The following is a 115,343-nucleotide window of genomic DNA, read 5'->3' as shown; positions in this document are numbered from 1 at the left end:
TTCAGGCATGCTATACCAGCCACTATGTCCTTCTGCAGAATAAAGCGTTGAATAAAGGAACCAATGCGCTTTCCCGATTTCCTGTTTTTCATCAATAGTTAAGTGTACCTTCAAGTGATCTTTAGCAACCTCTAACACTTTTCCTTCAAGAGACACACCTGAAATTGCACGATTAAATTGTTCACTTTGATTCATGCCATTTTTCGACGACAGAATATATTGATGTTTTAATAATCCATCTTTCATAGCTGTCGAAGCCTCATAGATGTACAGTGTTTGTTCATTAAATGTTACATAATCGCCAATTGCCAGTACTTGATCAGTTTCTACTTCGTAATATAAAAAGTCACTTTCCGCCATACCTTCATTCCCGTTTTCTGTATAAAGCAAGTAGTCAGCTAACTTTTTCCTTACCGTATAATGGTAGTCTTCTAGCTTCCCTTTTCCTTTGCCATTTGGAATACCAAAATGAAACTTTGGTTGATTAAAGGTCGCAGCAGAAACAAGTCCCACATTAAAACGAGACGCAAGCCTCTTTAAAAATTGCCAATCCGTTTCTTGATATTGAAGGGTAAATTTCTCTAATTTCGCCCCTTTTGTTATCTCATCGATAATATCTAAACCTGGATAAAGAGGACTTATTTCTTGGAACAATGCCGCATATGTCATATCTTTATCCTGATATGAACGCTTTCTCTTTTTAATATCAAGTAGATACGTACCTGAAGCCGCCTCAACTTCCAAATAATAAACACCATGAACTGCACTTACTTTCACAGACAAAATGATGCCTTTAAATAATGGGGTAGGTACGCCTAAATGATCAATTTGGTTGACTTCAATGTTTGAATAAACCTCGGTCATTTCTACATATTGATCTTTTACTTCTTCAGGTACAATGCCTGTAAAACGCAGGCTTGCATGCTCGTTTATTTTCTTTGTTAATGTCAATTCTTGAATACTCACCAACTTAAATGGTTGGATTTGCAAATTACCATAAGTTGTTACGAATCCACTCATGCCTTTGTCACCTCATTTTTTTCATTTAAGGGGAACTCAAGTGTTTCTACCATTGCTTTTGCCACAGGGCGCCAGCTTTCAAGATCCCCTTCCATACAATTGAAGGTGCCAATAAGTGTTTGACCATTTAACGCTGCAAAAAACATTAAATTAAAAATATCTCCATCAATTGCTGGTGTAATGATTTCAATAAAGGCAATTGTCTTTTCTTGTATTTCCATCATTCCTGTATCCAACCATTTTGCTGAAGGATGTGCTTGTTCAAGCACTTCAATCATATTTTCTTGGAAATCTTCCACCTCAGATTCTCTCAAAGGGTAGTCAGTCAAATTAAGTGCTAAATTAATCGTCGATGTCTCATCAGTATAAATAACAGTTGGTCTTCTTTCTGATGGATACTTTAACGATGCTAACTCTTTAGCCATAATTAAAAAAAGATTTGGCATTCGAATGAGCATTTTCCCGTTTAATACTGGCTGAGTAATGACGGGAATCTTCTGTTCATCTATTTCGATAAAATCTTGCGTAAGGTCAATTGTTTTCGAATCTTCCTGTTCCGGCTCCTGCTCTTTTTTTAACGTTGCTTCCTTCTGGGCTAATTCATGATTTTCTTGCTCTCTCATTTCATTTCTAAGTGCAATGATTTTTTCATCTAAAAACTTCAACCCATTCACCTTCCGTTTCTTCAACATTTGTTATTCGACAATCATCCGTTGACGTAATGGCGCAGTCCCTGTTTTTCTACCACCGTTTTTCACCTCTAATAAAATTCGAGACAAATATCGATGAATTTGACTATTAGAAAATCGGTGCTCCGCAAGCTCTAACCGATTACTTATATATAATTCTATTGCCTCACGTTGAATGCGTTCCTGATTCAAACATTCCAATGTAAATGCAATATCGAAAGGATTCGATGGTTTGTTCTGTAAGATTTCACGTGCAAATTGGCGTAATATCATTGGATGAAACGTGCTGTTTTGGATGCCTGCATACTGACAATGAATATGATTTAATGTATTAAACTCTGTAGCAAAATCAAAAAAATCTATTAGCTCAGAGCGCAGGCGAGCACCTGGCTTTAATTTAAAACGGGCTAATTCTATCTCATTTTTCGAACATTCTACTGCATCTTCCAAAAGGATCTCCGCAGTAAAGATCGTAAAATCTAATTCATTTTGTTCTTCTGCAAATCGAATTTTTAAATAACTTTCCTTCTTTGATTGCAAGTAAGCTACTTCATAGTCACTATGTAACGTATATAGTCTGCCGTTATACTTCACGATTCCTTTTGAAATAACGAGATTTTCGCCTTTTACATACACTTCAACACCTGCAATAATACCGTCAGAGTAGTTTTGAAAATGTAAGTCTGATAATGCTCGGGGATAATCGCGTAAATTTTCTAACATTACACCTTTTAAAACTCTTCCCTTTTGAAAATGCGGATACTGATGGATAAACAACGGTCTATTCACCTCTCTTCTTACGTTGCTGCTTTAAGGTTTTTACTTTTGTCCATCAAAAAAGTCTAATTCTGATAAGTCCGTTTCAAAAGCAAAGAATTCTTTATTTCCAATGAATAATTGTTCATCACGTCTTGCTACTGGTACAACATGGAAGCCCCAATGATTTTCCCCAGCAAAAACAAAGAACTTGATTTCTCCATTTTTAATAGAATCCGTTTCTTCCTGTGGAATTTTATCTGCACTATAAAAACTTTCGATTTGTTCATAAATTACAGGTATAAAATCTTCTAAATGATTAAAATAAATAAATTTAAGGGATGGTGTATCATCGCTTCTCCATAAGAAGAATTCAACTTCTGTTACACCCCATGGTCGAGAAATTGTGCCATGGATTTGATTTAAACGTTCTTGACTACTGATTAATACTTTATTTTGACGGTTATGTGTTAACGCACTTACCGCATACGGAATAACAGGAGCATGATTTGTCATATTGATTTCAATTACGCCGCTTCTTCTAGCATTTAAGTAACGGATTGCCCCTCTTAAACAAGCTAATTTTAATTCGGGTACTTTTCCTACACTTTCAGCCTTTTGTCGAAACTCAATGCTTCTCCCTGGAACAAACTCTTTCAACGCCTCTCTAAAGGCATCGATTTTACAAGATTGGCCCGTTAATTTTATAATCGAGTAATCATTTAACGTGCCTTCTTCATAAAACTGTTCTAAAAATTCTCGAACAATATTATAAATATCACCCTTTATCAGGTGGTCAATTTCCTTAATATTAAAGAAGACATTCGGATAATCATAAATATCTTGGAATTGATTATTATCTACAATTGATAAGCTCCAACGCTCTACAGCAGTAACATTTAAATCACTATCCTGGTGTGAGTCACTTTCTGCATTGAATCGACTTCTTAAAATGCCTGTTCTTCTATAAAATTCTTTCTTCATTTCTTCTGCCATTTCCCATAGGAAGTAATAATTGTTACGTACACGCAGGTATTCATCACGTGTTCTGTTCTCATATTCCTTAAATCTAGTCGGTATAATACGCTCGGCTTCTAAAAAAACTTTTTCAAATTGTTCGTAAACAGCTGCCACACCATATTCATCTACATGTCTATAAATATCTTTACCTGGTATGTCGATTAACGTATCAATATCGTAGGCATTTTTACCACGGCTATAATAATTCGCAAATACAATTTTCATAAATTGAAAAATGCGGTACGTTATATTATTACCACCGAAATTCGTATCCCCATTTTCATATGTTGTGTGAATATCAATTTTATAAGAAATATGGCCGTCTTCTATTTGAAATTTGCAGGAAGATAAGTCCGTTGTTCCTCCACCGCAATCAATCACAAGTGCTTTATATTCTTTTCCTTCTATAAAGCTATTATTTTCGATTTGATTTGCAATGGTATTATAAAGAACTGCCATGCCTTCATCTAGAGCAAATTCTGATTCGATTTGATACTCTGGTAGAATAGACTGAAACATCTCTGTAAACTGCGTTTTCAATTTAACTGGACTTGAAATATGCAAATATTTAAAGCGACATTTGAATTGATGCTCTGCCATACGGATTACATATAGCAGAAACTCTCTTAAAATTTGGCTCCTTGGTACGAGCGCTGTGTTTCCATTTGCATCCATTATTTCTTCTAATTTGGCATAATTATTAATCCATCGTTTTATTCCTTGGAACTTTGTAGCAAGGGTTGTGTAGCTATTTTTTTTCATTACTTTTAATGCTTCATATCCAAAATGGTAGCTTGGTCGATCTGGATTGGAGCAATCTGCTACACTTAAAACGGTCGGAACTACTTCTACCCATTCGTCATGATGCATTGGATCTGGAAAGGATACAAAATTAATCGTGTCTAATTGAATTCGTTGATTCAATAAATCTTGACTACATGGTGACGAAACATAGTCGCTATCTAAATACACGCCAGCGGTCGTATTCGTTGTACCAAAATCAATTGCAAGGATGGCTTTTGTTGTTTCTAATTGCTTTATTTCCAAGTCAGGTATAGGCACTTTATAGTAGTGAAGATTTGTCGGTGGAAGTGGGTGCTCCTGATAGTAGGATTTATACAAATACTCTGAATCTTGTTTTCTTAAAAAAATAAAACTATAATTCTTATTACTCGTATCACGAATACCAATTGCTTCCTCTGTAGCTAAGTAATATTGGTTCGGAGATTGTTCATTTTTTAATAGGTTAAAAATACCGCACAATTCTAACTGGTCATTTATTAGAAAAGCATTTGATTCTACTAATAACCCTCCTGTTTTCACGAAATACTGATCTCGCTCGTCCATTTTTAGTCCGCTATACAGTGTCATTTTTGCTGGAATTTTTATTTCACCATTATCAGAAAGCGGAGTTTGTAAATAGGCTTGCAAAGCAGCTTCTATTCTTTCAAATCCGCCCTCCTTTTTATCTTTTATTAAAAGATTCTCCTCTGTTCCACGATATCTAAGAATTGTTTGAATTAAATCATCTCTTGTTAAGTTATTAACTAACCCTGTAACAAGTTTCTCCTTGTAACAAATGTTCCGAAGTTGAAAAGTCGTTAATTCCAACAGCTCTACATGCGTATAGGTCATGTATTTTTTTTCGGTAAAACGATTATTTGTATATAACTTATACGAATATTTACTCATCTTGCCTTCTCCTTTCACCTTTTTAATACAAGGCTATTCGATCGATTTGCATTGTTTCTTCCACATCAATAATTCCGAAATGATTTTTCCAATATACTTCCAGTTTGTAGCCTATAGGTAAAAAAAGTGTTTGAACAAACAGTATCTTTGCCTCATCTATTCCATTTTTTTCTTTTCCAATATAAAGTAGAACTTCATCTGTCCCCTCTGATTTTGTATAAATAGTGCAATTCGTGAAAAGTCTCTTCATTGTATCCTTCAGTAAATAAAGTGTTTCACCAGTCCGGTACAATCTCAAAATATTGAATAAAACCAATTCCTGCTCATTCTTTTCAAATGTATAAAAAATGTCGCTCATTTGTTTACCAAATACATGATTTACAATTTCTCTCGAAAGAAATCGAATATAATATTCACGTTTATTCATTCCTTGCATCCGATCAATCTCTGCAAGAAAATGGATGACAATATCCACTAAATATTCTTTAATTTCTTCATTTACTTCGCAATTCGGATGAAATATTTCTTTAAAAATCTCAAAATAGCGATAATATGAATTAATTTCTATAGGATGATCGTGTTCTATTAATTGCGTATTAATAATGAGAGGGCTTAGTTCCATATAAGGTGAAAAATTTTGAGCTTGCGTAAAATGAATTTCTTTTTTTGTAATTCCTTGGTGTTCAGCTTTAATGAGTAATTCCCATATATAATTCATAGCCATTTACCAACACATTTATATTCGAAAAAATATCTTTGCACTTCTGAAACAAGAAAACTTAAAATATCATTCGAAATAAAGGTATCTTCCTCTTTTCTTTTAAAAGAAAGTAATAAAATTTTTTTGTGGTGCTCTTCCATCTCTTCGATTAGAAATGCGTTAACTGGATAACTAACACTATCTAAAGGGGGAACTTCCTTCAATTCAATATCGATTAACTCCAGCCTATGACTTACTTCGAAAGAATTAACTAATCGAATAATTTCACCTTTTGTTTTTACATTAGCGTTGTAATTTCTAACATATTTGTTCGTAAAATTTTCGATTCGTTGATTTGACAGTACTTCATATTTAGCCTCCTTGGAAAGCTTCTCGTTATCAAATTGAGTGATCTTTAATAATGTCCACACCCCAGATTTGTCCAGTGGTGAAACAATAGTCAATTCATCCTCTGAATGTTGAATATAGCGCACACTTTGCTCATCCGAATCAATCAAATACCCATGTTGCGTTCCTAACTTCCTGATTGAAATCGTATGCTCGTAATTCACTTTGTCAATGGCAGGTATCGGGAATCCACTATTTTTCACTTCATGTCGTTCAATATTCCATAATGGCACCATGTTTACATATTTGATTTGTTCATACTCTTCTAAGTCAATTTCAACATTATATATTTCCAAATCTTCAGACAAAACAGGACACTCTGTTAAAATAACATCGAAAAACTTGTGAATATACGGATGGTTGATCGTTCGCCATGGGATTCCATTTACTTGATATGTAAAATATAGCTTTTCAACTTCTTGCAAATATACGGTATTTTTCTGAAGGCTCACTTTTATATTCAACGGTCCATCTGACGTAAAAAGCTTGCCCTTAAATATCCTTGGTGTTTCGATTATTTTTTGAATTTGAGTAGAATCACATGCTAAAAAAACATTACTAACTTTTACTGTTTCATTATTTTGAATCAATTCGAGTATTTGTTTTGTCTCGATTGATTTATTTTCAAGGTCAGACGGAAGCATGGGGAATAAATAATCATGTATTGGATCAATATCTTCTCTTGAGTTAAGCGTGACATAAACATCATATTTGTTATCGAAATCATCAATTTCATTAAAAATACGTTCTTCAAGTCGATTATTCCATTCTGTTTGGTAATCAATTAAATTGGCAAAAACACCGCTCATTATATTCTTTAGTAATTGGCGCTGTTCTAAATCATCAATTTTACGTAGTCTTTCATACATGATTTCCTTTAACATATTATTCCCCTCCCTTCCCCACGTTTTCACTACTTTCCTCTTCACTCTCTAGTGGATCAAGATTTGGTGATACATCTGCTACCGGAGTTGGTAGTACCGGATTTAACTTTTCATTAACATTCATAATTTTTCGCTCGAGCCCTAATACTTTTGCTAGTAATTCCGTCTCTTGATAAATTTCTTGTGCTAATACATACGAATCTAGTGCATTTACATAGTCCTGCTTGGCATAGCTATTGTCTCCGTTCTTTTCTAGAGATTCCGCCTTCAGTTCTTTTTGTACCTTCTTCAGTTCTGCTATTTTTTCTTCCGTTTCTTCAATTTTAGTCTTTATTTGAGGCTCTCCACTAAACGATATTGCCACTGCTTTTTTTCTTGCCTTTTCATAGGAAGCTAATGCCGTAAAATAATCTTCTGAATCAAATTGATGATCTCCATTCTTTGTAGTTTCAACAATTTGAACAATAGAATCCATATTAGCAATTTTTTGTTGTATTACATCTTTCCCAAAATTTTTTACGATTTTTCCTTCTTGGCTTGCTTTTTCAAATTGCTCCATTGCCTCAGGGAATTTACCTGCCTCTGCTGCCTTATCTCCGTTAATAATAAGTTGCGTTACTCTTAACTTTGTACCTAATAAATTTCTATGTACCGGATCTTTTAATTTCTTTGCGATATTTCTTCCCTTACTATATTCCATTAGTGCTTCCTCGTAGCTGGCGTCCTCAAAATATAAATTTCCTGTTTCTTCATGATCCTTCATTTCAACAGCTAATTCAGCTAGCTTCTTTGCTTGTTTCGCTTGATAAAACAACGTACTTCCACCAACAATCAAGGTTGCAATAAGTGCTGCCGCAATGATTTTAATGTATTTCATTTTTTTCTTATTGGATTCTTGATAAACTTTATTTACAAATACTGCGGCAATTGTATAATTGTTAATGATTTTATTTTGCCTGCTTAGTAGCACTTCTTCTAATAAGTCCGTATATTGAATTGGATCTTTTGCTAGTTCTAAAGCATCTGCCATTTCAACTTCATTGACATCTTCCCAAAATCCAGGGGTAGTTAGAAGCAACACATCTCCATCCATTAACTTCATTTTCTTTGAAATATAAGGCTTAAAATCATTTGGTTTCCCTAAATAATTTAATAAATTACTCTTTTCTTCATGCTTGTTTATTTCAAAAGATCGGTTCTTTTCATTAACGATTTCTTGCGCCAAACTCTGGTCATTACTTCTATGTAATAGAGACCCATTGCGAAAATGATAAAACCGTGAATTACCTGCCACTGCATAAATCAACTTTGAGTAATTTGAAACAACAATTACAATACTAGCCTTTAAACGAACTCTTAAACTTTGTATTTGTAGTTGTTGATGTGCCTTTTTCATATATCTTTTCACACTATTTTTCGATAGAGATGGTTTTTCCATAAACGATTCGAGAACAGCTTTAACAGCTAACTCTGCACTCTTCATCTCTTGATCGGTATCTAAACCTTTTACAGCTACCCAACAAACCATGTCATCCAATTCGGTATAGGCAAAATAATCACGATTTTGCATGAATGAGCCTGCTTCAGATAAGAAGCTAGTTTTAAAATCACTATTTTCTCTTCTCACGATATACCTCCTTATTACACGCCAATATGTTTATCACAGTTTTTCGAGTATAACGATAGTTGCATTATCTTGATTTTTTAAATGCTTTTTTTCAATAACATGAATAATGTTATTGGCAATATCATAAGGCGCAGCCTGTCGAGAAAGTAATTGCTCCAATTCTACCTCTGTTAACGCATCATATATTCCATCACTAAAGAGACATATTTTATCTCCCGAAAACAATTGGATAGGCGTTGTACCTATATCCATTTTTTTAAACCCTTCGTAACCTAAATAGTTAATCAATCTCTTTTTTAAAGGATTTTCTTGTATTTCTAATTGCGAAATTTCTCCTGCAATGTAGCGCTCTTTTAACACATTTTCAAAAATATGCTTTTCATTAATAGGAAGAAATTCGCCTTTACGGAATATCGTAATGACACTATCTCCAACAGCTCCCCAATGAAGATAACCTTTTTCATCAATAATTACGGCTACTAATGTTGTACCACCATTAGAACCGTTTAAATTTTGGACAATTTGTTGATTACTCTTTACGGCTGTTTTTTTAAAAAATGCTTGTATATTTGCAAGATTCTCCAATGCGCTAAAGGCTTCTATAAACGTAGTAACCGCCACTGTACTTGCCATGCGACCATTCGCTAAGCCACTAATTCCATCTGCTAATACAGCCATCGTCCCATTTTTTGTTTCACATGTTGCAAAATAATCATCTTGTTCTTCTCGAGCTCCGATCGTTTGTGCATTTCCTATCTCTATTTGACTATTCTCTTTTTTACTCAAAAGAATATTTCGAATAATTAAAAGGGAGATCATAATGAGAATTAAAAGAATTGAAAATACATATGACAATATTTTGGAATCCACCACTCATCATTCCCCACCTTGATTGTTTTCCCATTCGAAATGAACACCACATAAAGGTATAAATAAAAAAATACTTCTTCCTAACTGTATAACATCATAGGCTGCTAGCTCAGTAGGGGTATATACTGCCTCATTATTAAGATAGGCTAATCCTGAAGCATCACCAGGAAGGAGGTAAAAGTTCCTTTTTTTAGGGTCATAAACAATAACTGCATGATTTCGTTTTGAAATCGAATTATCCCCTATAATTCGAATATGCATATCCTCATCTCGACCGATAAAATTCTTTTCAGATAAGATTCGATAATCTCTTCCCAACTGTGGACCTTCGATACATACTAACCATCCAGTTACGGGATTGATTCCATCCATTTCTCCTAAGTAAGGCATTGTTTTGTCATCTACTTCTGCCACAGCTACAGCTTGATTTGCTATTTTAGATTCCTGCTCTACAACGACATTACAATAAGGACAAATATTTCGATGTCTCCTTGAACTAAACATATGACCATTTGTGCATCTAATTAAACTCATATTCTAATCTCCCTTAGCAATCACTTTATCTTTATGACTATTTCACTAACATTCTAGTATTGGCTATATATAATGTATCTCCACTATTTATTGGGTGTGGACTTCCATCCTTTAATTGATTCTTCATCAAATTGTGTGCCTTCTTTATTCCTATACAGTTAATCGCATCGATGTCTTCGATATACCATTTTCCAGAAACACAATTTAAAACAGCATGTTCTAGACTTATTAACGATTCATATTCTGTCCCGCTTAAATCAATATCCACCTTATTTTCTCGGGAACTTTTTCCTATTACTAATGCTGTTTGATTTTCTAGTATCCATTCATCTATTTCATCTCCTTGATTATTAAGGAGTACAAGCTTTCTAATTTTAGTATGACTATTCGTTACATTTCTTGTTTCATACAATATAATTCCATAAATACACGAGACAATAAAAAAAATACTTCCCAATATAACTTTCATTAAAAAGTCCTCACTTATTATGAATACAAATAAAATAAAAAAGCACGCTATCACTACAATTGCGATATCTATACTTTTTACGATTTTTTGATTCTTCTCATTTTCTAAATATGCACTTGTTGATACTTTTCCCTCTTCCATTACATGCTCTCTCCCATAAAAACGAATTATTAATTCTTATTGAAATAACGTTCAAATAAATCACTTGTATCTATAGGATTCTTTTTTCCATTTTGAGTATTCGATTTCATTTCTTTGGATTTCGGATTAAATCCAAAAAATTGCTCAAAGTTCTTTTCCATCTCATTCATATTAAATGCTTGTTTTTTTTCCGTCGTTTGCTTACTATTTGTAAATTCAACATTTTTACTAGTATGGTAGGTCGAATTTTCTAGCTTTAAATCATATTCTTCTCGAGATGTTTTATTTTTCAAAATCGTATATGCTTCTTGTACTTCTAGAAAAATCTTTTCAGCATCCTTACTTCCACCGTTTACATCTGGATGATATTTTTTCGAGAGTGCTCTATAGGCAAGCTTTATTTGATCCTGCGATGCATCCTTTGATACAGCTAAAGTGTCATAATGTGTTTTCATAGCAGCTCTCCTTATTTTGTTTTCTTATTAAAAATTATCTAAGGAGCTATTATAGCTCCTTAGATATTAAGATGGCAGTTATTTATTAAACAGCGTAACCGCCTTCTACTTTTGCTAAATCTGTTTTGTCTTTCTTTTGCTTAATGAATAAGAAGAATTCACCAATACCTTCTGTATCACCAAAACGCTCCGTGTAATCAACAACAAATGCATTTGGGAAATTAATTTTTCTTACTACTTGATCAGCAGAAATAACTTCAAGCGTTACTTTTCGGTAACAATCTGCTTTTTCTGCAGGTACTAATGACCATAATGCTAATTTCATCGTATCATCAGCATTATCACCATCTGTTGCTGTAAGAATTTTCCCTTTAATTTTTAATGTTGCACCTACATCTGTAGAACGCGCATTCGAGTCATTTGGAGTATCCGTTTCATACTCGACAGCAACAATACTATCTAATCCTAGTTCAATTGCTTCTGACCCTTCTACTTTTAAAACAAAGCCCATACTTATACCTCCTAGAATTTTTATTGAATTCCTCAACCGTTGCACCTAGATAAAATTTATAAATGAATTCAAAACATTTCATAAAAAGAAATTATGAAATATGTACAAATTCCATCTAAGTAACACAGCAAGAAATTCTTATTTATGTTAAAAGATTTATATGAAATAAACCTTAAACATACAAAATATACTATTTAATAGTAGCTTTTTAATGATTTATGCTTTGACAGCACTCGTACCTTTTGTAATAGATACCTCAAGGTTTTTAACATTGCCATTGAATACTAAATCGATTTGACATAGGCTAGTTTTTTCATCGATGATGTAACCGATGTCATCTCCATCTTGAATGACAGAGTTTATAAAACCTTTATCATTGATCCACTGACTTTTTTGACTTGAAGGATTGTTACTAAAGAATCGAACAATATTCTCATGTTTAAAGTCACCAGATTGGAATCGTAAAATTCTCTCAATATACGTACTTACTTGCGTTTTGTAAATGGAATCAAATCCATCTTCTTCCATCGCTAAGCTTCTAGCTTTATATACTGTAATTCTTTTAATATCTTTCCCTTGTAACTGGGCATTTTCAGAAGAGAATACAAAACCAAAATTTTTACTATTAATAGAATCTTTTATATTATTCGTGAAACCTGAAATTTCTTTAGCCATCGTTGTTACGGCCCTTAATGAATTATCTCCCGCTTCAATATCAAATCGAACACCTGGGTAAGATTTCTTCACATTTCTGAAGGACTCTTTTAAATATTCTGGGCACTGATAAGCCGATGCAAGACCTGCTGCTACGTAGCTAGCACCTACATAAACTCCTTCAATCCAAAGTTTTAAAATATCTTCTTTTTCTTTTGATAAACGTGCACCGTTTTCAAGCGCTTCCATTCTTGTATCAATAACTACGCCAGATTTATCTTTCGGGATAATGGTGAAGTTCGGTAAACAAGGAATCGCGAACTCACTATAATCTTTTCTCATTAAAGGTAGGCATTTATCCATTAGACGATCTATACCAGCCGTTGCAATGCCGTTAAAAGTTGTCGTTTCTTCTGCTATGAAATTGAAGAAGATTTGAATTTTATAATCCTTTATCGTATCTAATAACATAGAAAGCGATTCCATTGTATTTCCTTCTAGCTTTGCAACCTTTTCGTTCCCTTTAAATCTTGCTCGGCTAACTTGTGCTTTACCAGTTGCTTCTAGTTCAATGGCTGGCACAATTCCATACCAAATCGTATCTGTAAAGTCATTTTTAGAGTTCACAGTGTTTAAATAAGCTTGTAAGCGTGGAAGATTATTACTTTTAACAAGCATATCTAGCTTTGAATTCGTCACAATTAAGGATGGTTGCATCCCTCTGTTTTTCGTTGCGTATTGATCGAAATACATTTTCACGCCTAACAGTTTCTCAACTAGTGGCTTTACAGTTTTTACGAATTCGTCCTTGGCATCTTTATAAAACTCTAGATATGTATTATAGTTTTGAACTTCCGTTTCTACATCAATAGTATTTTGAACCATTGGTAATGGGGCGAACGTTCTTACGACTAAATCCTTAACATATGAAGATTGTGACTCAGTAATTGCTTCATAATCTTCTTCAAAAATTGTACTTAAACCATTATTTCCGTCACCTGAAAGGACCATAAGCTCTGAACTATCTGGTTTAGGTGCTTCGATAATTTTTAGTTCACCCTTTTCTCCAATAGAAAGCGTCCCTATTTGTAATTTTTCAGACGTTGCTTCTTCTTGATTAGCGCCTAATAACAATCTAGTTTTTATATCTTCGATTGCCAAAGGTAACATGGCCATGACATTGTTATAATTTTTACTTGCTACTTCAAACATTAGATTTAGTTTGTCCCCTGTATCTAACTTCTTCGGGTCATTATCATCTAATTTTTCATACTCACTGTGTAGATAATGAATTTCCTTACGTACTTGGCGAATATCATCCATCACTTTTTTTGGAGAAATCATATCTAATAAATTTTCAAATTTGAAATCAACATTCGTGATTCCCTGACTTCTTTTTGTATCAATCAGCGTAAAAAGCATTTTTAAGAAATCATTATTTTGATCAATCGGAATTTCAGAAATACAATCTTCTTGAATACCCTCCGGCTTTTTTAATGTATACATAACCTTTTGGTTTGCAGCATTATAGAATGAATATACAGTCGGAGAAAATTTATCTAAAAACTCATCAAAACTTTTTACTAGTAAATATTGGTTAATCTCTTTAATTTTTTCATCACTTAGACTATCAATACCTTTTACATCACCAACAAGTGTAATTAAATCTAATTTCTCTGGATTGATTTCTTCAAATAGCATAGTTCTATTTGTCTGATTAATAATCTCCATTTACACGGCTGCTTACTTTCACAGCCATCCCTCCATTTCATTTTAAGTTCAGAATAATAAATATTTCAATTAGTAAATACCAATTAAAAACTAAAATACCAATAAAAGGAATTAAACTCAAAAAACTTACCGCTTATTAACTATGTTAATAGCAGTAAAAATACTTTTGAAAAGTAAGTAAAATTTAATTATTTGCTTGTTTTTACCTTTGTATTTACTATAAAACAATACTGTTTTTTGTCAATAATTGTTTAATATATATAATAATTGTATATTATTTAATTTAATTCCAATTTACTATTTCGAGATATTTATCGACACAAAAAAATTGTAAAAAAATAACTAATTTTATGATTCAATAATAAATTTTAATTTTTGATCTCGTTATTTATCAATAAATAGTGCTATTTTTCATTTTTAAAACTTACAATGTGACTAAGAAAAATTATGCGGCTAGAACCCTTTAAAACAAGGGACTCTAGCCGCACAAATTAAATTATTTCATAACAATAGCATCTATTTAACTAGTCTATTATTCATACATCGCAGGATTAATTTACTAGTTATAAAAAAGAGGAGATTTTATAAAAATCTCCTCTTTTTATAAGACTTTAGGTAATTACTTTATCCATTTATCAATAAATAAAGTAATTTTTATAACAGTAAATGAAAAACATCTTTTCTTAAAATTCACAGCAAGTCCCCAGTTAATTATAAAAGATAATAAAAAACTAACTTCTTTGTTATAGTAGCGAACATTTTTTATTTTTTCATTTATTAAACGCTTCGATATATCTTCTACAAGCACACCTGTCAATGAATAGTACAATGTTGCTGCGTAACTATATAAATCCGTATGTACACCTTGGATAGATTGTTTAGAATATTGTTCTAGTGGAGAATATCCTGAGGTTGTATAGATTTTAAATTCTTTTTGATTTTTATAAAATACTGCTGCGCCAAAATCAAGTAAATGAACGTTGTTATTTGAATCGATAATTATATTACTAGGTTTAATATCTCGATGTATTATTCCCATTTTATGAATATATTGAAGTGCATCTATTAGAGGAATAAATAGAATTTCATTAATATTTTTCCTATCTTTTAATGGGGTATTTTTTAAATATTCATTTAATGTAATGCCTTCATAATATTCCATAACAATATAGATTGTCTCATTTTCCTCAAAGTGAGATAAATACTTAACGATCTTTTCATGATAAATTTGTTGCAATATGAGGATTTCATTATGAAAATCCTTTTTTAAATCCTCATATTTTTTTTTTGTAGATGGTAAACGGTTAACAACTGTTAAATTGTCTATATCTCTCAGTGCTAGATTTTTCGGATAGAATTCCTTAATCGCAATTACTTTTTCTGTATATATATTAATAGCTAAATAAATAATTGAAATCTCACTGATTGAAATAACTTTTGTGATTTTATATGTATCATCTAAGATTGTATTTTTTTTCAAACAAATTTCTTCGAAGCTCTCCATCCTATTCCTCCCCGTTTACACATATTAAATTTTAAAACAATTACTATCTAGAATTAAAAGTGATTTATTTCCTTTCGTCAAATCCCCCAAAATATTTCTTATTAAACACAGCACCATTTTAAGTACAGGTGACTCTTTAAATATGCAGGAGAACAACTCTTTCTTAAATAGACCAACTCATATTAACTATAAAAAAAGCCATTCACCCATTAAGAGTGAATGACTTTTCAATTAGCGTTACATTGCTATATTATTTAGTTTAATTACGCACGTGATACGTAAGAACCATCTGTTGTGTTGATGATTAGTTTGTCGCCTTGGTTTACGAAGAATGGTACGTTTACCATTAAACCAGTTTGCATTTTTGCTGGTTTTGAACCACCTGAAGCAGTATCACCTTTAATACCTGGTTCAGTTTCTTCTACTTCCAGAACAACTGTGTTTGGTAATTCAATACCGATTAATTCACCTTGGTAAGATTGGATGTGAAGCTCCATGTTTTCTAATAAGTAGAATAACTCGTCTTCAATTTGAGCAGCTGCTAAAGTCGTTTGATCATAAGACTCCATGTCCATGAATACGTGCTCGTCACCTTGTGCATATAAGTATTGCATTTTACGGTTTTCGATCATCGCTTTTTCTACTTTTTCACCAGCGCGGAATGTTTTTTCAGTTACGTTACCGTTACGTAAGTTACGTAATTTTGAACGTACGAATGCTGCACCTTTACCTGGTTTTACGTGTTGGAATTCCAGTACACGGAATAAGTTACCATCAACGATAATTGTTAAACCTGTACGGAAATCGTTTACTGAGATCATGAATATTTCCTCCAAATTATAAAATAATTAATTGTTTGCTCGAATGTGTTAGTACTTCATTACCCGTATCAGTAATTAAAATATCATCCTCGATTCGGACACCACCGATTCCAGGAATGTATACACCTGGCTCAATTGTTACAACCATGTTTGGCTCTAACACCGTTTCAGAACGGAAAGAAAGACCAGGGCCTTCATGCACTTCTAAACCGATACCATGACCAGTTGAATGCCCAAATGCTTCGCCTAAGCCCTTCGATTTTAAGTAATCGCGTGCGACAGCATCTGCCTCAATACCTGTCATGCCTGGACCAACTTTATCAAGTGCTAAAACTTGTGATTCTAGCACCGCGTTGTACATTTCTACTAACTTTTCGGAAGGTTGCCCTACCGCTATTGTACGCGTAATATCTGAAATGTAGCCATTATAGTATGCACCAAAATCAAGTGTTACAAAATCACCTGACTCGATGATTTTATCCGTCGCAACACCATGTGGTAACGCTGAACGTAAACCACTGGCAACGATAATATCAAAAGATGAGCTTGTAGCACCTTGTTTACGCATGAAAAATTCTAGTTCATTCGAGACATCAAGCTCTGATACGCCAGGCTTAATAAAATCTAAAATATGTGTAAATGCATTGTCTGCAATTTCACATGCAACCTTAATAATATTAATCTCTTCTTCTGTCTTAATCAAGCGAATTTTTTCAATTAAACCTGAAAGTGGAACAAAATCTGCTTTTACTGCCGCTTTGTATACTTCATACATACCGTAGTGCATAGCATCTTTTTCAAAACCTAACGTCTTTATGCCCATTAATGCAACTTGATTTGCAACTTCTTCAAAAATTGTGCCAGTATGTTGTTCAATACGGAAATCCTTTACTTGTACAGATGCTTGCTCTGTATAACGGAAGTCTGTAATAAACACTGCATCATGTTGGGATACAATTGCTACACCAGCTGTACCAGTAAAACCTGTCATATATCGACGGTTGTACCCATTTGTAATTAATAATGCATCGACATTATTGTCGATTAAAGCTTGACGTAATTTTGTTAGTTTCATCTCTGTCATTCCCCTTATCGATTTTCTAAAAACTTACGTAATGCCAACTCGTAACCAATTGTTCCTAAGCCTGTTATTTGCCCAATACAGTTGGCAACAATCATTGATTGATGGCGGAATTCTTCCCGATTATGGATATTTGTAATATGTACTTCAATAAATGGTAATTTTGCATTAACTGAGGCTACAGCATCACGTAATGCAATACTTGTATGCGTGTATGCACCCGGATTAAATACTACGCCAGCAATCCCTCGATCATGCGCTTCATGAATCCAATCAATTAATTGCCCCTCGTGATTTGATTGTAATAATTCTACTTCTGCTCCATATTCTGATGCAACCTTTTGGCATTTATTTAAAATATCTTCTAAAGTTTCGTAGCCATATTTTTCAGGCTCACGAATACCAAGGCGGTTTAAATTTGGGCCATTTAATAGTAAATATTTTTCCACAAACTTTCCCTTCTCTCTTACCATTTTCTTTATTTTATCATAGTCAATTGTGAGAGTAACGAAATAATTTAGCGAACTAAATTATTTCGTAAATATGCGGCAGATTCAATGATAAAGCGAAACATAATCATGATGACCACGATAAAAGGAATCGATAATTTTTTAAAGGAACTCAATTCCAACGGATAACGATAAATGATCCATTCCACTAATATTGCGACAGCAAGCCCTAATAGAATACTTGCGATGTCTGGTCGAATCGGAATATAAACAAATAAATAATATAGTAAAAGAGCAATAACAAAGAAAATTAATATAATGATTAACCACTTCTCAAAAGCTGTAATATCCTCAATCCCTAATTTTTTTGTAAATCCAACTGGACTCCATTTTATAAAGTGAAATAAATGTAAAAATTTTAATAATAAAGCTAATACACATGCTGCTACAATACATGTCAAAATACTAGTCAATCCTTCGCCCTCCTTTTCCTGAAGTCTTGACCATTTTCAAATTAACTATGCGTAAACAATAGTGCTTTCACAGAAAATTTAGTACAATGGAAAAGTTAAGAAGTCAAATTATATCTATATAGAGAGTGGTGTACTGCAGGTGAGTAATAATACGCCGGTTTATGGGGGACAGGCACTTTTAGAAGGTGTCATGTTTACTGGACAGGATCATATGGTGACGGCGATTCGCCGTAATGACAACTCCATTGATTACTTCCATGTAAAAAAAGAGAAGAAACCAATTTATCAAAAGCTAAAGAAAATTCCATTCGTACGTGGTGTGATCGCCTTAATCGAATCGGCAGGTTTTGGTTCTCGCCATTTACAATTTGCATCAGATCGCTACGATGTAAATCCTGGTGAGGAACAGCTTGAAGAAGGTGAAGAGCCTTCCAAGCTCATGATGATTCTTGGTGTTGCTGTGATCGGCGTGCTGTCGTTTTTATTTGGTAAGTTCGTTTTCACACTTGTACCAATGTTCATGGCAGAATTTTTAAAGCCATGGTTTCCAGGAAAAACTGTACAAATTTTTATCGAAACTGGCTTTAAGCTCGTTTTACTATTAGCTTATTTACAAATTATATCGATGACACCGTTAATAAAACGTGTGTTCCAATATCACGGCGCCGAGCATAAAGTGATTAACTGTTATGAAGCAGGTTTAGAGTTAACGGTAGAAAATGTACAAAAGCAATCACGTCTACATTATCGCTGCGGTTCTAGCTTCATTTTATTTACTGTTATCGTTGGAATGTTTACTTACTTCTTTGTACCTGTTGATCCACTTTGGGTACGTTTAGTTAGTCGTATTTTATTAATTCCTGTCGTAATTGGTATTTCCTTTGAGGTGTTACAAGCGACAAACGCAGTACGTGATATTCCAGTGCTTCGTTTTTTAGGCTATCCAGGTTTATGGCTTCAATTGTTAACAACGAAAGAACCTAAAGATGAAATGGTCGAAGTGGCCATCGCTTCATTCGAAAAATTACATGAAGTTGAAAAAAACCCTGAAATTGCTATGACTCTAGCACATGATTAATATTTAAAAAGACGAAACGCTGCTAAAAAGAGCGTTTCGTCTTTTTTACTACCATGGAACTCTCTCCCCCTCTACATCATAGACATCGATGTAATAGCTTTTTAATTGTTCCGGAATAATGAGCCGATATATATTCGCTTTTACTGGGTCGATTTCTATCTCATACTGCTCGTTCGTATAATTGTCGGTTAAGACCACTTTTGTAATTTTACTATTGTCAGCAATTCCAACAATATTGCCCTGCTCTAAATATTCCAAAGAATTAGGTATAATTACAATGTTTGCACTACTATGCAGATAGTGTCCGCCATACAATTCATATGTTTTATCTCCCCTTGAAAATATTGAAATTCCAATCCGACTATTATCCGAAAAACGAGTTAACACATAGCGCACATTGTGAAATGTTGCAGCAGCAAGCAACGTTTCGGAATTCTTCATTTCATTATTTTGATTAATCGAATGCATTATCGCTGTTTCATCGTGTCCATATAATCTCGTATCCTCCTTAAAAAAGGCTGACCCGAAAAAAAAGATTAAACTTATTTGAATAACCCCTAGTAAAATTTTTCGCATATACCGTAAATTAAAGACAAAAGCATAAACTAAAAGTAAAAATCCAACGGTCCATAGAAGCTTAATGTTAAGTGGTCCATTAAGAAAGGCATTATTTGTCCGAGGTTTTTCCTCATTTGTTGGTACGTAAGTATTTGGAATAAGTGTTGCAAAATGAGCATTCCATTCTGGGAGTAATGCTAATACTTCCCGAAATGACTCGCCCTCTAATTCAATATTCGCCAGCTTACGCACATGCTCATGTTGTTCGACAAACTCATTCATATACGATAACAGCATATTCACCTGTAGTACTTCATCTGCCGTCATTTTTGGCCGATTATAAAAAAGACTATTTCCTGATTCAAATGCCCGCTGCAATAGCCAATCACTCGTGCTTAAAAATTGCCTACGCTCCTCATCAGTAATTGTGCCATCTGCAATGATTTGCTGAAATTGCGCAAGCCGCTCCATAAAAGCAACCTCTGCATGCTCTGGTGCTAACTCGCTACTAGCAGGAAGATTGGCCGGCTGCTGTTCCACCTGGAAATACACAAACAATAGTGTAATGAATGCAATCCCAACCGTTGCGAAAAGCGGCTGCCAATGAAATTTTCGCCGTCCAGCCTTTTTTTGACGGGCCTTTTGTATTGTTTCAAGCTGACGTTCCAAATCAAAATGCTTCTCTTTATGGACCTCATTAATATGATCTTTAAGCGAATTCACTGAAGTCTTCCCCTTCCTCTATTTTCAGCTTCAATTGCACCCGCGCCCTTCTTAATCTTGTTTTTACCGTGTTGACTGGTAAATCCAATGTCTCTGCAACCTCTGCAATCGGTAGCTCCGCATAATAATAAAGCATGAGCACATCCTTATATTTCAATGGTAGCTGCTCAATTTTTTCTACAAGCAGCTGTTGCTCCGATTTTTCAACAATGATTTGCTCCAAGTTGTCTTTACTTTTTAAGAAGGTTGTCAATGTATTCGAAAGCTGGATTTTTTGATATTTCCAGCTGCTTAAATAGTCTTTACAAACATTTATCGCGATTCGAAAAAGATAGGTTTTTACTGTGGACTCCCCACGAAATTTCCCAGAAGCCCTATAAAACTTTAAAAATGTTTCCTGTGTTAAATCCTCCGCTGTTTGCCAGCTATGTACATATGTATAACATAAGCGTAAAATTTCATCGCCGTATTGCTGCATCACTTGCTGTAAATGCTCCTCCTCATGCGTAGTCACAAAACCCCTCCCTTCAAGTATTCCCCATTAGACTAGTTTACTGGAAAAAAGGTTTCGTTTTCTCATTTTTTCTAATTTTAGTGTAAAACATTTAGACTCTCGAAGGATTTACATTGAGTTCAGCATTTAGGAATGGCATAATACATATATCTGATAATTCAAACTAGGAGAACTTGCATGAAAACAGTCTTTCAATTTGTTAAGCGTTACAAAATAGCAGCACTACTTGCCCTATTTCTTATGTTTTTAGAGCTGCTATCCGATTTGATTCAACCGCTCTTTATGGCACGAATGATTAATGAAGGTTTATTAGAAGAAAACTTACATAATGTAGCCTTTTGGGGTGGATGTTTATTCATCTTAACTTTATTTTCATTTTTAAGTGGTATACTTAATTCCTACTTTTCATCTCACGTCGCGCATAGCTTTGGCTTTGATTTGCGCAAGGCACTCTATGCAAAAATTCAATCGCTAACGATGGCGACGTACTTAACCTTTCCTACATCAGGACTAATTACCCGATTAACTAGTGACGTTACGCAAACGATGAATATTGTCTTTATGATGCTTCGTATTGCAATGAAGGCCCCATTAATGGCTATTGGTTCGCTTGTTATGGCCTTTTTCATTAATGCAAAAATGGCATTAATTTTATGTGTGAGCTTTCCATTCCTTGTTATTTTTCTCGTTTGGATGATTTCAATCGGCATAAAATTATTTGCCCAAGTTCAAAACCGCTTAGACGGGGTGAATAGGCAATTACAAGAGGGCTTACAAGCAGTACGATTAATTAAAGCGTACATGCGTGGTCAATATGAAGAAGGTCGTTTCCAATCCGTAGCTGAAAAGTTAAAGCTTGATACGATGAAAGCAACCCGTGTCATGGAAATCGCCTTGCCAATTTTGCAATTTGCCATGAATATTAGTTTACTTGTTGTTATATGGGTAGGTGCACAGCTTATTGATACAAGCAGCATTCTTGTTGGAGATTTAGTAGCAATTATTAACTACGCATTTCGAATGACAGCTGCTTTTTCGATTTTCTCATTCATCATTATAGCTTATGCTCGCGCGAAAGCTTCAGCAGAGCGTATTGAGGAGATTTTGACAATTAATGACGGTACGGAAGAAATACAGAAAAATCATGCACCTGTTTTACCGGAGTTTTCGATTCGCTTTGACAATGTCTCTTTCTCTTATCCAGGAGCAAAAGAAAATACATTACACAGCCTATCTTTTTCAATCGAATCTGGAGAAAAAATTGCCATTATGGGGGCTACTGGCTCAGGAAAGTCCACTATTTTACAGCTCATTGAAAAGTTTTACGCAACGAGCGATGGCGAAATCTATATTAATAATCAAAATATAAAGGAGATCCCATTACAACAGTTACGAAGCTCGATTGCATACGTACCACAACAGTCTTTATTGTTCTCTGGAACGATTTTAGATAATTTAAAGTGGGGACAAAAGGAGGCATCCTTTGAACAATGTATCGAGGCAACGACAAAAGCACAAATTCATGAGGCAATTGAACATTTTGAATTAGGCTATGAAACCGTTGTTGGACAAAAAGGTGTCAATTTATCTGGTGGTCAGAAGCAACGTCTTGCTATTTCTCGTGCATTATTAAAACCTGCCTCTCTTCTTATATTGGATGATAGTACATCGGCACTTGATGTAAATACAGAAAAACGTTTATGGCAAGCACTCGATCAAGAACAAATGACAATGCTTGTCGTTACACAAAAAATTCATACAGCAAAAACTGCCGACCGTATTTTATTGCTCAATGAAGGACAAATTGATGGTTTTGGTACCCATGAGGAGCTGTTAAAAGCAAATGCACTTTATAAACAAATTGTCGCTTCACAGCAGGAGGTGCTTCCATCATGAAAATCTTTGATTATGAGAGAATCCTTACAAAGGAACAACTAAAAACGGCTAGTGGCAAAAAGAAGAAAGGTGGGCGTGCAGATAACTGGAAATATACATTAAAGCGTATTCTTGATTTTGTAGCTGAACAAAAAATACTATTAATAATTGTCATTTTGCTAGTTGTGGCAAGCTCTGTTCTCGCCTTAATTGGTCCCTTTATTATCGGACGCTTAACCGACCGATTTATTGATGGTAGTACATTTAATGAGCTACACATTTGGCTTTATGGATTAGCACTTATTTATTTCCTGTACGGCTTAGCAAGCTATTTCCAAAACTACTGGATGGTCAGCATTGCGCAGCAAACCGTATACCGTATACGAACGAAGCTTTATGGACAATTCTTTAAGCTACCGTTACGCTTTTTTGATAAGCGCAAACACGGGGAATTAATGAGCCGCGCAACAAATGACATTGAAACAATTAGTGCGACATTAAATAGCGCATTTATTCAAGTTGTCTCGAGTATTTTAACATTAACGGGGACCGTCGCTGTTATGCTTTGGTTAAGTCCTTTGCTTACGCTCATTACGTTAATTATTGTTCCTCTCATGTTTTACGGAATGCGTTGGATTACGAAAAGAACAAGTCTTCTTTTTAAACAGCAACAAGCCGCAATTGGTGAGATGAATGGATTAATTGAAGAGTCAATTACAGGGCAGCATGTCGTTAAAGCCTTTTCCCAAGAAGAGGAAATGCTTCGCCAATTTGATGAAAAAAATAACCGTATTCGCAACGTCGGCTTTTGGAGCTTAACATACTCAGGCTTTATCCCAAAGGTTATGAATACTTTAAACAGCTTAAGCTTTGCTATTGTAGCGTTTGTCGGTGGTTTATTTGCGTATTATGGACATATTTCAATTGGGACCATTGTTATTTTTACAGAATATGCGCGCCAATTTACACGACCACTTAATGATTTAGCGAACCAATTTAATACAGTACTTTCAGCCTTAGCGGGTGCAGAGCGCGTATTTTTAATTATGGATGAAGAAGAGGATAAAATGGATGGAGAGAAAGTGGCGCTTCAAGGCAATGTGGCGTTTCAAAATGTTTCATTTCAATATGAGCAGGATGCAAAAACGCCTACTCTTTCTAATGTATCCTTTACCATTAAGGCTGGACAGTCTGTTGCATTGATTGGTCAAACAGGTGCTGGGAAAACGACAATTCTTCAACTGTTAACCGGTCTATACGAAAAAACAGCTGGAGAGATACTATTCGACGGAAAGCAAATAGACGTCATTTCAAAGGCTTCGTTACGTGAACAAATGGCCTTCGTGCTACAGGATCCGTTTTTATTTGATATGTCTGTAAAGGAAAATATTCGCTACGGTCGTTTAGATGCGACGGATGAGGAAGTTATCGAAGCGGCACAGAAAGCGAATGCCCACAGCTTTATTGAAAAACTCCCTGAAGGATATGACACCATTTTGTCCTCAGATGGCAATCAAATTTCTCAAGGACAAAAGCAGCTCATATCGATTGCTCGAGCCTTTGTTGCAAATCCGAAAATTTTATTGTTAGATGAAGCAACTAGTAGCATTGATACGGTGACAGAACTGCATATTCAAGCAGCACTTGAAAACTTGATGGAAGGTCGCACAAGCTTTATTATTGCGCACCGCTTAAACACCATTCGTAAAGTTGACTATGTCATTGTACTAAATCAAGGTAAAATCATCGAGCACGGTGCACGCCAAGCATTACTTGAACAGCAAGGTGTATTTGGTCAAATGATCAATAAATGAAGTTTTAATAAAAACGAATAAATAAAAAGACTCCAACACCCTCTATACGAGGATGTCGGAGTTTTCATTTTGATAAGTAAAGCTACGGAAGCTTTTATAATACTTCACAATAAAGAAAAGAATAACACTGCCTAAAACGACGATCGCAATCCCGCTCACTAAAATTGCAAACTGCGCATCCTCTGATGTTGGTAAGGAAATTGCCGTTGTTTGATTTGATAAATAGTATTGGATAAAGGCTAAAAAGTTACTAAAGCTATGTAAAATCATGGGTACGATAATGGATTTTGTTTTTAAATACACAAAGGCTAACACACAGCCAAGGAAAAAGGCAAATACAACATTAATTGGGTTCAAATGAATTATGCCAAATAAAAGTGACGAGATAATAATACTTTTTTGCGGACTCCACTTCAGCATAAACCTTCTTAATAAAATGCCTCTAAAAAAGAGTTCCTCCCAGAGTGGGGCTAAAATACATACATTGATAAAAAACAGTACAAAAACGAAGATTGGCGTTTCAACGGCTTCATCAACTAATATAAATTCCATTAGATCACGAATCCAGTTTTCAAATTGAAGATAAACGAGCATCAATAAAAAGGTACCAATCATCACCGCTATTAACTGCAAACTCGCAGTTAACGTTAAATATTTGCCCCAGCTTTTGGCAGACATTGCCCGTGGTAGCTCCGCTTCACTATAAACAAACTGATGCTTTTTTGATTGGTATAAAACATACGCTAATAACCCAATTGAAACGAACAAAGTAATCCATTCCTGGATCCCTTGTACCGAAATCGCAAATATTGAAATGATGAACATCCCAATGAACAATAAAAATGCAAATACAACAAACCATCGTATTTTGAATTTTTTTAAGTTGCTTAAGTCCATTTGTTTCCCTCCTTTAGTGTAAAGTATAACATACGAAAAGGTATAAATTTACATAAATTCACAAAAAAGAAAGAAGCCCCTAATTAAGGGCTGCTTCATTAATTTCGTTTAACTGTCTCATATGTGATCTTCCAAATGCCTTCATCCTTCACCATCGGCAAATAGCTTATCGTCTGGCCAGAATTTTCATCTAGCCACTCTAAACGCTTCGTAGCCGTATTCATTGTCATACGATTCGCTTCATAAATGTTCACTAACAAACGCTGCTTACTGGATTTAGTAGTGACTAGTTTCATATTCTCTACCCACTGTTTATAAGGTGGTGGTGTGTTTTGACTTTGATTAATTAGCGCATACATCGTTTCGTAATCCTCTAAATAATGGGCGTAAAAATAAAGCTTTGCTACGGATTGGGCAGAGGCATCCTTTAAAATTGTATTTAACGGATTTACCGCATATTCCCTCCATTTCATTTTCTGCACCATTTCTTGTACTTCACTAAACAAGTTCAGGTCCTGTTGTGTCATTGTATTCGTAACACCGTGTAAATCATAACCTATTACTTTCCCCTTAATTGCTTCTTTTGAAATTGGTCCACGTGTTCCACTACTTCCCCAGTTATCTGGATGAACGAATACTTCATCGGACTCAGTTCTTGTGAATTCGATTCGTTCATCCAAGTATATGGACGTATCTCCGTTGTAATTCGCTGCAAGATAAAATTCATAGGAAACAAAATTCTCCCCAATGATAATTTTACTTTCATCAATGGTCACTTTATTTTGATTTGTATCAATTATTCGGGTTATTTCCACACCATTCAACGTTTCAATTGCAACAACATCACCAGAGTTATATGGATTTTGTCCATAATAATACGGGTCTATTAGTAACGGAAATTCTGTATACTCCTTATTCCCTCGGTACATCGTGTCGCCTGTATAGCGGAGCGTTTGTTCATTTGCATTGCCCTCAATAAACGGAATCGTAGTCGACAAATTTGTCCACCCTATGCTTAGAAGGGACCTTGTTTCATTTTTTTCATAATAAACCGGCGTATTTATTGATTTTGCTTTGGCAAACCAGACACGCGTGTTTCCATCTACATCCCATAATGATGCTTCGGTATTCCCAACAATTACATTCTCTACCTCGTTATCTGTTAAAATACCATAAAAGTAATCCTCATTATGGAGGGTCACATTATTCCATCGATTATCATTGACGAAACCGGGAAAAAGATTTTGCTGTTCCCATTTTCCATTGTTTTTTTCAGCATATAGAAGGTAGTACTGCAAATCGTCGAATCCCTCCCCCTCCCATTGTACTTTGTTTATAATAAGTGCATCATTATTTGTAACAAATGGCTCAACGATTTTTAATGTCTTAAAAGGCATGTTTCCTAATTGTTGCTCAGTTAATTGCTCAAGGGTGGTGGCTGTATATTGATTTTCTATTGGTGAGGGCTCCTCCTCTACTACTTGCTGCTCATTTGGCACGAACAATAAAAACGAACTAATACCGAGTACACCTGCAACGACAACAGCAGTAAGCCATTGGGTTTTTCTTTTTAAAGGAGCATGTACTGCATCAATGACTGCTCGTTTTTGTTCTTCGCTTAGCTTTTTTGTTCCAAAAATTTCATCTCGTTCTTTTTGAAATTTATTCATCTGCAAGTTCCTCCCAACTTTGTGTTGCTGTACGCTCCTTCAATAGCTCCCTTGCCCTACGTAACCTTGTCTTCACTGTATTTTCAGAAAGACTAAGGAGTTGAGCTATTTCTTGCGTCGTCATTTCTTCATAATAAAAGAGTAAAATACTTTCTCGGTATTTAAACGGCAAGCTTAGCACCTGCCTCATTAACGGACTATGCTCGATACGTGTGTCAATTTCATAGGATACTTTAGGTTTTTGTCCTAAAAGCTTCGTTAATGTACGTTTTCGTGAAGCCCAGCTACGTAAATAATCCGTGCACTTATGTATGGTCATTCTCGTTAAATACGTTTTAATGCTAGATCGCCCTTCAAATTGTTCAGCTGTTTTAAAATAATGGATAAATACATCTTGTACGATATCTTCTGCTGCAGAAAAGTCCTTCACGTACATATAGCTTATTTGCAATAAATACGGACTGTAGGTGTCCATCAATTCATGCATTTGTTCATTCGTTAACATGACGAACCTCCTTTTTCATTTCTTAGACGTAAGCTATGTAATTGAAAGTTTCAAAACTTTCGGGAATAATAATTTTCTTTTACCGTTTTGTTCAACTAAAATTAATAGTAATTAACCTAGCATAAATTTTCAAAGCTAATATAAACACTGGAAACAACGTTGAATTTAATAATGCCAATAGTTTACAAGTATTAAGTAGATTGATATATTATACGATAATACGAAGTAAAATAAGGAAAGGGGTTTTAAAATGGATGTGAAATACCCAATTGGACAATTACAAGTACCTGAAAATGTTACGTTACAAAATATTCAAGAATGGTTAAAAGAAATCGAGACTTACACGATTCGCCTAAGAGAAACGGTCGATTTAATACCGGACGAAAGTTTAAATAAAACATATCGTGAAGGAGCTTGGACGGTTCGCCAACTTGTCCATCACATTGCAGACTCTCAGCTGAACATGTATCAGCGTTTAAAGCTCGCTTTAACAGATGAGAATCCAACAGTTCCCCCTTTTGATGAAGAAAAGTGGGCTATCCAACCAGATACAAAACTTCCTGTAGAAAGTTCGATTAAAATGTTAGAAGGAATAAATGCACGTATTGTATCTTTAGGTCAGAGTTTAACCGAAGAACAATTAGATCGAGCTTTTACCCATCAGATTAACGGTAAAATTAAGGTTGCAGCTAAAATAGCAAAATTAGCTTGGCATGAGGAACATCACTTAGCCCAAATAAAAATCGCCTTATCAAAATAATACACTCTTGATAAAAGTGGCTTATCCTACATTAGATAAGCCATTTTTGATTAAAATAAAAAATAATTATTTAATATACCCCAGTTGAATAACTTATCATTGCTTTTTAGCTTCCCTTTCTACTGCGATATTATTAGCAAACCATAAGTAAAGAAGGTGTTTTTTTGTCACATATATTAATCGTAGAAGATGAAGTACAAATAGCCCGCGTACTGCAGCTCGAGCTTGGCTATGAAGGCTATGAAACGACTCTTGCTCATACTGGTACAGAAGGCTTACTGAAATTTCATGATGAACAATTTGATTTAGTTTTACTGGATATGATGCTTCCTGAGCTCAATGGTCTTGATGTGTTAAAACGAATTCGCAAGCATAATGAGACGATTCCAGTGATCATGCTGACTGCAAAAAGCGATATACAAGATAAAGTGACTGGGTTAGACTATGGGGCAAATGATTATGTGACGAAGCCGTTTGAATTTGATGAGCTATTAGCACGTATTCGTGTGGCATTACGGTTTTCAAAAAAATTGCAACCTATGGAACAAACGAATGTGTATCAATTCGCTAATATTCAACTGAACGAGCAAACCCGTGAAGTAAAGCGGAACAATACCTTTGTCGAACTAACGCCGAGGGAATTCGATTTGTTGCTGCATTTTATGAAGCATCCTAAGCTAGTCCAATCCCGTGATCAATTGTTAAATGCGGTGTGGGGCTTTGATTATTATGGTGATACTAATGTTGTTGACGTATATGTTCGCTATTTGCGCCAAAAACTTGATACTGCACTACATTTACCAACAGCCATCCATACGGTGCGTGGTGTTGGCTATGTTTTGAAGGAGCCAGTGAATGAAGCTTAGTACAAAAGTAAATATCCTATCTACTTTCCTTACCTCGATTATTTTAATCGGAAGCTTTACCGGGATCTATTTTTTATATAAGGAGCTTGCCTATACAACAGAAGCGGAACAACTACAGGAACGCTCCTTTGAATTGGCAACTGCCATTAGTTCCCTTGCAACGACACAGGATATTGATACGGTTTTTCGTGCGTACATCCCTACTGATGGGGCAATTTTTGTAAAGGATACGGCAGGAAAAAACTTAATCCGATTGCAAACAACTTCCAAAAACATCGAATTTGCACCGCATGAAGAGGAACATTATTCAATACAGACGATTGATGATATCCCCCATATTGCACTAGCAACGCCGATGATTTGGCCCGATCAACAAGTAGTAGAAACCATATTGATTCAACCGCTCCCAACGATTCCAGAAAATTTATCTCGACTAAAGCTGATCTTTGTATTAATGACGCTCATTGCCCTACTACCGATATTTTTTGCTGGTCAACTATTGATTCGCTATATCGTCAAGCCCGTTCAGCAAATGACCGATACAATGGAACACAATATCCGAAATTCAAGCTTTGAACAAATTAACGCGAAAAAACGCTCAAAAGATGAGCTTGCGAACATGGCGAACACATATAATGAATTGATGGCACAAATTGAACAGCAGCATGAACGCCAACAGCAATTTGTCGGTAATGCTTCACACGAATTAAAAACCCCGTTAACCGTTATTGAAAGCTATGCGAAGCTACTGAATCGTCGAGGTACTGAAAATAAAGAAATCACAAAGGAAGCGTTAACTGCTATTATTGGGGAAGCGGAAAATATGAAGGCGATGATTGAACAAATGCTCGCACTGGCAAAAACGTCCGAAATGACAATTGTGACAAATACAAAAATTTCCTTACAGCCCTTTTTACAAGCGATTGCACATAACTTTCATCAAGCTTATTACCGTGAAGTACATGTAGAATGTCCTGAAATTGAGCTTGTTTCGGATGAAGCTAAGCTTAAGCAGCTACTCTTTATCTTTTTAGACAATGCGCGAAAATATAGTGAACAAGAAATTTCTATTACTGTGCAGCGTCTCCCTAAAAATAATGTAGAAATCCAAATTATTGATCAAGGTGTAGGCATTCCAAGAGCTGATATTCCGCATTTATTCCAACGTTTTTATCGGGTCGATAAAGATCGTAATCGTAAAACAGGTGGTGTTGGCATTGGCCTTTCGATTGCCCATGAAATTGCTAAGCAGCTTCTTGCTTCAATACACGTAAAGAGCGACGTCGGGCAAGGTACGACTATTTCTATTAAAATTCCATTGAACGGAGGGCAAAAAAATGAATATAAAGCGTAATATAATCATTTTACTTATTATTGCGATATTAGCATTCATTTTTATTGCTGTTCGCGAATTAATGACCGCTACACCACTGACAAAACAAGAAATGACGAATCAAGTTGAAACAATGTATCAAGCGAAAGTACACTCACTCATTAAACAAAACAGTCACTATATTGCTTCTTTTGAAAAGGAACAGTCTGTATATGAGGTACGGATCCATCCAATAACTGGTGAAGTATCTAAACTACAGGCGGTACATATTGTACAAGCAGAACAGCAAATAGAATCTACGAAAAATAATAATAACCCTCCAACAGCTCGCCTTACGGAGCAACAGGCAATCGATATTGCACGTAGTGAAGTAAATGGTGTACTCGATTCGGTGGACTTTAAGGAAAGCACGGATGGTGGACATTACTTTATCGAAATGGATCAAGAAGATTTAGAAATAACTGTTCAAATACATGCCATCACGGGCGAAATTTTATTGATTGAATATGAAGATTAATTTTCTCATCAAATTCTAATATTTCTCTCAGCGCCTTTTCATCTTTCCTTAGTAAACTAAAGCTACAAACAATCAAAGGAGAGAAATAAAATGAACAAAAAACGATTCGTTATTCCTGCTATACTAATCGCAGCTATTGGTGGAGGTGCAGTACTTGCCCAAACAGATATATTTGCAAAAGCGAATGCAAATCCAGCAATCTCTGCACAACAGGCAAAGGACATTGCCTTAAAAGAATTAAATGGTCAAATTGTTGATTTTGAATACGACGGGGACGACTTCACACCTCATTATGAAATTGAAGTAGTAAAAGACGGAGAAAAAGTGGAATATAAAATTGACGCAAAAAATGGAGACGTAAAAGTTAAAGAACGTGAAATCGTAAGCACATCACAGACTGAAACAGTTCCCGAATCAACAACTGCGAAAATAATTACCGAAGAAGAGGCTATAAAAATTGCAACAGACAAAGCTTCTGGAACATTAGTAAGTGTTGAACTTGACAAAGATGATCAACAAGTAGCATACGAAATCGAAATTCGTAATGGCAAAACAGAGTATGAATTTAACATCGACGCATATACTGGGGCAATTTTAAAATATGAAGAAGATTTAGAAGATTAATGATACCTTCTTTAAGGAAACTTCGTTAAAATAGCGCTTTAAACACTGAGAATGTTCTCTATAGGATAGCACTTTAAAAGGTTATCCTATAGGGTATTTTTAATCCCTCGAACTAGCGAGTTGAACCCGAAAATTCATTCTTTTTTTTATTTATTTTCTTTACCCATTCTTGGTCTTTCCAAATATATGGGTTGTCAATCGTTTCCTTTTCTCCACGAACTATGAAATCATAACTATCTTTTCCACCGGTATACCAATCAACAATCACTAACCTTCCATTTACATTACGTACAAGAAATTCAGTGGCTTCACCATAACTACCATCATAATAATACTTAATATGGCAGTGTTGCCTTCAATTATATAGGCTTTCCTCTTCTACCCACCTTTATGAAATAGACGATTCAAACATGTATTACGTTTTAGAAAAGGTAAAATAGTAAAAATTATCTTCGGATAGAAACAGCAAGTTAATATAATTAGGACAAGTTTCATATTAATCTTTCAATAATTAAATTAAAAAAAGCACTTGTGAATATAATCATCACAAGTGCTAATATTTTGCGTTCTCTTTTACTTTCCCCCTATAGGATTCAATATTTAAAGCTCTGTACGCAAAAAACATCCGTACAAAACCATATATCACTAAATGGATCTATGTTAATTTAGCGCATACGTTGGCTTTTGACCTTTTGATTTTTCGATAATATTCATTACTGCCTTCTCACGAATTTCACGATATGCATCTTCCGAATACCATGCCGCATGAGGTGTGAGTACAACATTTTTCATTTTTCTTAAAACACTATCTACTGCTAATGGCTCCTCTTCTGTAACATCTAAAAAGGCACCTGCTATTTGATTATTTTGAATCGCTTTGATAAGTGCATGTTCATCAATAATTGGCCCGCGAGCCGTATTGATAATATAAGGCATTTTTTTTGCTCTATTAAACTCATTTTCTCCAATTAAATGATGTGTCGCTTTAATTAAAGGAACATGTACCGATACGAAATCACTTACTTCCATAATCTCCTCAACAGTAGCTTTAGTGACATCATCAATGGCCATTGTGTTAGCATCTACAAACGGATCAAATGCGAGTACATTATAGCCAATCGCATTTAGCTTAACTGCTAAACGCTTTGGAATTTTGCCGTATCCAAGCAATCCTACAATTGCCTTCGAAGCGCGTAATGGACGTTTAGCTGCTTTAAAATCCCAATTACCGTTTGCTGTATCTTCATTATATTCAAATAAACGACGTGCACCTGCTAAAATGCTAGCTAATGCATGATCGGATACTTCATCCACACAATAATCATTCACATTAGCAACTTGAATACCAACTTGTGTTGCATAATCGACATCAATCATATTTACGCCAATCCCATAACGAGATACTATTTGAAGATTTGGAGCTGATGCCAATACTTCCTCATCAATATTTGCATATAAAACGAGTAATGCATCCGAATTCTTTGCTGCTTCAATAATTTCTCCTTTATCTCTCGATTGAAGCACTTGCAGCTTTATTCCAGCCTCCGAAAACATCCGTTTTTCTAACTCAATATCTTCCCATTCATAATCTACTAATGTAACTTTAAACATGTATTTTCCTCCTAAACTAAGACAAGTGAGAACCATGAAATGTACGTGATGACAAATAACACAATCACTAAAGTTATAAAGCCTGGAACGATCCCTTTACTTAGCTGAACAATTTTAATATTAGAAATACTAGATGCAACAAATAGATTCATCCCTAACGGCGGTGTTATAAATCCAATACTTAAGTTTACAATCATGATGATTCCAAAATGTACAGGATCAATACCCATTTGAGTACTCAACGGCAATAAAATGGGTGTTAATATAATTACAGCAGCAATTGTTTCCATAAATGTTCCCACTATTATTAGCAGGATATTCACTAGTAATAAAAATACAATTGGATTATCTGATAATGAAAGCATTGTTGCAGCAACGTTGTTTGGTATTTGTTCAAGTGTTAAAATGCGACCAAATACGGCCGCAGCTGCTACGATTACCATAATCGAACCTGTAGAAACGGCTGAATCGTAAAATAATGCAATCGTATCCTTCCAAGTAAGCTCTCGGTAAATGAAAAAGCTTAAAATTAATCCATAAACTACGGCAATAACAGCCGCTTCTGTTGGTGTAAAAATCCCCCCATAAATCCCACCTAAAATTACAACGGGCATAAGCAATGCGCCTTTACCACGGTTAATATGATGTAATCGTTCTTTCCATGTCGCTTTAGAATCTGGCTTATAATTTTCTTTTTTCGCGTGAATGTAGGCCCATAACATTAAAGCGCCACCCATTAGAATTCCCGGAATAACACCAGCTTTAAATAAATCACCAATCGAAGTGCCTGAAGACACTCCATAAATGACTAACGGTATACTTGGTGGAATGACAATCCCGATCGTTCCTGCAGATGCAATTAAAGCAGTAGCAAACAATTTTTTATATCCACGTTTTACCATTTCAGGAATCATAATTGAACCGATTGCTGCAACAGTTGCAGGTCCTGAACCAGAGATTGCTGAAAAGAACATTGCTGTTAATACGGCCGCAATCGCAAAACCACCACGATAATGACCAACAAATGAGTTCGCAATATTTAATAGCCGCTCCGAAACACCACCGCGTCCCATAAGCACACCCGCTAAAATGAAAAACGGAATGGCCATTAATGGAAACGAATCATTAGCCGTAACCATAACTTGCGTTAAAATACTAAATGGAATTTCGACATCAGCCAATACAATCGTCCCTAAACTCGCTAAGAGCAGAGCAAATCCTACTGGTACAGATAATAAAAGGAAAATGATTAATAGTCCAAATAAGATGAATGTAGGTGTCATACGATTGGATTAACCTCACTTTCCTTTTCGTCTTCTTTTTTCACATACAATAAAATCGACACATGAATAAGACGAACAAATGCTACTAAAAACCCTACTGGTAATGATAAATAAATCATCCACATCGGTATTTGAAGTGTAGAAGATTTTTGTGCAAATTGTTGGAGTTTACTTACTAAATCCATACCTTGCATAAATAAGAAAATCGATAAGCCCATTAAACATACATAACTAATTTGTAAAATTAATTTTTGAAATGCTCTCGGTAACATATCTAATAAAATATCAATACTAATATGCTTTTTATCTACAAATGCAATCCCAATTGATAGGAATATTAGCCAAATAAATAAATAGCGAGAAGCTTCCTCTGTCCAGCCTAATGAGCTGCCTAAAACATAGCGTGTAAATACTTGTGTAAAAATTAATACGACCATAATCATCATCATTATTGTGATTAAGGCTCGTTCGATATTATTAAAAACTAATAACAACTTTTTCATACGCATAGCCCCCTTTAAAGAAAGCGGTAGCCATCGTAGACTACCGCATTCACATATTACTTCACTTCTTCCATAAGCTTATTAAAGATTTCTTCGCCAGCTAACCCACTAATTTCGGGGTAAACAACTTGCATTGCCTCTTGGAAACGTGCTTTTTCATCTGCTGTGAGCTCGTTATATGTCATACCACCGTCTTCAAGTAACTTTAATGATTTTTGCTCATCGTCTGCTGATAGTTGACGGTTATGTGCTTTCGTTTCCTCAACTGCATCTAGCACAACTTGTTGTAAATCTGCAGGTAAACCATCAAAGAATGCTTTATTCATAAGCACTGGCCATGGTGAATAAAGGTGACCTGATAATGTTAAATATTGTTGAACTTCTTGGAATTTTTGTGCATACATTAAGGCCAATGGTGATTCAGCACCATCGACTGTTCCTTGTTGTAAAGCAGAATATAACTCTGTGAACGCGATTGGCGTAGCATTTGCACCTGTTGCATTCCACATTTGAATTTGTTGTTGACTCTCTAAAGTTCGGAATTTTAAACCTTTCATATCTTCTAGTTTATTTACCGGATGTTTATCGTTCATAATATGGCGGAATCCATTTTCCCAATAGCCTAATCCTTTAATCCCTACTGCTTCCAAATCAGCAAGTACTTCTTGACCAACTGCTCCGTCTAATACGGTATGTGCTTGATTTGCATCTTTAAATAAGAATGGCAAATCCCATAAGTACATGCTTGGTGAAAATGCGGTAACAACAGAACTGGATGGCGCCGCAAGTGTTAAATTACCTAGTTGCAGCGCTTCAACCATTTCACGCTCACCACCAACTTGACCATTTGGATAAATTTCAACTTTTATTTGACCGTCTGATTTTTCTTCAACTAATTCTTTAAACTTTTCAAATGTCGCTTGTGCAAAATGTTCTTCAGATGCAGCATGTCCTGCCTTAATTACATATGTTTTGCTCCCTGAACCCCCTTCTGTGCCGCTACTTGCTTCCCCCACACTCGATTCATCCGAACCACTACAAGCTGCCAGAACAGAAACTAATAATGCCATAACAAATACTAAACCCCATTTTTTGAACGTCGACATTTTACATCCCCCTACACTTTTTGATTGGCTAACTCTTGTGCTACACCAATGATCCAGTCCTCTTGTCCCCCAACTGCATTCATCTCCGAAATTTTAACTAATATATCACGTGCATCGACACCGTATTCTTTACCTGCTCGCTCAGCGAAAAGTAAAAAACTCGAATAAACACCTGTGTAACCAAGCATCAAACTTAATCTATCAATTTGAACTGGACGCACCATCATTGGCTTCATTGTATATTCAGCCGCATCCATCACCTTATATAAATCTACATTGTGATCAATTTTCAAACGATTCATTAAAGCAACTAATTGTTCTAATGAAGCATTCCCTGCTCCTGCACCCATACCTGCTAAACTAGCATCAATACGATCGGCCCCTTCTTCAATCGCAACAATTGAATTAGCAACACCAAGTGATAAATTATTATGGGCATGGAAGCCTATTTGTGTGGATAAATTAGCTTTAAATAATTGTATTCTACGTCGTACATCATCCATTGTTAGCGCACCTGCTGAATCCACAACATAAATAGTTTGTGCACCATAAGACTCCATTTTTTTTGCTTCCTCTAACAGGTTTTCTGGTGTTGTACGATGTGACATCATCAAGAAACCTACTGTGTCCATACCTAAGCGGACACCTGCTTTAATATGTTGCTCGGATACATCTGCCTCTGTACAGTGTGTTGCTACACGAACCGTTTGGACACCAAGTTGATGTGCATTTTTTAAATGTTCAATTGTTCCAATACCCGGAACTAATAGAACACCTACTTTAGCGGTTTTTGCATTTTCAACAGCCGTACGTATAATATCATCCTCTGATTCTTTCGAAAAACCATATTGAATGGAACTACCACCTAATCCGTCACCATGTGTCGCTTCGATAATGTCTACACCTGATTCATCAATAATTCGTGTAAGCTCTGCAATCTGCTCCTTACTGTATTGGTGCGAAATTGCATGCATACCATCGCGTAAAGTAACATCATTAATTACTATTTTTTTCGTCATTAGCTATTTACCCCGCTTTTTAGGCTAACTGCCATCATTTCTGCTGTCTTAACAGCTGCTGCAGTAATAATGTCTAAGTTGCCTGCATACACCGGCAGAAAATCCCCCATACCTTCCACTTCTATTTGAACTGTAATTATATCTTCTTTAAATACTGGCTGTGATTTATAGCGATAACCTGGTACATAGCTCTGTAATGTTTCAACCATTGCATCAAGTGACTGCTGAATTTTAGTGTAAATATCTTCTGAGTATCGTTCAATCTTTGCATAAATTGTATTACGCATTAAAATTGGCGGGTCAGCAGGATTTAACACAATAATTGTTTTCGATTCTTTTGCTCCTCCAACTTCACGCAATGCTTTTGCTGTAGTGACAGTAAATTCATCTATGTTTTGACGTGTACCTGGACCTGCACTTTTACTCGATACAGAAGAAACAATTTCTGCGTATGTTACATCTACAATCTTTGAAATTGCACTAACAATTGGCACTGTCGCCTGACCACCGCATGTGACCATGTTGACATTATCTAACTCATTAATTTGCAAATTCGTTAAGTTTACCGCTGGAATCATAAATGGTCCTACAGCTGCTGGCGTTAAATCTATTACTTTCTTGCCCCAATCCTTAAATAATGGAGCATTGGCAAGATGGGCTTTTGCAGAAGTTGCCTCAAAAATGAAATCGATTTCATCTTTCAAGCCTGCTAATCCTTCCACGCCATTGTAAACTACTTTTAGCCCCTGCTCTTTAGCAAGTGCTAAGCCTTTAGAGTCTATATCAATTCCAACCATTACAGTCGGCTCTAGTAACTCACTTCTTTGTAATTTGTATAATAAATCTGTCCCAATATTCCCAGATCCAACAATGGCACATCTAATCTTGTTAGCCATTTTACACCTCCATATTTTGTAAGCGAAATACAGCTTCGCAATAATAATCTGCGGCACTTTTTAAATGGTCTTCTAAGTATTTACTTGCTTTTTCAAATTGTTTATTGCTAATCGCATCATATATTTGCTGATGTTCTTGCATAATTTCTTGACTTCGTTCAGTAGATGCCTTTGTCGTCACTTGGATTAAAGTGGAAAATAATTCTTTCATCCCTAACCATGAATTAATAAGCGTAATATTTTTTGTCATTTTTACTATTTGAAAATGGAAATTTAAATCTGCCTCATGATACAACTCATTATCCCCAACGTTTTCAATCATCTGACGAATAAGTTCATTCATTTCTTCCTTGTCACATGCAACTAATTCCTCATCCAAAGATTGAATTGCATACTTTTCCAGAAGAATACGTACGTCGTATAAATTTTTAATATAACGAATATCAAATTTTGAAACGAGTGTACGCCCATTTGACGAAGTGGCTACTAACCCTTCCTGCTCTAGCTTTATAATCGCTTCACGAATAGGACCTCGACTTATATTAAATTCAATTGCGAGATTGTTTTCCTTCAAATGTTCGCCTTCTTTTAATTCTAAAAGCATTATTCTACTTCTCAAAATCTGTTCAACTTGCTTACTCAAGTTTGTTTTTAAGTTTTTCATAGTCATAATTCCTTCTCGAGAAAATTGTTAACAGTTAACTATTAACAATGTATCCGTTTTCATTTTAATTGTCAAAATTATTTTACAATATTTACTCCATTAAACTTAAATCCTCTACTTTGCGTATAATTATGCTAATAAACATTATTAGCGGATTAATTTTCCAACCAACTTTAAGTAGTTATATTTACCCATTTTTAACTATAGTTGTATTTTCTTGCACTTAAAATATGACATTAGGTCTAATAATTATTATAATCAAACTAGCAAAAATAGTGATTCTATATAAGAATGGGAGATAAGTATATAATGATTAAAACTTTTACAAAGCCAATAAGTACACAAGTATTAGATCAATATTCCGTACTCGCTGCATTAGAATCATCGTTAGCATTAATTGAATTTGACCCTTATGGGAATGTACTTTGGGCAAATCAAAATTTCTCACAAGTGATGGGCTATAAAGCAGATGAATTATCTACTTTACACCATAGGCAATTCTGTACTTCTGAGTTTGTAAATAGTCCAGAATATAATATTTTCTGGGAAAATTTACGAAGCGGTAAATCTTTCCAACAAAAAATTCAGAGAGTAACAAAACAGGGAGATTTAATCTGGCTTGAGGCAACGTACACTCCAGTTTTTGATGAAAGTGGATTAATAAGTGCAGTAATAAAAGTAGCAACCAATATTACAGCTCGCGAAAACGGTACCGCTAATGTTACATATAATTTACAAAAAATGTCGAGTGATTTGAAAAGACGTGCAGAAAAAGGTATTAACAGCAGTTATGAAGTGACATCTGCAATAAAAGAAATAGTTGAACTAACGAAGGAAAACATCGAAGTTTTACAAAAGCTTAAAAATCAAACAATATCCATCCAAGGTATAGTAAAAACTATCGAAGATATTGCTTCACAAACGAATTTATTGGCATTAAATGCAGCAATCCAAGCTGCTCATGCTGGTGAACATGGACGTGCTTTTAACGTTGTTGCTGGTGAGGTTCAAAAGTTAGCAAATCAGTCAAAGAAAGCCACTCAAGAAGTACAAACTAACGTAAAAAGTATAACTGAACAAGTTCAGATTATTAGCTTAGGAACAGAAAAATCAGAAAAGACGATATCAGAAAGTCAAATTCGTATCGAACAAGCAGTACGTGAATTTATTGAAATTGATGAGTCAGCCTGTCAGCTAGATACACAAGCAAAATCTTTAGTGAGTCAGCTCCAAGGGCAATAACAAATATGTAACCTTTTAGTTACTAGTGGATTGAAAAAAGTCAGTAAACATTTTTATGTTTACTGACTTTCAAAATATAATTTTGAGTTAACTATTGATTTCTATTCCTTCAATATTTACTATCTTAAAACTATATGAGTGTAGAGTTGCTAATGAATTTAGTTCATTCGATTTTAAAAGAACCTTTACTTTCTGTTCAATTTCAAATGCTGCCTTTTGTGCATTTTTATCCTTACCTTTTAGTGTTGTATGAATAGTAATTAGTCGTTGTTGAGATTCAGTAGTAATACGTTTGATTTCTTCGTAATCTTTTAGACCGTACGTTAAAGTTTGAAGAATCAGTTGGATTTCTTTACCGATCATTTTATCTGCATGACCAATCAAATCCCATCTCTTAAAAATAACCGTATATTCCTTTAATATGGAACCTTCGATAACACTTCTCGCAATAGATTCCATTTCTTTTTTAATGGAATTAAAATATTCTACATCTCCTACAACTTGTAACACCAGCTCTTTGTTTGGCGTTATTGTCACATCAACCCCCACATATTTCTCCTGAAGTTTTTCAATTACCTTATTTAATGTAACTTCTTCAATCGTAACGAAAGGTTTTTGCGTTGTGACATGAGCGTCCGATGTAAAGGGGGTTTTTAACAAGTATAATGTTATTCCTAGTATTAGCAGTACTAAAGTAACCCCTATCTTTTTTGACATTCAATTCCTCCTGATAAGAAGATATGTCTTTCATTCAAGGATTAAAACTTTTAGCCTCCTCACTATAAGGGTAAATACAGATGATCTGCTTTGTTACACTAACTAGCAGCAGCAACAAAAAGCGTTGAGCTTTTTATACTAACGCTCCTGTATAATTCATCAGTAGTAGTTAATTCTTTCTTTTATTTCCTTTCAAAATTAACATTAGAGCCTCATAATGTCTTTATAAATTTCATCCACATGTTGTTTATAAGTAGATGGTGGGAATTTTTTCATTTGCTGATGGCATTGGCTAATTTCCTCGACAGCGCTTGCTCTATCCCCTAGCATCTCATAACAATACGCACGAATAGCCAATATTTCTAATCCTGCTGCACGATCTAATGGATGAATTAAATAAGGTGGAATGTCAAACGATTTTAATTCATCCAAAGCCTTTTCATAGTCTCCCTGTTTCCAATAGGCATAGCCAATCTCTTGATTAAAAATGACCGACAGTGGCCCATACTCCTCTTCATCATGTGCCTCTATATAACTTCTTGCCTCTTCTACTATAGTTGGTTTTTCATTTAACCGGTTTTCTACATGAAGATACGTATACATATAATGTGCCTCATTGTACACATTTTCTGTAAAGTCTACATACCGTTTAAATGCTTGAAGCTGCTGCTGAACTTCTATTTCATCATTTAATTGAATCGTTAACAACGTGCGAGATTGGAGCATACGGTCAAAACGGGCATAAAAGGATTGCTCATGGGCAATAGTAAAACATTTATCAATTGCCTGCAAAGATTCCCCATAATTTCCTACTGCACTCTCTAACATGCTTTTTAAAAATAAGCAATCCAATATCGTCTTCGTATCGAGTAAGTACTCTTCTTGAGGTAACTTTAATAAAAGCTCCTTTATTTTACGATGACTTTCTTCATATTCCTTTTGGGCAAAATAATAATTAATAACAAACAATTGCGCCTTATACAAATGTTGAATGGCACCTGATTGACGATAATAGTCAATTGCCCGATTCATTAATGGCTCGTTTAATTCATTCGTTACGTAATACGAAGACATACAAAACAGCTCACATAAACGTGCTTCTTCATAATACCGATATGTGAAATGCTCAATGTGAGGCTGTATCGATTCTAAAATTGCACGATCGACTTTTGGATCCCGATCATAAGGCATTACAAATTTCCTTTCATTTTCTATAAGAAGTTGCTTATACAACTCTATATCCACTGGATTTAACAATTCGCTTGCAACGAGTTGAAGCTTTTCTGCCAACTTTTGAAGGGTCTCCATCGACGGATTAGCTTTATCATTCTCAATTTGACTTAGTAAGCTGTAGGAAAAATCATCTCCTGCTAGCTCCTTTAAAGTTAGCTTCATTTCTTTTCTACGTGCTTTTATTTTTTTTCCTAACGTACTCATACGCTCACCTCTATGTTGTTCATTATACAATAATTTCAATACAATTAAAATTTTAAATAGACAAATAATTTTAATTGTATTAACATTTTAAATATAAATTAAAAGGAGTGGTTTGAATGATACTTTTAAAAGACGGCAATGTGTTAAATATGACAACAGGTTTATTTGAACAAAAAGACATTTTGTTACATGGTGATACGATTTTACAAGTCTCAGCTGACATCTTGGTTGAAGACGTACTCATCATTTCATGTGAAAATCTATGGCTTATCCCAGGATTAATTGATATGCATGTGCATATTAAAGAAAATTTTGCACAATACTTTACAGCTGCTGGCGTGACAACTGTTCGTAATACAGCTGGTAGTATTATCGAGCTTGAGCAGTTAATGAAAGCAGCTGCCGATTCATTTACACCGCGCGTTATTTCAGCCGATCGAATGATTGATGGGCCTCCAGGTATATGGGGAGCAGACAGTCCTTACAATGTCAATATTACTGAAGAACAGGCTGCCCGTGAGGAAGTGCGTAGACAAGTTGCACTTGGGGCCCATTTTATAAAGGTTTACGGCTGGCTTGATCCAATGATTATGGAAATTGTTGTAGATGAGGCAAGGCAATTTGGGAAAGAAGTAAGCTGTGATATTCTTCATTCAAAAAAAATGCATGCATTAGACGCAGCAAAAATGGGGATAAAATGGGTCGAGCATTGTTCTGGCGTACTTCAGGCAATGTATCCAAACTTTACAATGAATGCGCCAGAGAATGTATATGCTCAAATTCCTTGGAACGAGCCTGATGAAGCATTAATTCAGGACATTTGCAAACAACTTCTACAATATGATGTAGCTTTTTGTCCAACCTTAACTTTATATGATCAGCTAAATTTAGTAGACCAATATTGGAAGCCTGAACATCTTATAGCCAATCATATCCATGAAATAGGAAGCTTAATAAAGATGTGGGAAAATCAATTAACTTATGGGGACCAGTTAAAAAAGTTAGGTCAGCATGTTAAAACAATCCAAAAGATTGCCCATACGTATTTTAAAATGGGTGGCACTGTAGTAGCAGGCACCGATACACCAGCTGGTATATTCACCTACCCTGGTCTTGCACTGCATCGAGAACTACAGTTATTTGTTGAAGCAGGCTTCACATCATTTGAGGCCATTTTTGCAGCAACGTCAAAGGCCGCACAAGCTTTAAACATCCCACACTTAGGAAAAATACAAGAAGGTTTTACTACGGATATTCTCGTATTAAACGACAATCCACTAAAGGACATTGAGCAAACAATGAATATTGCATATGTAGTAAAGGGTGGGCAGGTGCATACACCACAGCAGTTATTAAATGAAATACTTTCTGAAGAAGAATATGAGCTTCGCTATCAGAAAATAGTAGACAAATTTAATGAGTTAGGGTTAACGCCAACAGAAAAAGTCTAAAGAATAAAAAAGGAATATCACAATAATAGTCGAATGATAGTAAATAAATAAAGGAGGTTGTCTAATGAAAACTAGTATTTGCGTCATTAGTATTTATGTTCCGGACATAAGTAAAGCTATTGATTTTTATACGAATGTTTTAGGATTTGAAATTTCTAAACATTACGGCCCTAAAATCGTTTCCCTTCTCCATGGAGATTTACCAATCGTTCTAGAAGAAAATGACAAGACATCAACCAATTCTGAAGGTCAATCACCTGGCATTGTCCTCGGTTTGCAAACAGAAAATATTGAGGAGACGGTAGCTTTTTTAAAGGATGCCAATGTTGAATTTATTATCGATGTACCAACAAGCTGTCCTCCTGGCAAATTTATTCGCATTAAGGACCCATTCGGCAACGTATTAGAATATTTGCAATTTGAATCGTAAAAATGCTACATAAAAGCACTTCCACTTTATAGATTAATACGCCGTGGAAGTGCTTTATTTACATTACTTCTTAAGTATGAGCGTAACGATCCCGTCTACTACTATTATTTCGAAATGTCCGTTTTTTAAGGTCCCTTCCTCCACTTCTTCAAGCTTTTCACCAGACCAATACTGAATGTTTTCTAAATCAACTGCATATGTGACCACCACATCATTCTCTTGCTTGATGGTCATTGTACCTTGCCCAAATTGTTCCACTGTCCCCATTATTCGGTCAATTGTTCCATTTTCAATTCGACTTTGGTTATATTCCATTTGATCTGTTTCATAAATAAACTTTTCATAGATAAACTGATTGTTTTCTATTAGCTCAACATTTGAAATTTCTTCACGCGGTGATGTTAGGATAATAAGTGGGAGGAGCGCATTTTTCCTAATATCCCACACATATACATCCCCTCCCTGTGACACCATTCCTTGGGAAAGTCCAATCGTCATTAGTATTCGATTATCATCTAGCCATACTAATTTTTTTGGTGTACGCATTTTATTTTCATTGTCAGTTAAAATATATTCTGTCATCTCATTCGTTTCACGATGCTGTAAGTATATAGTCCCCATCCCTTCTTCTTCACCAAATTCACCTTTCCCATCGAGGGTTAACTGCCACTTTTGACTCGGTGAAGTTTGCCATTCTGTATGAAAAGTAGGCGCATCTGTAACATTTTCTATAATCGTAAAGCTCGCTTCTCGTACTTGTTCCTGCAAGTTGTGCTGCTCGTTTAAATCAGTCGAAGAAAGATGTGGTTTCACTTCCAATGTCAAAAAAACGACGGACAAAATAATGATGCATGTTATAAGCCCAGTGAACAAAATCGGAATTGTTCTATTTCTAATTGTACGTTGAGGTTGTTTATTGTCGTTAATTTTTTGATTGACCTTCCTTATAACCCGTTTTTTATTGTCAGATAAATTTTGAAGTTGCTTTGGCAATTGATTATTCATCATATAGCCCCTCCCATTCGCACATTGATAATTTTTGTTTTAGCAAGCTACGACTACGTGTCATTCTTGTTTTTACTGTACTTAAGGGAATGTTTAAAAGTACGGCTATTTCAGCTAAGGACATTTCTTCAAAATAATAATAAACGATTACTTCTCGATTCATTATAGGTAATTGTAATATTTGTTCATGTAAAAAAGCTTTCTCATCTTTAGCAATTTTATTATGTAATAAGTCTGTTTGATTGGCTGTCGTCCATTTTTGTAGAAATTGTAGTTTTCGATAATGCCAGCTTCTTAAATAATCTTTACATTTATTAATCGTCATGCGTGTTAAATATGCTTGTAATTCACCCCGCTCTTCGTAATGTTCATAGACTTCATAAAACTTAATGAAAACATCCTGCACGATATCCTCAGCAGTTTGTATATTTTTTGTATAATAAAAGGCTACTCGAAGAAGCCGTTCCGTGTGCAGCTCCATCACTTCATTCAAATCCAGTTGTTCACCCAAAGACTCACTTCCTTTCTTACACTATAAACGTAACACTAACAAAAAAGTTTGCCGTATAAAAAATTTCTTTACACTTAATATTCGAGGGCACGCTAAATTGGATTTTGGAGGATAATTGAAGTGGACTATCGAAACAGTTATATATACACTGAATTTTAAAGCGGGGGTAGGCAGGATGAATTTAAAAGTACTAAATCTAGAATTAGCAGAAAGGCTGGAAAATTCTGAGGTTGATGCTTTAACCTCAAGACTTACGGAGATTCAAAAAATAGAAGGTAATCCGATGGAGGTAGAAATTAAAAAGTTTGGACATGCTACTGCATTTTCAGCAAAGAACATGCCTGGTCCTTCCTTTAATACAGTAAAAGGTTTAAAACAGGGTGATGAAGAACAAATCGAACACATTATACAATTTTACAAACAAAAAGAAATTCCAGCTCGTTTTGAATTAACACCAGCACATACATCTTCAAAATTACTATCTCGCTTAAATGAAACAGGTCTTTTCCACAACGATTTTCATTCAACACTTTACGCATCACTTAAAAATAATCTAAACGAAATGATTGCCATACATAATTCAGGAATTATTATCCGAAAGTTAAAAGAACAGGAATTTGATACTTTTGCAGATATATATACGAAAGGTTTTCAAATGCCAACGTTTTTAAAAAGTGGAATAGCTAAAAATAATAAAATCCTTTTTAATAATCAAAACTGGACATTTTATATAGCTACCTATGAAGACGAACCTGTTGGAATAGGTGTTTTATTTATTCAAAATGGAATCGCGAATTTAGCCGCAGCAGCTACGATACCGGGCTTAAGAAACAAAGGAATTCAAAGTGCATTAATAAAGCAGCGTATTCAGGAAGCGACTAGACAGGAATGCGAATTCGTTGTAGGACAGGCAAAATACGGCTCTGTCAGCCAAAATAATATGGAAAGAGCGGGATTAAGTATAGCTTATACGAAGGCAATATGGGTTGAAAAGTAGAATAATTAAGCGCATAAAATGAAACGGGAAACCTTAGTTTTCGGGTTTCCCGTTTTGATTGATAAACAGCATTACTATTTTAAAGTGCTTTATATTTAATTAGTTTCGATCTACATACTTTCCGTGATCGGGAATGGCCAAGTTGTCGAAATTCTTCACTAATTTTTCTAATCCTTCTGCTAGCTGTTGTCCAGACATCGGAATACCATGACCTGTGACAGCAACTTCTGGCTTTAGTGCCTCTAGTTTCATGACAGACTCCCTCGATGCGATCCAATCTGGTGTAAAATATTTTGGGGGACCGTTAATTTCTTGTGTCTGCAAATATACTTTTGTAAGGGAGTCCTGTTTTACGGTTACAAATGCATCTCCCGCAATTAAAGTCCCGTCCTTTTCTCTAAATAATGAAATGTGTCCCGGTGTATGTCCAGGTGTATGAATCCATTTAAAATCTGGCATATGTGGTACAGTACCATCTTCCGGCAAAGTATGAATATAATCGCCTAAATTAATTGGTTCATGTGGAAAAAATGGTGCCATTTTTGCCATAAGTCCACCTTCTACAGTGGAATCCGGCTCAGGGTAGCTTTTTTCCCCAGTTAAATAGGGCATTTCTAGCTTATGGGCATACACAGGTACTTCCCAATGCCTCACTAATTCAATTAATGCGCCTACATGATCAAAATGCCCATGGGTTAAAATAATTGCTTTAGGACGACTCTTTGTACCAAATCGTTCAGCAGTAATCGCAATAATTTGATCTGCAGAATCCGGCATGCCGGCATCAACTAATACAAAGTCCTGTGTGTTTTGCTCTCCCACTAAGCAAATATTCGAAATTTGAATTGTATAGTAAAATATATCTGGTAATACTTCTTCCCCTCGACCACTATTAATTGTAGTTGCCGGAACATATTTATAATCACTACCGTAGTTCATTTCCTGATCCATTTCTTTTCCTCCTGTAAAGTAAAAAATACAATCAGGATTATTATCTCTCTAAATTTAAAATTTATTTGACTAAATGACATTTCTTACATTAGATCATATATACGTTACATCATTTTTCAACAATTGTTATTAATTAACAAATTAAAACATTCGATTCAAATTTGCCATTTCTATCGCTGAAATAGCACTATCATAGCCTTTATTTCCAGCTTTTGTACCTGCTCGCTCGATTGCTTGCTCGATATTTTCTGTTGTGACAACGCCAAAAATTATTGGTACTCCTGTATCTAAACCTACTTTTGCAATGCCTTTTGCTGCTTCATTGCAAACATAATCATAATGTGTAGTTGCGCCACGAATGACAGTTCCAAGACCTATTACAGCATCATATTTTGAAGATTCCGCCATTTTTTTCGTGATGAACGGAACTTCAAATGCTCCAGGTACCCAAGCGATATCAATATTATTTTCATCTACTCCATGACGCTTTAAACCATCTAATGCGCCGCTCAGTAATTTATCATTAATAAATTCATTAAATCGTCCTACGACAATCCCAATTTTTAAGTCTGTGCCTACTAATTGTGCTTCAAAAATTTGTCCCATGTTGATTGCTCCTTTAAACTTGTTGGAATTTTGTTTGAATATATGTGACTAAGTGGTCGATACATATTAATTTCATATTGTGTTTTTCAGCAATTTGCTCAAGCTCAGGTAATCGAGCCATCGTCCCATCATCCTTTAAAATTTCACAAATAACTGCTACCTCTTGTGAATTGCTTAAACGTGCTAAATCAATACTAGCCTCTGTATGGCCGCGACGCTTCAGTACCCCTCCATCTTTTGCAATTAGCGGAAACACATGACCTGGTCGGTGAAAATCTGTTGGTTTTGACTGTTTATCAAGCATCGCTAAAATCGTTGCCGAACGTTCAAAGGCACTAATACCTGTTGTTGTCGATTGATGGTCAATACTAATTGTAAAGGCTGTTTGGTGAGCATCCGTATTACGCTCAACCATCGGCGTCAACGCCAAGCTTGTTGCAACTTTTTCAGAAATGGGTGTACAAATTAAACCACGTCCATGTACAGCCATAAAATTAATATTTTGCGGTGTCGCATGTTCACCTAGCACAACAAAATCACCTTCGTTTTCACGATTTTCATCATCGACAACGATGATTATTTCACCTTTTTTAAGTGATAAAATTGCCTCATCTATTGTGTTCATTTCAACCTCTCCTTAAAATCCGTTTCGTTGTAGAAAATCTTTCGTAATATTCGCCGTTCCTCGATTCGCTATATGCTTTTCTACATATTTGCCAATCAAATCCGTTTCAATATTGACGATTTCTCCGACCCTTTTTATGCCGAGAATGGATTCTTTATAAGTGTGTGGAATTAATGACACCGTAATTGTTGAATCAGACAAATCAAAAATCGTTAAGCTTGTTCCGTCAATCGTAATGGACCCTTTTAAAATGCAGTTGTTAAGCAGTGACTTCTCCATCATTAAATCTACGTACACCGCATTTTCCACTGGTCTTTTTCGTAAAATGGTCGCTATCCCATCTACATGGCCTGATATGATATGTCCACCAAAGCGTCCTTGTAAAGACATTGCGCGTTCAAGATTTACTTTTGAGCCCATTCGCAGGCTTTGGATACTCGTTGACTTGATCGTTTCAGGCATAACATCAACAGTAAACTCACCCTTCGTAAAATTGATGACTGTTAGACAAACACCATTTACTGCGATGCTGTCTCCTAACTTTACATCTTCTAAAATTTTCGTAGCTTGAATTGATAGTTCCATTGCTTGCCTGGATAGGCGCATTTGCGTCACGGTTCCTATTTCTTCAATAATTCCGGTAAACATCTTTTTCTCACCTCTTTTTAAAATAAAAAAACCCCGAGCATAAGGTTCGGAGTTTGATGAGAGGTAAAATTGGCATCGTCAAATAAGACTTTTGAACGTAAATTTTTTTCAAAGTCTACTTGCACTGCTTCCTTCTCCCATCCAGACTATAACTGTCGGCTTTGGACTCACACCAAATCCTGCACACTAAAAGTGGCTCACGGGCTTAGAGAATACCTCCTCACCGTCGATTGGGAATTTCACCCGACCCCGAAGGAAATCTATTAATTTTTGAAATGAAAAAAATCCCTTTCACTGGGGTGAAGGGATTATATGCAACACAAATAGACCTCTTTGTTGCAAAATTTTCGCACAAAAAGATACTACAAATTTGGCCTACTTCTAATATGTATGCCAAATTAAACATTTAACAATTGGTTAAAATGCTTGCCTGCTCCTTCTCCCATCCAGACTGTAACTGTCGGCTTTGGACTTGCACCAAATCCTGCACACTAAAAGTGGCTCACGGGCTTAGAGAATTTCTCATCACCGTCGATTGGGAATTTCACCCGACCCCGAAGGAATTTATTCAATTCGTCATTATTGTATCATAAACTTGTAAAAGAAAAAGTAAAATTTGTGAAATGACCAAAGCATTGGTTTTAATAAAAAAACATGCTATAAGATTTCCTTTTAGCATGTCACATGTTTTACACGCCCATTTTACGGCGCGTGTTGCTTGTTTTTTTCGATTGTTGGCTTTTCATCTTTTTCGTTGATGTATCGCCCTTTAAATTGTTTTTATTATTTGCTCCATTATTTTTTTTATTTTCAAGCTGTTGCTTTACTAAATCTTGCAAACTCATTTTCTTTTTTGGTGCTTCATGATTTTCAGTCATTTTGTATTCCCCCTGTCCAATTTTATTATGAATACAGTATATACGGATTCATGCATATTTGTAAAAGATAACTAAACATACGCTGTATTTTAATCGAAAGATAGGAGCCTATCGTTACTTTGTTTCCTATTCCTCTTTTGTTCATACATTTTTCCATCGGCTTCCACAAATAAACGATCCATTTCACCAACAGATTGCTGACTATGTGCAAAGCCCATTGACATACGAAGTTTGAAGGATGGCTGGCTGTCGTTATAGTAGTGTAATTGCTCTACAATGCGTGTACATAAGTCCTCTACCTGATTTTGATCGACATTAGGCATAATTATCGCAAATTCATCCCCACCAATTCTCGATACGAATAGACAATCCGTACTAAATTGATCGAGTACCTTTGCTGCTTCCTGAATTAAATGATCCCCACTTTTATGACCTTTTGTATCATTAATCATTTTTAAATCATCTAAATCACATAAAATTATCGCAATGGACGTATTTTCGATCGTATTATATGTATCCATTAATTTTTCAAAGAAATCACGATTATAAATATTCGTTAATGAGTCATGATATAATTTATAATTTAATTCTTGCTCTAACTGGACCTTTTCATCAATATTCCTTAGAATTCCCTGTACGGCGATCAGCTCTCCATTTTCATATACCGGGGTTGCGTGTTCCTCAAACCATTTATAATTCCCGTCATTATCACGAATACGCTGTTTAATTGCCTTTGAATAATCTATTGTACCATTTAATTTACTTAAAAGAATATCATAATCTTTAGGATGAATACGTTCAAAGATTAAATACGGCTCAGTAAATAATCGTTGTTGCATACCTTCACCTAAAAAACATTCAACGGAAGGACTCATGTATTTATGTCCGTAGTCCGGGTGCACTTGGTAATAATAAATAATATCTTTTGAACTTTCAGCAAGTTTTAAAATTGCACTTTCTGTAACAAAGCCTACGTTTTTATTATATTTTCTAATTTTCCTAAAGCACTGCATGAATACAACACCAGCTATTAGTCCAAAAATAAAATAAATCCACTTCATCTCATGCTTGCCCCTTTTAAATTATTTTTGCAATACTATCATTTACAATAAAGGGTAAGATGATTCAATATTACCGAAATATTCTTGCAATAATTCAATAATACATTTCTTTTGTTTATAGGTCAATATTACTTATTTATTTTCCTTATTTTACTATTAAATGTGTTTAAAGTCACTTAATGGTTTAATTTGGTAATGAAATCCTTTATTCAAGCAACCATCTTGTTTTTGCTTCTTCTCCTAATAAATCCAAATTTTTGAAATGGCTTGCTGTAATCTCCATTAGTATCTGCTCATGTTCCGGTACCTTTATATTGGTTAATACTCGATTCACTATATGTGCTGCCTCTTCACCTAGCTCAAACATCGTATTAAAGGCACGGATTCGCAACACTTGATCATCACTTAACGCGGCTTCCTCTAACTGTTCTAGTGGAATCATGTCACTAAAATGGGCATATGGATCTTCATATTGGTCACAATAAATCCGTCTTTTCGCTTCTTTCAAGTCACTAGCAAGGCATGTAGTCCCAGCGTAAATCCCGTTTTCACACTCTCTAAATTGTTCTAGCTCCACTTCAATAAACTGATCATTCTCCATAATGAAGTAATTCATATCCGGATTTAGTGCTTCAATCAATTGTGCCAAAGTAGTAATTTGCTCCCCTTCTATAGTGGCAGCTGGCCTAAATAAATAAAAAGCTGTTACGTCTTTAAAGAAAATAGTCCATTCCTCGTATGGATTTCCACTTAGAACACGTAAGCCAAAGCCTTCATCTGTTTCAATAAGCTCATCATAAATATAATAGTTCCACAAGTTACCCGACTCAGTTGCGTCAATGAAGGTTAACTCAATAATCGCTTTTGTTGTAAAGCCCCCACACATGTCAAAAAGTAGTTTTACTTGTCCATCTTGTCGTTTCGTACATAAGAGCTTCCCATCATGCAATGTTTCCGAAAAGACACTTGCACCGGATTCGCTTAATTTGTGAACTATCTTATCTCGTTTCTCATAACGAAGCGTTAGTTGCTCCTCATTGTAAAAAATAACGTTCTCACACCAATTGATATAATCAGAGAATAAACGGTTATTCGTTAGTAATGTACCATCTAAAATTGCCCCATGAAAATGTTCTGGAATAAAATAAAGCGACTCTTTTAATTGTTTAATATGTGCGTGTAGAAGCTCCATGTCAGGCGATTCATCTGGATAGTATAATAAATGTGCTACATCTACTTTACTTTGCTTTTCCTTCGTTAAATAAAACATATGACCACTCCTTACTTTATTGCGATTTTAATACTTTTAACAAAAATTGTAAATAAACAAAAAGCCCCCTACAAAATAGTAGGAGACTATGTATTATTTCACTATTTAAGATTATGACTGTACCTTCACTTTATCATCAAAGTAATAGCCCATGCCGCTTTTTGTTTTGATCCATTTAGGTGAACTTGGCTGTTCCTCAATTTTTTCTCGTAGCCTGCGAATATGTACATCAACCGTCCGGCGATCACCTTTTGTGAACTCTAGTTCATCGATGATTTCCTCACGGGATCTTATATTACCAGGCTGCTCAAGTAAATGAAGTAATAACTTAAATTCACGCTTCGTAAGAGGAATCTCAACATTTTCTTTATACACTTTAAACGTTACTAAATCTACTCTAAATGGACCTATTAAGTATTCAGAAACACGTGTGGACTGTTGTATTTCTTTTTCATAGCGTTTTAAATGAATTCGTAAACGTGTTAATAGCTCTCTAAATCCAAATGGCTTTCTTATATACTCGGTCGCCCCTATTTCAAGGGCTAATACGATATCAAGTTCATCGGTACGAGCGCTAATCATAATAATAGGAAAATCATACTGATAGCGTACCTGTCGACAAATTTCTATTCCTTCTACATCAGGCAACATCCAATCGAGCAGCATGGCATCTGGTTCGTACAGACGAATGGCATCCATTACTTCCTTACCGCTCGACACGCAATAGACCTCATAACCATCCTTTGTTAAATACAACCGTAAAAGGCTTGTTAAGTGCTGCTCATCTTCAACGACTAATATTTTTTTCGTCATAAATGAGACCTCGCTTAGTGTATGATTTTGTTTAATTCAAATCAAATAATTGACCTTTAATAAAGTAAGCTGTAGATTCAGCCATATTTGTTATATGGTCAGCTGTTCGTTCAACAAAGCGATTAATAAATAACAATTGTACAACCTGCTCTGTTTGCGAAGGATTTTCTGCTAAATACTCCGTTAACACAGCATAATTTTGATGATTTTTTTTGTCGACCTCATCATCTAATTCGCCAACTGCCTTGGCTAATGCAATATCTTCTTCAATAAATGCCTTCATCGACTTTTTCAACATGTCCATTGAAATGTCCTTCATTTCGATTAAAGAGGTATTCGCCAAAATTGAATCTGTCTTACTAATTTTAATTGTTGCTTTTGCTGTATTTACTGCAAAATCCGCAATTCGTTCAATATCTGAAGACATTTTTATCATACTAATAATACGTCGTAAATCTCGGGCAACTGGCTGTTCTTTTGCCATAAGCCATATTGCCATTTGATTAATCTCATTTTCTAATGTATCGATGTAAGCATCTTCTTCAATCACTTTAAGCGCTAATGCCATGTCTTGCTGTTCAAGTGCTGTAAAGGCTTGCTCCATTGCAATAACAGTAGAATCAACCATTTCAACCATTTTATTTTGTAATTCAAGCATGTTTTTTTCAAAATTTTCGCGAATCATAAAGCCTTCCTCCTTAACCGAATCGTCCTGTTACATAGTCTTCTGTACGCTGATCTTTAGGTGTTGAGAAAATCACATTCGTATCGTCAAATTCCACCACTTCCCCGTTTAAGAAGAATGCTGTCTTATCACTAATACGTGCTGCTTGTTGCATGTTGTGCGTTACAATAACAATTGTATAATCCTTTTTCATTTGAGTAATTAATTCTTCTACCTTTAACGTAGAAATTGGGTCAAGGGCAGAAGTTGGCTCATCCATTAAAATAACATCTGGTTTCATTGCAATTGCACGGGCAATACAGATACGTTGCTGCTGACCACCTGAAAGCCCTAATGCAGATGATTTTAAACGGTCTTTTACTTCATCCCAAATCGCTGCACCACGTAGTGATTCCTCGACAATCGCATCTAATGCTTTTTTATTTTTTATGCCTTGCATACGCGGTCCATACGCAACATTATCATAAATGCTCATTGGGAATAGATTCGACTTTTGGAATACCATCCCAACTTTTGTGCGAAGCTTAATGACATCGTTTGATTCATATATATTTTCCCCATCAATATGAATATTTCCGATAACGCGTACACCATCAATTAAATCATTCATACGATTTAACGTACGTAAAAACGTTGATTTCCCACAGCCCGACGGTCCGATTAAAGCTGTTACTTCTTTTTCTTTAATGTCTAAATTTACATTAAACAACGCTTGCTTTTCACCATAATATAAGTTTAAGTCATTGACGTTAATTTTTGTTTGTTGTTCAGCCGTGGCAGTCGTAGACGTATTCAAAATTGTTGATTCAGATACCATAATAGTCATAGTATAGTAGGCTCCTTTTAATCTGCTTTATTGAACTTTTTCGAAATATAGGTTGCGGATAAGTTAAGCGCTAAAATGATAACGATTAAAACAATACCAATCGCTGCCGCTAACCCGATATCACCCGCTTCTTGAGTTACTAAATAAGAGTGTACGGTTAACGTACGAGCTGATGAGAAAATACTACTTGGCATCGCAGCTACTGTACCTGCCGTTAAAAAGATTGCTGCTGATTCCCCGACGATTCGGCCAATCGATAAAATAATTCCCGATAAAATCCCTGGCATTGCACTTGGTAAAATGACTTTATATAATGTTTGTAATTTTGTTGTTCCAAGGGCTAATGATCCTTCACGATACGATGGTGGTACAGTTTTTAATGCTTCTTCCGTTGTTCGGATAATGACTGGTAACACGATAATTGTTAATGTTAAAGACGCTGCGATAATAGACATTCCAAGCTTTAAAATGGCTACAAAGAATACTGCACCGAATAAACCATAAATGATTGATGGAATCCCTGTTAAAGATTCTGTCGCATAGCGAATCATTTTCACTAGACGCCCTTGCTTTGCATACTCCTGTAAATATACCGCTGCTAAAATACCTATTGGCGTCGCAATGGCTAGCGAAATTAAGATCGTATAGATTGTTGTGACGATCATCGGGAAAATTCCTCCACCACCTGATGGTGAATAGTCTCCAAAGATGAAATCAAAGCTAATATAAGAAATTCCTTTATAAAACAAATAGCCAACAATTACGACTAGAACGGTTACGGATAACAACGCCGCGCCCCATAGTAACCCGCGTAGAATATGATCTTTTGTTTGTCGCATGATTTTACGCCCCTTTCGCCGTAATTCGAGCTAATACGAAGTTTAAAATTAAAATGAATGAGAATAACACAATCCCTGTTGCAAAGAGCATTTCTTGGTGTGTACCTGCTGCATAACCCATCTCAAGTGCAATATTCGTCGTTAGTGGACGGACACTATCTGTTAAGCTCGTTGGGATAATTAAAGAGTTACCTGCTACTAATATTACTGCCATTGTCTCACCAAGAGCTCGGCCTAGACCTAAAACTATTGCCGCCATAATCCCTGATTTTGCTGCTGGAACAACGACTTTAAAGATTGTCCCAATTTGCGAAACACCAAGAGCAAGTGAGCCTTCACGATACGTTTTTGGCACTGCACGAATTGCTGTTTCGGCTACTGTTACAATGGTTGGTAACATCATGATTGCCAGTACTAAAATAACTGCGATTAAGCTTTGTCCTCGTGCAAGTCCTAAATTATTTTGTAAAAATGGCACGATAATTGCTAATCCAAACACCCCGTATAGTACTGATGGGATACCAGCTAATAATTGAATTGCTGGTGATACAATTTTAGCAATTGGCTTCGGTGCGATTTCAGCTAAAAATATTGCTGTAAATAAACCAACCGGTACACCAATGATTAGGGCTCCAATCGTCGCATAAATCGATGCGACAATCATTGGAAATATTCCGAACTTATCTTCTGATGGCACCCATTCACTTCCGAAGATAAAGCTTAAAAAGCTATAATCTCCTGTTACGAAAGGATTCGCGCCTTTATAAAATACAAATCCAACAATAAGCATTAAACTGACAACTGATAAGAGGGCACATCCTAAAAATATTTTCGATGAAAGACCTTCTAAAAAATATTTTCGCTTGTTGCCTTTACTAATTTGCTGTTCTAGTTCGTTTATTTTTTGTGTCGTCACAAATTTATCCTCCAGCATTCGTTATTTCGTTAATGGAATCGCGCCTGCAGATTCCACGATTTTTTGGCCATCTGGGCTTAAAATAAAGTCCATAAACTGCGTTGCCGCCTGTGGCACACCTTCTTTATAAACAAATAAGAATGGACGTGATAATTCATACTTTCCGTCTAATACGTTTTCCGCTAATGCTTCCACACCGTTAATATTCAAAGCAGAAACAGAAGCATCAATATATTCAAATGAAATAAATCCAATTGCATGTTTGTTTGTTGCAACTGTCGTTTTAATATTTCCATTTCCACTTGCGACAATTGCATTTCGGATAAGTTGTCCTGATTCATACCCAACAATTTCCTGGAAGGCATCGCGTGAGCCTGAACCATCTTCGCGGGAAACAACGACAATCTCCATATCTTTACCGCCGACCTCTTGCCAGTTTGTAATTTCACCTGTAAAAATTTGTTTTACTTGCTCCATCGTTAAATCTTTTACCGGATTGGATGGATGTGTAACAACAACAATTCCGTCGTATGCGATGACAAGTTGCTCAATACCTGAGTCAACTTCTTCTTGCTTTAAGTCTCGAGACGACATCCCGATTTGAGAGACACCGTTTATCGCGTTTGTAATCCCAGCTGAAGAACCAATTTGATTGACCTCAATTTTGACATCCGCTGTTTCTTCATATTTTATTGCTAATTTTTCCGCTAAAGGTCCAACTGAAGTCGAACCTGAAATTGTAACAAGTGAGCCACCACCTGAGTTAGATGAACTTTCTCCTTCTCCCCCACATGCTGCTAGTACTGCCATTACTATTGTGAAACCTATGAAGTAAAATGTTTTTTTCAACATCCTTTAATCCTCCAATAACCTGTTCTCTTTTCTATCTGCCTTAACAATACCTTTAAAAAATTAATAATATGTGTGAAACATGTAAACCTTCTGTAAATTGTGGTTGGAAGGGGTGAGAGATTTGTAAAAACTTTAAATATAATCTGACAATTTTGTTTTCTGTCAAGTTTTTTGTAAAATATCACCTAATAAAAGTAAATTTCATATTATTTAATATGAGTATTTCAATATTTTTGCCGTTAAATTTGTCTAAATTATGTGCATTTCTTTAAACAACGCTAGAAATGGATGTACAAATAAAGTAATTAACCTCTTTTCTTGTGAACTTTCTGAAAAAATCATTTACATCCCCTTTACAAAGCGCTGTTTTATTTACAAAAAGAAACCCTCTTTATTAGCTTTTACTAATAAAAAGGGCTTCGTCTATTCATGAACAACATATTTTTTTGTAAGTGCAAACGTTACGGCAAAATAAAGGAAGTACACCATCACAATGACAACTACTATTGCAAAAGATACAACATTCATATTTAGTACCGCGCTAAATCCGACAAGGTGTATAAATTGATCAACAATGGATGCGATCGGGAACGCTAGACAAATTGGCACAATGATCGGGAACGTAAAGAACACAAAAATTTGTTTACCTAAAGTTGCTCGTTGTAAAGCACTATTAACCCCTAATCGATTTAACAACATATACTTTTTCTCATCATCACGCACATTTGACAATATTTTTAGCGCTAAAATCGCCATCGCTAGTAAAATAAAGACGACCGCTACATATAATGCTCCTACAATAAAGATCGCAGAAAATGCAGCTGCTTCTAATCGACGTTGCTCTTTAATTGCGAAATCACTATTTTGCACAAAATAATTGCTTTCTTCAATTTTATATGTGTAACTTAACGCTTCTTGTAGTTTTTTCGTATCAAATGGCTGTTCTTTTAAATCAATGGCAACCGCCATTTGACTTACTTCCATCCCTTCCACAACTTCATCCGGCACAACAATAACAAAGTAACTCCATAAAAACATTGGCATTGATTCAATCACTTGACCCAAAGTATATGTTTTGCCATTATGCTCAAATGAAGCATTTGAAAAGTTTGCCCCTTGAATGCCTGGCATATCAGAAAAAATCGCAAACTGATTTCGAAGATTTAGTGGCTCCTTACCTAATGCACGTAAAAGCTCATTTACATCGGACTCCTTCATGTACGTATCGACATCTGCATACTTCTCTCCATGCCAAATCGTATACTTGTGAAAGGTTTGCTCATTTGTCGTATAGCCGTTATACGTTTTCCACCAATCAATGGGCACATAAGATTCAATCGTTTCCTTTGCTTGTTCCATTGGAATACTTCCCTCTTGCTCAACATCAATATTCGCTACAATATCAAACGGAAATTGCTTATCCAAACTTGCTTCTTCAATTGCTTTATATAAGAAGCTAAAATTTGAGGCAATCATGGCAAATACGATTAAAAATGACAAGACACCAAGTAGAATGGCATTTGCGCTTAACATCGCACTTAATTGGCGCAATAAAAATTGATTTGTTCCACGTTGGGCAAACCGTTTATAGCTTAACAAAATAAACATTGCGCTTTTTGCTAGTCCAATATGAAATGTAACTAATGACACAGCTAATAAAACCAACATCCAAACGAGCATTACTGGATTTGAATCTACTTTTAAAAAGAGCTGCTCTAACTCCTGAGAAAAAAGGATAAATGATGTAATAATTGCGACGAAAGATATGCCAGTCGTCACCATCGCGATATAAGGATGCTTAACGCCCTGCTCTACTTTCTTTTCCCCATGAATGAGTTCGTAAATGGTTACACGATTTAAATAAAAACTTGATGTTACAGAAGAGAATAAAAATATGCCACATACCATCCCAACCGTTAATAGAACACCATTTAATGAAAACATCGAGAACTCAAATGGAATATCTAAAAGTTGAGTCATTAAGAGCATGAGCCCCTGATAAAACAATGACCCTACAAAAAATCCAACGAGCATGGCAAAAATACCTAGTAAGCTATTTTCAAATAAAAATAACTTCACAATATGCTGACGCTTCATTCCGACCGTTAAATAAGTGCCAAATTCTCTTTTCCGCAGACGTAACATAAAGGCATTCGCATAACCGAGTACAAAGGCCACAATGATGCAAATAAATAGCGATAAAAAAACTAATCCTAACGCCAGCTCCCCAATCGATTGAGCTTGAGTTTGTAATTGTTCATTAAATATTAAGTTATTCATTGCAAAAATTAGAGAAATTGTTAAGGCAACCGTCATAAAATAAATAAGATAGTTGCCAATTTGTCTTCGTACATTGCGAAAGGCAAGCTTACGATACATGCCCTTCACCTCCGAGCAATGCCATCGTTGCTAAAATTTCTTCATGCATCGTCCGTTGACTTCGATCCCCTCGATACAATTCATTCCAAATTTTTCCATCTTTTAAAAATAAGACCCGCTTTGCGAAGCTACCAACGAGTGCATCATGCGTTACCATTAAAATCGTGGCGTGCATCCGTTCATTCATGAATAATAGCGTCTCCATTAGCTTTTTTGAATTGGCTGAATCTAATGCGCCAGTAGGTTCATCTGCTAATACAATGCTTGGCTCTGTAATAAGTGCTCTTGCACAGGCGACACGCTGACGTTGCCCACCTGAAAGCGTCATCGGGAACTTGTTTAGTTGTTCCTCTATCCCTAGCTTTTTTGCAATGTCTGTTAAGCGTTGTTCTGTTTCTTTAAGCGGGACACCTTGTAAATTTAGTGGTAAGGTAATATTTTCTTCGACGGTTAATGTATCGAGCAAATTATAATCTTGGAAAATAAAACCGAGCTTATCGCGGCGATAATCCGCCAACTCCTTTTCCTTCTTATGAGAAATTTGCTCCCCATTTAATAAAATTTCCCCTGCACTAACTCGATCTATCGTTGCAATACAATTTAATAGTGTACTTTTTCCAGAGCCTGAAGCACCCATAATTGCTACAAAATCTCCATCTGCAACTTCAAAGGAAATGCCATCAAGTGCTTTGGTTACAATAGCCTCTGCACCATAATATTTGGTTACTTGTTCAATTTGTAATCTCTTTTTCATCGAAACTCCCTCCGTTTCGACCTTATCGTACCATTCGATGAGCACATATTATCTAACAGTGTTGGCAAGAAATCTTACATTTTCGTTAGTTTTGGAAAGATTAACTCAAAACGTGTGAATTGCTTTAATTCAGAGCTAATTTGCAAATCAATATGTAACTCTCTACACAGTTGTGCCACAATATATAAGCCCATTCCTGTACTCGTCCCTAACTTACGCCCATTTGTCCCTGTATATCCCCGCTCTGTAATACGCTCTAATTCATGACTTGGGATACCAATGCCATCATCTTCATAGATTAAAACATTCCCCTTAATATGCATTATGATTTTTGCACCAGGACTATACTTTGCACTATTTGTTAAGAGCTGATTGACGATAAATTGAAGTGCCTTACTATCCGTATATACAGAAGATTCCCCAAAGATTTCTACTTGCATTTTTGCAGCAATTAATAAATCCATTTGATTTTTTACTGCATCATTTAAGATGCCATTAATCGAATGTGCTTTCAGCTGTTTATCCTTTTCAATGGAGTCTAGGCGCGCATAATGCAAAATATTGTCGGTTAAATTATCCGCTCGTTTTAACTCTCTCCTTAACTTTCGTACATCCTGCTCATTTGCTAAAATTAACGACATAGCAGTGAGAGGGGTTTTAATTTCATGAATCCAAAGCTCCACGTATTCCTTATATTCCTTCGAGGACCGTTCTGATTGTTCAACACGAGTTATTGCATCTTGAGAAACAGCCAGCATCGCTTCAAAGTATTTACGCTCCATTAACGATCTCGGTTTTGGCAATATCTCACCTAATAAATACGTCTCTTGTAGCTTTTCCTTTAACTTTTGCACTTCTCCATAGCGCTTTTTTTCATATAAAAAGCTTACGACGAGCCAGCTGAGCTGGATAACAATAAAAGCGACTGTCATCATCACAATCGTTCCAAATGGCACATTGATCAACATAAAAAATAATAGCAACAAAAAATAGCCAATCCACAAAAATCCTACAGAAATTAATTTAGCATTTAAAAAATCGCGGATCATAATCGATAACCTACACCACGTACCGTTTTAATAAAATCATTAGCATTGAGTTGCTTTAGCTTATCCCGGAGACGGTTAATATTTACATACAATGTATTTTCATCGATATAAAGTGAGTTATTCCACAAATCCTCTATAATTTCTTCCCTTGTTACAAGTTCTTTCTTCATTAAGCACGCTAAAATACGCGTTTCATTTTTTGTAAGCTCTGACGAATTATCCTCAAAGCTAATGGTCATATTTCCTATATCTAATGTCAAACCACGTACTGTTTGTTGAGTTGTTGCTTTTCTCAGCAATAAACGTGAAATACGGGCTAATAGTATAGATGAATTATAAGGTTTACGGATATAATCATCCGCACCAACCCCGAAACCTACTAGCTCATCCTCCGTGGAATCTCTTGCCGTCAAAAAGATGATTGGTACATCTGATGATTCACGAAGTTTACGACAAATTTCAAAACCATTGCTTCCTGGCAAATTGATATCTAGCAACGCTAAGTCACAAGGTGGTGCATCCACGGGTAAGTAGCCATTACTTTTTAAAAGTCTTTTTAATTCTTCTAAAATGACCACATCATCTTCTACTACATAAATTTTTTGCACGTAACGTACCCCTTTTATAACATTTTCCCTTATTATACATGATGATTACAGATCCCCTGATAAATTAAATAACTACCTTCCGAAAAAAATTGATCACCTGGTTATACCCCTATACTTTTAGTTAAATTTGGTTTATTCTATCATAAGGAACATACGTTCTATAAAGGAGGAAATAGAGTCATGTGGAAGAAAATTGAATGTATTGCTATTTATACGGAGGACATTGAAAAGTCGGTAAAGTTTTATGAATCACTCGGTTTAACAAAAAGTTGGGAAACCTTTCAAGACGCAGAAGGACAATGGAAACTAATTGGTATGAAATTCCCTGAGGGTAATTCAGAATTAGTGTTAAAGAATAATCCAAAATTAAATTTTGAAGAAATTGAGATTGTTTGTGAAGACGTTCAAAAAACTTACGAAACTTTAAAAGCGAACAATGAAGTTCAATGGATTCAAACTCCATTCCCAAATCATTTAGGTGGTCATGTAGCCGTCATGCAAGCACCTGATGGAAATGTCTTTGTTTTAGTAGGTAAATAAGAGAGAATAACATAAAAAAAGGTAAGCGAATTACTGTATGTAATAGCTTACCTTTCTCTATTTATTTAATTTTGTACATCCTTTAAATAAGGTAGACGTCAAATTTTTATTATGCTTCTAATTGAGCGATTGCCTCTGCAACTTGTTCTTCTGTTAAACCTTTACGTACGATAAAGCGGTTACGCTCATGCTTCGTACATTCAATCGTACAGCCACCTAAATGCTTCGCTTCATTTTCCTCAGACGCTAAAACTTGCTTGTTACATTCTGGGTTTGCACAGTTAATATAGCGTTCACATGGTGTGCCATCAAAATGATCGCGCCCAACTACAACATGCTCCACCTGGTTAATTGGCACTGTTAAACGCTCATCAAATACATACATTTGGCCGTCCCATAATTGCCCTTTTGTCGACGGGTCTTTACTATATGTTGCGACACCACCGTGTAATTGCCCAACATCGCCAAACCCTTCACGCTTCATCCAACCTGAGAATTTTTCACAACGAATTCCCCCTGTACAATATGTTAATACGTTTTTACCTTCAAATAACTCGCGGTTTTCACGTACCCATTGTGGGGTATCACGGAAATTTTGTACTTCTGGGCGAATTGCCCCGCGGAAGTGACCGACATCATACTCATATGTGTTACGCACATCTAAAATAACGGTGTTCTCATCTTGCATTTCGTTCATAAATTGCTCTGGCGTTAAATAACGGCCCGTTAATTCATGCGGATTTACGTCTTCCTCTAAACCTAAGTTCACTAGTTCTGGACGTGGACGAACGTGCATTTTTTTAAACGCATGGTTGTCTACTACATCAATTTTAAATACGATGCCATCAAATAATGGATCTGCCTTCATTTTTTGCATATAAGCTTCTGTTTGCTCGATTGTTCCCGAAACAGTCCCGTTAATGCCTTCATTTGCGACTAATATACGACCCTTTAAGCCGATTTCCTTACAAAACGCTAAATGCTCCACAGAAAATGCTGCTGGATCTTCAATCGTTGTGTAATGGTAATATAATAATACTTGATAATTCATGTTGTTCACCTATCATTCATATATTTGCAGGATATACTTGATAGTTTTTATACTGCCTTTCAATGATAAAGCAATGTAAAGCAAAAAAATATCAGTAATTAGTCTTAAGTTTTAAGGAATAATACCTAATCTTCCAACGCTAAAGCCTTATTCAATCTATCCTTCAACAAAATGCGACCATCATTAGTAAAAAACCACCTAATTTTTCAGAATAATCTTTATAGTTCACTAGTGAACTATCTGTGCTATAATGCTTTTCGAAAGGAGTGACTAATTTTATGCGTTTAAAAGATAAAGTTGTCATTATTACTGGAGGTGCTGGTGGTATTGCTACTGGTATGGCTCTAGCTATGGCCAAAGAAGGTGCTATTTTAGCATTAGTAGATGTTAATGAAGAAGCGGGGAAAATTGTAGAAGCAAAAGTTCAGCAATTTTCACCAAAGTCAACGTTTTTAGTTGGCAATTTATTTGATGTAGAAAATTTACCAAACATCATTGAATCCGTTGTTAAAAAGTATGGTAAATTAGACGTATTAGTAAATAATGCGCATGCATCGAAACAAAAACCATTTGAAGAAATTACACAAGAAGATTTTGATCTTTCATTTGGTACAGGTTTTTACCCAACCTTTTATTTAATGAAAGCTGCCCTTCCTTACCTTAAGGAAACTCAAGGTTCAGTCATTAATTTTGCGTCTGGTGCCGGATTAAATGGTCAACCAACACAAACAGCCTACGCTGCTGCAAAAGAAGCAATTCGTGCAATTTCACGTGTTGCAGCAAATGAATGGGGTAAATTTAACATCAATGTGAATTTAATTAGCCCGATTGCCAAAAGTCCTGCTGTTGAAAAATGGGCTGAAGCATTCCCAGAAATGTATGAAGCTAGCCTGACATCAATTCCATTAGGCCGTTGGGGCGAACCCGAAGAAGATATCGGTCGAGTGGCAGTATTCTTAGCTTCTGATGACGCACGATACATTACAGGACAAACATTTATGGTTGATGGTGGTTCGATTCAATTGCGCTAGTCTAAAGGAGACAAAGCGATGGATAAACCAAAATTTTATGAATTAATTAATATGGTAGAGCAAGTAAATAATGCGAGTATTATTCGATACACGGAAGGATTTAAGCAACCGATTGGGATTTCACTAATTATTGTACTTAGTGAAATTCGCAAACTCGGTAAATGTCAGCCCGTTGAGTTAGCAAAAAAATTAGGCTACTCAAAAAGCAGCATTTCTACCATTATTAATAAGTTAATTACTGCTAGCTATATTGAACAAGCAACAGATGTACACGATCGAAGAAAGATGTATCTTCATATTACTGAATGTGGGATGAATATATTACGTGAAGCAGAAAGTCTTGGTCAACAATACTATGAATCAGTCTATGGTATTCTTACCGAGGAAGAATTACTTCAGTACATTAATATTCAAAAAAAGTTACTACAACAAATTAACAGTTCAAAATAGTTTATTCTGCTCAGTGACACTTAAATAGTAACTTCTCTAGGTTATAAAATGCAAAATACACTCGACATGAAAATATAAAAAAATGCCTCCCCTTAGGAATTTTAATATATTAATTTTGCTATTTAACATACTTAGAATTTATTCGGAGATCTACTGATGATACGGTTAGCCATCATTAGATACATGTTGTTGTTTTAAAAAGATTAATAGCATTTTACGGCAAATTAAAGAGTCTGGGACAATACAAAAACATCATTTTTCTCGAGTGAGAAAAATGATGTTTTTTTGTACTGCACTTTACCGTAAATAGAGAAATTTTCACTTCTGTCCCAGCTTCTTTATATTTAATTACATTTTAAAAAATATGATCCTACCTGTTTCCACTGTGAGTTAATTCTTTTCATTTTCAATATCAAAATAATCCATTGCTTTGCCTCTATTTAATTTGGGAACACTTCATCTGCTAATGGATCACTCTTACCAATAAAAACGGTTCTTGTACCTGCTTTTTTACCTACCTGCATATCCGTATCAGTATCTCCAACCATATATGATTTCTCAAGATATTGTATTTTTCTCCTAAATCTAAAATCATTTTGCTATTTGGTTTTTTACATTTACATCAAGCCTTTGGTTTATCTGGACAATACGCAACCTCATGAATTGTTGCTCCCTTTTTCTTATTCTTCTTAAACTAACCTGATAATTTAGTTTAGTAAGAAAAAAGAGCTGCATATGCAACTCAATGATCTTCAAGAATAGTAGCACGTTAGTTGAATTACAGATGCTCTTTATCATAAATTATTCAATAATAGAACATCATCTATTTACCTATCCAAAACTCACCAATAATAGTCTCTCCATCAACAGCATACAAAGGAACTGCTCTTGGAGGAAGATTATTTAGTTTAAGTGCTTCTTCAGGGGTTTTTGGCTTCGGTCCTTCCAATTCTACTTTTTTTGCATACCCTATTATACCGTTCTCACCTTGTGCCAATATTAAATCAGGTACTCCAAGTTCACCAGGATTTAAGCCTGAAATATCAGGTCCGTAGGTTTGCCCATTTTCATTTTTTGGATAACCCACTTTTAAAATACTTTCCTTAGAAGGTATATCTAAATCTGAAGCATCTCCCCCTAAATGATTGTTACTGTTATCTGCTTCCTTTGTTAATGTTTCTTGTTGTGAACAACCAACTAATACAAATAACAAAAATACTGTTAACACAAATAAATTTCCCCTCATTTTCTCCCCCCTCGCATAATTAGAAAACCTTTATCATTCACTAAAGACCCCTTTAGTTTAAGAAGATCGACCTTAAGTTTTTAATTGTAGGTCACTCTCATTTCATTTCATTTCATATTAACATCAAATAAGTATGTTATTTTTCCTTTATCCCATGTCGCATTAATTTCATAAATATAATATCTCTCTTTAGACGCAATGGGCTTCTACTCCACTAGATGGAGCCATAACTCCAAAAGTAAGTTCATTTTTACTCAATTTAGGATAAATTATTTTAGTCATCTATTAATCCACCTCATTCTGGTATTGCTAAATAGCATATCGATTTATTTCTACAAAAATTTCTAAACCCCTTTATAATAAATCGTTCCCGAAGGATTGTTTGATAACATCCCAAAAAGGTTTTTATTCATCAATATGGTCCTTTAATAAAAAATGACGCAATCTTTATTAAAGATTCGTGCCTTACCCACAACAACAAAGTTTTCAAAACCTCCATTACAAAACTCTTAACATTTGAAAGTTTAGGCTAATTACTTATCCATCTTCACACACGCGATCTTTCCACAAAATGGTTCCATAAATATCAAATGCTTCAATTTTCAATGAGTTTATTAGATAAACAGTAAAAGGATGTTTATGAAGTTGTATTCTATAAAGATGAATGCGGATTTCGTATTGGATATAAAAAGTTGGATTATAAATATTGGACAAATACTGCCAAAGGTGAGATAAATCCCTATTACAGAAAATGGCACAATTCCTCTTCATGAATTGCGCAAGATTGTTGCATAAGGGTGGCTAAGCACAATACGATTTTTGGGACTAAATTTAAATTAAGGCTACTAAACACCGCTCTATCAATGTTCAAAGGAAATAGTAACTAAAATGCCGAAGTAATAGCTAATGTGTAAAATTACTTTAGGATGTGTAAAAATGAAAAAAATTACTTTAATCATAGGAATCTTGAAGAACTTTTCCCCTTTCCAAATCCACTAAATAATATGAGCTACTCGGATCAACACCCATATCACTACAATTATCTTTAAAAGTAAATTAAAAAAACTGCACCTTCACTTGTTAGATATGTCTAACAAGTGAAGGTGCAATTTAAACAATACAGGATTTTTTCTTAAACTTTTAATAACATAGTGTAACTTTTACTTTCTGAACGTACACCTTATAAACCACATTTAAGCTGTGCACCACAGTTTGTACATGTGTTACAGCCGCCCATTTCCTCTACCGTACCTTGACGGCAAACTGGGCAAGTATTACCAACTTCAGAGCCAATTGTTACGTCAGTATCTGTTAATGGCTTAATTGTATCCACTAATACGACTTGGCGCTTCACTTGTTCTTCAGCTTGCTTTAATTCTTCAAATTCTAATTGCTCATCTGAATGAGATTCTTCTGCTTTTAACGTTAATACTTGTGTATCACGAGAGCCATCTACATATACCGTACCACCTTTAGCGCCGCCTTTGTATAGACGCTCGTACACTTGTTGTACTTGTTCTACACCGTAGCCTTTTGGTGCATTTACAGTTTTAGAAATTGATGAGTCAATCCAGTTTTGGATGATGCATTGTACATCCGCATGGGCTTCTGCAGATAGTTCCATGGACGATTTGAACCAACTTGGTAAATTGTTTTCATCTACACCTGGATTTGCATCTAAGTACTCTTTTACGATTTCTGCTTTTACTTCAATAAATTTACCTAAACGACCTGAACGGTAGTAAGTAAAGCTGAAGTATGGCTCTAGACCTGTTGCCACGCCAACCATTGTACCTGTGCTTCCTGTAGGAGCAACTGTTAATAAATGCGAGTTACGGATACCACTTGCGATAATCCCTTCTCGAATATGCTCTGGCATTTTTTTCATAAAGCCAGTATTAATAAATGCTTCACGTAAACGAGCTGTTTCTTCGCCTGTTTCACCTTCTAAGAATGGGAAGCTTCCGCGCTCTGTTGCTAATTCAATCGATTGTTCATATGCAGCGATTGCAATTGTTTTAAAGATTTCATCGACAAGCTGATTGCCCTCTTCTGAACCGTATTCTTTTTCACAATAAATTAGTAAGTCAGCAAGTCCCATAACGCCAAGACCTACACGGCGTTCGCCTAGTGCTTGCTTTTTGTTATCTTCTAAGAAGTAAGGTGTTGCATCAATAACGTTGTCTTGCATACGTACGCCAACTTTTACAGTTTTACGTAACGCATCAAAATCAACTGTTTTTGTTTCTTTATTTGCAAACTGCGCTAAGTTCACTGCAGCTAAGTTACATACTGAGTATGGCGCAAGAGGTTGTTCACCACACGGATTCGTTGCTACAACCTGTTGACCATATGCTTTTGCATTTGTCATATCGTTTGCATTATCGATAAAGAAAATTCCTGGCTCCGCAGCATAAGTCGCACAAATATTAATTAAATTCCAAAGATCCTTTGCTTTAATTGTGCGGTATGTACGTACTGGATAGCCTAGCTTTTCCCATTCACGAACATCGCCTACTTCATGCCATTTTTCGTTGTAATCCTTCATTTGCTCTGGTGTGTAGTTTGCAACATCTGGGAAGCGTAATGGGAAGTCACTATCCGTTTCAACTGCATGCATAAACTCTTTCGTTAATGTAACTGAAATATTAGCGCCCGTTAAAAACTCTGGGTTATGCACCGAATATGTTCCACCATCACGAAGCTTCATTTCTGCATCACGGATAATCGATTCGTTAAACCCACCGAAGCCTTCGATGTTTTTATAGTTTACAATACCTTGATACATTGCATCTTCTTGCTGTGTTAAAGGCTTGAATTTTAATTTTTCTTTTGCTAAACGGATAATTGATTCATCTGTTGTATTTTCGATTAAATAACGTAAAATACGTGGATTTTGCATTTTTGAAATGATGAATTCAACGATATCTGGATGCCAATCCGCTAACATAATCATTTGAGCACCGCGTCTTGAACCACCTTGTTCAACTAGATGTGTTAGCTTTGCAATATCATCTAACCAGCTAACAGAACCTGATGATTTACCATTTACACCGCGCGCTAACGTATTACGTGGTCGAAGTGTTGAACCGTTTGTCCCAACACCACCGCCGCGACTCATAATTTCCATTACTTGCTTACGGTGATCACTAATGCCCTCACGAGAATCAGCCACAAATGGCATAACATAACAGTTAAAGAATGTAACTTCCGTTTCAGAGCCAGCACCGTAAATTACGCGACCAGCTGGAATGAAATTTAATTTTACAAGTTGCTCGTAAAATTTTTCAAACCATTCTTGACGTTTCTCTGGTGTTTTTTCTACTGAAGCTAGCCCTGTTGCATTACGTTTAGCAATTTGCTCATAATAAATTTCTAATGGTTTTTCGATAATATCAAGTGAACGGACAATAATACCCGTTACTTGCTCGTCCGGTTCTAGCACATGACGATAATCTTCTTCTATTAAAATTGATGCGGTTTTGTTTTCGTGGTCGATTGATTGTACAATGCCTAACCCACGAGCAGGGAATTTCGGATCTTGTTTTACAGTTAGTACAACAAAATCACCTGCTTTTAATGTTTTCTTTTCCGTGTCCTTAAAAGAATAACGGTCGATCATTACAAGACGAGATACCCCTTTATGGGTAATGTGCATATCCGGTGTAATTGGATGCACTTGCGGAAATTCCTTAATATCTTGATTTAATTGATCGACTGGGATGGTTTGCTCTACTACACTTGCCATCACAAAAGCCCCCTTTGAACGATTGAATATTGTTAAACTTCCCAACAAAAATGAGAATCAAACACTATATATTGTGTTTGATTCTTTTGTACTAAACTATATGTTGAGTCCAATTTATTTACTTAAAAAAGATTACAACATATATTTTTTTCAAACAAGGGCTTGATTTTTTTTTTTTTATAGTAAGTCCACTAATATCAACGTTTCGAGTCCCAAAAAAAATTTTCAAACAGATGTTCGTTTTTATTTTTTGAAATTCCATTCATCTGTCAAATACTTTTTTCGTTCAATTTCTTGAACATATTGTAACTGTTCATTTGTTAACTTATACGGAATGAGTTTAATTTGTAGTGCTTCTTCAAATCCTTTTGAGAATGCTTCCATACATTGTTCTATTGTAAATTTTATTTCTGTTAATTGATTAATGGCTACTGCTTTTTCTGGTAACTTTTGGCGCATCTTTTCTTTCGATATTTCAGAATCAAAATTAAAAACTGAAAGTAATAACTCTTCATCTAAATCTAATAAGATGGCACCATGTTGTAAAATAACACCTTTTTGACGTGTTTGCGCACTACCCGCTACTTTTTTACCTTCAACAACAAGTTCATACCAGCTCGGTGCATCAAAACAAACCGCGCTTTTTGGTTTTTTCAAATCATCTAATTTTTCTTGCGTATCAGGTACGCTAAAATACGCTTCTAAGCCTAGTTTTTGGAATCCCAATAAAAGACCCTCACTAATGACACGATATGCTTCTGTGACGCTTGCAGGCATTTCTGGATAGTTTTCTGATACGATTACCGAATAAGTAAGTTCTTGATCATGTAAAACTGCTCGTCCACCTGTTGGACGGCGTACAAAACCTAAATTTTTCTCATTAATCGTCTCCATATTAATATCACGTGCAACTTGCTGAAAATAACCGATTGAAAGTGTCGCAGGATTCCATTCATAAAATCGAATGACTGGTGGTATACTACCTTCACTATGCCAATCAAGTAACGCTTCATCCAAGGCCATATTAAAAGATGGACTGCATGGGCCTGAATTAATAAAATACCATTGTTTTTTCAAAATATACTCGCCTCCACTAATGCATTTTTACAAACTGACTCGACTATCTCTAGTTCATCTTTTATAATAGAACTAGAGAAAGAAAGGGGCAATATTGCAGTGACAATTTTATACACGATTTTAGCTATTTTAGCAGTCATCGTAGTGTATGTAGTAGTAAATTCACTACGCTTAAAAAAAGCCGTAACAAACTTAACACAAGAGCAATTTATTGAAGGCTACCGTAAAGCACAATTAATTGATTTACGTGAACCAAAAGAATTCGAAGCAGGACACATTTTAGGCGCTCGTAACATCCCTATGACACAATTTAACACACGTCATAAGGAGATTCGTCCAGATCTACCAGTATATCTTTACTGCCAAAACTCTGGTCGTAGCTCTCGTGCTGCATTAAACTTAAAGAAAAAAGGCTACACACAAATTTACCAACTTCAAGGTGGGTTTAAAACTTGGACAGGTAAAGTTAAATCAAAATAATTTCTTCAGCCGTCCTACATTATCCATGTGGGACGGCTTTTTATTTGGAGTTTCTACTATTATATAGAAAATTGTAAGAAGTCTAACTTCTACTAAAAAAAAGACAGGAGATTCCCCCCTGCCTTTCTTCATTTCTTCATATTACGCTTCTTGCTTCGTATAGCGTAAAATCGGTGTACGAGCAGCACGTGTTTCATCTAGTCGATTGACGACAGTTGTATGCGGTGCCTCTTGTACTAATGTTGGATTATCAATTGTTTCTTGCGCAATTTGAATCATCGCATCACAGAATGCATCTAACGTTTCTTTCGATTCCGTCTCAGTTGGTTCAATCATAATTCCCTCTTCTACGTTTAACGGGAAGTACACAGTTGGTGGGTGGTAGCCAAAGTCTAAAAGGCGTTTAGCAATATCAAGTGTACGAACACCTAGTTTCTTTTGACGACGACCTGATAATACGAATTCATGCTTACAATGACGGTTGAACGGAAGATCGAAGTGTTCTTCTAAGCGACGCATCATATAGTTTGCATTTAAAACAGCATATTCAGTTACTGCTTTTAAGCCGTCTGGACCCATCGTACGAATGTACGTATAAGCACGTACATTAATGCCAAAGTTTCCATAGAATGGTTTCACACGTCCGATTGATTGCGGACGGTTGTAATCAAAGTGGAATGAGCCATCTTCTTTTTTCACTAATACTGGCTTTGGTAAGAAAGGAATTAAATCTGCCTTCACCCCTACTGGACCAGAACCTGGACCACCGCCACCGTGTGGACCTGTGAATGTTTTGTGCAAATTTAAGTGTACACAGTCAAAGCCCATATCGCCAGGACGTGCCTTACTCATAACAGCATTTAAATTTGCACCGTCATAGTATACTTTACCACCAACACCATGAACGATTTCTGCCATTTCTAAAATGTTTTCCTCAAATAAACCAAGTGTATTCGGATTTGTTAGCATTAATGCTGCTGTATCTGGGCCTACGACACGACGTAAGTCATCTAAATCCACTAATCCATCTTCGCCTGATTTAATTGTAATCGTTTCAAAGCCTGCTACTGTTGCAGAAGCTGGGTTTGTACCGTGCGCTGAGTCAGGCACAATTACTTTATTACGGTGACCTTCACCATTTGCTTCATGGAATGCACGAATCATCATTAGTGCTGTCCATTCTCCGTGTGCACCTGCTGCTGGTTGTAATGTTACTTCATCCATCCCTGTAATTTCTTCAAGTGATGTTTGAAGATCATATAATAATTCCATTGCGCCTTGTACAGTCGTTTCATCTTGTAAAGGGTGAATATGTGAGAAGCCCGCATAGCGTGCAACCGTTTCATTAATTTTTGGGTTGTATTTCATCGTACAAGAACCTAATGGATAGAAGCCTGAGTCAACACCGTGGTTACGACGTGATAATGCTGTATAGTGACGCATAATATCCAGTTCAGAAACTTCTGGAAGTTCTGCCGGCTCTTGACGTACTAATTCTTTCGGTAATAAATCGTTTAAATCGAAATCTGGCACATCAAGTGGCTCAAGATTGTACCCTACACGACCTTCTTTTGTCACTTCAAAAATGAGTGTTTGGTTTTCGTTATGCATTGTGAGCCCCCATTTCTGCAACTAATTGCAAGATTTCTTCTTTTGTACGAATTTCTGTTACTGCAATTAACGCATGGTTTTCTAATTCTGGATAGACACGACCTAAATCAAAGCCACCGATAATACCTTTTTCAATTAACGCTTTGTTAATTTCGGTTACAGATTTATTTGTTTTTACAACGATTTCATTGAAGTGTGCGCCTTGGTAAGCTACTTCAAAGCCAGCTGCTTCAAATGCATTTTTTGCAAAACGTGTTTTCACGATGTTTTGCTTCGCCATTTCTTGTACCCCTTGTTTTCCAAGTGCAGTCATAGCTACAGAAGCTGCAAGGGCAAGTAATGCTTGGTTTGAACAGATATTCGAAGTAGCTTTATCACGACGAATATGTTGCTCACGTGCTTGTAATGTTAATACATAACCACGTCGACCATCTTGGTCCACTGTCTCACCAACTAAACGACCTGGTACTTTACGCATTAATTTGTTTGTTACTGCGAAGAATCCACAGTGAGGGCCACCAAACGCTTCTGCAATTCCGAATGGTTGGGCGTCTCCAACTGTAATGTCTGCGCCTAATTTACCAGGTGGTGTTAAAACGCCAAGAGATAACGGGTTTGCTGATACAATAAACAAGCCCTTTGCTTCATGCGTAATATCAGCCAATGTTTGAAGGTTTTCAATTTGGCCGAAGAAGTTCGGATATTGTACGATTACACCAGCCGTTTGATCATCTACTAATCCTTTTAATGCCTCAACATCTGTAACACCGTCTTTTGTTGGCACGGTTACGATTTCAATCGATTGCCCATATGCATAAGTTGCTACAACGTCTTTATATTCTGGGTGAACGGCACCTGAAACAATTAATTTTTTACGTCGTGTATGACCTGCTGCAAGCATTCCCGCTTCTGCTAATGCTGTACCGCCATCATACATTGAAGAGTTGGCAAGATCCATGCCTGTTAACTCTGCAATCATTGTTTGGAATTCGAAAATTGCCTGTAATTCCCCTTGTGAAATTTCTGGTTGATACGGTGTGTATGCAGTATAAAATTCAGAACGAGAAATGACATGGTCAACAATTACGGGCTTATAATGGTTGTATACTCCTGCACCTAGGAATGACACATTAGAAGCTGTATCTTTGTTTTTTCCAGCTAATTGCGCTAATTCTTTCATTAATGCCGCTTCCGATTTTGCTTCTTTAATATTATAAAGACCTTGGAAACGTACTTTCTCTGGAATGTCAGCAAATAGCTCATCAATTGAAGCAACACCGATGCGCTCTAACATTTCTCGCTTATCTTGTTCCGTCATTGGTAAATAACGATGATTCATTCGAAACCCTCTTTTCAATTATTATTTACTGCGTTTATAAAATGGTGTTTCAACAATTATCGCTTTTGCTTTATTTTTGCGAATTTCAATTTCTACTTCAATTCCAACTTCCGCAAATTTTGCGTCAATTAAAGCTAAACCGATATTACGTTTTGTCATTGGGGATTGTGTACCAGTCGTTACTTCACCGATTTCAATTCCATCTTTTAATACTTTATAGCCATGACGTGGAATGCCTTTATCAATCATTTCCACTCCAACTAATTTTCGTGTTAATCCTTTTTCCTTTTGCTCAATTAAAGCCTGTTGCCCGATAAATTGAGGATCTTTTGCTAATTTCACAGCAAAGCCAATGCCTGCTTCAAGTGGGGAAATATCTTTTGATAATTCCTGGCCATATAATGGGAGACAACTTTCAAAACGCAATGTATCGCGAGCACCTAGACCTGCTGCGATAACGCCTTTTTCCTTACCTGCTTCCAAAATTTTGTTCCAAAGGTCTACAATAGCCTCAGGCATGCCGTAAATTTCAAAGCCGTCTTCTCCTGTGTAACCAGAGCGAGATACAAGTACACTATGTCCAGCAACAGACACATTATCCTGGAATTTGAAATATTTGATTGTTGAAAGGTCTGTTTCCGTTAATGTTTGAAGTACTTCTTCCGATAACGGACCTTGTAGGGCAATTTGTGCATAATTTGCAGATTCATTTGTTATTGTAACGTTACCTTCTAGATGTTGTTGTAACCATGCAAAGTCTTTTTCAATATTTGCAGCATTTACACAAAGTAAATAACGGTTATCGTCTAAACGATAAGTTAATAAATCGTCTACAACACCGCCTGTTTCATAGCAAAGTGCACTGTATTGTGCACCGCCAACCGAAATTTTAGATACATCATTCGATAACATTTTTTGTAAAAAAGGAAGTGCATCTGGGCCTTCAACAAAAATTTCGCCCATATGTGAAACATCAAAAAGGCCAGCACGATTACGTACTGCATCATGTTCTTCTTTAATCGAACTGAATTGTACTGGTAACTCCCAGCCTCCAAAATCAATTGTTTTTCCACCATACTTTGCATACTCATCAAAAAGTGGTGTACGTTTTAATCCATTTGTCATTTCGAAATCCTCCTTTAATTAGTATGTACTTTTAGCTAACTTCATAAAGCAAAAAAGGACAGAAGAATCCCATTGTATGAGATTCTCTGTCCTTGCACCTGAAAGTTACACCTAAACTTGAGTTCTTTCACACTTTAGGCTTTCCCCTTTGGTGGCTGTATTAATAATACAGCGCTCTCCAGAGTTGCGTCCAATACGAGTCTTTTTGCCTGAGAGATTCATAGCGCTTGCTACTTGCTCCTTCGGCGACGTGACTTCACGTTCTCTCCCCGTATCATCATCCGCGATAGGTTAAATTAACTAAATGAAAAATATAACGCTTAGCAATATCCTAACATTGAATGTCATAAAAACGCAATCTTTTTTTATTTCAACTTAAAAACCGAACATTAATAATAATAAAATATATTTTATTCGCCTTTTAGTCGATTTACTTGAAAACCAATATATTCTACAATTTGACGAAGTGTACGGTTTGCTGTTAATACTTGTATATGTCCAGCTTCACGATAAAATTTGCGTCTCGTGTTATATAGTTCTTCCAAGTCTTGTTCGGTCGACTTTTGTACGATTGGACGGTTTTTATCATTTTTAATACGCACATAAATATCGTCAAATCGTGCATCTAAAAAAAATACAAGCCCACTTCTGCGCATAATTCGCCGATTTTCTTCTTTCATTGCAACCCCGCCACCTGTAGCGATAATACATGCTTCATCTCGGAAATTTTTTAAAAACTCCGTTTCGATTTCACGAAAGCGTTGTTCACCATATTTTTCAAAAATTTCAGGGATCGACATTCCTTGCTGCCGTACAATCTCGTGATCCATATCATAATAGGGCATTTTTAAGAAATAGCTTAATCGTCTTCCAATAGCACTTTTCCCACAGCCCATAAAACCAACTAAATATATTTTTCGCATGCCAATCACCTTCTTCTAATTACGAGCTACTCGATTCATTTATTCATAGTACTTAGTATGTTTATCGTAGCACGAACGTAAATAGATTCCAATGAATTATAGGTATTTGTCTTTGATTTATTTCTATTGAATGGTCATGACATTGATATTTTTCATTCGAAGCCATCCAACCTTTATTTAATAAGGTTTTCTATTAGTCAAAAGGTTTTTATATACGCCTATAAATTATTATTTCAATAATCCGAACAGCGAATTTCACCGAATTACGTCGGGTGAAGTGGGGTACATTTGGGGTACAGTAAATTATGAACACTATTCTTATTATTAATGAACATTAATTTCGGGCAGGTGTGATTGAATAGCATAAATAAAATAGCCCTCCACATTTTCTGTGGAAGGCTTTATTTATTCCCTCATTATGTACTCGCGCTTATATAATATCTCAGTCGCATCATAATCATATTGTCTTTTAATTTCATCGACTAACTCTTCGTCAGTTTCTGGCATTTTCCCACCCGGTCCCATAAACAAAACTGTCCCTCCTTTTACATTAACTTGCCTATGCATGTAATAAAAATCAACGATTACAACAGTTTCTTCTAATCGCATTTCCCGCCACCCCTTTTACAATATTTTACAAAAAAGAGTGTCAGAAAGATATAAAACACCTCAAAATTTCTTTTTGGGTACTTTTTAAAGAAAAATTTAAAGGCTATCACTAAAGCCCGTTATTTATTTTGTCTCATCAGAATGGACAACTCTTATATCGAAAGCTTCCCACTTAAGGTTGTGTTTACTTGCCATCTCTTGATATATATTATTTATTTCTATTTGCAATTTATCAGTAATTACTTGTTTATCCGGTACTATTACATGAATCCTAATATCATCATTTGAATAAATTATTCCTGCAGTTTGATACCTGTGCCCGCCTTTTATCATTTCTTCACTCACTGAGGAAAAAAATCCTCCTTCTTTATGTAGAGAATCAACGAAGTCAGCTAACTCCTCTTGTTCTTCCTTTGTTAAAATGTGAGTTTCTTGATTTGTTTTCGATTCATGCAGATAAAAAAACATAAGAGCTAGAGAAATGAAGATAATACCTACGATATAAAATTTTTTATTCAAAAAAACACCTCTTTTTAAGAGTATGTCGATTTATATATATATATGTCCAAAAGTGTTTTTGTAGCATTAAGTGTGCTAACGCTACCGTTTTGAGCGTGTTTTATTTTCTATCGCCTGGTGTTTGATAACTCATATTCAATAATCGTTTTGTTTCTTCTCTTACCCAATTCCGTAAAGCAATATTAGAGTACGTTCTCCTGTCCGTTTTCCCTCTGATAACAATGATATATTCAGTAAACGCACCATCATTCTTCCCTTTTTCAATCTTGCATCCAGCCTTATATAATTTGCTTTTTACACTTTTCAATTCCTCAAACGTCTCATTGTTTTTCAATGTGTACCATTCATTAAATACATCTGCCATTTTTAAATCATTTATATGCTGTTGATCGCGCTCTAACGTTTTCAATAATACTTCAAGAATGATAAATCGATGTATACCATTACTTAATTCCATAAGTGCATTCATATTAAATCACCACTCGATCTCTGTGGATGCCAGGGGTAATCGCCAATATGTTATCGATTTTAACTACACGTTTGGCATGACGAACAAAGCAATAAGCTTGAAAGCTATCTCCAGTCATTGCAATGACTTTGATGCGACGTTTAGTAATCGACTTATCCTTTGCCATATACATAATATCCACTAATTGATTCCGTTGCATTGCTTTTACTAATTGCTTTTTCATACTGCCATCCTCCCTAAAATACGAACAATCGTTTGTATTCATTATAGAACAAATGTTCTTTTTTTGACAATAAAAAAGAGAGTGATTGCTCACCCTCTTACATCACGCCGATGAATAGCCTTTTCATCATTTACAATATAATACAATTCAAAATTAATCGTCAACAATATCAATAAGATCACTACCGAAATTGTATGTATTAAATATTTTAAGCTTTTGATATTTTAATTAATTTTATTAAGCCTACACTAAATATCAAAGTCCCTATTAGCATTAACGAATGAATGAAGCCATTTAAAATTGGAACATACTCTCCTGTTAAGTTTCTCTCTGCATAAATAATTCCAACAGCACTATATGATAAAGGAGTGCTTACCAAAACTAAAATTAAACCAAAAAGAAAATACCATATGTAGTTTTTCATACCTCGTACCTCCCTTCTCCACCATCAAATTATATTTCGACAGTTGATAATATAACCCCTTCTAAACGTCCAAAAGCTTCGTTTGGTAATTTATCACAACAGATTGTTATTCCACAATCTGACCCTTTAATAGAATAACAAATAGGTTCCTTTAGCTGTTTAGCAACCTTTAAGAGTTAGTTCGGTACTGACAAGTCTTCAATTGTTTCGAAAATTCTTGAATATACATCTAGAATATTTTTTTCATTTACTACGTCATTATATAATCCATAACCCCAATACTTTTTACTCTTACTATCGTAAAGATAAGCATAGGCACCAGAATCAACATCTGGATAATTTTCAAAATCTACTTTTTCATTAACGAAAGGAACATATCCTTTTTGTGTTTCGATAAACAAGAATGGACGAGGACTGTTATTATAAACAGTTGCATATTGGGCTTTATCTGCTTCCTTTAGATTTTCCTTCGTAATAAATATAGCATCAAAGTTTTCCACTTCTTGCAAGTCAGTAAAATCTACACCTGTAAATTGAATATGTTCTTCTCTAACATTCGGTTCTTCCCCAATAATACCAATATGTAATGATTTCCCGTTATAAGGTTCTGTTTCAATACTTTCATTCTGTTTAGAACAACCGAATGTTGTAAATAGAACAGAAATCATTAAAATTGCTAGATTAACTTTTGACTTCATTTTTTCACCTCTCTGTACTAATAAAGGTCCATTCAATATTTTAACATAATTATCCATTAAATGTTATGAAAGTCACTAAATAACCTGGCCTGATTGTAAAATAAAAAAATCCTGCATATCAACACAGGATTTTTAATCATACTATTTTAATTAATCAATATTTTTTTATAGCTTCAGATGGGATTAAATTCATTTAGTTAATCGTTCAGCATACGTCATGACATAATCGAACAACTGTTCATCTGTATACTTATCAACACCCTGATGTGGAGATGTGAATACTTCTGTTACTACAGCCTTTTTAATTAATGCAATGGCACGTTGACGTTGTTTGTCCTCCACAGAAGAGGTTGTGGAAGGCTTCAACGTTTTACCAACCGCCTTCGCTAATTGTTCAGCAATTGCTTGGCAAATCTTTTCAAAGTCCCTACGATAAATAGCTACATCAACACTATCATTAACAAAGCATACCTCGATTAAATAGCACGGTTTATTTGTACCTTTTAATAATCCTAAGTCTGGACGAATTTTAACACCACGGTTTTTAAGTCCACTCACCTTGCTAATTGCATCAGTAATTGCTGTCGCCGTATCGATATTTTTACCATTATGAATTAATGTTTCAGTACCAATTCCTTTTGAATGTGTGCCAGCCGATGAATTAAAGTGAATAGATACGTCGATTTGTCGCGATGTTTTATTGTGCTCTGTAATTAACCATCGAATATTATGAGATTGCTTTTTACTGACATTATCCTCGATGTAATTCGTTGTAATACCTGCAGCACGTAAAATGGATGTTACTCGCTTTGCTACATTAATAGCCTCTGTAACCTCATCTATAAAGCCATATGCACCGGTTTTTGGTCCGTAATGTCCAGGAGAAACAGTAATCATTATTTATCCTCCTTTTTATCATCGTTATCCATCTGTAACTGTGAAAATGCATTTGCTAAAAACTTAGGAACACGAATACCTAGCTTGCCTAAGTTTTCAATCATACTGATACCTTCCATACCGATAAGGAACAATATCATAGCATTACGCATGAAGTTTCCACTCTCTGTTGCTATGTCAAGTTGTACTGCCGCAATGACCATTAGTATCATAGCTGCCTTTTTCAATAACCCTTTAAACGCTTTTTTGCTTTCAACGTTTTTAAACAAAAATCCGACCATGATTCCAAGTGTAAAATCTATAGATATGAAGATTGCTAATGCTTTTACTAAATGGTCAATGCCACCAACAAAATAAGCGACCCATGCCATGGAGCCGCCTACAAGTGATGTATATAAAGTGTCTGTTTTCATATTACACCTTCCTTTTCTGCATAATAAAAGCCCTCCACAGTGATTGTGGAAGGCATAAGAAAAGCACCCTAGAGTCAGAGTGCTTGGTGACCTACTTGTCATTAATTATTTCTGCTAGTCCAACCAAAAACTCATTTTGTTGGTCGCCTCGGAAAGCAAACTCTTGTCTTCCCAATCCTGATTGGTTTTCTTTTTCAGTAATTGCTCCCCATATCACTACATCATCTGGAACGTTATTGTCTGAATGAAGTTCCAATAAATATTCACCACTTTTTATTGCCTTTAAAATATCTTGAACACCCATTTTATCCATCCCTCCTTTCATCTACTGAATTCGACAAAAGGAAGAAATTACCTTTATTAACTTTTATATTTCATCTTGCTTTTCCAGTTGCTCTAAGTGTGCAATATATTCATCTTTTTTCGAAGGCTCTAATTCACTGATTAACTTTCTAATAACATCTCTTTGTTGATGAATTTTTACAACTAAATCCTCTTTTTTATATCTCTTCAACCATTTATCGTTACGAAGATAATCTTCACTAAATCCCATGTATTCAATCAAATCATTTGAGATGCGATTATAATCTCTTTCGATTCTTTTATATAGCTGTAGTTCCATTTCATAAATTTCAACTTTCTTACCTGATAACGTTATGTCCAAATCAATCCCTCCATTTTTGTCTAATTCGACAAAATGAGAGAATATTCCTTTTCAGGCATAAAAAATAACACCTAAGCGTTTGTTCGTTCTGTAGTTTTAATTGTATTACCTTGTTTTTCAGAGATAAAACCTTTTTCTACAGCCTTATCAATATCCGCTTCTGTCGCAGCATTACTTTTCCAGTTTCGCAAGAATAAATTATAATAAATTTCATACATATTAAGCTCCCCCTAACAACAATTTCATAATAATAGTATCTTGCTCGGCTTGGGACGTTTGTAATGATTCAATGCGGTTTCTTAGCGGCTCGGCCGGGGTGAAATTGATACCAGCAACCTCGAAACCTAAATCACTTGCCACTTTATAGGTAATAAATTTCCGCAATGTTTGACTTAGACTACTAAAATTGCCATCGATCTGTAATTCATTATTCACCTGTTCTTTCGTTAAGAAGTCCAAGAAACTCACTTCATGTAGCTGTAATTTATGTTCGATGGTCTGTCTTTCTCCATCGCTATCGATTTCAACAAATACTTGTGCATCAATGTTTCCACTATTCCCGAAATCGAACTCCAGCGACATGAACTTAATACCAGTTATAATTGACATATGCTCCCACTCCCTATAATTTCATAATGTAAGCTAACGCGTAGTACGGCGGTCTGTTTTCGTGTGCGGCTCCAGAACCAGCGCTACCCGTATTACCAGAGATACTATGACTGTGATTTCCTCCCGATTGTGTATAGGACGGCGAAGAAGCATTAACGTTGTATTTGAACGCTTCACTAGATCCAGATCCTGCATTTACGATATATCCATAGTTATCACCCATACTATGCGTATGTGCACCTGTTGTATTAGTTGACAGCGAACTACCAGAGTGCGAATGCAAAGGCATTTGAGCCGCTGTAAGGGTTACAGTATCCGATCCGCCAGTCGCATCAACGGCATATGTGGAACCAGCCCCTACAATAAATCTATTTAGTAGATTTGGAGTACCATTTTGACCGTTACACAAAGCCCATCCAGCTGGAATAGTATTAACTGCACCACTCCACATTGAAATTAACCCAGAAGGAATAGGGTTAAAATCTTGAAACTCTTCATCTAATTTAACTAACTGATTCTCAATCTTATTCATATTAACCGCCATAATAGGCGTGCCTGGCTCGGTTACTTGTCCTTCTGCAGGAATTAAAGTAATTGTCCCGTCAGCATTATTTTGAACATTAAATGTTCGCGGTTTTTCAACTTCTCGGTTTTTCCATTCCGTTGGTTCATAAGCCATTGTTATATCATCCCCTCTCCGCATATAACAGCCCCACAACGCGGTATTAATTCGCTATTTCCTTTGTAGTGCCTATATAACAAGTTTGCATTTACTTCTAACCGCCTTGCATCATTAAATGTAAAGCGATCATTTGGCGCCCAATCTAATTTATTGGTCATCCATCCTTTTGGCATAAAGCGTTGACGCAATGCATTTTGCGTGTTTTCAATACGGATCAAACTGTCCGCAAATTCGATGTGCTGCATATTACGACCAGTCACAAAAACAAAAGGCGGTAACGATACGAAAAAATCGACTAATTCCGCGACAACCGCCGTGTTGTTTTCCACACGGTTTAAATCCTCGAAATTATAATAGTCGGTTGCTACCCAATTTAATTTTGGTGTTATCCACATTTACACACCGCCTTTCGATTCGGTTTTCCCACTTAAAAAACCAGCAAATTCATACTCTTGTTTTGTAATGCGACTTTGCTTTTGTGCGCCGAATGAGTCCTCGATAAAAACAATATCGCCACATTCTAACGCAGGATTTTGACGCCAATTTACTTGATACAATGCCCGCAAATTACTTTCCACAATGATCCATTTCGCAATTTCCGTTGCATGGCTTAATGAATTAATTAACGGGTTATCACATTTTAGCGTCGCACCTTCTTTTACCCCTTCATTGTGAAATGCATATTCGGTTTTTGTCCCATTTGAATGCACAACCATTACCAGGGTTTGTATTAACTTGTCCAAATTTATTTGCGGTTCTTTGTATACATTGTCAAATGTGATATTTTTCATATCGTATCCGCTGTACACAGTAGGCGTTACCATGCCAGTGAACATATCTGGTCCGGCAAAATTGATATACGAAGTGTTTTCATCTAAAACAACGAATGGCTCGATAATGAATTTCGCATCCCTGCTTTGATAGAGCGCACTTTTACTAGCTATCCCTATACATTGCAAGGCTTTCCGATACGTTACTTTGTCGGGGAATCCTGATGTCGTGTAATCTCGTAATGATGGATGAATAAAATAATTTGGAACATTTGCCTTTAACAAAACATCCTCTGTTAGTTCATACAAATTTGTTACCGTACCTTGAGAATATTCTTTATCAAGTAAATCAAAAATATTTCGAGCGGTTAACGTTGTTGTGAGTGCCCCTTCGTCAGACTGCCAATCCACCAAATAATACCCAAGCATATTCACATACTCGAAAATGTCATCCTCGATTTCTACGCCAATACTTAACGACACCTCTTGCCGTTCTTTTAAAAATCGGTAAAAGCCCTGCGGATTAAGGATGTTAAATTCTTTGCTTGAATTATCAATAACAAATTTTATTTCATTAGCAGGAAGCGTATCGCCCACGACGTTCATTTGCTCAATTAAATTTACCTTAATGAGTTTGTCACCTGCGTACTCCTGGAATGCCCCGAAATCAACTTCGACGATTCGTGCACGACGATATGGACGCACCCACTTTTTGATGGTAACAACCACTTTGTTATAATCGTCTAAACCGTTTATCCAAACATACGAGCTTGAATTGTTATCCACTACTTCCTTGGATGCAATCAATTCATCATTTGCTCTATAAACGAAAATATCAAAATCGACTGCATACTCATTGGCGAGCGTATCAAAAATGATTGTTAGCCCTATTGAATTATGTCCCTCGCTAAAATCAAGCGTTACCGTCTGTGGATTAGCAAAAACACCACCTGCACCGCAAATCTCACCGCTCCACCAACCTAAATCACTTTCAAGTTCTGTTGGTTTAGGTGGTATCCGAAACGATCCATCTAATTTGAAATAATCACGTTCAAATGTGCCGTATTTATGCGACATTTCCCGCTTTTTATCCGTTAGCTGTAGGATACGACTAATTGACGCGTTCGACGTTGCCGACGGTGTAGCATCGCCATATGCCCCATTATCCAAAATCGCAAAAACAACTTTAGCAGCTGTTTTACGGATTGGCGCATAAACAGCTTGCTTAAATTCACGACTTACCTCAATCATTCAATCACCTACTTTTCAATGACACTAAATTTAATATCTTTCCAGCGAATGTCGCCGTTAATGTAATCAAGCGCTCCAACATTTCTGTCTCCAGCGTAAAACGTACCTGTTTTTTTAACACTATTCAAAGGGTCGATGTATTCCACTTTAAAGAACACAGGACTAACTGCATTCATTACCGTTTGTAAGTCGGATTTACTCAGGTGTTTCCACCCAAGTTCAATTTTCCGTTTAGTTGTAATGCGCTCAATAATCATGTCCCCGCGTGCATTACGTTCAGCCTTTGAAATGTCCATAATTCCTACTTGGTAATCAGAAGGAGAGGGGATCTCCTTCCCATCAATTTTAATCAAGAACCCTCACTCCTTTAAATTGGTTGAATAATCGTAGAGCCTAAACGCTGCCCTTCTTTTGCTAAATACGGATTAAGGATACGTGCAAACGTTGTACCGTCTACATTTAATACAATGTCGCCACCGTCATTTCCGCCTGATTGCTGGCCACTCATTTGCATAGCTTTCATTACAGCTGTACCAAGCGCACTGGCTAACTTGTCAACAAACGGTGTATTTTCAAGCGGCACAATCATTTCTGCTCCTGCTTCACCTGCAATATAGTTCCCGAAATTCGTTGCGCCGTCCACAATACCACCTCGTGCTAGTTTTGGTATGCGTGGCACCGAAATTGCACCGACACTAATATTTACCCCTGGGATTTTATTAGCAATATTAGCTGCACCCGACAATACCGAATTAATTCCGTCAAAAGTAACTCTAAAGAATGCGTTTAGTGTATCAATTAAAATGTTTATAACGCCTTTAAAAATGCTAGTGATACCTCCGATGATACCTCCGAAAATATCACTAACACCTTGCCATGCTTTACGCCAATTACCGGTGAAAACACCGGTCACAAAATCAAGCAATCCACCTAGTACCTTCATATAATTTTTAATTAAATCAGACAGTGTGGCGATTACCGTTGTTACAAGATCCACAATAAAATTAAACGCACGCGTAAACCCTGGTGCTAAAACATCAATTAAAAATTTAACAATTGGTGTTATAAATTTATTGGATATTTCGAGTGCTGCGTTAACCATTTTCATAACAAGTTCCGCGATTTGCTTTATTAAATCCTTAATATGCTTATCCCATAACCATGTTAATTTTTCTAAAAATGGCTCAACAATCGGCTTTAAGACCTTATCCCACAACGATTGGAATATGTCTTGAATGTTTTCAAATAAATCTTTTAGGTTTTTCATTAAATTGCTACCATATTTTGTCCAAGTATCTTGAACGATTTTTAACGTATCGATAACGATTTTTTTAACTAAATCGAATGTTGGTTTGATAACCGAATTATAAATATCGTTCATCAAATTGGCTGCCCATTCAAATGCGTCTGCCGTCGCTTCAAATGCCGCTACAAGGACATCGGTGAAAATCGGAACAACCGTTTTAATTATTTCGTTAGCAATCGGAATAGCGAACCCATTTAGAATATAATCAACAAATGGCTTTAACGTACCATTTAAGAGGTTTTGAAGTGCGCCTCCAATACGCGGTACAATATCTAAAAACGCGTCTGTAATACGTTTTATAGCAGGTAAAATAACAGTTGTCGTTAGACTATTCAATGTATCTGATAAGTTTTTAAATGTTTTAGCTGCTAACTCTAAAGCAAATACGATCACATCCGTAAAGATTGGCACAAACGTTCTTGTTAATGAATTAACCACTGGCAATAAGAACTTGTTTAAAAGGAATTCTGTTAATGGTTTAATTGTGCCGTCCAACAGGCTTTGCATTGATTTCGCAATTGAAGAACTAGCCACCAAAAACGCATTTTTAATTAATTCTAAAGATGGATATAAAACGCCATTCCATAACCACACCATTATTTCAACCGAATTTTGTAACGTTCTCGCTGCTAAATCCATACCCCAAATACTAACGTCAGCTAATATTGGCGCGAAGTCTTTTACGAATCCAGTAACAATTGACGGGATGAAGTCAAACAGCAAATAGCCTGCCATTGGTTTTAAAAATTGGTCTACCAATTGGACTAAACTTTGTCCCATTTCACCTAAAGATTGTTTAATTGGTCCCACGGCATCGCGTAATGGTTGTAATGCCGTACCCATACCTGAAAATGCCTCTTTAAACTTGCTGCCAATGTCCGACATTTTCGTTTTTAAATCATCAATTGATTTTTTAATATCGTCGACCATTTTTTGAATGTTCGCAGGAATTGTTTCAGTGTCAATTTCCATATCATCAAGCCCACCGAAATCGATTGCATCAACACCGCCACCCTCTCCACTGTCTTTATCCTTATCGGATCCCGACGAACCACTTTGCGATAACTGATTAATTTCATCAAATCCAGCTAGTGCACCTTTTGCCTCTTTTGCTGCTTTTTTAGCTTTTTTCCCAGCTTTTTCTGCGGCGTCTCCGTAATTCTCTTGTGCGGACGTTCCCGCACCAACCGAAATAGATGTTTCTTTTTGTGATTTTGAGACGCCAAAAAAAGCTTGCATAAAGTATTTAAAATAAGCTGTTACTTTAACTAGCCAATTAGCAAGCTTTTGTAATAGCGGTATAACTGCATTTGCAATCGGCATGAATGCAGCACCTATATTCCCTTGAATATCGCTCAATGTTTTGTTTAAATACGCTAATCGTCCTGCAAAAGTATCCGCATATTTTGCCGCATCCCCTACCTGGAATTGCGTTTCTATCATGATCCCGTTTACTTCTGCAAGAATTTTTTCTTGTTGCGATAAATTGTTAGACGTTTTCCCGATGGATGCCGCGTATTCTTCCCACATTTTTGCAACGTTTTTTGTTACGCCCGCGTTATCAACTAGGATAGAATTTTCATTTTTTAAACCTTCTGTAGCTGATGCAACCGCCGCACCTAATGTATAGGATGATTGACGTCCAAACGCTGCCGCATCTTTCAAACGTTCCATTACTTGTTGGATTTGCTCGTCATTATAACCACGTGCAGCTAAGTTTTTATAAGCATTTACTGCGTCTGTTAACGGAACCAACCCGTCAGCAATGTAATCGTTAATAAATGCTTTCGCCTTTGAAAACGACCGTCCTTGCCCTTCTATAATGCTTTGCAAGCCAAGAAAAGCCCCTTCTAAGTCACTTGCTGCCATTACCGCATCTTTAATATATTTGCCAATAGCAAGACCTGCTATTGCGGCAGCTACCGCTTTAAAAGCGTTTTTCATAGCATCGGTTGATTTTTTAACAGCATTATCCATTGTGTTTAGCTCGCTACGTACTCTTCCCAATTCACGTCTTAGTCCAGCTGTTTCTGTAGTAATTAGGATTTGCAATTCTTCAAGCGTTGTTGCCATGCTTCTCGCCTCGCTTTCGCAATTCCGCAGCATAGGCTTCAATTCGGGCCTTTGAAACTTGCCAAGGTTGTTGTTTGACCTGTTGTGCGGCTTTCTCTTCTAAGTCAGGAAATATACCTGGATAGGCTTCATGCAATGCTTTAGGTGCTTGTTTGCTACCTGCTATCATTCCAACCAAATGCGAGATTAAATTCGCTTGATGATAAGAAATAACCGATTCTATCCGCATATTTGCTTCTTGTCTTTTGGAGTAACCAACAATTGATGTTGTAATTTCCTTATAAGTCATATCCCAATAAAAAACTGCATCCACACCGCTTTCTATAGCGATTGGATACAGTTTTTCGAATAGTTCTGTTAAATTTTTTACAGGCTCGTCTTTTCTGTTGCCGCTACCGTCGCCGTCTCCTGGCTCGCTGATTTGAAAAAACCGCTAGTTTTGAAGGCATCAATCATAACCGGAATTAAATCTGTATAAGTATTCCCAACATCAACATAATCATCGTAAAGTTCTAACACCTTTTCCCATGTCATACCGTGGTGATATTTTTGTAAAGATGCATGCAGGATAAGTAGTAAATTACCAACTGCAGGAATCTCTCCATTTTCAACTGTCATTAGGACTTGCAGTGGATTACGACCACCTAATTTCTTCTCTAATTCCACAATCGCAGATGCTGTTGCGCGCAATTTGAATTCTTGCTCGCCAACTTTAAGTGTTGTATATTGCATGATTTTTTCCTCCCAATATAAAAAACACCCTCGAATGAGAGTGCTTTTTTATATTATTTATTTTGTTGTATCGCTTTTATTAATTTATCAGCAGTACTTATTCATTAAACGCATCAGGATAAACGATAGTATCAATAACTCCGCCTGTAGCTTCATCCTTAATAACAACAGTCGTTTTTGGGTCGGCTCCATTAAACACCTGATAATAAATGCCGGACATACCTAATCCCATCGCCGCAAAGCCATCAAAACTATCTTGAAATGCTACTTTATCTACAATTAAATTGAATTCAGAAAAATCCTTATTGTAGGTAACATCCTTGATAGAATTGAAATCCTGGCTTGTTTTAGTTTCTTCAATTGATTCAAGTACGCTGCTTTTCATTTCTTCCATCATTTCTTTATGTTTAGATTTAGACATTTTGTACGTAAGTGAACCGTCATCATTCTTCTTAATTTCATCGACACCTTCACTTTTCGCTTCAGAAATCACCGTATCAATATCTTGACCTTCAAACATTGATGCAGGTAATACTATTTCAACATTCAATAAACCTTTATCGACTTCGATTGATTCATTTTTTTCATTTTCTGCATCTACTTTAGCTACAGCGCCTTCTTGACTACCTGTAGAATCTTCTTTTCCACAAGCCACCATAATAGTTCCCAATAACATAACGAATACTGATAATAAAATTTTTTTCAATGAATTTCTCCTCCAATATGCGGTTAATTAGTAAATTATACCACATATAGAGATGTAACCCTTAATTAAGGGCCCGTTGGATTCGTAACAGTAATATCGCTTTGCAAGCTCATTGCTGCTGTGAAGGTCATCGCTGCATTGACCGCTGCTGAATCCATTTTCACGTTTACATAAGCTTTAAATTCGTGACCTGTACCATCTGGGTACTCAACTTTAAATGTCACAACCTCATTCGCTTCTTGCAACTCACGTAAGACACGGTAATTACTCGTTGTCGTTTCATTGTCATATAAAAACTTGAACGTTAAATCACCAAGATCACGAATACCTGGAATGTATTGCTTTACGGAACTAGATAGAGTGGTAACATCCACTTTTTCGGGATCCCCGCCCAATTCCGGCACTTCCATTAAATCCTCAATTACAGTGAAGGATGAAACACTACCCGATTTGTAGCTTAGTGTTGTGTCTTTCGATAATAAACCTGCCAATATTTCCACTCTCCTTTATTGATGAACTAGTTTAGTCCTTTTATCAACTACGCCTCGAAAGCGCATTGTTTTTCGTTTAATACCTGATGGATCATTCAAATCCGCCGCAAATTGACGGTGAAAACCGATACTCTTCAACTTCTCATTTACAGCTTGTGCTATAGTGCCCGTTGACTTTGTATGCCACACATCGATTAATATGATGATTTCCGACTGCAATTCTTCTTGCATATTACGATAATTGGAATTATCCGCCTCTTTAAACGTAATATGAGGCATTGCGCCTTGACCGGATGGAAACTGATCAGAAACGGTTACACCTTCTATGGTATTTAATAATGTATTTATTTCTGGTTTCACATCGTACATCAACTACCACCTAGCTTTCGTATTTCTTTTTTCAACTCTTCCTTTACCATCATCTTTACATTTTCTTCATTCTGTTTAAGAGCTGGATACAAATAAGGTTGAGCCTCCATACCAGTCCAATCTTGTCGGTAGCTTACATCTAATGGCGATTTAGGAGGAGAAGGTGAACCCTCTCCCCGTTGCCCCGTTCCAAATTCTACGTACGGACCGTAAAATAAATCTGTTGAAACCTTACCTGTTATTACGTCGTTCTTTTCTTCTGTTTTAGCTTGAATGCTGTTGCGAAGAAAGCCACTGTCCCCAATTGGTGCAAGATCTTTTGCGTCACCTTGAACTTGTAAAGTAGCTTTTTGTATTCCTTTTTTAAGTGCTTTCTGACTATTCCCCCCAAGTGAATCTAGCTTTCGTATAAGACTGTCTAACCCTCGAATTGTCACGTTTTCACCTTCTCCAAATCGATGACGTAATGTGCATACCATCGTCTGATTGCCACAACTTTGTAATCTGGATCTTTATCAGCTGCTACATAAATACAAAGACCATCGTTTTCAGAAAGACCTGCAATCGATTCTACATAAGCAACTAACATGTACTTTAAATTTGCTCCGTACATTTCCACCATCATTCTCCCACCTGCCGGTTGTACATGTGCCTGTAGATTTTCGCCAACATCCCACCCATCGTATGTGGTACCGTCGGGATCGGATAGCTTCTTCCATTGTTTTATTTGATATGGCTTTAAATCACGTTGTCTAAGTCTCATAGCGTGCTGCCTTTATTAAACGCGATTGGTTAATGGTGTTTTGAATTGATTGAGGCAAGGAATCGAAAGAGCGACTAATACCACCTTCTGAATGAGAGGTTTGTCCTTCAATTCCTTGCATGTTGTAACGGATGGTAGTTATTTGACGAACTGTTGATTCTAAGAAAACCGGTATTTCTTTACGATTGGTCCAAATAAGTACATCATTTCGAGAATCTTCTAAAATAAGATTAAGATCATCATCTTTGGATTCGTCCTTAATACCCAGGTTTATTTTTAATTTATCTAACTGAGTAAGTTCCACGCAATCACTCCCGTTCATTTCCAGCGGAATTACTTTTCGCTTCTTTAATTAGTTCGATTAATTCAATTTCCGTTTTATTGGAATAACCTTTGATACCAAGTTTTTTACACATTTCCTTTAGTTCTTTTGTAGAAAATTCAACAATTGAACGAGGTTGTAAAGAATTAATGGGAACAGCAAAGCCAATTGTTTTTTTTATTTGTTTAGCGGCCTGTTCACGCCTCATACGTTGAAATGCTGTAGCTGACATTTAACTCACTCCTTATTTCCCGTAAAAATTTCCAATAAAAAGGATAATAACTATTCATGTCGAATCATGTATTTATAGGGAGGTGATTCATATGACATATAAAACAGGTGAAAAACCAGGCAAAGGTACTTACAAATGTACTTCATGCGGTCAATTGGTAGTATTAGATGACACTACAGACACATTACCACCTTGTCCGAGATGCAATAATACTGAATATACACGCGTGTAAATCAAAAGGAAAAAGTCTATCTATACGATGGGCTTTTTCCTTTTTCCATCTACATTTAAGCTAATTTATAAACAAACTTCACAATACGAATTGCTTTGTTTTCATACACACGGTTCCAGTTAGCTGCATCTTCCACCTCTGCATTTGAAGGTGTTGGACCTGCAACAGAAGTATTCTTGAACTCAACACCACGAGGATGTAATACAAACGCTTGACGGTTGATAAGAATGTCATCACCCGCAAGTGAATCACGATCCGTTTCGACTGCCTCTGGGTGGAACCCATTCCCTAAACCGATAGCGCCTTCACCGAATAGGTAGGAAGTATAAACTCCTGCAGCTACTGGGTGCCCATCATCAACAATCACTCTACGTCCCATATAAGTTGGGATTTGAACTTTACCTTCTGCATCCGGAATAAATTCAATTAGGTTTTGCTTTTGTAAATGTGTGTATGCCAAACTGTGCATTGAGATAGCTGTTAGTTGGCTAGCAGCGTCTCCTAACTTCTGCTTAGCATCAAGGAATGTCGACCCGGATAAAACAGCAGCTGCACCAGCCTCGGCTGAAATATCATGAACGTTCCCACTCATGGATGGTGAAGCAAACACGCCTTTTAACATGGAGAATAATAACGCTTGACGGCGGCGTGCCCAATAACCTGCCACCAAATCACCAATAGCTGCCATCGGGTCAGAACCGGCAAGAACATAGGCTAAATCATTTGAGCTCCATGCATTACCACGTAAGAATAAAGCCGCAACGTCTTGTCCTGCAGTAATCTTCTGTGGTGTAAGAGCTGTCGTATCAGACAACACTTCATCTTCTCCGGTTAAGTCGTTCCAGTAAGGCATGTTGATAAGCTTACCGCCGCCTTGTGCTAATGCATCAAGTTCGGGATTGTTTGAGATGATACCAGACGCCTGCAACGCCGATAACTCCATTGTTCGTTGGATAACGTATGGGTTGAATACTTCCGGTACAATTACATCACTAATTTTTGTTTTAGCGAAAAACTGGATATTTAATTTCATTAATAAATTAGCTGGTTTTTTCATTTAATTCACTTCTCCTTTTATTTTGCTGCAGCGATTAACTGCTTTGCTAAATCTGGGTTTTCTTTTAAAATACGGCCTTGTTCAGTCAAATTGAAATCAGTTCCTTTTTTCCACGGGTTCTTTTGCCCTCCACCTTTAGCGCCTCCTCCACCAGGTGGTTCACTTCTCAAGCGATCATTCACGCCAGCCTCTACTGCTTCACGAAAAGCCTTTTCCACTGCGTCTAAACTAGCGTTAGTAGATTCTGCGTCAGTAAATACAAGAATATCGGCTAATGTTTTCGGTAAGCCTTTCTCCGCTAGCGTTTCAAGTGCTGTTGCACGAAGCTCACGGCGCGTGATTTCACTTTCACGTTTCGCTAACTCATCTTCACGCTTTTGTCGCTCATACTCTGCCTTTTGGTCAGCATTCATTTTGGCTAACTTTTCAGCTTCTGTTTTAGCTGCGTCTAGTTTCGTCTGATAATCCTTTTCCCATTTGGCTTGAGCCTTTCCTAAACGATCCTGAATAATTTTGTCCAATTCTTCTTGCGTAAACGATTTATCCCCCGGTGGATCATTAGGAGGGTCGGCGGGTGGTTCTTCTTGGTCCGCTGGCGGGTCAGTTGGATCAGCAAAGAATTGCAGATTAAGCGGTAATAAAGGTTGAAAATTTTTTACTGTTTGTTTAGGCTTCGAGAACAAATTTTTAATGTACAAAATAAACATCTGAATAAATTTCATAAGTACCTCCACCGTTTAACGCCCGTCGGCTATTTCCATGCGGCTTTTATTGTGTCATCAGCATGTTTTGGACATAATAAAAAGCCGTATTGCTACGACTTAACCTTTTTATCAGTAAAATAACTAACCCATATACCTAATAGAAAACCACTTAAAAACAAAATCATTCACGCATACCATCCATTATCTGTTGTTTAGCTACTTCCAAAAGTCCAATTGTTCTGATACCACCACCGTCTGACCACCCTGTTTGTACATAACCTTCATTGTCGAGTGAAATCACTACCACTTGTTCGAAATTCTCGGCATTATTTAACGCATTTTCTAGTAAAGAATGTGCCGTTACTATACCTTCTTTTTTGGCTTTGTACGCATCAAAGTTCAATGTTTTTTCATTCATTCTTTCACCCTACTTTCGCATATTTTTCATACCACTGCTCATACTTCATACTCGCCGGAACTAACTCATTTTTGCCTGTTACAGGATTGCGCGCTCTACGCTGAATATTTTTTAGCGTCTGCGGACCAAAGTAAGCGCGAGTTGTAGAACGACAAAAAACATGCATCGGCGGCATGTTGACTCCTGGCTTTGCGCTCTTGACTTTGTATACTTTCTTATCTTGCTCTTGGCATATTTCAGACGTTCTTAAATCAAGCGTAGCCAAGAACATATACTCTTCTACTTCTGCCTCTTTGTAGCTTTCCATTTCTGCAGCATTAGCCATGTAGGTTGTTTCGGTGCGTATTAGACGACTAGCAGCAAACTTCCCTACATGCATCCGTTCCGCTAAATCTTGAATCATTTTACGTGTGCCGGTTCCTGACATAAAGCCTGCTGTAATCACTTCGCTAATTTGTGATGCCAGCGTATCCGTATTGTCCCAAACTCGCTGACTAAAATGCTTGCCACTCCATGGATTTTTCAAGATTGATTCAATATTACTGGACGGCATAGCAGCAAACTCAAATCCTACCCCTAAACCGCGATGAACATCATACATCGTTCGATAGTAGGCATCCCTTATGGTTTTCATATAGCCTGACGTACTTGCCTGTATTTCTGCATCAGCTATGATTTTGGACTGTAAATAAGCATTTTCTTTCAATGCTTCTAAACGAGTAATTCGGGCTCTGTATGCTGGTGCATTCATTCGAGTAAGGAGCCATCGCTTTATTCGCTTATCCTTAATCTTTGGATAGATTTTCTTTGCAATCCCCAATAAAGGATTCGGAATACGTTGATTAAGAATTTTCTTCGCTTGCTGTGGTGTAAGCTGACCATTTACGCTAAACGTTTCGAATATCTTATCAATTTCAGTTGCAATATCCTGCTGCGCCTTGTCATAAGCCTTATTGACAGTCTTAATGGTTGAATCAGCTGAACGATGGTATTCAGCCATGCGCTCCATTGATCGCTTATCCCAATAGCTGTTACTCCTCTGTTTCATCGTCCGTCACTTCCTCGGGCGGATCCATTGGGAAACCAAATGCGGATTGTTGTTGCTTCAAACGTTCACCTTGCTGGAGCTGCACCTTTTTCATTTCTTCCGCTACGTCCTCAACGAACGGGACTTGTGATAGCAATGTTTCATTACTGACTTCAATTCCAAGTGCCGATAACTCTTGTAATGTGGCTTCATTTTCCGGTAGATTGCGTGTCATCGTAATGAGTGCTCCTGCTATATCAACAGCTTTCGCTTTTACAGTAAGGATATTAGCAAACAGCTTCAATCGTTTTCGCAAACCTTGAATAAAATAGCGCTCCTTAATAACGGCTAACTGCTCCAACCCGAATAACTTATATTTCATGGCCACGCCAGAACTATTAGAGGCAAAGTTTTCATCTGTTAAATTTGGCACCATAGAAAACTCGTGGATATCCGATTGAATAGAATCCTTTAATATTTCCACCTGTGCTTCATTAAGTTGTTTAACTAGCCAATCGGCGTCTGCTCCAACTTCAGGCAATTCTAAAATTCTATGTTTTTTAATCATAGCAGCAGTCTTAGAAGCCTCTTCTTCATCGTCACCGAATGAGACGCCTACCACTTTTAACAGTGCATCTACCAGCTGCTCTTTGTCATTAACACGATCTGATTGGAGCAAATTATAAGCATCAATCAAACTGATTTGCTGCTCAAAGTCGCCCTGTTCTTCTTCGTTGTTCAGAAACTCCGTAATTGGAACTGCGCCCCAATAGTGAGGAATATCGTCAATTAGCGTGAAGTCTTTTGAATCTATCTTTTTGATAAAGTATTCGACTACACTTGTTTCTGAATAGACAAAGACTTTGAAGCCAATCACTTTATTATCGATATCGCGCTTTTCGTAATAGTGAACTCCGAACATCGATTTATATTCAACCGTATCGTCGACAACTAAGAATATCTGCCGAGGATCAATAACGGACACTTTCGGAATTGGTTCCTCATCACTACTCATGAAATAAAGCTCTAATCCACGACCAAATACAGATAAATCTTTCGACAGCTCGGAATCATGAGACACGATATCAATAGCTTTATATGCTTCTGTAATGGCTTCAATCTGTTCGCCCTCGTACTTGATGGGCTTACCAAACACATATCCAGTAGCAATGTCAGTAATGTACTTAGCATGGTTAGCTACTAACTTATTATTAGGCAGCCCCTTATCTTCATCGGATGGACGTTCCAAAATAGCATGCTTGCCTTGATAGTATTCGTCCAATTTGTTCAACCGGATAATGCCTTCCTGGTGTTCCTTGATGCAGCTAGCTATTAGTTCCACTGGAATACCGTTTTCAATCAAACTTTTGTCTCGAATAATCGCCATATTATCACCTCAATCCTAATTTTGATTTGTTGCCAATCGTGATTTTATTACTCTTCTTCATGTCGCCCTCAAACGCATATCGAGTGGCATCAATTGTATGATTATCCTTATCCTCTAAACGTGGCAAAGGATTTCCGTCTTTGTCCGTCTGGTAATCGATATTCTCAAATTCTCGAGCGATATTTGGTGTACGCAATGGGTCAATACAAATAAAATCTAAATCATCAAGCCATTCCTCACCATATTCAACGCTATCAGGACCTTTTTTAACACCATACATTTTCTTAATACCGAGCTCATTCTTTAATTCAGCAATCGATTTAGGTTCGGCACTATCTGCTGCTATGCGGTCAGACTGATAACCCTTTTGCTCTAGTTTTTTGGCAAGTTCACGGTTACTGATTTTCACGCCGTATACTTCATCGATAGCATATATACCGTTTTTCTTCTTGTCGTAATGCCATCGTACAAAAGCCAATGGATCCGTCGCATAACCGAAGTCGACGGCATTTCGAATGTTATCGAATGAAGAAACCATTTCATCAGTTATACAACCTTTTTTGATTTGTAAATTATCAAATGGCACGACACCAGAACCGATTGCCTCGCCGAGGTATTCCCAACGGTAACGCAATTCATTTCGTAGTTTAGCTGCTTCTGCTTCTTCAATAAACTGTTTTGAAATGAATGGGTTATCTAAGTAAGTTGAATGATGAACAAATGTATTTTCAGGTTGAAATGAGCTTTCATATTTCTTATTCACCCAAGATTGCTTACGTTTTGGTGGATTGTATGAGTAAAAAAATTTATAAAAAAGACCATTATCAAGTTCACCACGTAATAGTGAGTTGGTAATAGTAGTAATTTCATCTTCATTTTTAAACTCGGCCATCTCTTCTACCCAAGCAAAAGCAAATGGGAACTCGGCACTTTTTAAAGATTTGATTCTCGCTGGATCTTGTGCACCTCTAAAAATCATATAATTGCCACGTGGAATGTAAGTCACACGCATTGGGCTTTTATTTATTTTAAACAGATGTGCCACACCTTGCTCATGGATGGCCCATTTAATCTGCTCGAATATCGATGTTTCGATAGTGTTATCAACTTTACGAATACCGACTGCATTTGCTGGGTAGCGCATAAGTAACTGGACAAATACATGCGCAATGTCCGATGACTTCCCGCTACCACGACCGCCCTTACAAACGATATGAAGTATTTCCTCTGCCAGTGCCGCATTCCATAATGGATGAAAGGCTTTTGGTATGAGTTCGGAGAGCTTTTTAACCGCCATTGTTATCACCGCTAATGTCGTCAACGAATACTGGCGTAATGTTGGCGTTGATTTCTTGCTTGTCTGTCCACATTGCGTAGCGCTTGCCTAGTAGTTCAGCGGCTTTATTGGCATCTGACAAGCGCGCTGGTATTTCTACAATCTCAACGCTCTCCTCTTTAGTTGTTTGCTTTTTGCCATCAACCCACTTAGATTCCTCTTTAGATACGGTCATTGGAACAAATTCATTAATTTCACGGCGCATTACTTTTGTTAAGTATTCCATCACTTCCGTAGCATCTGCAATCCGCTCAGAAGCGATTTCCTCCATTTTTTCTTTGATATAATTTGAAATGTCATGTTTTGTCAAGTTCTGTTCAGCTATTTGTCTTGCCGACCTTTCACTATATCCTGCTTTAATTGCGGCTTCAGTAGCATTCCCTGTCTGGATATAATAGTCTGCAAAAGCCTGCTGTTTAATTGTTAATTTTCGTTCAATCAATGGCATCACCCCACTATGCTAATTGCTCGTTAAAATAAAAAAGCACCTAAAAAGGCGCTATTTTTTATAAGCTTCGAACAATTCTTTAATATTATCAATGTGCTTCACTGAAACCCCATTTAATATTTCCATAACTTCTTGATTAAACTTTGTTATTATTTGCGTGTATTCTTCACCAAATCCATCTTTATTAATTATATCGATCATATTATTTTTATTTTCGTTTATTAAAGAGTTCAAGCTTTCGATTTCGTTTGTTTCTAAATCTAACCTAGCATACAATATTCTAATCTTAGCAATTTCGATTTCTATTTCAGCTAAGAGTTCACTTTCTCGAAATTGACTTGCCTTTCTATCCATCATTAAAGTTAAAGTAGTTTCATGAATTAAATCTTCTTTGCCGTGTACTATTTTATTATTTTTATAAAATTCTTGTTGCCTAGTTAGATTTAATTTTTCTTGCCCAATATTATTTATTTTTCTAAAAACTTCAATTCTCAATTTAATCAACTTTGTTATTTGTATTAGCGATTGAACCAATTCTTCGTTTATGTTAATTAAAAATAGTTTATGTTCTCGTTCCCTCGTTTTTTTATCATTTAACTCCGCAGAATTATCAATACTATTTTTTTGTTCGGTAAGCAGTTCATAATGTTGTTTATTTTGATTTCCAATTAAGAAAAAAGTAGTAATAACTACTGCAATCATACCGACGATACCACCTAAATAACTACCCCAAAACCCTATCCATGCATCTACTTTCCCTGGAGCAAATTCAAAAATAGAGAATTTCAAAAAGTTAGCGAGAATACCTGGTATAGTTAGTATTATTAAAACAGTAGTAAATACTATTATAATAAGTTTTGTATTTTGTTTTTTGTTCATATACATACCTCCTACTCCATAATATACCAAAACGAAAGGTATTCTTAATTAATTTCTCGAACTTTTAGTGGTATGATATAAAATTATGAAAAAGGGATGAATAATTAGTGATTTGTTTGTTTTGTAATCACCCCATTGTGCTAGTTGCTTTGTGAAATAATAAAGATCGCACTTTATATGCGATCTCTTTCAAAAATACTGTGATTAAATAAACCCTTCGAAACTTCTTTTCCATCTACAAAATATTCGCTTTCTTCGAGCAGCTTATTTGTTTCTTGGATAATCAGCATTACAATCATCCTTGATAACCTGAGCTCTTCTTCATCAAATTTATCTTTTTCTTCTTTAATTAGGTTATCCTTTACAAAATAGTGATGTACATACCTGTATGCAATAGAAAGTTTTAATAATTCTGTAGAAGCATAGCTCGGATTGTCATTTATTTTATCGATAATTAATTTCATTTTTACTTGAGTAATCGGATTATCAATTTCTTCTATTTCTTCTTTAAATCCATTACTGTCAATTTTTATTTTTTTCTGAGACATCCCTATAGAAAGAAAAGGATAATCAATAGGGTCTAAATTCGTTTTTTCATACTTTCTAGTAAAAAAACGAACATATTCGGACTGGATGATAAGTTTATATAATTCCAAGTATAAACCTTCCAATTTTTTATTTGCTAATTCCCTCTTAAAAGATTTAGTATTAATAGAATTATCACTTTGTTTTTTTAATATTTGTAATAAACTATTTATCAATAATGAGATTACAGCTGTAATTATAGCTATAGTTAATGTTTGTTCGAAACTCATAAATAACCCTCCCGTTTCCATAATAAAACAAAGTAGAAGGCTTTTCCTTAACACTTTTTTGCTATTATTGTTTAATTAATTTATTTTCTTTATAAAATATAATAATTCTAATTAATAATAAAACATCTTCCATTTTTCTGTTGTTATTTATAATGTGATTTGAAATAACATTAATGCCAACAATTAATACTAATGTTATGAAAAGTAGAAGTATTGCTAACCCCTCTTTTTTCTCATCTACAGACATTCCTGATGTTACAGTAATAAAACCCAAAAATACTGTAATTAAAATACTAATTGATGTAACTAAAAATGTATTATTCCTACTACTAGAATTAATTTTTTGTTCCAGTGTCCGCTCCATTTCAAGTAAATCTTCTTTGCTTAAATCTGATAATAAAACCTCTTCTAAGTATCTTATATCCTTTTCTTTATGGATATCGAATTTCTTAAGCAATGGATAAAATTGTTTTTTTATTTCTTTAAAATCAAACAATATTTTTATATTTTTCTGCAATTTAATCTCCTCCAAATTAATATTAATTCAATTTGGAAGAAATTGCTTAAACTATTTTCACTCTCAACTGCACGCATCACCGTAGGAAGTAGCAATGCACACTATTCAAAGCCCTACTTCTTCATTTGTTTTTATTTTGTGGTAAAAATAAGTGCTCTTATATATAGGGTAATCGTATGGCAAAATTCTCAAATCGTTTAGTATATAAATTCTTCTACATACCAGTTGTAAAAGTCTTGAAGAACTTCCGCCATTCCTAACTCGCCGTTATCCTCTAATTCTTCCATACGTTTATTTAGTTCATCGATAACTTTGCTTTTATGATTATTTAATTCCTTATGCGCTTCACTCATTTATTTAACATCTCCTTTACCTACACATTTTGGTTAATCAGCTATGCAATATCATCAAACAAACTTTCCTGCGTGCCATGCGTAATATTTGCATGGATTTTTCGCTTAGCCCGACTGTAATAACTCTGTATCGTGCTTTTCGAAACCTCTAGCATTTTAGCGACTTTACTAAATGGTAATAGCTCAGCTTCAATAGCGACGTACACAGCTCTCTCATCTACTGTTAAACCTTTTAATGCGCTGCTGATTTTCTCTTTTCGCTCATTCGCCTTTTTAACTGCGGCATTCACATCACGCATCATAAAGGCTATATAGCTTTGCCACTCCGGCGCATCCACATCTATATCAGCGTAATCTGACTTTATTTTTTCCCTTACTTGAACCAAAAACTCAGGCATCATCATTTCATCATCATTTACATAAGACATATACGTCTGCATATGGTACGGATCCATTGGGTACGAGTCCACTCGAGTAGCTGCCCGATACTCCGCTGGATCATACCCAGTTTCCATCCATTCGATAGCCTGCTTCACCTCTTGGTACATACTACCGCTTGTTACACCCTCTGACTTCATTTGCTTCAACAACTGCTTGTACTCTTCTAATAAATCTTCGAAATACATAAGATTGCCCCCTTATGCTATAATTAGTTGTCACCTAATATTTAGCAAGAGGGAAACCGTAGCGCTTGTACTCGCTGCGGTTTTATTTGTGTTATAATTTACATAAAATACATAATGAGGTAATTGAATGGTTCTATTTGCAGATTTATCGCTCGGTACAAGTTTGTCATATTTCGTACTCCCCATGTTTCTATTGAGCATTGTTATAATTGTTTGTTTAAGCATCTACTCTGCAATATTTAGAAATATTCTCCCTCGTAAAATTCATAATTTCCTTTTAGGTCCCGTAGCATTACTAGGAATGTACATATGGGCCGTTCCAATGGAAACTGGATTCTATGAATTTTTCCGTTCGATATTTTAGCGTTACCCAAACATACGTGCTATACTAGTAGAGTATAGTTTTGCTGACTTGAGTGGTTGCTCAGGTCTTTTTTTATGCCTTTTTACTGTAAATTTTTCAAATAAAAAGGATTTTATCTTCTTCTGTCGAATAATAATTTCAATCAAATTTAAAAGGTGGAATACTGTGAATTCAATTTCTTCTCCAATTACCTGTAAAGTAAATAATGTTTTCATCCATGTTAGCAACCTCAGAAAATCAGCTGAATGGTATAGTGCCTTGCTTGGTATCCCATTTGATAAAAATGTTGTTGAATCTCCCGTTTATAATATCCCTATCTCAGGTGAGACTGGATTAACATTAGACGACCACACTTTCCAACCCAGCTTTAAATTAGCTCCTTCAAATCATGTATTATTTAATTTTTACGTCAAAGATATAGATGAAGCATATATTTATATCAAAAATAAAGGTATAACAGTGGTTAAAGAAATAGAACGAATTGGTGATTTTGCCTACTTTAACTTTCAGGATTTAGACGGAAATGTATTAATGATCTGCAATTGTTAAATTTTTAGAGCAAAGGTTAGACTTATCTACCATTGCTCTTTTTCTAATTACATAATTATGATCAATCACGTAATAACCCGATCCACCACATAAACAACATAATCTATCAATCTACGAATCTTTTTACGCATCAAACCGCCTCCAAATAATGCAACGTGTACCCATCCTTACTTTTCACTTCTGCTGCCATTGTTTCGAATTCAGCAAATGCAATTGAATTACGTCCACCTGTTATTGCCCTCTCCCAAGCCCATTTAAGCGTGCGAAATGGAAGATGGTAGTATTTGTCATATTTACTAAAACGAACTAGTAAAAACGTTACTGCGCCTTTTTCTGACCATGATTTGAGTAAGTCGTACTGATGGAGAGAAATATTGTCTAAAGGAAATGCCGTTTTACTCGTTTGTTTAGCATCAAAGATAATTGCTCTACCATCATAAACACCACTGTAATCCACCCATGTCGGCTTTTCCGTATGACCCACAATTCGGTTACCTGTCAGTTTTAAAATATTTACTGGAGAAGGCACCTTACGGATATCTGCCACCCCAGCATTACGGTATTTATTGTTTGCCATATCAATTATTCGCTCTAGTTGCATTCCTCGATTGCGTGTGATTTGCTGTAAGTCATTTTTTCCCTCCTAGTGAAAATACTTCGCAACGGCTGCTATTACATTGACCGTAACACTATTGCCGGCTTGCTTATATAATTGACTATCTGAGTTAACGGCTGCTGCTCTATCAAATGCCCAATCTGTAAAGCCTTGTAGTCTCCAACATTCGCGAGGTGTTAGTTTTCGAATGTCTACACCATCATCAATACCGAATGTTCCACTATGTGTAGTGCTTGTATTTCCGTTAGCTGTAAGTGTTCCTACGTTGCCGTCAGTACGTTGTTTTTTGTTATACATATCCCAAACGACTACACCCTGCTGACATCCTGTATCAAGCGTATTAGCCATACCTTTACCAACTCGACCTCTACGTGTTTTACTCCCTGGTACAGCTAGATTAATAGAATCACCTTCTATAGCTACATCAAAACCTTGCTTTGTGGCTTCCTTAATCATTACACCGTGTCTATCCTGTACAGTTAACGTAAACATCGGTTCGCCATCTTCTTTGAATCTACGACCATTTTGACGTTTTTCAATTCTGTCTGGTGTAAGAATTGGAATAGCTATTTTTTTTCCCTCGCCATTATTTGTTGTTATTGTAGGTGCTAATCCATCGCTTTTATATACTTGTCCGTTCATACCTCTCCCGCTCGGATGAACATTTCCTACAACTTTTACACATGGTTGTCTGCCACCACCTTGCATCGTGTCTAAGGCTTCGCATGACCCATTAACATCAAAAGTTTGATATACCCTTCTATAGTTAGCGCTGTGTGCTAATCGAATTATTTCAGAACCAATTTTTTCATTTGTTCCTCCGATAGGAAAAACTTCTCGTCCACTTGATCCTCTAAGATGTCCGATAATGAACACCCTTTCCCTGTTTTGCGGGACTCCGAAATCTTTGCTGTTAAGCACTTGCCATTCTGCATTGTACCCCAATTCATCCAACGTATTGAGGATAGTTCCGAAAGTCCTTCCCTCGTCGTGATTGAGTAAGCCTTTGACGTTTTCAAGGAATAAAATGCGTGGTTTGATTTGTTCAGTCGCTCTGGCAATCTCGAAGAATAACGTTCCACGAGTGTCTGAAAATCCTCCTCTTTTTCCTGCGATACTAAATGCCTGACATGGGAACCCTCCGCAAATAACATCGACTGTTCCTCTAAATAATCGAAAATCGTCGTCTGATACAGTTGTAATGTCATGAGCTGTCCACTCTCCTTTTGTATTATGGATTGCTTCGTATGATTTCCGAGCAAATTTATCCCATTCAACATATCCAACGCAATTGTGACCTGCTGCTTCCATTCCTAAACGGAAGCCACCGATGCCTGCGAATAGGTCTAGAAATTTTAAATTCTTTTGAATCATTGCCCTATCACTCCTAACCCACCGCAATTCCATGCTTATTTTTAACAACCCTATGCTTGGACTTGCCCCTGTCCCTTAAATTCTGCTGCCACCTCATAAGATAGCCATTTTCTAGATACTCTTGTATTTCCTGATCATTTAAATCACCAGCAACAAAGCACCCTCGTCTAACTAGCTCGACGTACCGCATCAACTGTCACCTCATTCACTGAATAAAATGCCTCAATCAAAAATGGAACATTAAACTGCAAATGAACACGAATGTAATGTTGTTCCGACACACAATGGTAAAGGTGAATCGAATGATCATGGTTGCGCATGGTACCCTTGAATCGGTACACATGCCCTTCAAACTCAATTTCTTTTGCTACTGTTGAATAGTTGTCGTACATTTCCTCGCGGCTTTGATATTTTTGTAATGTTACTGGCATTATTGCGCCTCCAATAGTTCGGGATTTTCGTAAATGTTGCCAACACAAACTAATGAATCGTCGTATTCAAGTACATCTGACAACAATTCGATGCCATGATAAAAAGCGCCATTTTCAAAAGTTACAGCCTTTACGTGTTTTGTTTCGAATGTTATATGTCCTGAGTTCGGGTCGTACATATCATGACTTACTGTATATTGATATAAATCCCCCTCATAAATCTCACGACCGTTTTTATCCTTTAATCCTGTGTATTGCATAACATGGATTTTTTTATCTTCACCATTTAACACGCTGCCTAATGTATCATCGACTTTCATATGTTCCCAAACCACAAGCTTATTTGAATACTCACTCCAAGCACGAAACTTAATATCCCGCATCCCTACACCCCCAACAACTGCTCATAAGCATTTTCAAATTCACGGCAAAACATCTCTTTAACATCCAACGGCTTGAAAAACGGAACAACCTTGCAAGTTTTATTCAATGCTTTATGAATTGCTAGTTGTACCTCTTCATGAGCTACGATGCCAAATAAGCCCTCTCGCTTAATCTCACCTGTTGTATAGATTGATTGGTCATCGTAAACTACGAAATCGATGTAGCGAACAACATTGAGGAAGCTGCCCCCATGTGTCATTTCAATTTGTAACGGATTCTTTAAAGAAATAATCTTATTTTTAAATCCAAACTGGATGCCCCCAGCTGGAATGTAAATGACTTTGTTTTTATCGGTCTCTACAATATGGTCAACTTTTAAGAACTCTAGCTTCACAACTACTCCCCCTTATGCTTCTAACATAACCCCTGTTTTCGCAATCACTCGGTATGGTCGTCCATACTGCTTTTCAACCTGCTCACGTGTCATTCCATGCTCTAAACGCAAATGTGCTTTTGTAATTATGTCACCTACATGAATACATCCTTCTACTGGACAACGTGCTCGCTCATTTGCCATTGCACTCCAGTATTCAACGCGACGTTTATGCATTCGAAGCCCCTCCCAACTTAGCCAATACTTTATCTCGTTCAGCTTCAAAGTCGATTGGCTCGTTATTTACTGGTGGCTTTTGCTGCTTTTCTTGCTGGCGCTTATCAAACCACTCAGGTACGTTTTCAGTGCGGTGATTACCATGTGAGCGATTCTTTCGGGATTGCTGAGCTTCAAATTGAGCAACTAAGGCATTTACGTCTTGTAAGGTCTTTACGCCTTTACTGTGCCATTTCTTTAAGATGCCCTCAGCATAAGACCAACTAACGCAATTTCGTTCTATAGCGATTTGCATGGCATGTACAACTAGTTCGTCAGAAAGATCATCACACCAGGCAAGAATCTTTTGTCTTGTAATATCATTCATGGTTAATCCAAAACCATTTTGAGCATAAAAATTGAATGGATTTACTACTGCTACTACTTCTTTTGGAAGCGAAGCTAATACCGCTTCTTCTTGTTGTAGTATTTCTTTTTCTTTATCTAGATCTATTTCTAATTCTTTATCTAATTCTTTATCTAATTCTTTATCTATATCTGTTCCGTCACGTGACGTCACGCTAACGTCACTAGATATTTCTTGTGACGTATCATTCGGTGCTTGCAAAGACTGTTGCTTTTTACGTTCGCGATATTTACGATTACGTTCTGCTGTTTGTAAACGAACCTTTTCCATACCGTCAATGTTTTGGTGTTTCTCCCAGTTCGAGATGCAAATACGCTCATTTTCATCAACTTCAATCATTTTGTAGCGCTGTAAAATTTGTATTGCATAACGCACCTTTTCAAGTGGTCTGTTAAAAATAATAGCCATTTCCTCAATGTTCATTGGTATATCCTCAGCGATCATAATGTAGCCACTACAATTGACTTTGCCAGCATAAGCAAGCAGCTTCACCCAAACAACCAAGATGCCATCGCCCTCTGGCATACGTTCGATTAGCTTTATTTTTTCATCATCAAACATGTCTGTTTTCAGCTTAATCCAAGTAATTTCAGCCATTGCCCTAGCCCTCCTTATGGAATGTAAATTAATTTGCCCGTTGCCCTTGCGACTGTTTTAAAAATCCGTTCTACATTACTGTTGTTATCTGATAAATGGAGTAAGTGAATTTCCTCCACCTTTGTTAAATCATTTGCTTTAAAGAATTCAACAAGGTTTTCTAATCCAAAATGGGAACGCATGACACGCTTTTTCATTGCTGGATGAATGTGACCTGATGCTACATTTTCATCAAGTGTCTGTTGATCGTAATTACACTCAATCATCAAGTGTGTAAGTCCTGTGAATTTGTATTTGATGTAATACGTATCTGTAGCAAAGAGAAGCTTGTCACCGTTATCTGATTGAAGTAAAAATCCTAATGGTTCGTTTACGTCATGCTGCACATCAAAAGGTAATATGGTCCATGTTCCAATGCGGAATTGCTCTTTACTTCTAATGATGCGAATTTGTGCGTTATCTAAGCCCACACCGTCTTTCGTACCCTGTGACATATAAATTGTCATGCCACGTTTTAGACAACCTTCGACGCCTTTGCAGTGGTCTTGGTGCTCATGCGTTACGAGAACACCTTCTATTTCAGAAGTCTTAAATTCGAGCCCTTTATGAATTGCTGTGAAGCTAATACCTGCCTCCAGTAGTAAGGCTGTACTGCCATCGGACACCCGATAGCAGTTGCCTTTTGATCCGGTTGCAATTGTACGAATTTCAATCATTAAAAACTTGGTCCATCTTCATTTAAAAGTTCTTGTTGTTCATATTCCGCAATAATTTCTGGCTCTTGTTTATGTGTTAGTGGCTCTTTTACTTGTGTAATATCTAGTTCTTCCGTATTTGCATTTTGAGCAATTTCTTCCTGGACCTCTTGCACATCCCCCATATCTTTAACTTGAGGCTCAAATTCGTTTTCCGTCGTACGATTGATTGCGTCAAGTAATATTTCACTGTCATCAGAAGTGAATAAGAATGCTTTGGAAGCCCTGTTAATCACCGTACGTTTCGCCATTTCCTGTGGGTACTTATCTTGAACTGATTTGTTACTTGATTGGGACCATGATGTTAAAATTTCATCCATCGTCATTACCGTTAAAAATTGGCGACCAACCTCGTGCTCTACGATACAATAAGCACCTTCGATATCTTCTTTCTTACCTGTAGCAGCCTTCCAATTAGCCTTGTGTAATTTAAAAGCTAGTTGACCTCGTTCGTTGTATTCGACTTCGAACTCTTCACCTTTCCAAATAACATTGGCCCAAATATCTTTAATACCGATTAGGCGCTTAATTACTGCCTGTGTTCCATGGTAAGAGCGTTGGAATTGAAGCTTACCGCCGTAATTAATGAAGTAACCTTGTTTTTTAGCGACTGATAAACCTTGAATTGCCATATCTTGTAGTGCAAAAGCTACCGAATCGGGTGTTACTTGCTCAATTATTGGCGTTTTATTTTTAAAATCGACTGCTGTTAAAGTAAAGAATGCTGCTTGTAGCGCATTTTCCACTGAATAATTACTCGGTAAATTGATTTGTCCTAACTGCTGCATTTCTGCAATTTTTTTGGCTGCTGTCGTAACGAAAGCGTTTTGCTTTTCCTTTGGTATTACGTGAACTTGCTGCTGATTAGTTACACCGTTTGACATATTACATAGCCTCCTTCAATTCGATTGGATCTAATTCAACACGTAATTTCTTGTCCTTCTCACTTACCACCAAGCTAATTAGTTGAGTGTCCACATCGATAAACTTGGTTACAGCCTCAGCATTATCCACGAAAATTGGAGCAAGGATGCCGTAATGAGCTGATAAAGTATTAATGATGTCTAAACCGACATTGATTTTAGCAGCGTTATTTAAGCCAGAGCCGTATGGTACGCCTTCGTATAATGTTTCGCATACTTCATTCAGCCCGCCATTTACTTGCTCTTCGAATAACTTGAAACGAGCGTATTTAAACTTGCTGTTGATGCGCTCAGTGAGCATTTCAACTTTTTTACGCGTGAATGTTTCAATAAGGAATAGATTACCTTCCAATTCCTCATACTCTTCTGCTAGACGCTTTTGGTCTGCTTCTAATTCAGCAATACGTTTGCGTTGGTTTTCTGCGTTTACAAGTTGTCCTAGTTCAGCATTAACCCCTTGCTTTTCTTGCTCTAGCTCACAGATATTTGCATCAATCTCTGCGACAACCTCATTCGCATTCAATTTCATTTTTGCGATTTCTTCATTAACTGAATGAATTTGATTTGTAAGTTGCTTATATTCATCCGATTCAGTAATATCTGGAACAGTTGATTGTGCTTGCTGAAGCTTTTCGTTAAATTTCGAAAGCTCTTTTTCAGCTGTAGCTAATTTGTCGTTAAGTTCAAATGATTTTGGTGTTAAAGTTGATTCAAGCTTCGAGTTAATAACTTTAATTTTTTCGTTAAAATGAGCATTATGGCTAGCGAGCGCTTTTCCCTTGTCATTAATTAATGCAAGTTTTGCTGTACGTTGTTCGTTGAATTGAGCAAGTGCCTCATTGCGTGCTGCCTCAACTTGATCAATTGGTAAGGATTGTTTGCAGGTTGGACATTCGTTGCAGTCATACTCATGAATAAATTCGGTTGCTCTCACCTTCGAATATTCAGTGCGTAGCTCACTCATTACTTGTTCATTTTTTGTAACTGCAAGCTCGCATTCTTTAATTTCGCGTTCTGCAACGTCTTTCTCCATATCATTCATACGAATTTCCGATTTAATAATTTGCACATTGCCTTGTAGCTCCTGAATGCGCGTTTGTAGCTTGTAAATTTCTTGTTTGCTATCTGCTTCAAACGTGCGCTTGAAGTCGTTTAACTGCATCTCTAGCTCTTTCATTTGGTGTTGCTTATCCAGTAATGCCGTACCGTTCGTTACGGTATAGCGCTGGTCTTTTAATCCGTTTATTTCTGTTTCTAAATGCTCCACCTTCGCTTTTAAAGCTTCTGCGTTCACTAGTACTTCTGGAATCATTTTATGGATTTCATCAATGCGCACCGGGATTTTTTCTAACTCGTCATTGATCTGCCTTTTCTTGCTGGCAATTATCTTTTTCATATCCTCGATAGACTTACCGCTCAGGACATCATTTAACTTCGCTAATGCTGAATCTGATGCAATTACATCCTCGTCTGATATGTCCCCACAAACTGCTAATAAAATATTCCGGCGGTCTTGCCATTTAACATTTTCATTAAAATACGTTGGTGAAGTTAAAAGCTTGAATACGTCCTCTTGTACAATTGATTCGACTTTTGCAACGTACTCTTTTTTGCTAACTGGCACATCGTCTACAAAGTGATCTGTTGTGTAACCACCGAATTCTTTTTGCGCTTGTCCACGTTTTTTCGTCCATTTTTCTTTGTAGATTTTTTTCAACTGGACCTCGATACCATCAACTAGGAAGGTCCCTTCGACCGTGTGCTCAAGGTTGTGTACTTTATGTCCCGAACCAGTTAATGTTTGAATCGCAAATTTCGAATCATTGTTGCTATCCTTATCGAAAAGGAGCCAAAGAAAAGCATCAAACACTGTTGTTTTACCTGTAGCGTTATCACCATAAATGCGTGCGTTTTCACGTTTAACATCAACACTAAGTTGATTGATGCCTTTAAAATTGCGTAATTTCATTACGATTAATTCTATTTTCTTCATAATTTACTTCCTCCTGTGATATAATTTCGTTAAATTATGTTTTTCAAAGCCACTGTTCTCAGCAGTGGTTTTTTTGATGGACATTCCCATCAAGCAACACATAGTCAATGGCCTAGCCGCACTTATTTTGGGAGGATGCGGTCTGCTATGTGCTGCTTGACGAGAGCGAGAAGAATGTCTCGCACTGTCTGTTAAAATTTGATATAATATATTAAGAACTTAATGTAATTTCTGCCGTTAAATCATTGCAGTGATTTAGCGGTTTTTTTGTGCGATAAAATACAGTATTTGCAAGCGTTGTTTGACTGTTAATAGTCTCCAAACTCTAGGTTTGATACGCATCCTTTTCATCTCCTTCTACATAAAAAGCTGTGTAGCATCTAACACTGGGATAAACGCTGGTACTAAAGAAAGTACCTGTGAAGCATTTGCAAAGATGTCTGTACCAAATAAAACAATTGCAGCTTGTACCTCACTATTTGTCTCCCGAACCCACCGAGTGAAAGTTTCAAGATCAATCACTTTACGACCAGTTTCATATTTAGAAACATGGGATTGTGTCATGTTTAGCTTTTGCGCCATTTCTGTTTGTGTGATGTTAGCGCGCTCACGAAAATCCTTTAAATGTCTTGCGAAATCAGCAACCACTATGTCCACCTCCCTCCCATACCGATAGTCCATTTCCGACTATTCCAGTTAAGACTAAATTGACTAAAACATATTGAAATGAGATATATTAAATTAAGCAAGTTAACTTGCCATTGAGCAATTGCCCTAGCTCTTCTAAAAGCCGATTGCCCTCGGCTATATGGTCTTGAAGCAATCGCACCTGCCCGTGCAAATCTTTTAAATAGACCATTCATTTAACATGATTTCTCGGATTGCGTTGCGGGTCTCTTTGGCTAACCAAACACGTTTGCCCCGTGTTTTGCCTCGACGTTGCCAACGTAATATCCGTGGATCATGTAAAAAATATTCTTTTAACATATCTTCTTTGAACCTAGTGATACGGATTAGATCTTCTATTTCGTAAACTAACGGTTCATCGAGATTTTCAATTTCTTCATGGTTTTCTACCATCAAAATCCCTCCGTTTCATCTGAACGATAAATCCCTCGTAATACAGTTTCTAACTTAAGGCGCTAACAAAGCGCCTTCCTCTATTGAACTAATTTCAAATGCGTCTGATTGTTATAAGAATCGATTTCCATTGCCATCGATGTATCTGGACGCCAAATTGCTATATATTTCACTGCTTCATCAAAACGCGCTTTTGGTAAATCTGTTGAACGAGGTAAAACAAAATGACGTTTAAAATCACCCCATAATTTTGCAAATACTTTTCGACTCAAGGCGTTATAAGCTGGTGAATTATAACCGCCAAGCGCTTCCATAACTTTTGCCTTTCCCTGGGATTTGATAGCAAATTCTTGACGACCATCGATGCGCATTGTGTCAAAAAGTACTTGAACATTTTCTTTCACTTCTACGACTTCATTTTTTAATGCTTCGACATCTTCTGCTGCCTCAATTGTTAATTTCATTGCGGCCATAAGTTGCTCTTTTTCAGATAAAACTTTAGGTTGTTGTAATTGCTGCTCCATTTCATTAAAACGGTCGATGTACTTAACAGCGAACTGGGTACCTTTCTCTCCAGTCATTCTAGTTCCGTATAATTCGCAACCATTCTTCGTTATCAAGTAACACGGGAATTCTTTGTTTTGACTGTTTTTGTATGTTGATTCGATAAAATAGGACTGGGGTAAAATCCCCTCACCTAACTGCGAAATAATACGTCTAATATCTTTTAAAACTTCATTGTGTTCACGAAGAACCATCTGTGCTACTTCTAAACTTGAAATGTTACGTTGTAACTGACTCATCTAATAAACCTCCTAAGCTAATTTTTTGATACATTTCGTATCATTTTCTTTTAAAAAAATATCAGGAAACAATTCCTTCATTGATAAATCGAAAAACTCCTCAAATTTAATCATTAATGTAATGGATGGATTACGAGAACCCCTTTCTAATTTTCTAACATATACTTCAGAAATCCCTAATTGTTTAGCTAGATCAATTTGAGTTAATTTATGTTGTTTACGTTTTTCAATTAATTTCTTTCTCAAAATTTTCACCTCCTTCCTGATACATTTCGTATCTTTAAATAGAATATATCAGATACATTTCGTATCGTCAACTGTTTTTGATACTTTTTGTATCATTTGTTTTCTTTGGATACTATTTGTATCTATCAATGTGTATAATCATTTACAAATATATGTTCTTATTAATGAATGTGAGGAGAATTTTGTGCTACAAGAAAACCTTAAAAAATTACGGGGTAAACAAACTCAAGAAGAAGTTGCAAAAAAATTGGGTATCTCTAGAGCTAGATATTCTCATTACGAAAACGGCATACGAGAACCTGATAATGAACTACTACAAGCAATAGCAAACCTATATGAGATTTCTGTTGATTCTTTATTAGGAAGAAATGAAAATTCATCAAATATAAATGCAAAATTATTAAAAGGTGAAAAGGACATTGCAAAACGGCTTGAACAATTCAAAGAAGAACTCGAAACCAGCGACGGCTTAGCCTTCGATGGTGAACCGATGTCCGATGAAGCAAAAGAATCATTATTAGAATCAATGGAATATATTTTTAGACAAACTCAAAAAATCAACAAGAAGTTTACACCTAAGAAATATCGTGAGAATGATTAATTTTTAGGAGGATATAAGTGCCTAATCAAAACACAGAGAACTTAGAATCAGAGTACTTTAAAAAACGAGTTGAAGAACAAATAGGTTGGTATGATGAAAAAAGTATCCATCATCAAAAGGTTTACAAAGGGATTAAACGTAGTCAAATAATCCTGACAGCTTTAATACCTTTTTCAGCTGCTTTAGTTCCAACTTTCGAATGGATTTTATATATTATTAGCGGTATAGGTGTGTTAGTTACTGTATTAGAAGGTTTTTTAGCTTTAGGAAAGCATCATGAAAACTGGATTGAATTTCGCGGAATTTGCGAAACATTAAAGCGAGAAAAGTATATGTATCAAGGAAAAGCCGGCGTATACTCCGAGAACTCCGAATTTAATTTCTTAGTTGAAAGAATAGAAACAATTATTTCAAAAGAAAATATAAATTGGGCTAACTTAAATCACGGAGATAACAAAGGGGGAAAATAATTTGGCAAAAAAATTATTCGTTAGTTATAGAGCAGACAATGAAGGTACAAAATACAAAAACTTATTGGTGGCTTGGTCTAAAAATGACAGTGGCCATTTTGATATCAAATTTGACGACAGTTCTGTTGGGGTTTCTATAAATTCAACAAACGCAAATTACATTAAACAAGTAATAAAAGGGAAGATTTCTGATTCTCCGACTTTTTTACTTTTAATTGGGAAAGACACTCATAATAGTGAATGGGTATCTTGGGAAATCGAACAAGCAAAAGCATTAAATAAAAAATTAGTTGCTGTTAAAATTGACAAAGACTATACTTCACCATCAGAGATTTTAAATTCCGGTGCTAGTTGGGCAATGTCATTTACTTATGACGCTATAAAAAAAGCAATCGATAATTAATCTTCGACTGCTTCATAAGTTTTAAAAAATATATCAGGCTTTACTGGATACCGTTCACCTTCTATACCTGTAACAATCCAGTCACCTATATCCGCTTTCATTGTACCTTCTAAAGTTTCAATATATAATACTTTATCTGTTTTATAAGCTCTTACTTTTATAGGTTTTTTTACAAATTCTTTTGACACACTAACACCACCTTTTAAATATATTATATACCCACTTTACAAGAAATGAAGTG

General features: G+C 36.1%; 132 protein-coding genes, 2 pseudogenes and 4 riboswitches (1 of these 138 only partly in view). Of the genes and pseudogenes, 21 read left to right on the top strand and 113 right to left on the bottom strand.

Annotation, left to right across the window (positions count from 1 at the left end; all coding sequences use genetic code 11):
* The 18 genes from MKZ17_RS08350 to MKZ17_RS08265 all read right to left on the bottom strand — a co-directional run.
* Nucleotides 1-1,020, bottom strand: the 5' portion of a protein-coding gene (locus MKZ17_RS08350) for a hypothetical protein (protein ID WP_340723287.1). It extends 405 nt beyond the left edge of the window; only the first 1,020 of its 1,425 coding nucleotides appear in the window; it begins with the start codon at nt 1,018-1,020; its stop codon lies off the left edge, out of view.
* On the bottom strand, nt 1,017-1,694 hold the full coding sequence (locus tag MKZ17_RS08345; RefSeq protein WP_340723286.1) for a hypothetical protein: 678 nt from the start codon (nt 1,692-1,694) through the stop codon (nt 1,017-1,019). The genes MKZ17_RS08350 and MKZ17_RS08345 overlap by 4 nt, the downstream gene beginning before the upstream one ends.
* A gap of 21 nt (nt 1,695-1,715) precedes the next feature.
* Nucleotides 1,716-2,486: a DNA and RNA helicase gene (locus MKZ17_RS08340; RefSeq protein ID WP_340723285.1), complete on the bottom strand. Its 771-nt coding sequence runs from the start codon at nt 2,484-2,486 to the stop codon at nt 1,716-1,718.
* 42 nt (nt 2,487-2,528) lie between these two features.
* Nucleotides 2,529-5,177 (bottom strand): molecular chaperone, encoded by a 2,649-nt coding sequence (locus MKZ17_RS08335; RefSeq protein WP_340723284.1) that lies wholly within the window; start codon nt 5,175-5,177, stop codon nt 2,529-2,531.
* A gap of 22 nt (nt 5,178-5,199) precedes the next feature.
* Complete coding sequence (locus MKZ17_RS08330; RefSeq protein WP_340723283.1) at nt 5,200-5,895, bottom strand: iron-dependent peroxidase; 696 nt, start codon at nt 5,893-5,895, stop codon at nt 5,200-5,202.
* A complete protein-coding gene (locus MKZ17_RS08325) occupies nt 5,892-7,169 on the bottom strand; it encodes a normocyte-binding protein (RefSeq protein ID WP_340723282.1) in 1,278 nt (425 codons plus the stop codon). The genes MKZ17_RS08330 and MKZ17_RS08325 overlap by 4 nt, the downstream gene beginning before the upstream one ends.
* A gap of 1 nt (nt 7,170) precedes the next feature.
* Entirely contained in the window at nt 7,171-8,796 is a 1,626-nt protein-coding gene (locus tag MKZ17_RS08320) for a PP2C family protein-serine/threonine phosphatase (protein ID WP_340723281.1), read from the bottom strand.
* A gap of 33 nt (nt 8,797-8,829) precedes the next feature.
* The gene (locus MKZ17_RS08315) at nt 8,830-9,615 is read right to left on the bottom strand and encodes a PP2C family protein-serine/threonine phosphatase (RefSeq protein WP_445326945.1); all 786 of its coding nucleotides are present in this window, start codon (nt 9,613-9,615) and stop codon (nt 8,830-8,832) included.
* 57 nt (nt 9,616-9,672) lie between these two features.
* Entirely contained in the window at nt 9,673-10,200 is a 528-nt protein-coding gene (locus MKZ17_RS08310) for an FHA domain-containing protein (RefSeq protein WP_340723279.1), read from the bottom strand.
* Between the two features lie 37 nt (nt 10,201-10,237).
* On the bottom strand, nt 10,238-10,810 hold the full coding sequence (locus tag MKZ17_RS08305) for an FHA domain-containing protein (protein ID WP_340723278.1): 573 nt from the start codon (nt 10,808-10,810) through the stop codon (nt 10,238-10,240).
* A gap of 29 nt (nt 10,811-10,839) precedes the next feature.
* A complete protein-coding gene (locus MKZ17_RS08300; RefSeq protein ID WP_340723277.1) occupies nt 10,840-11,265 on the bottom strand; it encodes a J domain-containing protein in 426 nt (141 codons plus the stop codon).
* Between the two features lie 85 nt (nt 11,266-11,350).
* Nucleotides 11,351-11,776, bottom strand: coding sequence for a membrane-associated protease 1 (locus tag MKZ17_RS08295; RefSeq protein WP_340723276.1), 426 nt, complete (start codon nt 11,774-11,776; stop codon nt 11,351-11,353).
* A 216-nt stretch (nt 11,777-11,992) separates the two neighbouring features.
* Nucleotides 11,993-14,161: a transcriptional regulator gene (locus tag MKZ17_RS08290; protein ID WP_340723275.1), complete on the bottom strand. Its 2,169-nt coding sequence runs from the start codon at nt 14,159-14,161 to the stop codon at nt 11,993-11,995.
* A gap of 619 nt (nt 14,162-14,780) precedes the next feature.
* Nucleotides 14,781-15,665, bottom strand: a complete 885-nt coding sequence (locus MKZ17_RS08285; RefSeq protein WP_340723274.1) for a serine/threonine-protein kinase — start codon at nt 15,663-15,665, stop codon at nt 14,781-14,783.
* 263 nt (nt 15,666-15,928) lie between these two features.
* Nucleotides 15,929-16,486, bottom strand: a complete 558-nt coding sequence (gene efp, locus MKZ17_RS08280) for an elongation factor P (protein WP_340723273.1) — start codon at nt 16,484-16,486, stop codon at nt 15,929-15,931.
* A 16-nt stretch (nt 16,487-16,502) separates the two neighbouring features.
* Nucleotides 16,503-17,561 (bottom strand): M24 family metallopeptidase, encoded by a 1,059-nt coding sequence (locus tag MKZ17_RS08275; RefSeq protein WP_340723272.1) that lies wholly within the window; start codon nt 17,559-17,561, stop codon nt 16,503-16,505.
* A 14-nt stretch (nt 17,562-17,575) separates the two neighbouring features.
* Nucleotides 17,576-18,040 (bottom strand): type II 3-dehydroquinate dehydratase, encoded by a 465-nt coding sequence (gene aroQ / locus MKZ17_RS08270; protein ID WP_340723271.1) that lies wholly within the window; start codon nt 18,038-18,040, stop codon nt 17,576-17,578.
* A 44-nt stretch (nt 18,041-18,084) separates the two neighbouring features.
* Nucleotides 18,085-18,489 carry a DNA helicase gene (locus MKZ17_RS08265; protein WP_340723270.1) on the bottom strand — a complete coding sequence of 135 codons (405 nt, stop codon included), beginning with the start codon at nt 18,487-18,489 and terminating at the stop codon, nt 18,085-18,087.
* 190 nt (nt 18,490-18,679) lie between these two features.
* Between MKZ17_RS08265 and MKZ17_RS08260 the strand changes: the two genes are divergently transcribed.
* Complete coding sequence (locus tag MKZ17_RS08260) at nt 18,680-19,567, top strand: DUF1385 domain-containing protein (RefSeq protein WP_445326944.1); 888 nt, start codon at nt 18,680-18,682, stop codon at nt 19,565-19,567.
* 48 nt (nt 19,568-19,615) lie between these two features.
* On the opposite strand, the gene MKZ17_RS08255 is transcribed toward MKZ17_RS08260, so the two are convergent.
* Together MKZ17_RS08255 and MKZ17_RS08250 are read right to left on the bottom strand one after the other, a co-directional pair.
* Nucleotides 19,616-20,848 (bottom strand): hypothetical protein, encoded by a 1,233-nt coding sequence (locus MKZ17_RS08255; RefSeq protein WP_340723268.1) that lies wholly within the window; start codon nt 20,846-20,848, stop codon nt 19,616-19,618.
* A complete protein-coding gene (locus MKZ17_RS08250; protein WP_340723267.1) occupies nt 20,835-21,362 on the bottom strand; it encodes a sigma-70 family RNA polymerase sigma factor in 528 nt (175 codons plus the stop codon). The genes MKZ17_RS08255 and MKZ17_RS08250 overlap by 14 nt, the downstream gene beginning before the upstream one ends.
* A 177-nt stretch (nt 21,363-21,539) precedes the next feature.
* Between MKZ17_RS08250 and MKZ17_RS08245 the strand changes: the two genes are divergently transcribed.
* Together MKZ17_RS08245 and MKZ17_RS08240 are read left to right on the top strand one after the other, a co-directional pair.
* Nucleotides 21,540-23,258, top strand: coding sequence for an ABC transporter ATP-binding protein (locus MKZ17_RS08245; protein WP_340723266.1), 1,719 nt, complete (start codon nt 21,540-21,542; stop codon nt 23,256-23,258).
* A complete protein-coding gene (locus MKZ17_RS08240; RefSeq protein ID WP_340723265.1) occupies nt 23,255-25,051 on the top strand; it encodes an ABC transporter ATP-binding protein in 1,797 nt (598 codons plus the stop codon). Before MKZ17_RS08245 ends, MKZ17_RS08240 begins: the two co-directional genes overlap by 4 nt.
* A 42-nt stretch (nt 25,052-25,093) precedes the next feature.
* On the opposite strand, the gene MKZ17_RS08235 is transcribed toward MKZ17_RS08240, so the two are convergent.
* The 3 genes from MKZ17_RS08235 to MKZ17_RS08225 form a co-directional block, all read right to left on the bottom strand.
* A complete protein-coding gene (locus MKZ17_RS08235; RefSeq protein WP_340723264.1) occupies nt 25,094-25,948 on the bottom strand; it encodes a CPBP family intramembrane glutamic endopeptidase in 855 nt (284 codons plus the stop codon).
* A gap of 98 nt (nt 25,949-26,046) precedes the next feature.
* On the bottom strand, nt 26,047-27,618 hold the full coding sequence (locus MKZ17_RS08230) for a hypothetical protein (protein WP_340723263.1): 1,572 nt from the start codon (nt 27,616-27,618) through the stop codon (nt 26,047-26,049).
* Nucleotides 27,611-28,123, bottom strand: a complete 513-nt coding sequence (locus tag MKZ17_RS08225) for a sigma-70 family RNA polymerase sigma factor (RefSeq protein ID WP_340723262.1) — start codon at nt 28,121-28,123, stop codon at nt 27,611-27,613. Before MKZ17_RS08225 ends, MKZ17_RS08230 begins: the two co-directional genes overlap by 8 nt.
* Before the next feature lie 250 nt (nt 28,124-28,373).
* Between MKZ17_RS08225 and MKZ17_RS08220 the strand changes: the two genes are divergently transcribed.
* The 5 genes from MKZ17_RS08220 to MKZ17_RS08200 all read left to right on the top strand — a co-directional run bounded on the left by MKZ17_RS08220 (nt 28,374) and on the right by MKZ17_RS08200 (nt 32,223).
* Nucleotides 28,374-28,883, top strand: coding sequence for a YfiT family bacillithiol transferase (locus MKZ17_RS08220; protein ID WP_340723261.1), 510 nt, complete (start codon nt 28,374-28,376; stop codon nt 28,881-28,883).
* 164 nt (nt 28,884-29,047) lie between these two features.
* Nucleotides 29,048-29,749 (top strand): response regulator transcription factor, encoded by a 702-nt coding sequence (locus MKZ17_RS08215; RefSeq protein ID WP_340723260.1) that lies wholly within the window; start codon nt 29,048-29,050, stop codon nt 29,747-29,749.
* Entirely contained in the window at nt 29,739-31,103 is a 1,365-nt protein-coding gene (locus tag MKZ17_RS08210) for a sensor histidine kinase (protein ID WP_340723259.1), read from the top strand. The genes MKZ17_RS08215 and MKZ17_RS08210 overlap by 11 nt, the downstream gene beginning before the upstream one ends.
* Nucleotides 31,087-31,599 carry a PepSY domain-containing protein gene (locus MKZ17_RS08205; RefSeq protein WP_340723258.1) on the top strand — a complete coding sequence of 171 codons (513 nt, stop codon included), beginning with the start codon at nt 31,087-31,089 and terminating at the stop codon, nt 31,597-31,599. The genes MKZ17_RS08210 and MKZ17_RS08205 overlap by 17 nt, the downstream gene beginning before the upstream one ends.
* A gap of 90 nt (nt 31,600-31,689) precedes the next feature.
* On the top strand, nt 31,690-32,223 hold the full coding sequence (locus tag MKZ17_RS08200; protein WP_340723256.1) for a PepSY domain-containing protein: 534 nt from the start codon (nt 31,690-31,692) through the stop codon (nt 32,221-32,223).
* A 660-nt stretch (nt 32,224-32,883) separates the two neighbouring features.
* On the opposite strand, the gene MKZ17_RS08195 is transcribed toward MKZ17_RS08200, so the two are convergent.
* The 7 genes from MKZ17_RS08195 to MKZ17_RS08165 are packed head-to-tail and all read right to left on the bottom strand — an operon-like array spanning nt 32,884 to nt 39,305.
* Nucleotides 32,884-33,834: a C-terminal binding protein gene (locus tag MKZ17_RS08195; RefSeq protein ID WP_340723255.1), complete on the bottom strand. Its 951-nt coding sequence runs from the start codon at nt 33,832-33,834 to the stop codon at nt 32,884-32,886.
* Between the two features lie 11 nt (nt 33,835-33,845).
* A complete protein-coding gene (locus MKZ17_RS08190; protein ID WP_340723254.1) occupies nt 33,846-35,117 on the bottom strand; it encodes a TRAP transporter large permease in 1,272 nt (423 codons plus the stop codon).
* The gene (locus MKZ17_RS08185) at nt 35,114-35,620 is read right to left on the bottom strand and encodes a TRAP transporter small permease (RefSeq protein WP_340723253.1); all 507 of its coding nucleotides are present in this window, start codon (nt 35,618-35,620) and stop codon (nt 35,114-35,116) included. Before MKZ17_RS08185 ends, MKZ17_RS08190 begins: the two co-directional genes overlap by 4 nt.
* 56 nt (nt 35,621-35,676) lie before the next feature.
* On the bottom strand, nt 35,677-36,726 hold the full coding sequence (locus MKZ17_RS08180) for a TRAP transporter substrate-binding protein (RefSeq protein WP_340723252.1): 1,050 nt from the start codon (nt 36,724-36,726) through the stop codon (nt 35,677-35,679).
* Between the two features lie 11 nt (nt 36,727-36,737).
* A complete protein-coding gene (gene dmpG / locus MKZ17_RS08175) occupies nt 36,738-37,745 on the bottom strand; it encodes a 4-hydroxy-2-oxovalerate aldolase (RefSeq protein ID WP_340723251.1) in 1,008 nt (335 codons plus the stop codon).
* A complete protein-coding gene (locus tag MKZ17_RS08170) occupies nt 37,745-38,641 on the bottom strand; it encodes an acetaldehyde dehydrogenase (acetylating) (protein ID WP_340723249.1) in 897 nt (298 codons plus the stop codon). Before MKZ17_RS08170 ends, dmpG begins: the two co-directional genes overlap by 1 nt.
* Nucleotide 38,642: 1 nt before the next feature.
* Nucleotides 38,643-39,305, bottom strand: a complete 663-nt coding sequence (locus MKZ17_RS08165; RefSeq protein WP_340723248.1) for a GntR family transcriptional regulator — start codon at nt 39,303-39,305, stop codon at nt 38,643-38,645.
* A gap of 309 nt (nt 39,306-39,614) precedes the next feature.
* On the opposite strand from MKZ17_RS08165, the gene MKZ17_RS08160 reads away from it, so the two are divergent.
* Complete coding sequence (locus tag MKZ17_RS08160) at nt 39,615-40,547, top strand: methyl-accepting chemotaxis protein (RefSeq protein WP_340723247.1); 933 nt, start codon at nt 39,615-39,617, stop codon at nt 40,545-40,547.
* A gap of 87 nt (nt 40,548-40,634) precedes the next feature.
* On the opposite strand, the gene MKZ17_RS08155 is transcribed toward MKZ17_RS08160, so the two are convergent.
* Nucleotides 40,635-41,264: a hypothetical protein gene (locus MKZ17_RS08155; RefSeq protein WP_340723246.1), complete on the bottom strand. Its 630-nt coding sequence runs from the start codon at nt 41,262-41,264 to the stop codon at nt 40,635-40,637.
* Between the two features lie 204 nt (nt 41,265-41,468).
* Nucleotides 41,469-42,701: a helix-turn-helix domain-containing protein gene (locus MKZ17_RS08150; protein ID WP_340723245.1), complete on the bottom strand. Its 1,233-nt coding sequence runs from the start codon at nt 42,699-42,701 to the stop codon at nt 41,469-41,471.
* A gap of 116 nt (nt 42,702-42,817) precedes the next feature.
* On the opposite strand from MKZ17_RS08150, the gene MKZ17_RS08145 reads away from it, so the two are divergent.
* Together MKZ17_RS08145 and MKZ17_RS08140 are read left to right on the top strand one after the other, a co-directional pair.
* Nucleotides 42,818-44,152, top strand: coding sequence for an amidohydrolase family protein (locus MKZ17_RS08145; RefSeq protein WP_340723244.1), 1,335 nt, complete (start codon nt 42,818-42,820; stop codon nt 44,150-44,152).
* Nucleotides 44,153-44,216: 64 nt separating this feature from the next.
* A complete protein-coding gene (locus MKZ17_RS08140) occupies nt 44,217-44,582 on the top strand; it encodes a VOC family protein (protein ID WP_340723243.1) in 366 nt (121 codons plus the stop codon).
* 63 nt (nt 44,583-44,645) lie between these two features.
* On the opposite strand, the gene MKZ17_RS08135 is transcribed toward MKZ17_RS08140, so the two are convergent.
* Nucleotides 44,646-45,590: a DUF4652 domain-containing protein gene (locus tag MKZ17_RS08135; RefSeq protein ID WP_340723242.1), complete on the bottom strand. Its 945-nt coding sequence runs from the start codon at nt 45,588-45,590 to the stop codon at nt 44,646-44,648.
* Complete coding sequence (locus tag MKZ17_RS08130; protein ID WP_340723241.1) at nt 45,580-46,098, bottom strand: sigma-70 family RNA polymerase sigma factor; 519 nt, start codon at nt 46,096-46,098, stop codon at nt 45,580-45,582. The genes MKZ17_RS08135 and MKZ17_RS08130 overlap by 11 nt, the downstream gene beginning before the upstream one ends.
* 175 nt (nt 46,099-46,273) lie before the next feature.
* Between MKZ17_RS08130 and MKZ17_RS08125 the strand changes: the two genes are divergently transcribed.
* Nucleotides 46,274-47,095, top strand: a complete 822-nt coding sequence (locus MKZ17_RS08125; protein ID WP_340723240.1) for a GNAT family N-acetyltransferase — start codon at nt 46,274-46,276, stop codon at nt 47,093-47,095.
* Between the two features lie 99 nt (nt 47,096-47,194).
* Here MKZ17_RS08125 and MKZ17_RS08120 read toward each other — a convergent pair whose 3' ends face one another.
* From MKZ17_RS08120 to MKZ17_RS08040, 17 genes and pseudogenes are all read right to left on the bottom strand, one after another.
* The gene (locus tag MKZ17_RS08120) at nt 47,195-48,046 is read right to left on the bottom strand and encodes an MBL fold metallo-hydrolase (protein WP_340723239.1); all 852 of its coding nucleotides are present in this window, start codon (nt 48,044-48,046) and stop codon (nt 47,195-47,197) included.
* 141 nt (nt 48,047-48,187) lie between these two features.
* Nucleotides 48,188-48,652 (bottom strand): 6,7-dimethyl-8-ribityllumazine synthase, encoded by a 465-nt coding sequence (gene ribH, locus MKZ17_RS08115; protein WP_340723238.1) that lies wholly within the window; start codon nt 48,650-48,652, stop codon nt 48,188-48,190.
* 40 nt (nt 48,653-48,692) lie between these two features.
* A pseudogene (gene ribB / locus MKZ17_RS08110) lies at nt 48,693-49,277 on the bottom strand (3,4-dihydroxy-2-butanone-4-phosphate synthase); the annotation flags it as partial.
* A 12-nt stretch (nt 49,278-49,289) separates the two neighbouring features.
* A complete protein-coding gene (gene ribE / locus MKZ17_RS08105; RefSeq protein ID WP_340723237.1) occupies nt 49,290-49,925 on the bottom strand; it encodes a riboflavin synthase in 636 nt (211 codons plus the stop codon).
* Between the two features lie 125 nt (nt 49,926-50,050).
* Nucleotides 50,051-50,186: riboswitch (FMN riboswitch) on the bottom strand.
* A gap of 169 nt (nt 50,187-50,355) precedes the next feature.
* A riboswitch (FMN riboswitch) is annotated at nt 50,356-50,491 on the bottom strand.
* Nucleotides 50,492-50,614: 123 nt separating this feature from the next.
* Nucleotides 50,615-50,803 (bottom strand): hypothetical protein, encoded by a 189-nt coding sequence (locus MKZ17_RS08100; RefSeq protein ID WP_340723236.1) that lies wholly within the window; start codon nt 50,801-50,803, stop codon nt 50,615-50,617.
* A gap of 89 nt (nt 50,804-50,892) precedes the next feature.
* The gene (locus tag MKZ17_RS08095; RefSeq protein ID WP_340723235.1) at nt 50,893-51,864 is read right to left on the bottom strand and encodes a sensor domain-containing diguanylate cyclase; all 972 of its coding nucleotides are present in this window, start codon (nt 51,862-51,864) and stop codon (nt 50,893-50,895) included.
* 205 nt (nt 51,865-52,069) lie between these two features.
* Complete coding sequence (locus MKZ17_RS08090; protein ID WP_340723234.1) at nt 52,070-53,134, bottom strand: DUF4085 family protein; 1,065 nt, start codon at nt 53,132-53,134, stop codon at nt 52,070-52,072.
* A 111-nt stretch (nt 53,135-53,245) separates the two neighbouring features.
* Nucleotides 53,246-53,947 (bottom strand): response regulator transcription factor, encoded by a 702-nt coding sequence (locus MKZ17_RS08085; protein ID WP_340723233.1) that lies wholly within the window; start codon nt 53,945-53,947, stop codon nt 53,246-53,248.
* 31 nt (nt 53,948-53,978) lie between these two features.
* Entirely contained in the window at nt 53,979-54,632 is a 654-nt protein-coding gene (gene phoU, locus MKZ17_RS08080) for a phosphate signaling complex protein PhoU (protein ID WP_340723232.1), read from the bottom strand.
* A gap of 13 nt (nt 54,633-54,645) precedes the next feature.
* Nucleotides 54,646-55,449, bottom strand: a complete 804-nt coding sequence (pstB, locus tag MKZ17_RS08075; protein ID WP_340725522.1) for a phosphate ABC transporter ATP-binding protein PstB — start codon at nt 55,447-55,449, stop codon at nt 54,646-54,648.
* 26 nt (nt 55,450-55,475) lie between these two features.
* Complete coding sequence (gene pstA / locus MKZ17_RS08070) at nt 55,476-56,297, bottom strand: phosphate ABC transporter permease PstA (RefSeq protein WP_340723231.1); 822 nt, start codon at nt 56,295-56,297, stop codon at nt 55,476-55,478.
* Nucleotides 56,298-56,301: 4 nt separating this feature from the next.
* The gene (pstC, locus tag MKZ17_RS08065; protein WP_340723230.1) at nt 56,302-57,213 is read right to left on the bottom strand and encodes a phosphate ABC transporter permease subunit PstC; all 912 of its coding nucleotides are present in this window, start codon (nt 57,211-57,213) and stop codon (nt 56,302-56,304) included.
* Between the two features lie 21 nt (nt 57,214-57,234).
* Nucleotides 57,235-58,065 (bottom strand): phosphate ABC transporter substrate-binding protein, encoded by an 831-nt coding sequence (locus MKZ17_RS08060; protein WP_340723229.1) that lies wholly within the window; start codon nt 58,063-58,065, stop codon nt 57,235-57,237.
* Between the two features lie 423 nt (nt 58,066-58,488).
* The gene (locus tag MKZ17_RS08055) at nt 58,489-60,444 is read right to left on the bottom strand and encodes an ABC transporter permease (RefSeq protein WP_340723228.1); all 1,956 of its coding nucleotides are present in this window, start codon (nt 60,442-60,444) and stop codon (nt 58,489-58,491) included.
* Nucleotides 60,434-61,198 (bottom strand): ABC transporter ATP-binding protein, encoded by a 765-nt coding sequence (locus MKZ17_RS08050; RefSeq protein WP_340723227.1) that lies wholly within the window; start codon nt 61,196-61,198, stop codon nt 60,434-60,436. Before MKZ17_RS08050 ends, MKZ17_RS08055 begins: the two co-directional genes overlap by 11 nt.
* A gap of 74 nt (nt 61,199-61,272) precedes the next feature.
* Entirely contained in the window at nt 61,273-62,247 is a 975-nt protein-coding gene (locus MKZ17_RS08045; RefSeq protein WP_340723226.1) for a sensor histidine kinase, read from the bottom strand.
* Entirely contained in the window at nt 62,244-62,855 is a 612-nt protein-coding gene (locus MKZ17_RS08040) for a response regulator transcription factor (RefSeq protein WP_340723225.1), read from the bottom strand. The genes MKZ17_RS08045 and MKZ17_RS08040 overlap by 4 nt, the downstream gene beginning before the upstream one ends.
* A 180-nt stretch (nt 62,856-63,035) precedes the next feature.
* On the opposite strand from MKZ17_RS08040, the gene MKZ17_RS08035 reads away from it, so the two are divergent.
* Entirely contained in the window at nt 63,036-63,395 is a 360-nt protein-coding gene (locus tag MKZ17_RS08035; RefSeq protein ID WP_340723224.1) for a VOC family protein, read from the top strand.
* Between the two features lie 109 nt (nt 63,396-63,504).
* Here the strand turns inward: MKZ17_RS08035 and trhO are convergent, their stop codons facing one another.
* Nucleotides 63,505-64,446, bottom strand: coding sequence for an oxygen-dependent tRNA uridine(34) hydroxylase TrhO (gene trhO, locus MKZ17_RS08030; protein WP_340723223.1), 942 nt, complete (start codon nt 64,444-64,446; stop codon nt 63,505-63,507).
* 278 nt (nt 64,447-64,724) lie between these two features.
* Here trhO and MKZ17_RS08025 point away from each other — a divergent pair, with 278 nt between their 5' ends.
* Nucleotides 64,725-65,477, top strand: a complete 753-nt coding sequence (locus MKZ17_RS08025) for an SDR family NAD(P)-dependent oxidoreductase (protein ID WP_340723222.1) — start codon at nt 64,725-64,727, stop codon at nt 65,475-65,477.
* Nucleotides 65,478-65,495: 18 nt separating this feature from the next.
* Entirely contained in the window at nt 65,496-65,927 is a 432-nt protein-coding gene (locus MKZ17_RS08020; protein ID WP_340723221.1) for a MarR family winged helix-turn-helix transcriptional regulator, read from the top strand.
* A 440-nt stretch (nt 65,928-66,367) separates the two neighbouring features.
* Here the strand turns inward: MKZ17_RS08020 and MKZ17_RS20560 are convergent.
* The 4 genes and pseudogenes from MKZ17_RS20560 to MKZ17_RS08000 all read right to left on the bottom strand — a co-directional run.
* Nucleotides 66,368-66,609, bottom strand: a pseudogene (locus tag MKZ17_RS20560) (HAD hydrolase-like protein); the annotation flags it as partial.
* A gap of 141 nt (nt 66,610-66,750) precedes the next feature.
* A complete protein-coding gene (locus tag MKZ17_RS08010; RefSeq protein ID WP_340723219.1) occupies nt 66,751-67,173 on the bottom strand; it encodes a metal ABC transporter substrate-binding protein in 423 nt (140 codons plus the stop codon).
* 1,180 nt (nt 67,174-68,353) lie between these two features.
* Entirely contained in the window at nt 68,354-70,921 is a 2,568-nt protein-coding gene (locus tag MKZ17_RS08005; RefSeq protein WP_340723218.1) for a vitamin B12-dependent ribonucleotide reductase, read from the bottom strand.
* A 243-nt stretch (nt 70,922-71,164) separates the two neighbouring features.
* Entirely contained in the window at nt 71,165-71,944 is a 780-nt protein-coding gene (locus MKZ17_RS08000) for a lipoate--protein ligase family protein (protein WP_340725521.1), read from the bottom strand.
* Nucleotides 71,945-72,097: 153 nt separating this feature from the next.
* On the opposite strand from MKZ17_RS08000, the gene MKZ17_RS07995 reads away from it, so the two are divergent.
* Nucleotides 72,098-72,478, top strand: coding sequence for a rhodanese-like domain-containing protein (locus MKZ17_RS07995; protein WP_340723217.1), 381 nt, complete (start codon nt 72,098-72,100; stop codon nt 72,476-72,478).
* Between the two features lie 141 nt (nt 72,479-72,619).
* On the opposite strand, the gene gcvPB is transcribed toward MKZ17_RS07995, so the two are convergent.
* The 30 genes from gcvPB to MKZ17_RS07845 form a co-directional block, all read right to left on the bottom strand.
* On the bottom strand, nt 72,620-74,089 hold the full coding sequence (gene gcvPB / locus MKZ17_RS07990; RefSeq protein ID WP_340723216.1) for an aminomethyl-transferring glycine dehydrogenase subunit GcvPB: 1,470 nt from the start codon (nt 74,087-74,089) through the stop codon (nt 72,620-72,622).
* Nucleotides 74,082-75,428 (bottom strand): aminomethyl-transferring glycine dehydrogenase subunit GcvPA, encoded by a 1,347-nt coding sequence (gcvPA, locus tag MKZ17_RS07985; protein WP_340723215.1) that lies wholly within the window; start codon nt 75,426-75,428, stop codon nt 74,082-74,084. Before gcvPA ends, gcvPB begins: the two co-directional genes overlap by 8 nt.
* 21 nt (nt 75,429-75,449) lie before the next feature.
* Nucleotides 75,450-76,553 carry a glycine cleavage system aminomethyltransferase GcvT gene (gcvT, locus tag MKZ17_RS07980; protein ID WP_340723214.1) on the bottom strand — a complete coding sequence of 368 codons (1,104 nt, stop codon included), beginning with the start codon at nt 76,551-76,553 and terminating at the stop codon, nt 75,450-75,452.
* Nucleotides 76,554-76,637: 84 nt separating this feature from the next.
* A riboswitch (glycine riboswitch) is annotated at nt 76,638-76,737 on the bottom strand.
* Between the two features lie 3 nt (nt 76,738-76,740).
* Nucleotides 76,741-76,834, bottom strand: a riboswitch (glycine riboswitch).
* Between the two features lie 129 nt (nt 76,835-76,963).
* Nucleotides 76,964-77,476: a shikimate kinase gene (locus MKZ17_RS07975; protein ID WP_340723213.1), complete on the bottom strand. Its 513-nt coding sequence runs from the start codon at nt 77,474-77,476 to the stop codon at nt 76,964-76,966.
* A 405-nt stretch (nt 77,477-77,881) separates the two neighbouring features.
* The gene (locus MKZ17_RS07970; RefSeq protein ID WP_340723212.1) at nt 77,882-78,085 is read right to left on the bottom strand and encodes a hypothetical protein; all 204 of its coding nucleotides are present in this window, start codon (nt 78,083-78,085) and stop codon (nt 77,882-77,884) included.
* A 123-nt stretch (nt 78,086-78,208) separates the two neighbouring features.
* Nucleotides 78,209-78,604: a hypothetical protein gene (locus MKZ17_RS07965; protein ID WP_340723211.1), complete on the bottom strand. Its 396-nt coding sequence runs from the start codon at nt 78,602-78,604 to the stop codon at nt 78,209-78,211.
* A 100-nt stretch (nt 78,605-78,704) separates the two neighbouring features.
* Entirely contained in the window at nt 78,705-79,073 is a 369-nt protein-coding gene (locus tag MKZ17_RS07960; protein ID WP_340723210.1) for a hypothetical protein, read from the bottom strand.
* A gap of 1 nt (nt 79,074) precedes the next feature.
* Nucleotides 79,075-79,296, bottom strand: coding sequence for a transcriptional regulator (locus MKZ17_RS07955; protein ID WP_340723209.1), 222 nt, complete (start codon nt 79,294-79,296; stop codon nt 79,075-79,077).
* Nucleotides 79,297-79,504: 208 nt separating this feature from the next.
* Entirely contained in the window at nt 79,505-79,720 is a 216-nt protein-coding gene (locus tag MKZ17_RS07950) for a glycosyl transferase (RefSeq protein ID WP_340723208.1), read from the bottom strand.
* A 176-nt stretch (nt 79,721-79,896) separates the two neighbouring features.
* The gene (locus MKZ17_RS07945; RefSeq protein ID WP_340723207.1) at nt 79,897-80,418 is read right to left on the bottom strand and encodes a hypothetical protein; all 522 of its coding nucleotides are present in this window, start codon (nt 80,416-80,418) and stop codon (nt 79,897-79,899) included.
* A gap of 189 nt (nt 80,419-80,607) precedes the next feature.
* The gene (locus MKZ17_RS07940) at nt 80,608-81,315 is read right to left on the bottom strand and encodes an N-acetylmuramoyl-L-alanine amidase (protein ID WP_340723206.1); all 708 of its coding nucleotides are present in this window, start codon (nt 81,313-81,315) and stop codon (nt 80,608-80,610) included.
* Entirely contained in the window at nt 81,315-81,728 is a 414-nt protein-coding gene (locus MKZ17_RS07935) for a phage holin family protein (protein ID WP_340723205.1), read from the bottom strand. Before MKZ17_RS07935 ends, MKZ17_RS07940 begins: the two co-directional genes overlap by 1 nt.
* A 91-nt stretch (nt 81,729-81,819) precedes the next feature.
* Complete coding sequence (locus MKZ17_RS07930) at nt 81,820-82,032, bottom strand: hypothetical protein (protein ID WP_340723204.1); 213 nt, start codon at nt 82,030-82,032, stop codon at nt 81,820-81,822.
* A 63-nt stretch (nt 82,033-82,095) separates the two neighbouring features.
* Nucleotides 82,096-82,392 carry a hypothetical protein gene (locus MKZ17_RS07925; RefSeq protein ID WP_340723203.1) on the bottom strand — a complete coding sequence of 99 codons (297 nt, stop codon included), beginning with the start codon at nt 82,390-82,392 and terminating at the stop codon, nt 82,096-82,098.
* 71 nt (nt 82,393-82,463) lie between these two features.
* The gene (locus MKZ17_RS07920; protein WP_340723202.1) at nt 82,464-82,610 is read right to left on the bottom strand and encodes a hypothetical protein; all 147 of its coding nucleotides are present in this window, start codon (nt 82,608-82,610) and stop codon (nt 82,464-82,466) included.
* Between the two features lies 1 nt (nt 82,611).
* Nucleotides 82,612-83,001, bottom strand: coding sequence for a hypothetical protein (locus MKZ17_RS07915; RefSeq protein WP_340723201.1), 390 nt, complete (start codon nt 82,999-83,001; stop codon nt 82,612-82,614).
* A 13-nt stretch (nt 83,002-83,014) separates the two neighbouring features.
* Nucleotides 83,015-83,680 carry a hypothetical protein gene (locus tag MKZ17_RS07910; RefSeq protein WP_340723200.1) on the bottom strand — a complete coding sequence of 222 codons (666 nt, stop codon included), beginning with the start codon at nt 83,678-83,680 and terminating at the stop codon, nt 83,015-83,017.
* Between the two features lie 2 nt (nt 83,681-83,682).
* Complete coding sequence (locus tag MKZ17_RS07905; RefSeq protein ID WP_340723199.1) at nt 83,683-84,078, bottom strand: hypothetical protein; 396 nt, start codon at nt 84,076-84,078, stop codon at nt 83,683-83,685.
* Nucleotides 84,079-85,704, bottom strand: coding sequence for a hypothetical protein (locus MKZ17_RS07900; protein WP_340723198.1), 1,626 nt, complete (start codon nt 85,702-85,704; stop codon nt 84,079-84,081). It abuts the gene before it with no gap.
* 8 nt (nt 85,705-85,712) lie between these two features.
* Entirely contained in the window at nt 85,713-86,057 is a 345-nt protein-coding gene (locus MKZ17_RS07895) for a DUF6711 family protein (RefSeq protein ID WP_340723197.1), read from the bottom strand.
* A gap of 14 nt (nt 86,058-86,071) precedes the next feature.
* Entirely contained in the window at nt 86,072-89,083 is a 3,012-nt protein-coding gene (locus MKZ17_RS07890; protein WP_340723196.1) for a phage tail protein, read from the bottom strand.
* The gene (locus MKZ17_RS07885) at nt 89,067-89,396 is read right to left on the bottom strand and encodes a hypothetical protein (RefSeq protein WP_340723195.1); all 330 of its coding nucleotides are present in this window, start codon (nt 89,394-89,396) and stop codon (nt 89,067-89,069) included. Before MKZ17_RS07885 ends, MKZ17_RS07890 begins: the two co-directional genes overlap by 17 nt.
* Before the next feature lie 53 nt (nt 89,397-89,449).
* Complete coding sequence (locus MKZ17_RS07880; RefSeq protein ID WP_340723194.1) at nt 89,450-89,815, bottom strand: DUF6096 family protein; 366 nt, start codon at nt 89,813-89,815, stop codon at nt 89,450-89,452.
* 97 nt (nt 89,816-89,912) lie between these two features.
* Nucleotides 89,913-90,521 carry a hypothetical protein gene (locus MKZ17_RS07875; protein WP_340723193.1) on the bottom strand — a complete coding sequence of 203 codons (609 nt, stop codon included), beginning with the start codon at nt 90,519-90,521 and terminating at the stop codon, nt 89,913-89,915.
* 65 nt (nt 90,522-90,586) lie between these two features.
* Nucleotides 90,587-91,012, bottom strand: coding sequence for a phage tail tube protein (locus MKZ17_RS07870; protein ID WP_340723192.1), 426 nt, complete (start codon nt 91,010-91,012; stop codon nt 90,587-90,589).
* A 15-nt stretch (nt 91,013-91,027) separates the two neighbouring features.
* On the bottom strand, nt 91,028-91,381 hold the full coding sequence (locus tag MKZ17_RS07865; RefSeq protein ID WP_340723191.1) for a hypothetical protein: 354 nt from the start codon (nt 91,379-91,381) through the stop codon (nt 91,028-91,030).
* Nucleotides 91,381-91,818 (bottom strand): HK97-gp10 family putative phage morphogenesis protein, encoded by a 438-nt coding sequence (locus MKZ17_RS07860; RefSeq protein ID WP_340723190.1) that lies wholly within the window; start codon nt 91,816-91,818, stop codon nt 91,381-91,383. Before MKZ17_RS07860 ends, MKZ17_RS07865 begins: the two co-directional genes overlap by 1 nt.
* A complete protein-coding gene (locus tag MKZ17_RS07855; RefSeq protein WP_340723189.1) occupies nt 91,815-92,144 on the bottom strand; it encodes a hypothetical protein in 330 nt (109 codons plus the stop codon). Before MKZ17_RS07855 ends, MKZ17_RS07860 begins: the two co-directional genes overlap by 4 nt.
* Nucleotides 92,134-92,448, bottom strand: a complete 315-nt coding sequence (locus MKZ17_RS07850) for a phage head-tail connector protein (protein WP_340723188.1) — start codon at nt 92,446-92,448, stop codon at nt 92,134-92,136. Before MKZ17_RS07850 ends, MKZ17_RS07855 begins: the two co-directional genes overlap by 11 nt.
* A 4-nt stretch (nt 92,449-92,452) precedes the next feature.
* Nucleotides 92,453-92,698: a Rho termination factor N-terminal domain-containing protein gene (locus MKZ17_RS07845; protein WP_340723187.1), complete on the bottom strand. Its 246-nt coding sequence runs from the start codon at nt 92,696-92,698 to the stop codon at nt 92,453-92,455.
* 91 nt (nt 92,699-92,789) lie between these two features.
* Here MKZ17_RS07845 and MKZ17_RS20555 point away from each other — a divergent pair, with 91 nt between their 5' ends.
* Nucleotides 92,790-92,930, top strand: coding sequence for a zinc ribbon-containing protein (locus MKZ17_RS20555; protein ID WP_445326904.1), 141 nt, complete (start codon nt 92,790-92,792; stop codon nt 92,928-92,930).
* Nucleotides 92,931-92,985: 55 nt separating this feature from the next.
* On the opposite strand, the gene MKZ17_RS07840 is transcribed toward MKZ17_RS20555, so the two are convergent.
* The 12 genes from MKZ17_RS07840 to MKZ17_RS07785 all read right to left on the bottom strand — a co-directional run bounded on the left by MKZ17_RS07840 (nt 92,986) and on the right by MKZ17_RS07785 (nt 102,497).
* Nucleotides 92,986-93,987: a major capsid protein gene (locus tag MKZ17_RS07840; RefSeq protein ID WP_340723186.1), complete on the bottom strand. Its 1,002-nt coding sequence runs from the start codon at nt 93,985-93,987 to the stop codon at nt 92,986-92,988.
* 17 nt (nt 93,988-94,004) lie between these two features.
* Nucleotides 94,005-94,709: a DUF4355 domain-containing protein gene (locus MKZ17_RS07835; RefSeq protein WP_340723185.1), complete on the bottom strand. Its 705-nt coding sequence runs from the start codon at nt 94,707-94,709 to the stop codon at nt 94,005-94,007.
* Between the two features lie 163 nt (nt 94,710-94,872).
* Nucleotides 94,873-95,109 (bottom strand): hypothetical protein, encoded by a 237-nt coding sequence (locus MKZ17_RS07830; protein ID WP_340723184.1) that lies wholly within the window; start codon nt 95,107-95,109, stop codon nt 94,873-94,875.
* A 4-nt stretch (nt 95,110-95,113) separates the two neighbouring features.
* Nucleotides 95,114-96,157 (bottom strand): minor capsid protein, encoded by a 1,044-nt coding sequence (locus MKZ17_RS07825; protein WP_340723183.1) that lies wholly within the window; start codon nt 96,155-96,157, stop codon nt 95,114-95,116.
* Nucleotides 96,141-97,523: a phage portal protein gene (locus MKZ17_RS07820; protein WP_340723182.1), complete on the bottom strand. Its 1,383-nt coding sequence runs from the start codon at nt 97,521-97,523 to the stop codon at nt 96,141-96,143. The genes MKZ17_RS07825 and MKZ17_RS07820 overlap by 17 nt, the downstream gene beginning before the upstream one ends.
* A gap of 4 nt (nt 97,524-97,527) precedes the next feature.
* Nucleotides 97,528-98,820 (bottom strand): PBSX family phage terminase large subunit, encoded by a 1,293-nt coding sequence (locus MKZ17_RS07815; protein ID WP_445326903.1) that lies wholly within the window; start codon nt 98,818-98,820, stop codon nt 97,528-97,530.
* Nucleotides 98,810-99,301, bottom strand: a complete 492-nt coding sequence (locus MKZ17_RS07810; RefSeq protein ID WP_340723181.1) for a terminase small subunit — start codon at nt 99,299-99,301, stop codon at nt 98,810-98,812. The genes MKZ17_RS07815 and MKZ17_RS07810 overlap by 11 nt, the downstream gene beginning before the upstream one ends.
* 57 nt (nt 99,302-99,358) lie before the next feature.
* Nucleotides 99,359-100,186: a hypothetical protein gene (locus MKZ17_RS07805; protein WP_340723180.1), complete on the bottom strand. Its 828-nt coding sequence runs from the start codon at nt 100,184-100,186 to the stop codon at nt 99,359-99,361.
* A 173-nt stretch (nt 100,187-100,359) separates the two neighbouring features.
* The gene (locus MKZ17_RS07800) at nt 100,360-101,001 is read right to left on the bottom strand and encodes a hypothetical protein (protein WP_340723179.1); all 642 of its coding nucleotides are present in this window, start codon (nt 100,999-101,001) and stop codon (nt 100,360-100,362) included.
* Nucleotides 101,002-101,065: 64 nt separating this feature from the next.
* A complete protein-coding gene (locus MKZ17_RS07795; RefSeq protein WP_340723178.1) occupies nt 101,066-101,518 on the bottom strand; it encodes a hypothetical protein in 453 nt (150 codons plus the stop codon).
* 197 nt (nt 101,519-101,715) lie between these two features.
* Nucleotides 101,716-101,871, bottom strand: a complete 156-nt coding sequence (locus tag MKZ17_RS07790) for a hypothetical protein (RefSeq protein ID WP_340723177.1) — start codon at nt 101,869-101,871, stop codon at nt 101,716-101,718.
* 41 nt (nt 101,872-101,912) lie between these two features.
* Nucleotides 101,913-102,497: a sigma factor-like helix-turn-helix DNA-binding protein gene (locus tag MKZ17_RS07785; RefSeq protein ID WP_340723176.1), complete on the bottom strand. Its 585-nt coding sequence runs from the start codon at nt 102,495-102,497 to the stop codon at nt 101,913-101,915.
* Nucleotides 102,498-103,026: 529 nt separating this feature from the next.
* On the opposite strand from MKZ17_RS07785, the gene MKZ17_RS07780 reads away from it, so the two are divergent.
* On the top strand, nt 103,027-103,410 hold the full coding sequence (locus tag MKZ17_RS07780; RefSeq protein WP_340723175.1) for a VOC family protein: 384 nt from the start codon (nt 103,027-103,029) through the stop codon (nt 103,408-103,410).
* A gap of 130 nt (nt 103,411-103,540) precedes the next feature.
* Here the strand turns inward: MKZ17_RS07780 and MKZ17_RS07775 are convergent, their stop codons facing one another.
* The 14 genes from MKZ17_RS07775 to MKZ17_RS07710 form a co-directional block, all read right to left on the bottom strand.
* Nucleotides 103,541-104,011 carry a Holliday junction resolvase RecU gene (locus tag MKZ17_RS07775; RefSeq protein ID WP_340723174.1) on the bottom strand — a complete coding sequence of 157 codons (471 nt, stop codon included), beginning with the start codon at nt 104,009-104,011 and terminating at the stop codon, nt 103,541-103,543.
* A 42-nt stretch (nt 104,012-104,053) separates the two neighbouring features.
* A complete protein-coding gene (gene dcm, locus MKZ17_RS07770; RefSeq protein ID WP_340723173.1) occupies nt 104,054-105,400 on the bottom strand; it encodes a DNA (cytosine-5-)-methyltransferase in 1,347 nt (448 codons plus the stop codon).
* Nucleotides 105,401-105,567: 167 nt separating this feature from the next.
* Complete coding sequence (locus tag MKZ17_RS07765; RefSeq protein ID WP_340723172.1) at nt 105,568-105,831, bottom strand: hypothetical protein; 264 nt, start codon at nt 105,829-105,831, stop codon at nt 105,568-105,570.
* The gene (locus MKZ17_RS07760) at nt 105,831-106,214 is read right to left on the bottom strand and encodes a YopX family protein (protein WP_340723171.1); all 384 of its coding nucleotides are present in this window, start codon (nt 106,212-106,214) and stop codon (nt 105,831-105,833) included. The genes MKZ17_RS07765 and MKZ17_RS07760 overlap by 1 nt, the downstream gene beginning before the upstream one ends.
* A gap of 2 nt (nt 106,215-106,216) precedes the next feature.
* Nucleotides 106,217-106,609, bottom strand: coding sequence for a molecular chaperone (locus MKZ17_RS07755; protein WP_340723170.1), 393 nt, complete (start codon nt 106,607-106,609; stop codon nt 106,217-106,219).
* Nucleotides 106,610-106,621: 12 nt separating this feature from the next.
* Nucleotides 106,622-106,825, bottom strand: coding sequence for a hypothetical protein (locus tag MKZ17_RS07750; protein ID WP_340723169.1), 204 nt, complete (start codon nt 106,823-106,825; stop codon nt 106,622-106,624).
* Nucleotides 106,818-107,828 (bottom strand): phage replisome organizer N-terminal domain-containing protein, encoded by a 1,011-nt coding sequence (locus MKZ17_RS07745; protein WP_340723168.1) that lies wholly within the window; start codon nt 107,826-107,828, stop codon nt 106,818-106,820. Before MKZ17_RS07745 ends, MKZ17_RS07750 begins: the two co-directional genes overlap by 8 nt.
* A gap of 14 nt (nt 107,829-107,842) precedes the next feature.
* The gene (locus MKZ17_RS07740; RefSeq protein ID WP_340723167.1) at nt 107,843-108,544 is read right to left on the bottom strand and encodes an MBL fold metallo-hydrolase; all 702 of its coding nucleotides are present in this window, start codon (nt 108,542-108,544) and stop codon (nt 107,843-107,845) included.
* Complete coding sequence (locus MKZ17_RS07735) at nt 108,544-109,467, bottom strand: RecT family recombinase (RefSeq protein ID WP_340723166.1); 924 nt, start codon at nt 109,465-109,467, stop codon at nt 108,544-108,546. Before MKZ17_RS07735 ends, MKZ17_RS07740 begins: the two co-directional genes overlap by 1 nt.
* A 1-nt stretch (nt 109,468) precedes the next feature.
* Entirely contained in the window at nt 109,469-111,499 is a 2,031-nt protein-coding gene (locus MKZ17_RS07730) for a hypothetical protein (RefSeq protein WP_340723165.1), read from the bottom strand.
* A 357-nt stretch (nt 111,500-111,856) separates the two neighbouring features.
* Nucleotides 111,857-112,147, bottom strand: a complete 291-nt coding sequence (locus MKZ17_RS07725; protein ID WP_340723164.1) for a helix-turn-helix domain-containing protein — start codon at nt 112,145-112,147, stop codon at nt 111,857-111,859.
* Nucleotides 112,148-112,345: 198 nt separating this feature from the next.
* The gene (locus MKZ17_RS07720; protein WP_340723163.1) at nt 112,346-112,579 is read right to left on the bottom strand and encodes a hypothetical protein; all 234 of its coding nucleotides are present in this window, start codon (nt 112,577-112,579) and stop codon (nt 112,346-112,348) included.
* An 80-nt stretch (nt 112,580-112,659) separates the two neighbouring features.
* Nucleotides 112,660-113,382 (bottom strand): ORF6C domain-containing protein, encoded by a 723-nt coding sequence (locus MKZ17_RS07715; protein WP_340723162.1) that lies wholly within the window; start codon nt 113,380-113,382, stop codon nt 112,660-112,662.
* 12 nt (nt 113,383-113,394) lie between these two features.
* Nucleotides 113,395-113,628 (bottom strand): helix-turn-helix transcriptional regulator, encoded by a 234-nt coding sequence (locus tag MKZ17_RS07710; RefSeq protein WP_445326902.1) that lies wholly within the window; start codon nt 113,626-113,628, stop codon nt 113,395-113,397.
* Nucleotides 113,629-113,812: 184 nt separating this feature from the next.
* On the opposite strand from MKZ17_RS07710, the gene MKZ17_RS07705 reads away from it, so the two are divergent.
* The 3 genes from MKZ17_RS07705 to MKZ17_RS07695 are packed head-to-tail and all read left to right on the top strand — an operon-like array spanning nt 113,813 to nt 115,102.
* Nucleotides 113,813-114,229, top strand: a complete 417-nt coding sequence (locus MKZ17_RS07705) for a helix-turn-helix domain-containing protein (RefSeq protein ID WP_340723160.1) — start codon at nt 113,813-113,815, stop codon at nt 114,227-114,229.
* 17 nt (nt 114,230-114,246) lie between these two features.
* Nucleotides 114,247-114,699: a DUF4231 domain-containing protein gene (locus MKZ17_RS07700; RefSeq protein WP_340723159.1), complete on the top strand. Its 453-nt coding sequence runs from the start codon at nt 114,247-114,249 to the stop codon at nt 114,697-114,699.
* 1 nt (nt 114,700) lies between these two features.
* Nucleotides 114,701-115,102 carry a TIR domain-containing protein gene (locus tag MKZ17_RS07695; protein WP_340723158.1) on the top strand — a complete coding sequence of 134 codons (402 nt, stop codon included), beginning with the start codon at nt 114,701-114,703 and terminating at the stop codon, nt 115,100-115,102.
* On the opposite strand, the gene MKZ17_RS07690 is transcribed toward MKZ17_RS07695, so the two are convergent.
* A complete protein-coding gene (locus MKZ17_RS07690) occupies nt 115,099-115,290 on the bottom strand; it encodes a hypothetical protein (protein ID WP_340723157.1) in 192 nt (63 codons plus the stop codon). The two genes, MKZ17_RS07695 and MKZ17_RS07690, sit on opposite strands and share 4 nt — an antisense overlap.
* Nucleotides 115,291-115,343: the final 53 nt, after the last annotated feature.

The organism is Solibacillus sp. FSL R7-0682, from assembly GCF_038005985.1.
Lineage (GTDB): Bacteria > Bacillota > Bacilli > Bacillales_A > Planococcaceae > Solibacillus.
This window is presented reverse-complemented; position numbering and strand designations above follow the sequence as displayed.

Excerpts from the sequence above, each read along its gene's own strand:
- MKZ17_RS08200 (WP_340723256.1), top strand. The coding sequence starts at position 31,690 with ATGAACAAAAAACGATTCGTTATTCCTGCTATACTAATCGCAGCTATT.
- MKZ17_RS08240 (WP_340723265.1), top strand. The coding sequence starts at position 23,255 with ATGAAAATCTTTGATTATGAGAGAATCCTTACAAAGGAACAACTAAAA.
- efp (WP_340723273.1), bottom strand. The coding sequence starts at position 16,486 with ATGATCTCAGTAAACGATTTCCGTACAGGTTTAACAATTATCGTTGAT.
- MKZ17_RS08205 (WP_340723258.1), top strand. The coding sequence starts at position 31,087 with ATGAATATAAAGCGTAATATAATCATTTTACTTATTATTGCGATATTA.
- MKZ17_RS07975 (WP_340723213.1), bottom strand. The coding sequence starts at position 77,476 with ATGCGAAAAATATATTTAGTTGGTTTTATGGGCTGTGGGAAAAGTGCT.
- MKZ17_RS07935 (WP_340723205.1), bottom strand. The coding sequence starts at position 81,728 with ATGAAAACAGACACTTTATATACATCACTTGTAGGCGGCTCCATGGCA.
- MKZ17_RS07775 (WP_340723174.1), bottom strand. The coding sequence starts at position 104,011 with ATGCAACTAGAGCGAATAATTGATATGGCAAACAATAAATACCGTAAT.
- MKZ17_RS07735 (WP_340723166.1), bottom strand. The coding sequence starts at position 109,467 with ATGTCAAACGGTGTAACTAATCAGCAGCAAGTTCACGTAATACCAAAG.
- MKZ17_RS08020 (WP_340723221.1), top strand. The coding sequence starts at position 65,496 with ATGGATAAACCAAAATTTTATGAATTAATTAATATGGTAGAGCAAGTA.
- MKZ17_RS07820 (WP_340723182.1), bottom strand. The coding sequence starts at position 97,523 with ATGGCGATTATTCGAGACAAAAGTTTGATTGAAAACGGTATTCCAGTG.
- MKZ17_RS07765 (WP_340723172.1), bottom strand. The coding sequence starts at position 105,831 with ATGCCAGTAACATTACAAAAATATCAAAGCCGCGAGGAAATGTACGAC.
- dcm (WP_340723173.1), bottom strand. The coding sequence starts at position 105,400 with ATGATTCAAAAGAATTTAAAATTTCTAGACCTATTCGCAGGCATCGGT.
- MKZ17_RS08180 (WP_340723252.1), bottom strand. The coding sequence starts at position 36,726 with ATGTCGACGTTCAAAAAATGGGGTTTAGTATTTGTTATGGCATTATTA.
- trhO (WP_340723223.1), bottom strand. The coding sequence starts at position 64,446 with ATGAATTATCAAGTATTATTATATTACCATTACACAACGATTGAAGAT.
- MKZ17_RS07855 (WP_340723189.1), bottom strand. The coding sequence starts at position 92,144 with ATGAGACTTAGACAACGTGATTTAAAGCCATATCAAATAAAACAATGG.
- MKZ17_RS07945 (WP_340723207.1), bottom strand. The coding sequence starts at position 80,418 with ATGAAGTCAAAAGTTAATCTAGCAATTTTAATGATTTCTGTTCTATTT.
- MKZ17_RS08140 (WP_340723243.1), top strand. The coding sequence starts at position 44,217 with ATGAAAACTAGTATTTGCGTCATTAGTATTTATGTTCCGGACATAAGT.
- MKZ17_RS07950 (WP_340723208.1), bottom strand. The coding sequence starts at position 79,720 with ATGAAAAACTACATATGGTATTTTCTTTTTGGTTTAATTTTAGTTTTG.
- MKZ17_RS08285 (WP_340723274.1), bottom strand. The coding sequence starts at position 15,665 with ATGGAGAGCTTCGAAGAAATTTGTTTGAAAAAAAATACAATCTTAGAT.
- MKZ17_RS07740 (WP_340723167.1), bottom strand. The coding sequence starts at position 108,544 with ATGATTGAAATTCGTACAATTGCAACCGGATCAAAAGGCAACTGCTAT.
- MKZ17_RS07745 (WP_340723168.1), bottom strand. The coding sequence starts at position 107,828 with ATGGCTGAAATTACTTGGATTAAGCTGAAAACAGACATGTTTGATGAT.
- MKZ17_RS08225 (WP_340723262.1), bottom strand. The coding sequence starts at position 28,123 with ATGTTAACGAATGAACAAATGCATGAATTGATGGACACCTACAGTCCG.
- MKZ17_RS08090 (WP_340723234.1), bottom strand. The coding sequence starts at position 53,134 with ATGTTTTATTTAACGAAGGAAAAGCAAAGTAAAGTAGATGTAGCACAT.
- MKZ17_RS07760 (WP_340723171.1), bottom strand. The coding sequence starts at position 106,214 with ATGCGGGATATTAAGTTTCGTGCTTGGAGTGAGTATTCAAATAAGCTT.
- MKZ17_RS08325 (WP_340723282.1), bottom strand. The coding sequence starts at position 7,169 with ATGTTAAAGGAAATCATGTATGAAAGACTACGTAAAATTGATGATTTA.
- MKZ17_RS07845 (WP_340723187.1), bottom strand. The coding sequence starts at position 92,698 with ATGTCAGCTACAGCATTTCAACGTATGAGGCGTGAACAGGCCGCTAAA.
- MKZ17_RS08185 (WP_340723253.1), bottom strand. The coding sequence starts at position 35,620 with ATGAAAAAGTTGTTATTAGTTTTTAATAATATCGAACGAGCCTTAATC.
- gcvPB (WP_340723216.1), bottom strand. The coding sequence starts at position 74,089 with ATGCATAACGAAAACCAAACACTCATTTTTGAAGTGACAAAAGAAGGT.
- MKZ17_RS07815 (WP_445326903.1), bottom strand. The coding sequence starts at position 98,820 with ATGGCGGTTAAAAAGCTCTCCGAACTCATACCAAAAGCCTTTCATCCA.
- dmpG (WP_340723251.1), bottom strand. The coding sequence starts at position 37,745 with ATGACGAAAAAAATAGTAATTAATGATGTTACTTTACGCGATGGTATG.
- MKZ17_RS07890 (WP_340723196.1), bottom strand. The coding sequence starts at position 89,083 with ATGGCAACAACGCTTGAAGAATTGCAAATCCTAATTACTACAGAAACA.
- MKZ17_RS07955 (WP_340723209.1), bottom strand. The coding sequence starts at position 79,296 with ATGAAAAAGCAATTAGTAAAAGCAATGCAACGGAATCAATTAGTGGAT.
- MKZ17_RS07825 (WP_340723183.1), bottom strand. The coding sequence starts at position 96,157 with ATGAAACAGAGGAGTAACAGCTATTGGGATAAGCGATCAATGGAGCGC.
- MKZ17_RS07910 (WP_340723200.1), bottom strand. The coding sequence starts at position 83,680 with ATGGCTTATGAACCAACGGAATGGAAAAACCGAGAAGTTGAAAAACCG.
- MKZ17_RS08050 (WP_340723227.1), bottom strand. The coding sequence starts at position 61,198 with ATGAAAAAGAGATTACAAATTGAACAAGTAACCAAATATTATGGTGCA.
- pstA (WP_340723231.1), bottom strand. The coding sequence starts at position 56,297 with ATGCGACAAACAAAAGATCATATTCTACGCGGGTTACTATGGGGCGCG.
- MKZ17_RS07805 (WP_340723180.1), bottom strand. The coding sequence starts at position 100,186 with ATGAACAAAAAACAAAATACAAAACTTATTATAATAGTATTTACTACT.
- MKZ17_RS08245 (WP_340723266.1), top strand. The coding sequence starts at position 21,540 with ATGAAAACAGTCTTTCAATTTGTTAAGCGTTACAAAATAGCAGCACTA.
- ribH (WP_340723238.1), bottom strand. The coding sequence starts at position 48,652 with ATGGGACAAATTTTTGAAGCACAATTAGTAGGCACAGACTTAAAAATT.
- MKZ17_RS08160 (WP_340723247.1), top strand. The coding sequence starts at position 39,615 with ATGATTAAAACTTTTACAAAGCCAATAAGTACACAAGTATTAGATCAA.
- MKZ17_RS08330 (WP_340723283.1), bottom strand. The coding sequence starts at position 5,895 with ATGAATTATATATGGGAATTACTCATTAAAGCTGAACACCAAGGAATT.
- MKZ17_RS07835 (WP_340723185.1), bottom strand. The coding sequence starts at position 94,709 with ATGAAATTTATTCAGATGTTTATTTTGTACATTAAAAATTTGTTCTCG.
- MKZ17_RS08165 (WP_340723248.1), bottom strand. The coding sequence starts at position 39,305 with ATGAAAAACTTAAAAACAAACTTGAGTAAGCAAGTTGAACAGATTTTG.
- MKZ17_RS08295 (WP_340723276.1), bottom strand. The coding sequence starts at position 11,776 with ATGGGCTTTGTTTTAAAAGTAGAAGGGTCAGAAGCAATTGAACTAGGA.
- gcvT (WP_340723214.1), bottom strand. The coding sequence starts at position 76,553 with ATGACAAATGGATTAAAACGTACACCACTTTTTGATGAGTATGCAAAG.
- MKZ17_RS08190 (WP_340723254.1), bottom strand. The coding sequence starts at position 35,117 with ATGACACCTACATTCATCTTATTTGGACTATTAATCATTTTCCTTTTA.
- phoU (WP_340723232.1), bottom strand. The coding sequence starts at position 54,632 with ATGATTCGCGAAAATTTTGAAAAAAACATGCTTGAATTACAAAATAAA.
- MKZ17_RS08100 (WP_340723236.1), bottom strand. The coding sequence starts at position 50,803 with ATGACTGAAAATCATGAAGCACCAAAAAAGAAAATGAGTTTGCAAGAT.
- MKZ17_RS07880 (WP_340723194.1), bottom strand. The coding sequence starts at position 89,815 with ATGCAATATACAACACTTAAAGTTGGCGAGCAAGAATTCAAATTGCGC.
- pstB (WP_340725522.1), bottom strand. The coding sequence starts at position 55,449 with ATGGTATCTGAATCAACAATTTTGAATACGTCTACGACTGCCACGGCT.
- MKZ17_RS08035 (WP_340723224.1), top strand. The coding sequence starts at position 63,036 with ATGTGGAAGAAAATTGAATGTATTGCTATTTATACGGAGGACATTGAA.
- MKZ17_RS08210 (WP_340723259.1), top strand. The coding sequence starts at position 29,739 with ATGAAGCTTAGTACAAAAGTAAATATCCTATCTACTTTCCTTACCTCG.
- MKZ17_RS07715 (WP_340723162.1), bottom strand. The coding sequence starts at position 113,382 with ATGAGTCAGTTACAACGTAACATTTCAAGTTTAGAAGTAGCACAGATG.
- MKZ17_RS08055 (WP_340723228.1), bottom strand. The coding sequence starts at position 60,444 with ATGTATCGTAAGCTTGCCTTTCGCAATGTACGAAGACAAATTGGCAAC.
- MKZ17_RS20555 (WP_445326904.1), top strand. The coding sequence starts at position 92,790 with ATGACATATAAAACAGGTGAAAAACCAGGCAAAGGTACTTACAAATGT.
- MKZ17_RS08025 (WP_340723222.1), top strand. The coding sequence starts at position 64,725 with ATGCGTTTAAAAGATAAAGTTGTCATTATTACTGGAGGTGCTGGTGGT.
- MKZ17_RS08120 (WP_340723239.1), bottom strand. The coding sequence starts at position 48,046 with ATGGATCAGGAAATGAACTACGGTAGTGATTATAAATATGTTCCGGCA.
- MKZ17_RS07865 (WP_340723191.1), bottom strand. The coding sequence starts at position 91,381 with ATGTACGATGTGAAACCAGAAATAAATACATTATTAAATACCATAGAA.
- MKZ17_RS07970 (WP_340723212.1), bottom strand. The coding sequence starts at position 78,085 with ATGCGATTAGAAGAAACTGTTGTAATCGTTGATTTTTATTACATGCAT.
- MKZ17_RS08085 (WP_340723233.1), bottom strand. The coding sequence starts at position 53,947 with ATGACGAAAAAAATATTAGTCGTTGAAGATGAGCAGCACTTAACAAGC.
- MKZ17_RS07790 (WP_340723177.1), bottom strand. The coding sequence starts at position 101,871 with ATGAGTGAAGCGCATAAGGAATTAAATAATCATAAAAGCAAAGTTATC.
- gcvPA (WP_340723215.1), bottom strand. The coding sequence starts at position 75,428 with ATGAATCATCGTTATTTACCAATGACGGAACAAGATAAGCGAGAAATG.
- MKZ17_RS07830 (WP_340723184.1), bottom strand. The coding sequence starts at position 95,109 with ATGAATGAAAAAACATTGAACTTTGATGCGTACAAAGCCAAAAAAGAA.
- MKZ17_RS08275 (WP_340723272.1), bottom strand. The coding sequence starts at position 17,561 with ATGAAACTAACAAAATTACGTCAAGCTTTAATCGACAATAATGTCGAT.
- MKZ17_RS07840 (WP_340723186.1), bottom strand. The coding sequence starts at position 93,987 with ATGAAAAAACCAGCTAATTTATTAATGAAATTAAATATCCAGTTTTTC.
- MKZ17_RS07785 (WP_340723176.1), bottom strand. The coding sequence starts at position 102,497 with ATGTATTTCGAAGATTTATTAGAAGAGTACAAGCAGTTGTTGAAGCAA.
- MKZ17_RS07930 (WP_340723204.1), bottom strand. The coding sequence starts at position 82,032 with ATGGGTGTTCAAGATATTTTAAAGGCAATAAAAAGTGGTGAATATTTA.
- MKZ17_RS07960 (WP_340723210.1), bottom strand. The coding sequence starts at position 79,073 with ATGAATGCACTTATGGAATTAAGTAATGGTATACATCGATTTATCATT.
- MKZ17_RS08060 (WP_340723229.1), bottom strand. The coding sequence starts at position 58,065 with ATGTTGAAAAAAACATTTTACTTCATAGGTTTCACAATAGTAATGGCA.
- MKZ17_RS08310 (WP_340723279.1), bottom strand. The coding sequence starts at position 10,200 with ATGAGTTTAATTAGATGCACAAATGGTCATATGTTTAGTTCAAGGAGA.
- MKZ17_RS08235 (WP_340723264.1), bottom strand. The coding sequence starts at position 25,948 with ATGGACTTAAGCAACTTAAAAAAATTCAAAATACGATGGTTTGTTGTA.
- MKZ17_RS08220 (WP_340723261.1), top strand. The coding sequence starts at position 28,374 with ATGGATGTGAAATACCCAATTGGACAATTACAAGTACCTGAAAATGTT.
- MKZ17_RS08155 (WP_340723246.1), bottom strand. The coding sequence starts at position 41,264 with ATGTCAAAAAAGATAGGGGTTACTTTAGTACTGCTAATACTAGGAATA.
- MKZ17_RS07905 (WP_340723199.1), bottom strand. The coding sequence starts at position 84,078 with ATGTGGATAACACCAAAATTAAATTGGGTAGCAACCGACTATTATAAT.
- MKZ17_RS08150 (WP_340723245.1), bottom strand. The coding sequence starts at position 42,701 with ATGAGTACGTTAGGAAAAAAAATAAAAGCACGTAGAAAAGAAATGAAG.
- MKZ17_RS08260 (WP_445326944.1), top strand. The coding sequence starts at position 18,680 with ATGTTTACTGGACAGGATCATATGGTGACGGCGATTCGCCGTAATGAC.
- MKZ17_RS08290 (WP_340723275.1), bottom strand. The coding sequence starts at position 14,161 with ATGGAGATTATTAATCAGACAAATAGAACTATGCTATTTGAAGAAATC.
- MKZ17_RS08335 (WP_340723284.1), bottom strand. The coding sequence starts at position 5,177 with ATGAGTAAATATTCGTATAAGTTATATACAAATAATCGTTTTACCGAA.
- MKZ17_RS08145 (WP_340723244.1), top strand. The coding sequence starts at position 42,818 with ATGATACTTTTAAAAGACGGCAATGTGTTAAATATGACAACAGGTTTA.
- MKZ17_RS08095 (WP_340723235.1), bottom strand. The coding sequence starts at position 51,864 with ATGAAGTGGATTTATTTTATTTTTGGACTAATAGCTGGTGTTGTATTC.
- MKZ17_RS08230 (WP_340723263.1), bottom strand. The coding sequence starts at position 27,618 with ATGAATAAATTTCAAAAAGAACGAGATGAAATTTTTGGAACAAAAAAG.
- MKZ17_RS08315 (WP_445326945.1), bottom strand. The coding sequence starts at position 9,615 with ATGATCTCCCTTTTAATTATTCGAAATATTCTTTTGAGTAAAAAAGAG.
- MKZ17_RS07940 (WP_340723206.1), bottom strand. The coding sequence starts at position 81,315 with ATGATTACTGTTTCTCCTGGACATTACGGACCAAAAACCGGTGCATAT.
- MKZ17_RS07920 (WP_340723202.1), bottom strand. The coding sequence starts at position 82,610 with ATGTATGAAATTTATTATAATTTATTCTTGCGAAACTGGAAAAGTAAT.
- MKZ17_RS08305 (WP_340723278.1), bottom strand. The coding sequence starts at position 10,810 with ATGGAAGAGGGAAAAGTATCAACAAGTGCATATTTAGAAAATGAGAAG.
- MKZ17_RS08045 (WP_340723226.1), bottom strand. The coding sequence starts at position 62,247 with ATGATCCGCGATTTTTTAAATGCTAAATTAATTTCTGTAGGATTTTTG.
- MKZ17_RS07750 (WP_340723169.1), bottom strand. The coding sequence starts at position 106,825 with ATGCATAAACGTCGCGTTGAATACTGGAGTGCAATGGCAAATGAGCGA.
- ribE (WP_340723237.1), bottom strand. The coding sequence starts at position 49,925 with ATGTTTACCGGAATTATTGAAGAAATAGGAACCGTGACGCAAATGCGC.
- MKZ17_RS08135 (WP_340723242.1), bottom strand. The coding sequence starts at position 45,590 with ATGATGAATAATCAATTGCCAAAGCAACTTCAAAATTTATCTGACAAT.
- MKZ17_RS07800 (WP_340723179.1), bottom strand. The coding sequence starts at position 101,001 with ATGAGTTTCGAACAAACATTAACTATAGCTATAATTACAGCTGTAATC.
- MKZ17_RS08005 (WP_340723218.1), bottom strand. The coding sequence starts at position 70,921 with ATGGCAAGTGTAGTAGAGCAAACCATCCCAGTCGATCAATTAAATCAA.
- MKZ17_RS07900 (WP_340723198.1), bottom strand. The coding sequence starts at position 85,704 with ATGATTGAGGTAAGTCGTGAATTTAAGCAAGCTGTTTATGCGCCAATC.
- MKZ17_RS08010 (WP_340723219.1), bottom strand. The coding sequence starts at position 67,173 with ATGAGGGGAAATTTATTTGTGTTAACAGTATTTTTGTTATTTGTATTA.
- MKZ17_RS07730 (WP_340723165.1), bottom strand. The coding sequence starts at position 111,499 with ATGAAGAAAATAGAATTAATCGTAATGAAATTACGCAATTTTAAAGGC.
- MKZ17_RS08300 (WP_340723277.1), bottom strand. The coding sequence starts at position 11,265 with ATGAAAACACATTATGACACTTTAGCTGTATCAAAGGATGCATCGCAG.
- aroQ (WP_340723271.1), bottom strand. The coding sequence starts at position 18,040 with ATGGTAAGAGAGAAGGGAAAGTTTGTGGAAAAATATTTACTATTAAAT.
- MKZ17_RS08195 (WP_340723255.1), bottom strand. The coding sequence starts at position 33,834 with ATGTTTAAAGTTACATTAGTAGATTATGAATGGGAAGATATTGAGTTA.
- MKZ17_RS07720 (WP_340723163.1), bottom strand. The coding sequence starts at position 112,579 with ATGGTAGAAAACCATGAAGAAATTGAAAATCTCGATGAACCGTTAGTT.
- MKZ17_RS07915 (WP_340723201.1), bottom strand. The coding sequence starts at position 83,001 with ATGTCAATTATAACTGGTATTAAGTTCATGTCGCTGGAGTTCGATTTC.
- MKZ17_RS08125 (WP_340723240.1), top strand. The coding sequence starts at position 46,274 with ATGAATTTAAAAGTACTAAATCTAGAATTAGCAGAAAGGCTGGAAAAT.
- MKZ17_RS08000 (WP_340725521.1), bottom strand. The coding sequence starts at position 71,944 with ATGGCCTTGGATGAAGCGTTACTTGATTGGCATAGTGAAGGTAGTATA.
- MKZ17_RS08170 (WP_340723249.1), bottom strand. The coding sequence starts at position 38,641 with ATGGCTAACAAGATTAGATGTGCCATTGTTGGATCTGGGAATATTGGG.